The following is a 96,277-nucleotide window of genomic DNA, read 5'->3' as shown; positions in this document are numbered from 1 at the left end:
TTTTATATGTGCATTATAATTTGAAATTTAAAGCGGTAGGTTTTTCAGTGCCCTCCTTTATACAGCGCTTCCAGAATCGGAATGGATTTACGCACATGACAGGCTGTTCCGTCACAGACCTTGATCACATACTTTCCTTTCGGTTCAAATGAAAAATTCTCATAAAAACTTGCCACACTGTACGCTTTTGCCTCTGTAATCCCGATCTGTTTTGCAACATAGGTAAGCAGTTCCGGTGGAAGATAACGGTATTCCTCCTGAATATCCTGAATGATCGGTATCAGTGAGCGTTCCTCCCTTGTATGCATGACAATGATCTCATCCGTTTTCTGATAATAAGATGCATCTAACATTCCATTTCCTCCTTCGTCATATTGTACATTTTCTTCTTATTATTCTATTATTTTTATGACATTATAACATACATCTATAGTTTTCGTTTATACGTTTCATATATGATAGCTATATATTTTCCAATATATGATAATATAAGAGTAAAAAGTATTAGTATTTATGAATAGACGGATAAATGTGTACCCAGCTCCTCAAATGCACAAAAAAAGCAGAATAGATATATCTTGGTTCGATATATCATTCTGCTCTCATTTACATCATTTCACGAATTGTTTCTTTTAAATGCTCAATAAATTCTCTTTCATACAATTTTTTCTGATAACCCTTTTTGTAGATCAGCACATCCCGGATCATCTGTCCGGAAAATCCGGCATGCTTCTGCACCAGATTGTACTTTTTCCTTATTTTTTCCGGTACTGGCGATACCCACATATAACTGTTTTTTACTTCCCGTAAAATATCAAACTGACTTCCCCTTTCAAAAATATAAATTTTATTGTGTGGATGAAGCGACTCTCCATTCTCACTCAGCTCAGTGTATTCTCCGGTCGGAAGTTTCCAGTCCCCATGCAGGATTTCCACACCATCTTCCAGTTCTTCTCTTGTCTTTAACTCCCTCTTTGCAAGATCACCATCCGCAGAAGTTAGGATCACATACGGAAGCTCTGCTAAAAGTTCTGCATTCAGTCCTTTCAGATCAAGAAGCGACTGAAAATAAGATTCATTCTCGCACAGATACCGGATGATCCCCATAGAATACCCGTTCTGCAACACATTTTCAATGGCATGCATAGAACTATTTTCCTGAAATTCTGCTTTGATCGCCGTTTCCTTGCTCTGCATTCCAATAAACTCTGCAAATGTACTGGAAATGTAACTTGCCCTCGGAACAGTAATCTTAAATGAGAGATTTTCTTTCCCCAGATCACTGCAGTCCCTTTTCATTTCCTCTATCTCGTAAATGATCCTTTTGGCATACTCCAGAAATTTCTGTCCTTCTCTTGTCGCCTTAACCCCTTTTGAGGACCGCTCAAAGATAGAAATTCCAAATTCCCGCTCCAGATGCTTGATCGCCTTACTAAGATTTGGCTGCGCCACATAAAGTTCCTTCGCCGCCTTTGAGATTGACCCACTCTTTTCGATTTCAACTACATAATGCAAATCTGTCAGATTCATCTTCCCCATCTGCCTTTCTGATCTCTGACTTTATCTCCCCATAACTATTTTCTGAACTTTTATTACAGATTCTTTTCCAGCCATTTACAAACTTCTGAAAATGTTCTGCCTGTTTCTTTTGGTCTTCCTACCGCAACAAGAACTGCCCCGGTTTCCTTTGCTGCCTGTACCTTTTCTCCAAAGCCTCCGGCTTTTCCCGATTCTTTGGTCACAAAATATTTCGCACCTGTCTGATGGATCGTAGCCACGTTCATCTCCTTTGAAAATGGTCCCTGCATTGCAATGAGATGCTTTCCTTCAAAGCCAAGCGCGACCGACTCCATAACCGCCTGCTCCGTAGAGAGGACTCTCGCAAAGCAACGCTCTTTATAATCCGTAAGCTTTGTATATTTTATCAGTTCCTTGCTTCCGGTGGTAATCAGGATCTTTCCTTCTGTATTTTGCAGATATTCCACCGCATCTTCAACCGACTGCGCCCAGATCACCCTATCCGCTTCATCCGGCACTGCTTCCATCTCCTCCCGCAGGCAACGCAGATACTTCACACCTGAGATTTCGCAGGCCCTTCTTATCTCTCCAGTCACAAGCTGTGCAAAAGGATGGGTTGCATCGATCACCAGATCGATCTGCTTTTCCTTTATCATCTCTGCCATCTGCTTCTGATCCATACGTCCAAAAAAGACTTCCGCATTCTCATGCTCTCCGGTACATTCTTTTCCATATTCGGTTGCGGCACTGACATAAACTTTTACATTTCTTCCATCCAGAAATTCCGTAATCCGCCTTCCCTCTGTTGTCCCTGAAAATATTAAAATCCGCTTCATATTCTGATCCTTACCTTCTTTTCTGCCACTGCTATTGTCACCCGGTTCATGCACTGCTTCGGCATCAGAAGCCTGCCATCCTCTCCGGCCGCAAGGATCGCCGCCCGCTCACAGACATTGTCCACACCTGTGACCTTCCGGACAAACTCCGAATGAGAGCTGACACATTTAACCTTTCCCAACTCTTCTGCTGAAAACGTGTAAAATGGAAGCTTCCACTTTGCCGCATAAGAAAGTAATCCCTCTTCTTCTTTTTTCAGATCAATACTGTCGATCTCAATAACTTCCTTTTCTGTAAATCCAAGGATCTTTTTTGCCTCATTGACCGCACTTTGGATCTCTTCTTCGGAAATCCCTTTGCGACATCCGATTCCCAGCACCAGGTTCTTCGGCGGAAGGTCCAGAATCGTCTCTTCTTCCCGTCTTTCGCCACTTCTTCCTGCAATCCGGATTCCATATGGATAGTTTCTAAGAAACTCTTCTGTTTCACATAGCTTTAATTCCTCCGGAAGCTTTCCTTCTACTGGAAATACACTATAAAATCCAATCTTTTTCCCATCCAGAACCACAGCTGAGATCTCCTTTGCCTTTTTCCGGTCTGTCAGTACCAGATCATTGCTTTTTGCAAATACATCTACCGCAAACTTTTGTTCCACATCCGTTGCTGTAGTAAGTACTGCCTGCGCATTTATTTGCTCCGAGATTTCCTTTGCAAGCTCTACAGCTCCGCCCACATGTCCCGACAGAAGCGGAATCACATAGCTTCCTTTTTCATCCAGCACCAGAACCGGCGAATCGGTAAATTTGTCCTTCACGTGAGAGGCGATCATCCGCACTGCGATTCCTGCTGCCCCGATAAAAAGCAAAGCCTTCTCTCCCCAGAGGCTGCCTATCCAGCTTTTCTTATCTTCCGGAAAAGCATGAAATCCGTATAATCTGCAAAACCGTGTCAAAGTATACACTTCGACACGGTATCCGCTTTGTATGAAATTCTCTCTGACTTTGCAGGCCATCTGACAGCCTGCATCTGTAAAACTCAAGATTACAATTTCCATAAACTTTAGTATTTCTCCATCTGCTCCACGTTCAGTACAAAAATCGTACTTCCGCCTACCTGCACATTGATCGGAACGGATGGTGCTGCGCTCATGCTGCTCTGTCCTGAGATCAATGCCGGGTTTGCATAAGTGATCGTCTTTCTTTCGCCAGAATTCTTCTTGATGATCTTAAGTGCTTCTTCTACCTTCTCATCATCCACTACGACCATGATCGTGGTATTCTTTTTCTTCAGAAATCCACCGGTTGTAGCCAGCTTTGTTACCATGTATCCGGCAATATTCAGTTCCTCTATCGTTTCCAGTTCATCATCCTTATGCAGGATTGCCATAATCATCTTCATACAAAAACCCTCCTGTCTCATCTGGCTTTTGATGCCAGATCCCTTTTTCTTTTATTTTACCGCATTTAGCTGGAAAGGTAAACGAAAATGTTGCATTTTAAAAGATTAGTTGAAATCTAAAATAAACTTTAACTTTGTGCATTAACTGTTACAATAATCTTCTTCAATCCTGCCATCAAGTATCCGGATCACCCGGTGTGCCTGACTGGCGATCTCTTCATCATGTGTGATGATAATAACCGTTCTGCCTGACCTGTGCAGTTCTTTCAGGATTTCCAAGATCTCCTGTGTTGACTTCGTATCCAGATTGCCGGTCGGCTCATCGGCAAGAATGATCGGCGGTTTTGCGGCAACCGCTCTTGCCACCGCAACTCTCTGCTGCTGTCCTCCGGACATTTCATTCGGCTTATGCTTCATCCGGTCTTCCAGTCCGACACTTTTCAGGGCTTCCATCGCAAGCTGCTTTCTCTCATTTTTTGACACCCCGCGGTATACCAGCGGAAGCTCTACGTTTCCAACTGCATCCAGATTACTGATCAGGTTGAATCCCTGGAAAATGAAACCGATCTCTTTATTCCGCACATCTGCAAGCTGATTATCTGTCATACTCGCCACATCCTGCCCGTCCAGAACATACTTGCCGGAAGTCGGTGTATCCAGACAGCCGAGCATATTCATCAGCGTTGATTTCCCCGAACCTGAATGTCCCACAATCGCAACCAGGTCTCCTCTTTCGATATCCAGATCGATCCCGTCAAGCGCACGGACTTCATTCTCACCCGGATTGTAGATTTTCTTCATATTTTCTATATGAATCAATGCCCCCATAAATGTTCTCCTTTTCTTTTCGCTCTACTTTATGTTCCTGTTTTCAATATACCTTATTTTGAATCCAATCACAATGCTATCCTCCTGGCATCATGAATTCTTAAGAATTTCCATTGAAAACATCTTTAAATTTCCTTCTTTATAAAAATTATCAATTATACATCTCGTTTAAAAACACTTATGATAAAACTATCAGTTATAAAAAAGGAGATTTGAAAATGACCAATTTAAAATTACCGGAAGATTTTGAAACCTATCCGGAAGCAAGAAAGAATGCTTTTCTGAAAATGAAAGAACTGAAAGAGTCCGGGCGCAGAATTGTCGGAGTTTTCTGTACCTACACCCCATGGGAACTGATTGAAGCTGCAGACGCAGCTGCAGTTGTACTTTGCGGAATCGGAGATGACAATATCCCGATCGCAGAGACCAGACTGCCACAGAACCTTTGTCCTCTGATCAAGGCAAGCTATGGTGCTGCTCTCGCTGACCGCTGTCCATTCTTCTATTTTTCGGACATGGTACTCGCAGAGACAACCTGTGATGGCAAAAAGAAAATGTATGAACTGATGTCTGAGCTTAAGCACTGCCATATTATGCAGCTTCCGCCAGGAAAAACAGGCCGCGGTGCGCTGGAATTCTGGAAACAGGAGGTAATCAGCGTCAAAGAAGATCTGGAGGATTTCTATCACATAAAGATCACAGATGAACAGATCCGCAAAGCGATCCATCTTCGCAACCGGGAACGCAAGGCCGTCCTTGACTTCTTTGAGATCGGACGCTTAAAGCCGACTCCGATTACCGGTTATGAGATCAACACGGTTATTTCCTCGAACGAATTCACGGTTGATCTGGAAGAAAAAATCAAATACCTGGAACACCGTACCGCCGAGCTTAAAGAGCTTTATGAAAAGGAATATAAAGGCAAACCATCCCGTCCGAGGGTTCTCATTACCGGATGTCCGACTACCGGCGTGATCGACAAAATTGTACGCCAGATTGAAGAACTCGGAGCAGATGTTGTCGGCTTTGAGAACTGTTGCGGTCCACGTGAGAAAAAAGATCCGATTGATGAGACAAAGGATCCAATCACTGCAATCGCCGAAAAATATCTTCGTGTAAACTGTTCGGTCATGAGTCCGAACCCGGGACGTCTCGAGGCACTTGATACCCAGATTGACGAATATCAGGTAGATGGTGTCGTTGAGGTTCTTCTGCAGGCATGTCATACCTTTGCCATTGAATCCGATGCGATCCGCACCTTTGTCACCAAAGAAAAAGGACTTCCGTATATTGCGATCAATACAGACTATTCTTCCGGTGACCAGGCACAGATCAATACAAGACTCGGGGCATTTATCGAAATGCTCGGTTAAAAGAAAATCCGGTGATCTTTCCTTTGATCACCGGACTTCTTTTTTCTCTTTTTGACAGAACCATTTAAGCTTCTTCTTTCCCTTCAACAAGGCTGTTCAGTTTCTTGTTAGCCAGGAAGATAAGTGCTGTAAATACTAACATAATGACTGTGATTCCAACAAATACAGGGAACACATCAAATTTTTCAATAAATGCCTGTACAAACGGGCTTAACTTGTTTGCCCCAAATGTAGAAATTGCGATAACTCCCATCAGAAGTGAGAGATATTTCTTCGGCGCATACTTACTTACAAATGCATTACGCAGCGGTGAGAAACACATCTCTCCGATTGTAATAACCGTTACAAACAGGAATGGCCAGAAAACGCTTGCTTTTACAGAAGCATCTGCGCCAACTCCGCGAACCAGTTCACATACAACCATTACTCCAAACGAAAGTCCTACAAAAAGGAAGCCAAGTGCTACTTTCTTAAACATATTCATATCGCCCTGCGGACGCTCTGCAAGTTTCTTCCAGATAGCTGCCATCACACCACCAAGAACGACACACAAAAGTCCGTTCCATGTAGTAGTAACCCATGACGGCGGAATGTCAAAAGAGCCAATACTCATCTTCACATAATCGGTCATATAAATGACAAGCGCAAGATCCTGCTGATAGTAGAACAGCCAGAAGATAACGGAGAGTGCCGATACAAGGATGATCGCTATCATACGGTTTCTTTCCAATTTTGTAAGTGGCTGCTTGTCGTTCTTTCCATCTTCTTTCTTTTCGGTAGACCCGATCACATTTCCATTCTCATCCGTAAGATACTTGAATGGTTTCACACCCTGTCCCTGAAGGTTTTTCCAGTTCAGCACAAACCATACCAGACCAACGATGCACCAGATCGATGCCACAAAGAAGCACTGACGGAATCCAAGTACATCGCCTTTTTTGAACAAGTGGAGATACAAAAATCCGGTAAGCAGTGAACCTACGAAAGCCCCAACATTTACATAAGAATACTGAATGGAAAATGCAGCATCCAGAAGCTCTTTGTTCTGATATTGTCTTCCGATCAGAGCGTTTAAGTTTCCTTTAAAAAGACCGGTTCCAATCGATACAAGAATGATCATCAGATTGACCATTCCCGGACCTGTTGCCTTCCAGCCTACCAGATATCCGATTGCCATGATAATATATCCCAGAGAGATCGCATATCTCGCTCCCAGCCATCTGTCAGAGATAATTCCTCCGATCAGCGGTGCCATGTAGGTATACGCTGTCAGATTCGCTGCCATTACTGCCGCATCTGTTCGCTCAATACCAAGACCACCCTGTAAAGTTGCAGTGATCAGGAATAGAAGCAAGATTGGCTTTGCTCCGTAAAATGCCAGGCGTTCAAACATAAATGTGATACAACAGGCATAAAAGCCTTTTGGATGTTTTTCATTAGTCTGTGCTTTTCCCATTACTTTTTATTTCCTTTCTGTTTTGGCGACTGTCGACAATCGCCATTTCTTATAAGTAATATAGCATAACATCACCACTTTTTCAATACAGCTCATTTCTTACACTCTTTTTTTGTTATAATTCAACAAAACACAGCAAAAAAAGATGTGGAATATTACTATCCACATCTCTTCATTATTAATATTTATCCATTTACTACTATGTAAATCCTGTAACCTCTCTCTGTATCCTAGACAAGAAAATCAAATGAAAATCCTGAATCCTCTTCCGACAATCCCTGCTCTTTCAAAAGCCTTCGGATCGTTCTCATGTAATGTTCGGAAAGAACGTGACAGATCTTCTCCTTGTTCTTTTCCCTGCAGGCATCCACCAGTTCTTTATGAATCGGATACTGTCTTTCTAACACACGCTTTTTATCCGTGCTCAGGCTGAAACCCGTAACAATATTTCCATAATTCAGCTCTTTCCATGCTTTATAGAGCCTTGTCATACCAGTCATCTCTACAAGCAGTCCATGCATCTGGTTATCATAGACAAAAACATGGTCAAACTGCTCTTCATCCAGTTTTTTCATTTTTTCCAGCACTTCTTCCATCCGGCAAATGGTATCCTCCGGAACGTTTCCGCCCATCAGCTTCACTGCCATGGTTTCGTAATTCGCCCGCATAAGGTAAATTTCAAATGATTCTTCCAGTGTAATTTCTTTTACAGAGCATCCTGCATTTCTTACATATTCTATAAGCCCTTCATTCTCCAGCTGTCTAAGTGCCTCACGAATCGGAGCCCTGCTTGTCTTAAATTCCTTTGCCAGATCCTGTTCCACAATCTTCTGTCCCGGCTCCAGCTCCTGATAAATGATCCTCTTCCGGATAATATCTGCAATATTTTCCCTTAGTGTTCGATATGTTAATTCTGCCATTCCTTTTACCCAACCTTGTTACTCATTCTCTGCCATTTCGATAATCTGACACCATAATTATTATAACAGGACAGTTTCTTTCCTGTCTATAAAAAAATTAGAATGCACTCTGAATTTTACTTTTCTATCGTTCCTTGCGAAATATGCCTTCTTCCAGATTCGGAAAAACTTGCAGAGAGTTCTTCCTGAACTCCCTGCAAATACTTCTTTATACAATTTCAAACACACCATCACCTGCTGTCTTGATATGACAGCTGTAAAATTCTTTGGATGCCTCGATCAGATAACCGGTATCCTTTACACCGGAGGTCTCATAAGCCGAATGCATTGCGAGCTGCGGAAGTCCGATATCCACGGTATTCATGGATACCTGCGCCATCGCAATATTTCCCAGTGTACTTCCGCCTGCCGCATCCGAGCGGTTGGCAAAAAACTGCACCGGTACACCTGCCTTTTCGCAGATTGCCTTGAAAATCGCAATACTTACTGCATCACTGGTATATTTCTGACCGGCATGAGATTTGATCACGATTCCTTCGTTCATATAGTTACAGTTATTTACATCCGTCTTCTGCTGATAATTCGGATGTACTGCATGTGCATTATCACAGCTCAGCATAAAACTTCCGGCAACTGCACGATAGAAATCTTCCTCATCCTTTCCCAGTGCCTTATTGATCCGCCAAAGCACATCCGACAACAATGTCGATGCTGCTCCCTGCTTGGTTCCTGATCCAACCTCTTCATTGTCAAAGCAGGCAAATACATTGATATTCTTTGCATTTTCTCCTGCAAGGAAACCATTCAGTGACGCAAACGCACACTGCAGATCATCCAGCTGTGGGCAGGATAAAAATTCCTTCTCTCTTCCCCATACAGATGGCTTCATCCGATTATACAGGAACAGATCCATACCATAAATCTTCTCTTCTTCTACGCCAAGTTCTTCTGCGATCAGTTTTTTCATCTCACCTGGTTCTTTTGCCGATCCGGCAAAAACCGGAAGCATGTCTACCTGTTTGTTGATCGCACGGCCTTCATTGACTGCGCGGTCCATATGGATTGCAAGACTTGGAATCATCAGAAGATCTCTTTCTACCTTGACCAGTCTGGTCTCCATTCCACTGTCCGTCTTTACAATCACGCGCCCTGCTACCGATAACGGACGGTCAAACCAGGTAGAGCAGATCATTCCGCCATAGCCTTCTGTATTCAGAACGGTGTATTTTTTCTTCACCTCAATCTCTGCATTCTCTTTGATCTTAAAGGTCGGTGAGTCACTGTGGGACGCAGTTACATGAAAGCTGTACTCATCCAGTTGGTTTCCGACTTTAAATGCAAGAATGCTGGAATGGTTGCGGGTCACATAATATTTTCCGCCTTTTTCTATTTTCCATTTTTCCGACTCTTTCAGCTCCTGAAATCCTTCTTTTGTAAGAATATCCCGGATTGATTTTACTGCATGAAAAGCAGTCGGCGAGTTCTTTATAAATGATGTGAGTTCTTTAATTGTCTGGTTCTCCATGATGTTCCTCCTGGCATTTCAGCCCTTTATTTTCCAGATTCTTTTGCACGTTCACGCTCGGCAAACTTCGGCATGATAATTCCAAGTGCAGTCAGCACTACCGGTGTGATTACATTCATTGCAAAGGTAAATGGATCTTTGTTATACATTCCCATTATACAACAGATCAGTGTCACAAATAAACACCATCCGCCGAAAAAGTATGCGATCTTCTGATTTTTCACAAAACGGTATTCTGCCGGGATCCGGTCATATGCCTTACGAAGCGCAATGTAAGCCACAAATACCCAGGCATAACGAAGCGGCATACATACGGAATTCAGCCAGGTAAGCTGCTGAAGAACCGCTGTATGCTCAATACCTTTCCTTTAATTCTATTGAATTCCCCTTTATTCTGCAAACTGTCTAATGATATCTTTTACAATAAGGACTGCTTTATCCATTCCTTCTACCGTGATATGCTCAAATACGCCATGGAATGCATGTCCGCCTGTTCCAAGATTTGGACACGGAAGTCCTTTGAAGCTGAGTCTTGCACCGTCTGTTCCCCCACGTACCGGTGACACGATCGGTGTAATACCAGCATGCTCGATCGCTGCTTTTGCGTAATCGATCAGCTGCATGCACGGTTCAATCTTTTCGCGCATGTTGTAATAAGATTCTACAATCTCAACTTCTACTTTTCCTTCGCCGTACTTTTTATTCATCTCTTCTGCGATATCACGAAGTTTCTGTGCTCTTGCGTCAAAAGATCTGCGATCAAAATCACGGATAAAATATTTCATCTTAGTCGTTGTCACATTTCCCTGCACACTGACCAGATGATAGAATCCTTCATATCCTTCGGTTGTCTCCGGTCTTTCATTTACCGGAAGCATCTGGTGGATTTCGGTTGCAATGGTCTGTGAATTAACCATCACGTCTTTTGCCGATCCCGTATGTACGCTGACACCGTGAATAGTGATAAATGCAGTCGATGCATTGAAGTTCTCGAACTGAATCTCGCCTTCCTCATCACCGTCCAAAGTGTAAGCATAGTCAGCACCAAAACCTTCTACATCAAAATGCTTTGCTCCTCTTGCAATCTCTTCATCCGGTGTAAATCCGATGCAGATCTTTCCATGCGGAAGTCCTTCTTTGATGATCTCTTCTGCCACGGTAAGAATCTCAGCGATTCCCGCCTTGTCATCTGCTCCAAGAAGTGTGGTTCCGTCAGTTGTGATCAGAGTTCTGCCCTTTAATTCTGCAAGATACGGAAACTCCTCTACTTTCAGAATATCTCCGGAACCTTTCAGGACAACGTCCTTCCCGTCATAATTCTCAATGATCTGTGGCTTTATATTTTCCCCTGATGCATCTGCCACAGTGTCCATATGCGCAACCAGACCAAGCGACGGCTTGTCTTCGCATCCAGGAGTTGCAGGAATGTGTCCATATACATATCCCTTGTCGTCCACTCTTGCATCTGCGATTCCAAGACCTTTCATCTCTTCTACAAGCATTCTTGCCAGTACCAGCTCTCTGTCTGCTGACGGGACAGTATCGCTTGTCTCATCACTGGTTGTCCATACCGGAACGTAGTTTAAAAATCTTTCGTAAGCTCTCATGTTGTTAGGTTCTCCTTTGCTTTTCTTAGTTTCATTTTATTACAAAATTCGGAGGATGTATATTGGCGAATGTCGACAATTTGTGGGGTTTTATTTTGTTCAATATTTTTCAGGTTCTGGCTCTTCTTCGCAAAGATAAAAGTTTTCCACTTTTTCAGGGAGTGTATGTTTTCATTTGTTAATGAAATTCTATACTTTCTTGTTCTTTAGCACAATAGCTATAGCATCATTTCGTGATAGGTTTCACCATAAAGGTTTTTCCATTTGGCGATACCGTCTTCCAGGATCATGTAGCTGTGGGCGCTGTTTTCTTTTGGGATGGAGACGGAGCCTGGGTTGAGGTAGAGGTTCTCGTTTCCGAATGGTTCCCAGGCTGGTACATGGGTGTGTCCGTGGAGGAGGATATCGCCTGGCTGCATTGGGATCGGGGTCATGACGTTGTGATGATGACCGTGGGTGGCGTAGATGAGGCGGCTTCCGCACGGGATCACTGCATAGTCTGCCATGATCGGAAAATCCAGTACCATCTGGTCTACCTCTGTATCACAGTTTCCGCGTACACAGAATAATTTCTCTTTGACTTCATTTAACATTTTGATTACCTTTTTTGGTTCGTATTCCAGCGGAAGATCATTTCTTGGTCCATGATACAGGATGTCACCCAGAAGTAACAGTCTGTCCGGGCATTCTTTTTTCATCGCATCCAGCATTTCCAGACAATAATATGCGGATCCGTGGATATCTGATGCAATCATTAGTTTCATAGCTTTCGTCTCCTTCTCTTTTATCTATTTGGTAAATATTTCTGTTTCTGCAAATCTTTCACAATTATAAATATTCTGCCGTGACAGATTTCTCACACATTTTCATCTCAGACGGTGTACCGGCAAACAGCAGTCTTCCTCCTGCATCTCCGCCTTCTGGTCCTAATTCTACCACATAATCAGCGGATTTGATAAATTCTATGTTATGTTCGATAACAAAAATGGAATTTCCCTCATCCACCATCTGGTTCAAAAGCTTTAACAGACTCCTAACATTCTTGATATGCAGTCCGTTTGTCGGCTCATCAAGAATGAAAATACGACCTTTACTTCCGAGATAGGAAGCAAACTTCATTCGCTGCAACTCTCCGCCTGATAAAGTAGAAAGTGCCTGATTCAGGTGCAGATAGGAAAGTCCTACTTTTTCCAGAGGCTCCAGCGCTTCACTGATCTTTGTCCCCCGGAAGAATTCCCTTGCCTGTGCAACAGTCAGATCCATCACTTCCGCAATGTTCTTTCCTTCTACTTCGTATTGCAGAACTTCTTTTGAATACCGAAGTCCTTTACACACATCACAGGTCGTCTCGATGTCATCCATAAATGCCATATCCGATACGATCACTCCTTTTCCCTTACATGCCGGACACTTTCCTGCACCGTTAAAAGAGAACAAAGATGCCTTCTGACCGCACCGCTTTGCAAATATTTTCCGGATTTCATCTGCGACTCCCAGATAGGTCGCCGGAGTGGATCTGAGACTTGCACCTGCAGCGCGCTGGCTTACAAACACCACATCCTCTCCCATACTGCGGTAAAAGCTTTCCATCAAAGAACTTTTTCCGGATCCGGCAACACCTGCGATCACAACCAGATTTCCTATTGGAAATTCGATGGTAATGTCCTTCAGATTGTGAAGATGGATATGCTCCATCCGCCATATTCCTTTCGCTTCCCTTGCCTTTGCTTTCAGAGAAGTAGTAAGCCGCATCTCTTCTCCGGTCGGCGTATCACTCTTTAAGAGTTCCTTATAACTGCCTTCAAATAAAACTCTTCCACCGGCCATTCCCGGTTCCGGACCCATTTCCACAATGTGATCGGCCATCTCAATCATTTTCCGGTGATGCTCCACCAGAACAACCGTATTTCCACCATCTCTCAATTTTTCCAGTGCACGGCGCATCCGCTCAATATCATGATTATGAAGCCCTGCACTCGGTTCATCCAAAATATACAACAAATCAGAAAGCGAGGAATTTAGGCATTTTGCAATCTTGCATCTCTGGATTTCTCCACCAGATAAAGTAGATAACCCTCTGTCCAGAGACAGATATCCCAGTCCGATATCTATAAGTGCAGACAGTTTGGTATGCAGTGTATCCTGAATATCTTTTGCAAGCGGATCTTCTATTTGGTCAATCCACGCACATAGCTCGGATAATGGAAGTTTTATTACATCAGCAATATTTTTCCCGTCAATTTTGCAGGACAACACCTTCTGATTCAATCTTGCCCCATTACACTCCGGACAAACTCCATGACTGGTGATCGGATCCAATAGCTCCCTGTGAAGCTTTCCTTCTTCTGAATTTAAGACACTGCGGTACATCCGATGCACAAGCCCTTCATATTTCGCAGTTTTCGGCCAGCCTTCCGGTGGGTTCTTAAGACGTATCTGCGGTGAATATAAAAACAGTTCCAGTTCTTCTTCGGAATAGTCTTTAATCTTCTTATTCAGATCAAACAATCCGCTGTTTGCATAACGGATCCATCTCCACTGCCCCGGCTCAAATGCCACATAATGGATCACTTCGGCATCATTCAGACATTTATCAAAATCTACCAGCTTGTGTACATCCAGATCTGTCACTTCCCCAAGTCCGTTGCATCTTGGACAGCACCCCTGTGGATGATTGAAAGAAAAACTGTCCGAATAACCGACAAAAGGCTGTCCTACTCTTGAAAATAAAAGTCTTAGAAGTGTGTAGGTATCCGTATAGGTCCCAACTGTTGACCGCTGATTCGGAGCCGGCTTTTTCTGATTGATCACAATTGCTGCCGGCAGATTCTCGATCCGTTCCACATGCGGTCTTCCGTATTTGGGAAGATACTGTTGTACAAAGCTTGGAAAAGTATCATTTAATTCCCTGCGTGACTGCGCCGCAAGAGTATCCAGAACCAGCGAAGATTTCCCGGAACCTGATACTCCGGTAAATACTGTGATCTGATGCTTTGGTATCCGGATGGATACATTTTTCAGGTTATTCTCCGTCGCATGGTGAACAATAATCTCATTTGTTTCCATATATTTATATTCCTCTGTTTTACTCTTTCTACAGTAATTCCTGTATTTCTTATTGTATCTTTATCAAAAAAGAAAGTAAATAGCAAGTTTTGGTTGACTTTAGTATGGTAGATTGATAATATAGTGACGTGACATTTTTTGAAAGTATATGAGGAGAGATTATTATGAAAAAAATAACAGCACTTGCACTTACTTCAGCAATGGTATTATCCCTTGCAGCATGCGGAGGTTCATCTTCCGATACAAAAACTTCAGATGATTCAAAAAAAGCATCCAAAAGCGATGTAGAATACGTTCAGGACAAAGGAACCCTGGTAGTTGGAATCACTGATTTTGAACCAATGGATTACAAAGATGATAACGATGAATGGATCGGTTTTGATGCTGATATGGCAAAAGCATTTGCAAAAAGTCTTGGCGTTGATGCTGAATTTGTAGAGATTGACTGGGACAATAAAGTCATGGAACTTGACGGAAAGACAATCGACTGTGTATGGAACGGTATGACACTTACTGATGAAGTAACCAGCGCAATGGCATGCACATCCGCTTACTGTAACAATGCGCAGGTAGTGGTTGTTCCTTCTGATAAAGCAGACAAATATCAGGACAAAGACAGTCTGAAGGATCTTTCTTTTGCAGTTGAATCCGGAAGTGCCGGAGAAGAAGCTGTAAGCGGAGAAGGATATGACTACACTGCGGTTTCTTCACAGTCTGATGCCCTGATGGAAGTTGCAGCCGGAACCTCTGATGCTGCAGTCATCGACCTTCTGATGGCCGGTGCCATGGTCGGAAAAGGTACCGGATACGAAAATCTGACTCACACCGTTGAACTTACTACCGAAAAATATGGTGTTGGATTCCGCAAAGGTTCCGATCTTGCAGACAAACTGAACGAATTCTTCAAGACAAGCTACAATGATGGTTCTATGAAGAAATGCGCTGAAACCTATGGGGTTCAGGATGCCATCATTGAGCAGAAATAATATTTAAGGCAGGAACTTTTTATGGATCTGATTATGAAACAAATGCCGGTCGTAGTGTCCGCACTGAATGTCGGCTTTTTACAAACTTTAAAATTATTTATTGTGACGCTGATCGGCGCCCTTCCTCTCGGACTGGTCATTGCCTTTGGCTCCATGTCTCATTTCAAGCCTCTTAGCTGGCTTGCGAGACTGATCGTCTGGGTGATCCGCGGTACCCCGCTGATGATCCAGCTTCTGATCATCTACTATTTCCCCGGGCTGGTCTTACATAACCCGATCTGGGGTGGTGGTGAAGCAGGACGATTCCTTGCAGCAGCCGTATCTTTTATCATCAATTACGCCTGCTATTTTTCAGAAATCTACCGCGGTGGAATCCAGGGTGTTCCGGAAGGTCAGAAAGAAGCCGGTCTTGTACTTGGCATGACAAAGCATCAGATCTTTTTCAAGATCACACTTCTTCAGATGATCAAACGCATCGTACCACCGATGTCAAATGAGATCATCACCCTGGTAAAAGATACTTCTCTTGCACGTATTATCGCGCTGCAGGAGATTATCTGGGCAGGACAGGCATTTATGAAAGGCTCACATGGCATCTCCGGTGCCATCTGGCCGCTGTTCTTTACCGCTGTTTATTATCTTATTTTCAACGGTATCCTGACCGTTCTTCTCGGACGCCTTGAAAAGAAACTGGAATATTTCAGATAAGGAGAATTCATATTTATGCCAATCTTAGAAGTAGAACATATCAGTAAATCTTTTAATAAGACTCCTGTCTTAAAAGACGTTGGATTTAACCTGGAAAAAGGACAGGCTGTTTCCATCATCGGATCTTCCGGAAGTGGAAAGACAACGCTTCTCCGCTGCCTGAACTTTCTGGAACGTCCGGATAACGGAATCATCCGGGTAAATGGCGAGACACTTTTTGACGCCTCTGTCCCGGCAACCACACAGGAATCTGTGATCCGTAAAAAACGACTACATTTTGGTCTGGTGTTTCAGAACTTTAATCTGTTTCCGCAGTATACCGCTCTGGAAAATGTAATGCTTGCTAAAAAGCTTCTCGCCGCAGAGCAGCCAGACTTTAAAGAAAGAAAACGTGAAATCCTGACCGCCATCGAGGTACAGGCAAAGGTTCTTCTGACACAGATGGGACTGGATAACCGGATGGACAATTATCCGCATCAGCTTTCCGGTGGGCAGTGTCAGAGAGTTGCTATTGCAAGGGCACTTGCCCTGCAGCCGGATATCCTCTGCTTTGACGAACCGACTTCTGCACTGGACCCGGAGCTGACCGGAGAAGTATTAAAAGTTATCCGCGAGCTTGCTGACCAGAATACGACGATGATCATCGTAACCCATGAGATGGCATTTGCCCGTGACGTCGCCGATCATGTGATCTTTATGGACGACGGACGCATTGTCGAACAGGGTGATCCACGTCAGGTGTTTGAAAATCCAAGTGAAGAGAGAACAAAACAGTTTCTTTCGCGGTTTCATGAAGGATAAGCTGTTAGATGAAGAAGAGGACTTGTAAGGTTTTGGTCTTACAAGTCCTCTTGAAATTTTATCTATTACATTTTTCCATATATTCTTTCACTGCATGAAGGTCTCCTAGCTCTTCATAGTCTGGAAATTTTCCGGTATTGTGCTCTAAATATGTTAAATTAAAAACATAATAGGTGTCTTCTCCTTTTTCATTTCCTGTCAGATATAAAACCTTATTGCCTGATTCACATTTTGCAACCGCCCAGACTCTTTTATTGTATAAAAAATGGTTTTTACCAATTTCTTTTTTTAATTCGTCAATAAAAATACCTCTTCCTGATTGGGTTAATGGAATCAAACGCCAATTAAATTTTTCTCCATATTCATCAGATAAGTTATAAAATACTTCTTCCAGTGTCAATTTTAGTCTCTCCTTAACCATAAATTATTTTTCCGCATAAGGACATTTTTCCATTTGTGGATAGCATTCTTTCGCAAACTTTTTGTTATCCCAATAGCATGGTTTTTGAGCTGTTGTCGCAAGACTATAACTGCATTGTCTGCAACTCCAGGATAAATCTTCCCCTTTAATCGCCAGATCCATTATACCTCCACATTCTGGACAAATGTCTGTTTGAGGTGTCTTATAAAGACCGCATTCACTACATCTGTTTATGATCTTTTTGTCCTTTTCCATTCCTTTTAATACCTCTCTGATTTTGAAATTATTATACCATCAAATCGTAATAAATTTAATCCTATAGCATAATTCTTTTTCAAATAAAAGGGCACACTATTGACTATAGTCCATCCTATACCACAAGCTATAGTTATAATTACAGAATTATTTTTAAACAAAATCATTGTTTAAATTTGCGTAAAATGGTATACTTATATAGAAATGAGGTGAAAAACAATGAAATTATTACATGTAAAAGCGAAGCATTTCAAAAACTGTTCGGAAAATTTTGAAATTGATTTTGTAGCAAAATCAAAAAAAACAGCCGAAGATAAAGAATATGAATTACAAAAGATTACAGAAGGATTATACACGTACAACACAGTTGCATTTGTAGGAAAAAATGCTTCTGGAAAAACAACAGCAGTAGAGCTTCTGGATGCATGTTTTTCAATTTTGGAAGACTTTCGTTTAGAATCTAAATCATACAGTTTTGATGGTGTTGAATTGTTAATGGATTTTTATTACGATGAATATATTTATCGTTATGAAACCATTCTCAAAAATGCTGACTCTATTGGAAGTAAAGCTATTTTCACAAATCAGAAAATTCGCAGAAAAAAATACTTTAAAAGTAAAGTAAAAGAAATCTATGCTGACAATAGCTTTGAAGATGTAGAAATCGCAGGCGAACTTCCCGAAGATACTTCCAAAATATTTTTTATCCTGAAAAAGAAAGCAACAAGAGCCATTTACTTTGATAGTTTTGGAAAAGGAATAGATACCTATCGACTGCTCTTCGCTTCACTAAAGGATTTTCATATTTCAACAGATATTTTAAGCAATGTAATTAACATTTTCGATGAAAATATTTCTGATTTACAAAAGTTAGATGACCATAATTACAGAATCTTATTTTGTAGTCAGGAAAAAGTGGTATCTGATAAAGAACTTTTGTATCTTCTTTCCAGCGGAACAACCAAAGGTATGTTATTATATATTTTAGTTGTCGCATCATTGCAAAATGGATTTGATCTGATCGTAGACGAAATAGAAAACCATTTTCATAAGACTTTGGTTGAAAACATGATTAGTTTATACAAAGATAAATCTGTAAACAGACATCAGGCAACCTTAATATTTACAACTCATTATTGCGAACTACTGGATTTATTTAATCGGCAGGATAATATTTTTATCGCAAAATCAAATGAAAAGGTCTACCTTACCAATATGTATCGTGGTTATGCCGTAAGACCGGAATTATTGAAAAGCAGACAGTTTTACAATAATGTTTTTCAAACAGCTGTTAATTACGAAGAACTCATGGCTTTAAAAAAGGAATTAAAGAAATGAAATTATTGATTATGTGTGAGGGACCAAACGAAAAAGAAATTATAAATATCCTTTTGCAAAATAACTGCCTGAAATTTACAGAAGACGATTTACTTGGATTGACTCCCTATCACGCAAGACAGATCCACTCCTCCGCTCAGGTAAGAACAGAATTAAACTTGTATCCAGGCGAAGTAAAAATATATCGCATAGGCGATAAACAAAGCGATAAACTGAAAATACCGGCAGAGTATAAATCCAAAATTATAAGCGTTGAAAAATATTGTACAAAACCTGAATTAGAAATGCTATTCATCATTGCAGAACAGCTGACCGGCGCTTATGAAAAAGTAAAGTCCGGAATGAAACCCAAAGATTTTGCAAAGGCTAACATCAAATTGGGTAAGAAAAAATATGATAACAGTACTGCATTTTATACAGAATATTTTGGTAACAATCCGGCTTTACTGGTTCGATGTATCAATGACTATAAAAAATATAATGGATCTCACGGAAAAGATGAACATTATCTGGCTGAATTGTTAAAATAAAAATATAATACAAACAAACTATCTATAATGAATATCACCAGCCACCAAAACGTGGTTGGTGGCTATAAAAATTCTATTCTCTATAGACTTCACATCCCTCCCCCATTTTCATTGACTTTCTCCCTGCCACATTCTATACTAAAAAGTAATGACTTAAGAAACGGGGGAAATATTCTATGTCAAAATCTTCTGCAAAACTGATGACAGAAGGCTCCATCTGGAAGCGTATCGTTGCTTTTGCGATCCCGCTTTTCTGGGGAAACCTTTTTCAGCAGCTATATAACACCGCCGACTCTCTGATCGTTGGAAATTTTCTTGGAAGCTCTGCGCTTGCCGCTGTCAGCTCTTCCGGTAATCTGATCTTTCTTATGGTCGGTTTTTTTAATGGAATCGCCATCGGATCCGGTGTCATCGTTGCCAAATATTACGGTGCCAGAGACATTCCGAATCTGCAGAAATCCATCCATACAACCGTTGGCTTCGGACTGATCTGCGGCGTGATCCTTACCATTGTCGGTATCATTGCCGCACCACAGATCCTGGTGCTTATGGGAACACCGGAGGCGGTACTTCCAAACTCGATTACTTATTTCCGGATCTACTTTACCGGCTCACTTGCCTTCGTCATGTACAACTTCTTTGTCGGTATTCTGCAGTCCGTCGGTGACAGTACCCATCCTCTGATCTACTTAATCGTTTCTTCGGTAACGAATATCATTCTTGACCTTGTACTGATCGCAGGTCTTGGATTTGGTGTAGGTGCTGCCGCTTTTGCAACTGTCATTTCACAGTTTTTAAGTGCTATTCTCTGTATGGTACAGCTGCTTCGCAGTCCGGAGGAGTTTCGGCTTCATCTGAACCGGATCAATCTGGATTCCTATATGCTCCGCCAGATCATTTCTTATGGTCTGCCAGCAGGACTCCAGAACTCGATCATTTCCCTGGCAAATGTATTCGTCCAGGCAAATATCAACCAGTTTGGGGAAATGGCGGTTGCCGGATGTGGTTCTTATATGAAAATCCAGGGATTTGGATTCCTTCCGATCACCTGTTTTGCACTGGCACTTACTACTTTTATCAGTCAGAATCTGGGCGCAAAAGAATATGACCGTGCTAAAAAGGGCGCTGTATTCGGTGTGATCTGTTCCCTTACGATCTCTGAGCTGATCGGTATCTGCGTGCATTTTACCGCTCCACAGCTTCTGTCTGCTTTCAGTTCCACCGCAGAAGTTATCCACTACGGGACCATGCAGGCACACACGGACACCTTTTTCTACTTCCTGCTTGCTTTTTCACACTGTATGGCAGGAATCATGCGCGGAGCCGGTAAATCCACAGTCCCGATGTATGTCATGCTGGTATGCTGGTGTCTGATCCGAGTTTCCTATATCGTAATTATTTTAAAATTCATCCCGTCCATTCAGATGATCTTCTGGGCTTACCCGATAACCTGGGCGCTCAGTTCCATCGCTTTTCTGATTTATTTCCTAAAGTCAGACTGGATACACGGACTGGAAAGATAAATTCCACAAATCTGCACTTTACTCATCGTATACGCAAAAACCATTACAGGATCTGATGAAATCACATCTCTCCTGCAATGGTTTTCTTTTATCCTAACCCACATACATTCTCCATGTATTCCTGGATATCGCGCATATTGACCTTACACTCACCGCCAAAGATCGTAACTGGTATCTCCGCATCAAATCCGTAAATGGATGGGAATTCCATATTCTTCAGATCGTATACCAGTACGTTCTGCTTATCCGGATCGATCAACCAGTATTCTCTGACACCTGCCTGTGCGTACTTGGCAAGCTTGACCACCATATCTTTTCGTCTGGTTGCCTTTGATAAAATCTCTGCTACAAAATCCGGCGCCCCGAATATCCCAGATTTCCTAATCTTCTCCCTGTCACAGACAACAAGTACATCCGGCTGTACCATCGTCCGGTCATCACAGTCCAGCTGTACGTCCACCGGCGCAATGCATGGCACACAGGACGCTTTTTTCTTTCTCAAAAAAACGTTCAGCTGTACGAAAATCTGTCCGGCAATCAACTGATGAATGACACTTGGCGAAACCATGTCATAAAACACACCATCAATCAACTCCGTCCTTGCATCTTCCGGAAGTGCAAAATAATCTTTCGTCGTATATCCTCCCTGATCTTTCCTCCCGTCGGTATGATATGCCGCCGCTGGTTCATGTACCATCATCACATTCTGCTTTCCTGGAACATAAGCTCCGGTACTCAAATCTTCCTTTTGCTCTGCCTCTGCAAAGACTTTCTCAAGTGACTGTAAAGTCTTATATCGCGGTGCTTTCGTAAATCCACCGAATATCTTCTGAACCGTTCCAAGTGGAACACCGGACAACTCTGCAAGTTTCTCACTGCTGTATCCGAGCTGCCTCTTCTTTTCTTTCATCTCATCTACCGTCATCCGTATTTCCCCTTCTCTGTCATCTGTTTATTTAATTATACTCTATCATATTAGTATACGTTTTTCAACTATCTATCCATTTTATTTCCGTTATTTTTCCATTTTTCATATCGATTATATATCCGTTTCGCCAATAATACGGAAATGTTTCCTATCCACTTCTATAAGTCCATCCCTTTGCATCTTCCCAAGCTCATTTGACATCGCGGATCGGTCTACATTCAGATAATCTGCAAGCTGCTGCCGGTTGAACGGGATATCAAATTCTTTCTTCCCATTTTCCATAGCCTGATAGGACAGATACGACAGCAGTCTTCCCCGGATTGATTTTGATGAAATATGGAAAATCCGTTTCGACAGACGGAGATTCTTCTCTGCGGAAAGCTTCAGCAGATTTTCAATCAGTGTATGGTGAAATACACAGGAATTGGAGCAGACTTTCAGGATCCTTCCCACATCAAGAAATAAAATCCTTGCTTCTTCTGCCGCAACGACATTGACCATCAGCTTCTGTCCCGGAATCGCGGCATAAGTTTCTGCAAAAATCTCGCCTCTGCCAGCCCGGTCCAGAATACTGTGATTCCCCCAGATATCATCATTTTCAATAAACACACTGCCGGAAAGGACCACCCCCATCGAAGTGACCTCATCTCCTGCATAATAGATGATCTCATCTTTTTTATAGGTTTTTTCTACCGGATTCAGACAGTTCAGCATCTGCCTGGCATCCTCCTTTGTGACACCACGGAAAATTGCTGCATCCTCAAATATGCTCATTTTCTGCTTCTCCTCAATTATCAATGAATTTCTGTCCGCTTTTTAACCAAATCAAACAGCAAAACAAACTACGAATATCCACCTGACTTTATTTTCCAAGCTCATCCTGCTTCTTATCGATCACCATATAAGTAAAGGTTCCTTCAGCCAGAACCTTTTCATTCTGATCCGCGATCTCCACATAATATACCAGAACTTTTTTCCCACATTTCAGTTCCTTTGACATTCCGACCAACTTCGTGGTTCCAATCCCTGCGCGCAGAAAATGAAAATCCGAATCCAGTGTTACCGCCGGTTTTCCATGTGCATTCGCTGCACTTCCGGCAACCACATCTGCGATCGTATAGAGACATCCACCGTGTACCGCACCGAACGGATTCAAATGCTTTGTTGTAATTGGCATGCTTGCAATTGCACCATGCTCCGTCACTTCATCTAATTTCAGGTCAATCAGTCTTGCAAAGTTATTTTTTTCGTTTCGTTCTCTGATATATTCTGCGTAGTCCATCTTCTGTCTCCTTTTGTGCTCTTGTTTTTATAGCCTTTTTCATCTTAGTATGTGCCCCGATTGCTTCATTGCTATGCAATTTATACGTTTGACACATACATCATCTTACTATATTTTTGCAGAATCGGCAAATCTGTTCCGTTTATCTCTGCCGGATAAAACAGCATTTTCCATGGACATTCCTTCAATAAAATTTTTAATCTCAATCGTTTCCAACCTATACAAAACCGGAGAACAGGCTTTTTCAAAGTCGTACACGACCTGAAAAATCCCGTTCTCCGGTTAATATCTTATTATTTCCTGTTCCCTGACATAACCTCACATTTGTCGGATTCTGAGTCTATTGTATAAACATCGCATCACCAAAACTGAAGAACCGATATCGCTCTCTGACTGCTTCTTCATATGCCGCAAGCACATGCTCTCTTCCGGCAAGTGCACTTACCAGCATGATCAGCGTTGACTCCGGTAAATGGAAGTTTGTGATCAGGCAGTCCAGTACCTTGAATTTATAGCCCGGATAGATGAAGATTTCTGTCCATCCGCTGCATTCTTTAAGCTTTCCATTTTCATCTGCTGCGGATTCTACCGTTCTGCAGCTTGTCGTTCCGACGCAGATTACCCGGTGTCCGCTCTCTTTTGCGCGGTTGATCTTCTCTGCCTCAGATGCCTCGATCCGGTAAAATTCAGAATGCATATGGTGATCCAGAATGTCGTCTGCCTTTACCGGGCGGAAGGTTCCAAGCCCGACATGAAGTGTTACATGTGCGATCTCCACTCCTTCTGCCTTGATTTCTTCCAGAAGCTCCGGTGTAAAATGAAGTCCTGCCGTCGGAGCAGCCGCAGATCCGGAATGCTTTGCATACACGGTCTGGTAACGGTTCTTGTCCTCCAGCTGGTGGGTAATATAAGGCGGAAGCGGCATCTGTCCAAGCTGGTCCAGGATCTCTTCAAAGATTCCTTCGTATTCAAAATGGATCAGACGGTTTCCTTCCTCTACGACCTCCAGAACTTCTCCTTTCAGAAGACCGTCCCCGAAGCTGACTCTTGCTCCGGGTTTCATCTTCTTTCCTGGTTTTACAAGTGTTTCCCAGACATCATTTTCTTTTCGTTTTAAAAGAAGAACTTCGACTTTTCCGCCGGTTCCTTCTTTTTCACCGATCAGTCTCGCCGGGATGACCTTGGTATCATTGATCACAAGGCAGTCTCCCGGTTTGAGGTAATCTTTAATCTCACGGAAAATATGATGACTGGTCGCACCGGTTTTTTTATCAAGAATAAGCAGTCTGGAACTGGATCTGTCTTCAAGCGGATCCTGCGCGATCAGCTCTTCCGGTAAATCAAAATAAAAATCCTGTCGTTTCATTCTTTTGACCTCTTTTCGCTACTTACGAAGCTCGATACCCATTTCTTCCAGTGCCTTTAAGATCCGGTTCATAGCTGCTGAAACATCAGCTTCTTCCAGAGTCTTATCTTTTGCACGGAATGTGATAGAGTAAGCAACAGACTTAAATCCGGCTTTGATCTGAGCGCCTTCATAGATATCAAACAGCTTGTAGCTTTCCAGATAAGCGCCACCCTTGTTCTCGATCACTTCTTCAACCTGTCCTACCAGGATGGATTTTGGCATTACCATACTGATATCACGGCTGACTGCCGGGTATTTTGCAATTCCTTCGTATTTTCTGTCAAATGTTGCAAGCTCTGTGATCTGTGGCATATCGATGACTGCAATGTATGCTCTTTCTCCGATTCCATAGATATCTGCAACTTCCGGATGAACTTCACCCATGTATCCGACAACTTTTCCATCATAAATGATATTTGCCTGACGTCCCGGATGAAGGAAGTTCTTTCCTGCATTTGGATCATAAGTTTCTTTCTTATGAAGTCCGACTTTTTCAAAGAACTCTTCTACAACACCCTTCATGCTGAAGAAGTCTCCGTCTCCGTACATTCCAAGTGTAAACTGCATTCTTTCGTCCGGCAGTTCTGTCAGTGGAAGTGCCTTTGGAAGGTAAATATTTCCAAGCTCGTACAGACGGACATTTTTATTTCTTCTGTTGTAGTTTGTTGCAAGAGAAGTCAGCATACCATTCAGGGATGTTGTACGCATAACGCTGTAATCTTCTCCGAGCGGGTTCATGATCTGGATTGCCTGACGCATCGGATCATCCTTGTCGAGAAGGAGCTTGTCGAATACCTTCGGGCTTTCGAATGAGTAAGTCATTCCCTGGCTGAATCCACAGAATTCTGCAATATTTCTTGCCACTTCTTCCACACGGAGCTTGAAAGAGAGTTTACCGGTTGTAGCTTCTCCTGTAGGCAGTGTAGTCGGGATATTGTCATATCCGTAGAATCTTGCTACTTCTTCTGCAAGATCGGCAATACGGAATAAGTCATGACGGAAGGTTGGTGCGATCACTTCTTTTGCTTCTGCATCATATTCCAAGTCGATCTTTTCAAAATATTTGATCATATCTTCTTCCGGAATATCGGTTCCGAGAAGTGCATTGATCTTGTCGGCATCAAATGGTACACGTACAGGCTCTTTTTTCTTGCTGTATACATCAACCATTCCTCCGACAACTTCACCGGCTCCCATTTCTTCGATCAGCTGGCAGGCACGGTTGATTGCATCCTCTGCATTATTCGGATCCAGTCCCTTTTCAAATTTACCGGATGCATCGGTACGAAGTCCGACTTTCTTGCTGGATTTACGGATGTTGGTTCCATCAAAGCATGCCGCTTCAAATAACATGGTCTGTACATTGTCAGTGATCATGGAATTTTCGCCACCCATGATTCCGGCAATACCTACCGCTTTTTCTCCGTCACAGATCATCAGAACAGAATCATCCATTTCTCTTTCCTGACCATCCAGTGTTACGAATTTTTCTCCTTTTTCAGCATTGCGGACGATGATCTGATGGCCTGCAATAGTATCCAGATCGTAAGCATGCATTGGCTGTCCATATTCTTCCATCACATAGTTTGTGATATCAACCAGGTTGTTGATCGGACGGATTCCTACAGAAGAAAGTCTTCTCTGCATCCATTTCGGTGAAGGTCCGATTTTGATATTTTTAACGACTCTTGCACAGTAACGTGGGCAAAGGTCTGTGTTTTCTACTTTTACTTTGATGTAATCATTGACATCTTCGTCATTTCCGGTTGGTGTTACAACCGGTGGCTTAAATTCTTTGCGGAATGTAGCTGCAACTTCTCTTGCGATGCCAACCACGCTGAAGCAGTCTACACGGTTGGAAGTGATCTCGTATTCAAATACGACATCATCCAGTCCGAGTGCCTTGATTGCACTTTCTCCGACAACCGCGTCATCATCAAAAATGTAGATTCCATATTCCGGTGCTTCCGGGTACATGTTTCTGTCTGAACCAAGTTCTTCAATGGAACACATCATTCCGTAACTGTCGACTCCACGGAGTTTTCCTTTTTTGATCTTGATTCCGCCTTCTACTCTCTGTCCAGGCTCATGTCCGCCTGCGACACGTCCACCATCCAGAACAACCGGTACTTTATCTCCTTCTTTTACATTCGGAGCACCTGTAACAATCTGTACGGTCTCTGTTCCTACATTTACCTGGCAGATGATCAGTTTATCTGCATCCGGATGTTTTTCAATTTTCTCAATCTGTCCTACTACGATCTTATCCAGATCGGCATCCAGCTTTGTAAAACCTTCTACCTTTGTTCCGGAAAGAGTCATTGCGTCTGTATATTCCTGCGCTGTTACGTCAAGATCCGGAACATACGCTTTAATCCATGATAATGAAGTATCCATTTTATATCTCCTTCTGATTTACTTTATATTTATACATTTGTCGTGCCGTTCGCACACGGAAGTAAATACTCGCTTCGCTCGTGCTTCCTTCCTTTGTGTGCTCACTAGAACTGTTTCAGGAATCTGATATCGTTCTCGTAGAGGAGGCGCATGTCGTCGATCTCGTATTTGAGAAGGGCGATCCTTTCAAGTCCTACTCCGAATGCAAATCCAGTGTATTCTTCCGGATCGATTCCGCACATTTCGAGTACGTGTGGGTGAACCATACCACAACCGAGGATTTCAATCCATCCTGATCCTTTACAGAAACGGCAGCCTTTTCCGCCACACTTGAAGCATGACACGTCTACTTCTGCACTTGGCTCTGTGAATGGGAAATGATGCGGACGGAATTTTGTCTTGGTATCCGGTCCGAAAAGTTCTTTTGCAAATACTTCCAGAGTTCCCTTTAAGTCAGCAAAGGAAATATTTTTGTCGATTACAAGTCCTTCGATCTGGTGGAAGGATGGTGAATGGGTTGCATCCACTTCGTCAGAACGGAATACTCGTCCCGGTGCGATCATACGGATCGGGAGCTTGCCCTGTTCCATTACACGTGCCTGAACCGGTGATGTCTGGGTACGAAGCACGATGTCTTTGTTGATATAGAATGTATCCTGTTCATCCTTTGCCGGATGATCTGCTGGAATGTTCAGTTTTTCAAAGTTGTAAAGGTCATATTCTACTTCCGGTCCTTCCACAACTTCATATCCCATACCGATGAAGATACGCTCTACTTCTTCCAGAGCGATTGTATTCGGATGACGATGACCTACTGTATTTTTCTTGGAAGGAAGTGTTACGTCAATAACTTCCTGTTTTAATTTTTCTTCACGGATTGCAGCATCCATTTTCTTCTTTGTCTCATCAAGAAGTTCTTCGATGGCAGCTCTTGTCTCATTTACAAGCTGTCCTACTTTCGGACGTTCTTCCGGAGCTACATCTTTCATTCCTTTTAATACGGCTGTCAGTTCTCCTTTTTTACCAAGGAATTTGACACGTACATCATTTAATTTCTCCGGTACATCAGAAGCCTGGATCTGCTTAATGGCTTCCTGTTTGATGCTCTCAAGTCTTTCTTTCATGATATCCTCCTTAAAACTTGTTTTGGCTATTCATTTGCAACTATAACAGGAAATAAAATTTCCTGTGGCAGAAAAAAGAATGTGCCTTGGCACATTCTGGCACCTGCGGCGGTCGCTTGTGACATCTTCCTTATACGCCGCAGTACGCATCCTCGCGTAGCGTTTTTATATATTAGGAAAGAACACTTTCCTAAATATATAAAAAAATCGCCCCTGAAAAGGGACGAGATAAATCGCGGTACCACCCTGTTTCCTGCTATTTGAAATAACAGGCACTCGGACTGCGTAACGTGCAGGGACGTCGTTTTCTACTTTATTTTCAAAAACGCAGCTCACGTGGGAAATTCGTTTCCTGCCTGAACCGGGGAGAACTTACAGCCGGGGATTCTCCTTCTCTGTCGGAAAACAGTTCACTACTTACACGGTCATTGCTTTTACGTTATGTCATATACTTAATTATTGTAACATATGATTTTTTTATGTCAAGCGGTTTTATCTGATAGATTCACCGTTTATCTACGCAAAAATCATATTCCGGAACCCGGATGCCGCTTTTTGCAGAACTAATCCTTTTCCAGGATATCCCTCTTTACATCTACCCAGATACAGTTAATAAGTCCTCCCAACAGCATCACATACATACAGAAATACAGCCACAACATCACAAGAATGATCGCCGTCATACTTCCATACAGACCGGAAAATCCTTTGAAGATTGTCAGATACATCGAAAAAACAAATGAGATCAGCAGCCATCCCAGAGAGCAGAAAATAGATCCCAGAATCAGATCCCTGAACGGAAGCTTCCGGTTCGGCAAAAAGTGATATACCAGAAGCGAAATTCCAGTCATAACAACAAATGAAATCACCGTTCTCAAACGCATGATCATATCCGTCGTCTCCGCAAGAAACGGAATCTTGTGATATATAAAAATACTGATATTATTACCAAACACAGAAAGTACCAGAGCCATCACGATCGCTGCAATGAACAGGATCGTATAGATGGATGCCCGGATTCTTAAAAATACATAATTTCGTGTCTCACGAAGCTCATATGCACAGTTCAGTCCGGTACTAACCGCAAGTACTCCTTTACCTGCTGACCACAGTGCTACAATCGCAGTGATCGGAATGACCGTCTTCGACTGGTTATATACTTCATTTACAATGCCAACCATAAAATCCTGCATATTTGTCTCCGGAAACAAATTTACCACTGCAGTCATAACATCTGCTTTTGTCACCGGAGTATATTGTATGATTGCAAGAAGCAGCAAAATAATCGGGATCATACTCAGCACAAAAAAATAAGCAGACTGAGCCGCGTATGCTCCCACATGCTTTTGTGACACCTGCCCTGTAATTTCCCGAATCTTGTTTATCGTTTTCATCATATAATAACTCCATTTATCTTATCGGCAGTTTCATTTTTCAAAATAGTTTATCACATTTTCACTTCTTTGAAAACCCAAAAAAACAGTTGCTCTCGCAACTGTCCTTTATCTTTTGTAGTCCCCCGAAATGCCGTTTTCCGTTTTTTGACTCCTAGCACTCCGCTAGGTGGGCGACCGCATCTGCTTTTCTGCCTTCCCCTGCGCAATGAGGGCCTGACATATTACAGAGATATAAGAATCCCGTTTAAAGTATTGTAGGTTCAAAAATACGGAAGTCTCGAACATTCCAGGTTTTCTAAAGCCTATTATAGACTATCAGCCGTGTTTTTTCAACTGTTAATCGTTGATGATATTTACTTTTTTTACCAGAAATTAAAATGCGTTTAACGTACCCATTTCCCGCTTTTTCCACCGGACTTTTCAAGCAGATGGATTTCTCCGATCTCCATTCCCCGGTCAATCGCCTTGCACATATCATAGATTGTAAGAAGAGCGGTATTTACCCCGGTCAGTGCTTCCATTTCCACACCGGTCCTGCCGGTACAAGCCGTGTGGCAGATTGCCCGGATTCCATGCTCTTCCTCCAGATATTCAAAATCAATCTCGACTTTGGTAAGGTTTAACAGATGACACAGCGGAATCAGTTCTGCTGTCTTTTTTGCACCCATGATCCCGGCAATTCTTGCCACGCCAAGAACATCTCCTTTTTTCATGCTGCCTTCCTTTACTTTCTGAAAGCATTCTTCCGACATACGGATCACCCCGGATGCAAGTGCTTCTCTTTTTGTCTCAGCCTTTGCCCCCACATCTACCATCACTGCATTGCCATTTTCGTTAAAATGTGTAAATTCACTCATGCTTTTTAACCTCTTTATTTTCTGGCACATTCGCCTTCTGTTCCCCGGAGGATTCCAAGTCCGTGTTCAAGCTCCGGAAGCAGAAATTCCAGTGCTTCCTGTACTGCTTTGGGACTTCCCGGAAGATTGATGATCAGCGTTTTTTTCCGGATACCTGATACAGCTCTGCTGAACATAGCACGCTTTGTGATCATCATCGAATAATTCCGGATTGCCTCTGCAATTCCGTTTGCCATCCGGTCACAGACATTTACCGTCGCCTCCGGTGTCCGGTCCCGCTCCGAGAATCCGGTTCCTCCGGTGGTGAAGATTGCATTAAGCTGCCTCTGATCAGCCAGTCTGATCAGCTCTTTTTCCAGTTTTTTCTGCTCATCCGGTAACAAAATCGTTTCTTTGATATCATATCCGGCATCTTTCAACATTTCGGCAATCTTAGGTCCGCTTTTGTCTTCCCGTTCTCCGGCAGCCCCTTTATCACTTAAAGTAATAACTGCCGCTGAAAATGGACGGTCACTTTTCACCTGTTCCATGACAACTTCATCTCCTACCTTGATATGACCTCCGGTGATGACTTCTGCAAAAACACCCTCTCTTGGCATAATGCAGTCACCCATTCTCTTATAAATCTGACAGTGACTGTGACATTCTTTCCCAATCTGTGTCATCTCAAGTACCACATCTCCGATATGAAATCTTGTTCCAACCGGAAGCGCGCGAAAATCAAATCCCTCCACGATCAGATTTTCACCAAATGCACCATACGCAACTTCTGCCCCTTTTGCACGAAATTCCTGAATCTTTTCATCGGAAAGCAGACTGATCTGACGATGCCATTTTCCACCGTGCGCATCTCCTTCAATCCCCCAGTCCACTTTGACCATGGCTTCACGAACCTCATGTTTTTCGGTTCCTCTCTTTTCACTGATGCAGATTCCCTTCAGTCTTCCCATTTTTATGTTTATCCTCCGATCTGTGACATATTTTTCTGTTCTGTAATAAAATTCTGTTCCTCAAAATGATGCATCTTCGGTTTTCCACGGATCGCCTGTTCCAGACATTTCCGGATTTCTTCTTCCGATCCGTTTCTTGCTGCCTCAAAAACGGAGATCGTATCTGCATAGCACAGACACGCTTTTAACTTTCCGGTTGATGTCATACGGATCCGGTTACATCTGTCACAGAATTTTCCATGCACTGCACTGATCAGACCGATTTTCCCCTGAAAGCCCGGCAGTTGATAATATACTGCAGGTCCGTTTCCAAACCGTCCCTCTAACGGATAAAGCTCTCCTTCTATTCCATAAGCTTCTTTCAGTTTTCCAAGCACCCAGGCACCGGAAATGCCATCCTCTGCTCTTCCCTGTCCAATCGGCATCAATTCAATAAACCGGACATCCAGCTTGTTCTTTTTTGCCAGCTCTGCCAGACTTTTCCATTCCTCATCATTGACTCCTTTTTGCAGGACCGTGTTGATCTTTACCCGGATCCCGCTTTTTTCTGCCATGAAAATGGATTTCCTGACTCTTTCCAGTTCATCTGATCCGGTAATCTCCTGATATTTTTCCGGAATCAGTGTATCCAGACTGATATTCACCGCATCCAGCCCCGCTGCAAGAAGATCTTCCAGATTCTCACCCAGAAGAACCCCATTTGTCGTCATTGTTACTTCTTCTGTGCCCGGAATCTGCCGGATCATCCGGATCAGATCTGCGCATCCTTTTCTGACCAGAGGCTCCCCTCCGGTAATCTTAAACCTGGTAATCCCGATCCGGACAGCCTCCCTGCAGATTCGTTCAATCTCCTCATAAGTCAGGATTTCTGACATTGGAATCCACTTTGCGCCATCCGGCATGCAGTACCTGCATCGCAGATTACAGCGGTCTGTGATCGAAATTCTCATATATTCAATTGTTCGTCCATAAGAATCTCTCACAGCCTTTTCCATCCTTTCTAATTCCAGAGTGGTTCCAGTAACACCTCGATCGTACCGCCGCAGACCATGCCTTCTTCCTCCGCATCATCTCCGGTCATATCCACATATTCTGTCTTTAGTCCTGTATTATTTTCATGCATCATGACTCTCGCTTTTCTTAAGACCTCTGCCTCCATACAGCCGCCTCCGATGGTTCCCACACAGCTGCCGTCTTCCAGGATCAGCATCTTGGATCCCACATTTCTTGGTGCAGAACCCCTTCTTGTAATGATCGTTGCAAGCATCTTCTTTCCCGGATGAACGGTATCCTGGATTGCTTCCAGCAAGTCTTCCGGATAACCGCAGACTCTCTTGTTCTGATTCTTCACTTCGATGATCTCTGCCATGATCGCCACACCGATCTCCTCCGGTGTCTCAGCACCGATGTTCAGACCAATCGGACTTTTTATCTCGCCGATCACTTCCTGGCTGCAGCCTTTTTCAATCAGATTCTGCTTTACCATCGCACTTCTTCGCCGGCTTCCGATCATTCCGATATAAGCATGTTCCTTCCCAACGATCTTCTCCAGACAAACCTGATCATATCTGTGCCCCCTGGTCAGTACAACAAAATACGTATCTTTATCTCCTTCGATCTGATCCAAGGCGTCTTCAAACGGCTGGCAGATTACTTCCGTTGCCCCCGCATTTCTGGCATGGTCGGCAAACTGCGGACGATCCTCAAGAACCGTGACCTTCCATCCAAGCATGATCCCGATTTTAATCACCGGCATTGATACGTGACCACCGCCACAAATGACCAGATGCTCCTGTCCTCCAATTATATCACAGAAGACCTGCTGCTCTCTGATTTCATAAAGTCCACATTTTTTCAAGTCTCCTGCTTCTGAAAAATGTTCTGAAAAGAAACCATTTTCTTTACTTTCCCAGATTATTTTTTTCTCCGATAAAATTGCTTTTTCTCCGGCTGCGGATCCTTTTGCCACTGTCAGAAGAACGTAATCCCCCTGCTTTGGTAAATCTTTTAATATCTCAAATACATTTTCCATCAAATCTCATCTACCCTACTACATATTTATTCAGTCTGTCAAATGCTTCTTTTAATTCGGTTCCATCCTGAAACGGATCGGAATCTTCCGGCATTTCATCTCTCGCATAACATTTTCTTTTATCCCCGTCACATTTTCTTTGCCATGCAATACTTTTATTGTAACAAATTTTTCCGTCAAATGAAATAAGAAGGTGCAGCTCTTTTTGTCTGCACCTTCCCTTTTCCTTTATTTTATGATCTGATTTTAAAAATATTTTGCATTCAGCTTTTTGACTGTCCATGCAAACCATACCAGTACTGCAAGTACCAGTACTAACATCACCCAGAATAATTTTCCTGTACTCTGTACGTAAGTATTATACAGATCTTCTGCGCCATACAGGATCAGCACAACCGCAAGCACAAGAAGCTTCGGCCCTGCTGCTGTCCTGTATGCTTCCTTATCCTTACACTTCTTTATATTCGTATCTTTTGGTACAAGAATTGATGTATTGATGATTCCTTTGAATTTAAGTTGAAACCATGCATACAGGCTATACAATCCCGCCCCAATACCAATGATCCCGAAAATTCCTTCCATTCCGTTCATTCTTTTGCCTTCTCCTGTTTATTTTACGCCAAGAATATTCTTAACGGTCTGCTCCATCTGATCAACATCACATTCTGTATTGTGGCGGATCTCGGCATTCATGATCTCTTTGATGGCATTCGGAATCTCTGTACCGGATACTTTCTGAAGCTCCTCGATCAGTTTGAAATCATCCTGTCCTTTATACTTCGGATCGATCGCTGACATAACGCTTCCTGCAAATTTATACGGACTTGCTGTGGATGCGATTACTGTCTTTCTGTCATCTTTACTGTCTTCTCTGTAAGCTTTATACACCGTTGCAGCTACCGCCGTGTGGGTATCCATTACATAACCGGTATCTTCATATATATCATGGATTGTCTTTGCGACCTGCTCTTCTGTCGCATATCCTGCCGCAAAATCGGCCAGGTTTGCTTTCATCTCACCTGTAATCGCGTAACTTCCCTTTGTCTTCAGCTCAGTCATAAGATCCGTATCTTTTCTTGCATCTTCTCCGGAAATCTTGTAGATCAGACGCTCTAAGTTGCTGGAGATCAGGATATCCATTGACGGAGAGGTGGTAAGAACGAATTCACGGTTACGGTCATAGGTTCCTGTCTGGAAGAAATCATAGAGAACCTTATTCTCATTGGAAGCACAGATCAGCTTTGCGATCGGGATTCCCATATTCTTTGCATAATATGCAGCCAGAATATTTCCAAAGTTACCTGTCGGTACAACCACATTGATCTCTTCATCCTCTGCGATCTCTTCATTCTGAAGAAGCTTTGCATAAGCATATACATAATATACAACCTGCGGCACCAGACGTCCGATGTTGATCGAGTTGGCAGATGAGAACTGATAGCCCGCCTCATTTAATTCTTTTTCCAGCTCTTTGTTCTCGAACATTGCTTTCACACCGCTCTGTGCATTATCAAAATTGCCGTGGATTGCAACAACCGAAGTGTTGTCCCCTTTCTGTGTCACCATCTGAAGTTCCTGTACCCGGCTTACCCCATTCTTCGGATAGAATACAATAATCTTTGTTCCTTCTACATCTGCAAATCCTGCAAGTGCAGCTTTTCCTGTATCCCCGGATGTTGCTGTCAGAATGACAATTTCATTCTTTACCTGGTTCTTCTTTGCAGAAGTGGTCAGAAGATGTGGAAGAATGGAAAGTGCCATGTCTTTGAATGCGATCGTTGCCCCGTGGAACAGTTCCAGATAATAAGCATCCTCCACTTTTGCAAGCGGCGCGATCTCTTCGGTATCAAACTTACTGTCGTAAGCCTTTGCAATACAGCTCTTCAGTTCTTCCTCTGTAAAATCTGTCAGGAATTCTTTCATGACTGTATAAGCGGTTTCCTGATAGGTCATCTCTTTGAGTTCTCCTAACGACACCGGAAGCTTCGGAATCGAAACCGGTACAAATAATCCGCCGTCATCTGCAAGCCCTTTTAAGATTGCCTGGGAGGCTGTTACTGTCTTTTCTGCATCTCTTGTACTCTTATAAAGTAAATTCATGGTTCTCCACCCTTCTTATTCTTTCTGATTCACTTCAGCAATCTGCTAAAGTATCTGTTTATTTAGCGATTATATCATAAGAATTTGTCAAGCGCAATGCCATCCTATCTATGTTTCCACTTTCGTCCCCACATCCGTGTCAGAAGAAAACGAAGGATAAGCGAACCTGTCAGAAGTACCGCTGCCAGAAATACCAGAATTTTTCCATAAGCACCATCCCCGGTCGCAACGGTTTTGGCTTTTGCTGTTTCCTTGGGTTTCTCGGGAGTTTCCGGTTCTTCTTTCTTTTGCGTTTTTTCTTTTTTATAGGTTACACTCTGTCTTTCATCCTCCAGATCTGCATGTGCTACAACCAGCTTTTCTTCCAGATAGACCTCCTCAAATACAACAATCTGCTCTCCCTGAAGTCCTGTCGCATCAAACGTGAACTCCATCTGAATCTCTCCGGATCCGGTATCCGGAACCAGTTTTTTCTCCGCAGTCACTTCTTTTCCATCCTGCATAACCGGTTTTTCTGTTTCCTTATCCATCAACGTGCCCCTGATCACATATTCCTTTCCAATCTCCAGATTCTTCCATTTCACCTGGTCGATCACAGTTACGTGATCCGTCCGTTTCCCGTTATGCGTTCCCGTTTCCCGGTCAGATGCTCTTGTCCCGATCTCCGGTACGGGATGTTCATCATTTGTCAGTGTCCCCAGATCAATTACTCGCATTTCCTTTGTTACTTCCACCTCAAACGCAGGAATCAGCATCCGGTCTTCATTATTTTTACAAGACAGTTCTTCCACCAGATACGTTCCATAAGGAAGCGCTCCTCTTGTATTATCCGGAGTTCCTTCCCCGAACCAGATCCCATCTTCACTTGTCTTCCCCTCATTCGTGTTGACGGTATGTGGATTCCAGTATGCTCCCGTCGAAGCCTCCCCGTTTTTGTCCGTCAGGATCACATGGCTTTCCCCTGTCGCCTTGGATGTGATCTGAAACGGAATATCTGACAGTCTCTTAAGTGTCTTATCCGCTGCTTTCACCAGCTTTAAATCTCCGCGGATGATCTTTTCTTTTATTTCTACCGGATTCCATATTTCCAGAGGCTTACAGACTCCATTTTCCTCTTTTCCGGTCTGTATACAATGTGTAATCGTATCTACCAGATAACCTTCCGGTGCTTTGGTTTCCCATACAGTGACAGTGCCAAGCGGAAGCTCATTATTTTCAAAAAACGGATCCCCGCTGATCAGATGCTCTGCATCCATCCGGACCACTCCATCCGCATCTGACTTCAATTTCCAGCTTCTGATTGGCATCTTTACTCCGATTTCATTTTGATCACCAAAGAAACTGCCAAAAAATCCCACATAAAACTCTGCTCCTTCAAGGGAAAGTCCTGCCTGTGCCTGGTTTTTTCCTATTTCTGCATCCTTCTTCCGGATCAGGATTTCCACCTTTGTCTTTTCTGGCACATCCTGACACTCATAGGTCGCTGTCTGTCCGGCATTTACCGTAATCTGACGCAGTTTTGTATCCAGTACATAGCCCTTTGGTGCTTTCGTTTCCTTAATATCATAGGTTCCCTCCGGAAGATCCTCTGCCTTTCCATACCCCTTCTCATCTGTCCGGATCACGCAGACCGCCTCGGATGTACCACTTTTATAAACAGTATACTCTGCCCCTTCAAGTGAATAGAGCTGATTATCTGCTGTGGTCTCCGGCTCGGCAGAACTTTTTTTAAGCTCCAGACTGCCATTATGAGTTGTCTTAAACAGATACACCGTAGATCTTGACTTCGCCACAAGCTGTGAAATCTGATTGCCGCTTGACGGTATGGAGGCCGAATGCCAGAACCGGTTATCACTGCTATGATCTCCCCAGAAAAATCCGATATGGCAGTCTGCATCCGGTTCAGCCCAGGAAACCGGCTCAAAATAGATCACGTCCCCTTTTTGTGCCTTTCCACCTGCAAGCAACTCTTCAATGGTATTATAATGGTAAGATTCCACCGCATTGTCCGTCATCCAATGGAACCAGTTACTTGCATTGACCTTTCCGCCACGGAGACTGCCTTTTGCAATCCCCGAAAGATCTGCCCCGCATTTTTCCAGAACATATGCGACAAATCCGGTACAGTTCATTGCCCCATTTCCGCCATGCGCACCATTCGGACGCATACAATTCTCTGCTGTAAGAGGCGATCCGCTGTAAGGCGTTCCCAGATAATATCCATCCTTTTCGTGCGCCTTTAATTCCTGCAGTACCTTTCCCGGCTCTGCTCCTAATTTTTCATCAAGTTTTACAATTGTTTCTTTTTTTGTGACGTTCTCTGCTGAATTTGCAGATACGACAGGCATACGGGTGCCTGACAATGATACTACCGCCAGAATCACACTCAGTATTCCGGCAAAATGATTCTTCATATGCTTCATAAAAATTTCTCCTTCTGCCTTTTCAGGTCAGAAAAGAGAATATAAAAGACGAGTACCCTTACTATAAAGGAAGAGTACCCGCTTGTCAATAGCATTTTATTGTTGATCTGCCTCCAGAACGATCACACTTCTCGGTCCCGCAAGAATTTTTTCCTCCGAAATCCGTACCGGCTTCTGATAAATTTCCTGCTTTTTATCCCCGGTATTTGCCGCTACATGCCAGCTGTATCCGCTCGGAAGCTGCGGCAGTTCTACCCAGACACCTTCCCAGTATGGATTCATCAGAAGATACACACAATCCTCTTTTGCCTTTTTGTCATCGTATCCCGCAAACATGACAGCTGCCGTTCGGATCTCCTGTCCGGAAAGATCCATCTCCCACGGTACTTCCCCATGAAAACTGATTTCCGGAAATCCGAGACTGCTTGCCCCTGCATCTCCTGTGATCGATGGATGGCGTTTCCGGAATGCCGTCATATAAGCACAGAAATCAAATACATCCTGGAACTTTTCTTTTCTTGTCCAGTCCAGCCAGGAAATCTCGTTATCCTGACAGTAAGCATTGTTATTCCCGAACTGGGTATTACCAAACTCATCTCCTGCAAGGAACATCGGTGTCCCTCTGCTGCAAAGCAGGACCGCAAAAGCATTTTTCATCATCCGGTGGCGCAGTTCAACAACCATCACCTGATCGGTCTCCCCCTCTGCCCCACAGTTCCAGCTCCGGTTGTCATCACTTCCATCCAGATTTCCCCATCCATTTGCCTCATTATGCTTCTGATTATACGAATAAAGATCATACATGGTAAATCCATCGTGACAGGTCAGAAAATTCACAGAAGCATGTTTTCCGCGGATCCTGGTATCATAAATATCCGGAGAACCGGCAATCCTCTGAAGCGCCGCCCCTGCTGCCCATAAGCCTCCTTTTAAATATTCCCGCACATCGTCCCGGTATCTCCCATTCCACTCCGACCATCTGCGAAATGCCGGAAAACTTCCGACCTGGTAAAGTCCGCCGGCATCCCATGCCTCTGCGATCAGTTTTGTATCCGCAAGCAGAGAATCATAGGCAAGATTTTTCACAAGCGGTGGATTTTCCATTGGTGATCCGTCCTCATTTCTTCCCAGGATCGAGGCAAGATCGAACCGGAATCCGTCCACCCGGTACTCAGCCACCCAGTACCACAGGCAGTCCTGGATCATTTTGATCACCACCGGATGATTGCAGTTCACAGTATTGCCACAGCCGCTGAAATTATAATATTTTCCATCTGGTGTCAGCATATAATAGATCTGATTGTCAAATCCTTTAAATGAGATAAAAGGTCCGCATTCATTTCCTTCTGCCGTATGGTTGAACACCACATCCAGAATCACCTCAATCTGATTATTATGTAGTTCCCGGATCAGTTCTTTTAATTCTACCCCTTCCCGGTTGTATTCCGTTGATGCCGCATAGCTCGTATTCGGTGCAAAAAAGCTAACCGTATTGTAGCCCCAGTAATCGATCAGTTTCTTTCCGTCAACCTCCCTGCTTCCCTGCAGCTCATCAAATTCAAAGATCGGCATCAATTCCACCGCATTGATCCCCAACTCTTTCAGATAAGGGATCTTTTCCTTAATTCCGGCAAAGGTTCCCGGATAACGGACGCTTTTGTCCATCTTCGTAAATCCCCGGACATGCATCTCATAGATGATCAGTTTTTCCATCGGGATCTTATCGGGCTTTTCACTGCCCCAGAAGAAATTATTCCGGACTACTCTGGCGCGGTATCCTCCGGTATTCAGTGCTTTCCCCCATATACTCTGCCCGGTAACCGCCTTTGCATAAGGATCCAGCAAAATATGCTTTTTATCAAACAGCAGACCTTCCTCCGGTTTCCACGGTCCATCCAGCCTGTACGCATATTCAAATTCTTCAATATCCAGCCCAAATACCATCATGGAAAATACATCCCCGATCCGACAATTTTCCGGAAATGGAATCACTGCATACGGCTCCTGTTCCTTCCTATGAAATAAAAGAAGTTCACAAGTCACAGCTCCCTTTGAATGTACTGTAAAATTAACTGCCGACTGAAATGCAGTCGCCCCCTCATCCCGGTACAGTCCGGGACAGATTTCAAATCCGTTTACTGTTTCTGTCGGAACCCATCTTGGCATCATTTCTTCCAGCATCTTACCAGCTCCTTCCATGTCATGTTTTCAGTATAGCACATTTTTTCGTTTACACACCTTTCCTTTCTGTATATAGTAAAAAGGATTACACATTTTTTTCAGCAGACTCAATGAGGCTTTTTTATCACTGCACAGCATCTATATTATTTATTTCAGTGCTTCTTTATATATGCCTTTTTAAGCTGGTGTACAGAAGTTGCTTTCTCCGCTTTTAAAGAGCATCCTTTAAAGATCCGAGAAACAAACTGAAAGAAATAAGCCATAAAAAATCCATCCGGTTCCTTTCATCAAATGAAAGGAATAAGATGGATTTTCTTTTATCCTTAAGCATTCTAATTTCAATGCTTTCTCTTAATCTTGTCCAGATACGGGATCTCAATCGGATCGATCGCATCAAGTGGCTGTTCTTTATTGATCTTCTTTTTACGCGTATGCTTTTTCAGAAGTGCACCACCCCGGTTATAAAACCAGAAAGAAAAGATCAGTAGCTTATTGAGTTTTCCAATCTTATCTTTTGTCGTCTTTGTATAATACTCTCCACCGGACCGGATTTCTTCTTTTTCCCTGATCTGCCGGATCAAATCCAGCTCTGTCTCAATCCGCACCGGAAATTCCGTATACCCCATACCGACGCAATCCAGCTTATGTGCATCACTTCCTCCGGTTCCCGGTTTCCCGTATTTCTCAGCAAGATACTTCGCCCCTTCATTAGACTGCGGTGGTTCACAGGCATTGAACGTCTCTATGAAATCAAATTTTTCAATCAGCTCCGGAGTTTTCTGCCATCTTTTCGTGTTGGTAAAGCTCAGATACTTTTCTCCGCATGGATGTGCCGGTCCACAGATCCCGCCATTATGATGCACAAAATCAATCAGAAGCGAAAGCGGAAGCCCTCTCAGCTCCAGAAGACGCATCTTTACCCCCTGTGGCATAATGATCAGAATGTGTCCCGCATCCAGTGTATCATACTCTATTCCTTTCAATACGACAAAATCTTTGTATTTTCTCCCTTTGATCGTATTCTTCCAGTGCCGATATCCATTATAGGTGTCATGATCTGTAACCAGCATTCCGTCAATGCCTTTAGACTGCAGCTTTTTAATAAATTCTTCAATCGGCACTTTGCTGTCAATTGATCCTTCTCTTACATGACAATGCATATCTATCTTCATATTTTCATCTCCAGATCTTAAATCGTTGAAACTATTTTTATTATACCCCTTTTTTTACAACGCTGCAAGAAATACCAGTTTCTTCTATTGCCTGCACTCACCAGAATCGTTACTGGTCTCATATGCAAAAGAGGATGTATCTTTTTCCGATACATCCTCCCATCACTCTTAGTTATTCGTCATCATCTTCATCCTCATCAAGATCGATCAGCATGGTTCTTGCCATCTCTATTTCTTCTTCCTTTGAAGTCTCTTTCTTGATCGCATTTGCTCTTCGAACCTGCTTCTTGTTAATCTCACTTGACTTCATAATAAACTGGATCACGATTCCGATAAATGTAATCACAATCGAAATGATCCACATGAAAATCACATTTTTCAGACCTGCCAGATCATAGATCGTCATTCCTGCTCCAAAACCACCTGTTAATGCAGTCGCAATGATCACGAATGGTTCAAACCAGATCATCGCAAGGATTGCGAAAATCAGTCCGACTGCTCCACAGACTGCCAGCATGATCCAATTCCCTGCATTTGTAATCGCAAGTACTATACCTGCCGCTCCCAGAAAGCATACCCAGAAAGCTCCGAACTTCTTGAATACACCGTTCAGTATTGCAAGGATCAGACCTGCAACTCCGGCTGCGATCAGTACCGGAACAGCTTCCAGTCCCAGCAGATATGTCACAGCAAATCCAAGCAGTGCCCCTGCAATAAATCCAGTCAGTGCATTCCAGACACGGATCAGCTTCAAACCTAAAATTCCAATGAGAACTGATATAACAATTGAAACAGCTGAAATAATCACGGCTTCTTTTCCGGCTATAAACACCGCACTATTTCCCATGATATCCTTCAATACTATACCTATTGATTCCATCCTAATCTCTCCTCCTGTCGTACTTCCCTGTTGTTAAGTCAGACGCTTATTTTGATGAAGAGTCTGAAGATGTGCCTGTATCTTCGGTCGTGCTCTTAACCGTTACGCCCTGATCAGCAAAACTGATTGTATTCCATACTTTTTTATGTACTTTAATATCAGTTTTCTTTTTCCATTTCTTATAAATCGACTGATACTCGTCACTCTTTCTCTGCGATACAATGGACTCTTTCTTGGTATCCGTTGCATCACGGTCAAGAAGGCTGACCAGCTTTGCAACATAGTAACCATTGTCTGCTTCGATCACATCTGTCACTTCGCCTTCTTTTAACTTGTCTGCTGCTTTGATCAGATCTTCGTTTGGTGAAGTTGTATCAGAATCAAATGTCAGATCAGTTGCGGAAACTCCTGCTGCTGTTGCAAATACAGAAAAATCTTCTGCCGAAGCCGCATCTTTCTGGAAATCTTCTGCTTTCTTTTTCACTTCTGCTTTTTCGTCATCTGACATATCTGTCGAATTTCCATCACTGTCCGTTGTCTTTGTAGAGAACAGCACATACTGCATTTTCTTCTGTGCAGCTTCCTCATCAGATACATTTGTATCTACCTCCGCGGTCATAGCTGTTTCCATCTTATTTTGGATTGTCAGAAGCTCCAGTACTTTTTTTACTGTCTCTTCATCGCCCGATACTGCCTCTTTTGTATCACTGTCATTACTGTCAGCAAATTTTTTCGCAGCATCCTCGATATTTTTCGTATCATCATCGCTTAATGAAACCTTATAATCATCCTTGTGTTCATCCAGGATATACAATTCTTCCAGGGTATCAATGATTGAATCCTTATAATTCTGTTCATAAGTCTTTCCATCTGAAACTTCCTTATCCCAGAAATCATCTCCCAGATAACTTCCATATGTTGTCTCAAACTGTGCCTGTTGATATCTTGCAAAAAAGTTCGCTACATCCGCAGTAACTTTTTCATCTCCAACTTCCGCTACTGTATTCTGCCCGTTGAACTTACTGCCGCATCCACTTAAAGATGCAATGCAGGCAACTGCCAGTATACAGGCAACCACTCTTTTTTTCATTTATAAAATTTCCTCCTTGATCTTCTCTCCATCGTGCATGATTCTTCATCGTGCACTCGTATAGTATATCGTTTTTTTCCACTACTGGCAATCTTTTTCATAAAAAATACACATTATTCTTCGACAAGTTCCCGTATATCTTCAACAATTTTCCCTGTATTTTCGAGAATCTGTTCTGCTTTTTCCTTTTTATTTTTTCTGCGTTTGCAGTAAATAAAATATGGATTCTCCGTATCTGCCTTAAAGGTCAGTTCTCCTTTATATTTTGCAAGCAGATCCGGAATCTTTGCTACATTTACCTTTGCTTTCTCATACATGGTAAATTTGTACTCATCCCCTTTTTGCTCTACCGCAATAATATAAGCTGCATGTGCTTTTGCTTTCAGCTGTGCGATCATCAGAAGCTGCTGTACCTTGCGCGGAGGATCACCAAAACGGTCGATCAGTTCTTCTAACATGTCATCCTGCTCTTCTTCTGTCTCGATTGCTGCGATCCGTTTATAGATATCCAGTTTCTGATACTCATTCGGAATATAAGATGCAGGGATATAGGCATCAATATTCAGATCCACTGTTGTCGCATAGGTTTCTTCCGGAATCTCTCCTTTCAGATGACGGACTGCCTCACTTAACATCTTGCAGTAAAGGTCATATCCCACTGCATCCATGTGACCATGCTGTTCTTCACCGAGCAGGTTCCCTGCCCCACGGATTTCCAGATCCCGCATGGCAATTTTTACGCCGGAGCCAAGGTCGGTAAACTCACGAATTGCGGAAAGTCGTTTTTCTGCAACCTCCCGGAGCATTTTGTCTCTTCTATATAGGAGAAATGCGTATGCCATACGGTTCGATCTGCCAACCCTTCCCCGGAGCTGGTAAAGCTGGGAGAGACCCATCCGGTCCGCGTCATGGATGATCATGGTATTGGCATTGGAAATGTCAAGTCCGGTCTCGATGATCGTCGTCGATACCAGAACATCAATTTCTCCATTGATGAAATCATACATGATGTCTTCCAGTTTGTGCTCCCGCATCTGCCCGTGTGCATATGCCACATTTGCATCCGGCACAAGTTTCTGGATCTTCGCTGCCATTTCAGCTATATCCTGGACACGGTTATAGACATAGTACACCTGTCCCTGGCGGGAAATTTCTCTTTCGATTGCCTCCCGGACCATCTCATCATTCTCCTCCATCACATAGGTCTGGATCGGCATACGGTCGATCGGAGCTTCTTCCAGCACACTCATATCACGAATCCCGATCAGACTCATATGAAGTGTTCGTGGAATCGGTGTTGCCGTAAGTGTCAGAACATCAATATTCTCTTTCAGTTTTTTGATCTTTTCTTTATGTTGTACCCCAAAGCGCTGTTCCTCATCAATGATCAAAAGTCCCAGATCTTTAAATGACACATCCTTACTCAGTACCCGGTGGGTTCCGATAATGATGTCAACCTGTCCTTTTTTCAGGTCTTCAATCGTCTTTTTCTGCTGCGCAGGTGTACGGAAACGGCATAACAGATCCACCCTTACTGGAAATTCTTTCATCCGCTGCACAAAAGTGTTGTAATGCTGCTGTGCAAGAATCGTAGTAGGGACCAGATAGACAACCTGCTTGTTCTCCTGCACTGCTTTAAATGCTGCCCGGATTGCAATCTCTGTCTTTCCAAATCCCACATCCCCACAGATCAGACGGTCCATGATCTTTGGACTTTCCATATCCCGTTTTGTTGCCTCGATTGCAAGCTGTTGATCCTCCGTTTCCTCAAATGGAAACATTTCTTCAAATTCCTTCTGCCAGACCGTGTCCTTTTCATAGACAAATCCTTCTTTGGACTGCCGTACTGCATAGAGTTCCACCAGATCTTTGGCTATCTGCCAGACTGCTGTCTTTACCTTGCTCTTCGTGCGATGCCATTCCTGTCCTCCAAGTTTGTTAAGTTTCGGCTTTTTAGCATCTGCACTGGCATACTTCTGGATCTGGTCAAGCTGTGTGGCAAGAATATAAAGATTTCCACCATCAGCATACGAAATCTTCATATAATCCTTTGTCACCTTATCAACTTCAATCTTTTCGATTCCCCGGTAAATTCCAAGTCCATGATTCTCGTGTACCACATAATCCCCCGGTTTCAGATCCGAAAAGCTGCTTATTTTTTGTCCATCGTAACTTTTCCGTTTCTTTTTCTTCTTTGTCTTGCCAAAAATATCCGACTCGGAAATAACAATAAATTTGATCATCGGATACTCATATCCGACTTCTATATGCCCGTAGCATACCATGATCTCCCCTGGTTTCACTTCACGTTCCTGATCCTCGCTGTAAAAACTACTCAGATCATAATCCCGCAGATCCTCCGCCAGGCGCTTTGCTCTTGTCCTGGATCCCGAAATCAGAACCGCCCGGTATCCGTTCCTTTTCAGTCTTTTGAGATCCTGTGTCAGCATCTCAAAGCTGCTGTTATACGGGTTGACGCTTTTTGCCTGAATTCCAAACCGCTTTCTCACAAAAAACGGCTTGCATTTCATTTCCAGCGCGCACATCCCGATCATGCAGAACCGGTTCAGAAATTTTACGATTTCATCGGTCGCAAAAAACTCCGGGGCTTCTTCCATCTCCCCGGTTCTTGCCATTTCTTCTGCGCGATTTTCTCTCGCCTTTTCTACTTCGTTTTCTGCCAGACGTCCTTTTTCCAGAAGCCTGGCCGGTTCATCCAGGAACACCAACGTGTCCTTCGGATCAAAGTAATTGATAAAAGAAACTTTTCTGTCACTTCCCAGTCTGTCATCCGCCGGGTAAATAACGATCTGCTCCAGATTTTCTACCGATCTCTGGCTGTCCACATCAAAAGTACGGATCGAATCCACTTCATCTCCCCAGAATTCAATACGGATCGGCAATTCCTCGGTAAGCGGGTAAATATCAATGATTCCACCACGAACAGCAAACTGTCCCGGTCCATCCACCTGGGCTTCCCTGTCATAACCAAGTTTTACGATCTTCTCCTTGAGGGATTCAAATTCCACTGCTTCACCATTTGAAATAGTCAGGATATCCCCTTTCACTTCTGCTTCCGGCGGCAGTTCATCCATGAATCCATCAATCGTTGTGATGACTGTGACCTGGCTTTCTGCTTCTGCCTCCATCATCATCTGCAGAGTTTCCATCCGCTGTTTGACCAGCTGTTTTCCATGGATATCTGCCTGGTAAAACAGAAGATCCTTTGCCGGATAATAGCTGGTATTTTCATTTAAGAAACGATATTCTTCATATAATTTTTTTGCCTTATCTTCACTGGAAAGAACGATCAGTGTACGTGCATAACCTTTCCCAAGCGCATACATCAGATGGGTTTTCTGTGATGTCACACACCCGGAAAGGAGCAGCATTCCCGGTTCCCGCCCCCGCTCTCCATAGATTTCTTCAATCTCTGCCAGTTCAGATAAGGGAGCCGTAAGTGCATGCATCGCTTTTTGCCTCCTCTTATTCTTTCTTTTTCTGGTTGTATTCGTTCATTGCCCGGTCAATCGCTCCCTGCATGATCAGCACAGAAGCTTCGCAGGCAAGATCATATCCTTCTTCCATAAGTACACGGTCCTCTTTGGAAAATTTTCCGAGAACATAATCTGCAAGATCATATCCTTTCGGTTTTTCTCCCACACCTACCTTGATTCGTGGGAACACACTGGTTCCAAGATTGGCAATAATATTTTTGATTCCATTATGCCCACCGGCACTTCCTTTTCTGCGGATCCTGAGCTGTCCGACTTCCAGACTGATATCATCGTAGATCACCAGAAGCTCTTTCTCCGGATCGATCTTGTAATATTCCACCAGACTGCGGAGACTCTCCCCACTCAGATTCATGTAAGTCTGTGGCTTTACAAGAATTACCTTCTGTCCCTCGACCACACCCTTCCCGATAAGGGCACGGTGTTTTTTTGTATCGACTGCTATCTGATATTTCTCCGCCAAACGGTCCACTACATCAAATCCAACATTATGTCTTGTCCCCTGATACTTTTCATCCGGGTTTCCAAGTCCTGCAATTACAAACATTCTATTCACCTCTGCTTTTTCTCTTTCCTGATTCTACTAAATCCTTTCTCTTTTGTCACGCATTTCTCATGCATAAACGGTTCTTTCTTTTCATATAGTTTATTAAGCGGCATTACATGCCGAAATTCCATACTGCCTAAGGAGGTTCTTTATGAGTTCCAAAACAAAAATTATCGTACTTCACATGAAAGAAATTATCTATACCGTTATTTTTGCCACTTTAGGTATTCTCATCCTCTGTCTTTTATTCTTTATGTTCTCCGGAAGCCGGCATTCCTCTGTATCAGATAAAAAATATACACCCGGCGTTTATACCTCTTCTTTCACACTTGGAAACGAAAATCTGGAACTGGAAGTTTCTGTCTCAGACGCTTCGATCGATTCCATCCGCATTTCCAATCTGAACGAAACTGTAACTGCCATGTACCCACTCCTTCAGCCATCTCTCGATGATCTGGCTGATCAGATCTGCAAGTCCCAGTCTCTTGATAACCTGACTATTTCAACCGACAGTCCCTATACTTCTCAGCTTCTTGTCAACGCCATCCGTGATGCGCTCAAAAAAGCTGCGGCAAACAACTGATGCCGCAGCTCTTTTTCTTTTATTAACCTTCTACGATCAGATACTGTCCGTTCGGAAGTGCGAATACTTCTGAAGCCTCTTCCAGCTCTTCATCACTCATACCACTGATGTCCGCTCCGCTTTCATCCAGATAATCTCTCACATCCTTAATAGAATCTACAACAACCGCCATACAGTCTTCCAGAAATGCTTCTGCTTCTTCCAGTGTCTCTGCAACCGGCTCATCAAAAAGCTGTGACTGCATATTCAGGAATGTCTGCAGACATTCTTCATCATACTCATACATACAGGCAACCCTCCCTTATCTTTCTCACAGAAAAATCTTCTCATCTGAACTATAAATAGTTAAGCAATTCTTCAGCATGTGCAATTGTCGCATCTGCTCCTGTCTCCACAAGAAGTTCTTTGGTCCGGAATCCCCATTCTGCTCCGACTGTAAACATACCGGCAGCCTTCCCTGTCTTCATATCTACATCCGAGTCCCCTATGTATATTCCTTCTTCCGGCGATACCCCTAATTTATCAAGTATCCACAGAAGTCCTTCCGGATCCGGTTTCTTCGGAAATTCACCCGCCTGCCCCTGAATATGGTCAAAATATTCTTTTCCAAATGTACTTTCCACTACATCGATCGCCTGCAAATGTGGTTTGTTGGAAAATACTGCAATCTTTATTCCCTTCTTCTTCAGTGAATCTAACATCTGAACAACGCCATCATAAGGACGGACATGGTACATACAATTTTCTCCAAAGATTCTGCTGTACACTTCCATACCTTCTTCAATCCTCTTAAGCTCTGTGTCTCCGGACGCACGAAGCGCACGCTCCATAAGACATCTGGCTCCATCTCCAACGAAGCTTCGGCACTGGTCTTTGGTAATCGTCTCAAGTCCCATTTCTTCTAACGTCTTATTCGTTGAATAAGTCAGCGAATCCAGCGTATTTGTCAAAGTTCCATCCAAGTCAAAAATACACGCTTTATACATTGCTGTTCTCCTGTTCTTCTGTTCTATGATTATAATAGTATGAACCTTGACAAATTTCAACTGGAAATCTCTATTTTTCTATTCACTTCGCAGATATTGTCGCATAGCCCTGAGTGCGTTCTTTTCCAGGCGGCTTACCTGTGCCTGGGAAATTCCGATTTCTTCTGCTACCTCCATCTGCGTTTTTCCTTCAAAAAAACGAAGTCTGATAATATGCTTCTCCCTTTTTCCGAGCCGATCCATTGCCGCCTGAAGAGACAGATTCTCCACCCATCTGTCTTCTTTGTTCCTTTTGTCACTGATCTGGTCCATCACATACATAGCATCTCCATTATCATTATATACCGGCTCATTTAAGCTGACCGGCATCTGGATCGCATCCAGCGCATAGACGATCTCTTCCTTTGCGATCCCGATTTCCTCTGCAATTTCCTGAACGGTAGGTTCTTTCTGGTTTACTTTGACATAATTTTCTTTCGCGTAAATTGCTTTATATGCGGTATCCCTGAGTGATCTGCTGACACGGATCGAATTATTGTCCCGGATAAATCTCCGGATCTCACCGATGATCATCGGGACGATTATAGTAAAGGGAAATCACAGCAAATTAAAATAGATGTCTATATTTCCGTCAGTAATCACAATCTTGTCTATGCATTCTTTCAAGACTTTGTTTTGTTCTTTTACATCTAATTTATCCCATACATCCGAAATCTTTTTTATTTTTTCAATTCTCTCCGGAGTGGTCAGAGATTTTTCCCGCGTTTCCTTGTCTAGCTCTCTTCTAAGTTCTTTTACCCGTTTTTCCGACTTTCCGATCACTTCCAATAGCGTTTCACTTTCATTTGTGGCATATAATTCATAGAGCTTTTTGAGCTTGTCTACCGTGCTTTTCATTTCTTTTTCAATAAGCTCTTTTTTACTAAGTTGCTTTTCACGTCTTCCTGTTATATTTACAGCAAACCGCTTAAAGCAGTCAGACACTTCTTTTTCCACATCCTTTGCGTCCGGTCTTTTGCTGTCACAATTTGGGTTTTTTACCATGTATTCTTTGTACCCATCCCTAGAATAGCACTCTAATACATGTCTATTCGCCCATTTTTTATATCGCATTCGTGCGCCACATTTTCCGCAAAAGCACAATCCAGAAAGTAGAAATTTGTTGCAGATATAAGAATTATTCGATCGTTTTTCCATAAATCTCTGTGTTTTATAAAATGTTTCTTCGTCTATGATTGCTTCATGTTTCCCCTTGTAAATGTTTCCTTTGTATTCTATGTATCCTATATTCGACTTTCTTTTTAATATCTGGATAACAATTCTTTCTCCTTTCATTCCTAGCATATCCGATATTTTCTGGCATGAATATCCATCGTTATACAGCCGATACATGGTCCGAACTTTTTCTGCTTCGTCTTCTTTTGGATGTAATATCCCGTCATTTCTGTCATAGTAATAGCCGAACGGGACACGTCCTCCCCCCATCCACAGACCGCTTTTAACACGCTCAAGCATTCCGGCTTTTGTTCGCATGGATATAATCTCTCGTTCGTACTGTCCCATAAGCGCATCAATGCCGATTTTCATTTTATCCATTGGCGTATCCAGACTTAATTCTTCGGTAGCGGATACAATCTTAACGTTGTATTCCGGTAATGTACGATATAGAATCACAAGCGTATCAATGGTGTCACGGCTCACTCTGTCGAGTTTATAGATATATACTTTTTCAATATATCCATTCTTAGAATCCTCTAATAACCGTTGTATATCCGGTCGGTCGAGCGTGCTGCCAGAATAACCGCCATCTATATACCACTTGTCTATCTTGTCTCCATCTTTTTCGGCTCTTTCTATGATCTTGTTCTTTTGCAGATCCAGTCCATATTTTTCCGTCTGGTTTTCTGTGGATACCCTCAGATAACCTACATTCATTTTCCTCATGTCAACTCTTCCTCTCTAAAAAAGAATTGACCGAGATTCTATCAAGGTCAATTCTATATCATCACTTCTTTTCCGTCAATTTACTGGCAAGAATCTTTTTTATATTTTCATTTTTTATTTCAATTTTTTCCAAATCTTCTCTTTTTGTAAGGATCCCATTTACGTATATCCTAACCACTTTCTTCCTCCTTTTTAAATCTAAGATCACGTAACTTTTTCATTGCCAATCTTCTATAACCTTGGAAATCTACCTTTTGAACTGGGATAAAGTATATTCGGCTCATTCTGTCATAGCCTACACCAGTTATCAGATTCAAAAAAATATAATGTGCTATATATTTGTTGGCTTCTACGCACGCTGCTAGAACGTCCTCTTGTTCTTCTCCTTTTGCCGTTCTACAAAAATCAAGGATCTTTTTCTCTGTATTGCTACCTATCTTATAGTCTCGCATGTATTTATATCTCGTCCTTGTCATTTCTACACCTCTTTTATTATCCACTTTCTCATTAAATATGTTTCTATTGATATCGCATTCTTTGGCGTTCGCATTCACGCCATTTCTTTGTATCGTTCCGGTAATTTCATCCATGCGGTCACTTCGTAATCCATTCGACTTTCATCATACCAGTGACCGGTCTGCGAATAAAACAGAACCATAGGGCTTTTCTTACCGGATACAGTTGCCAAAAAAGCGGCACCGTAATGGTCTGAATCATAGTTTTCGACAAATTCCATGCTGTTTGGCTTACGATCGGTTATTGGTATCCATTTTTCTTGCACTTTCTTCTCTCTCCTTTTCTATTTGCCTGTAATACTTGCATTTACTCTTACAGTAATTCTTATCTTGCCCCATCTTGCATCCGCTACACTCATTTATGTAGCCGAGCTCATCTCTGGACGGTAGCGCAAAAAAACAAATCAAACTGATTAAAAGTAACACCGGCGAAAAGATTAGAAACAAAATATTAAACAGAATATCCGTTATCTTCTCGATCATTTTCTCTTCTTCCTCTCTTTCAGTCGTCTGTTCCATTCCGCAAGATACCGTTCCTGTTCTTCATCTTCCAATTCCTGTCTGTATCCATATACCGGTCTGGAAAAGCTTTCTTTTGCCGTGTCGCTGTCGCAATGTGCGATCATGCCACCGTAGTGCTGGTCCTGGTCATGCTTCATTTCTTTTCTGGTGCGTTTATTCATATCTCTTCTCCACAAGCTCTCCTAATTCGTGCCCGATTGGTTTCCACAGATGCAAGCAGTTTTCCGACAGATTCACATATTCGGATTTCTTTGGATGTATCTGGTATACCTCTTCTTCATCAGCGAAGAATATATCTTTGTGTACCTTTAAGGTCACAAGTCGCCACCACGTAGATACCGCAGATCACAATCCCGATCACTCCAAGGATTGCCGGAATGTATTTGTCCGCTACGGTCTGCACTTCTTTTAAGCAGACTCCGATAAAATACAGTGCGATCGCTACAACAACAAGCTCTGGTTTTACATAATTCATAATCTGTTCCATAATATCAATTTCCTTTCTGTAATTGATTAATCCGTTAAGGATTCCTTTAGTTGAGTATTGTTCTTATTTATGTTTTTCGAGATTGAATTTAAAATAATTTATAATGTGGCATTTTTTCTTTCCACAATATATGTCTTATCCAATCGTCTAATATCACGGCTACAGCAGATAGAAAGAACCATAGCGCTGTAAACGGCAAACATATCTGGCCAAATAGATTTAGTGGCATATTGCTGTAGTCCCATACATTCCAACCTAGCCATAGATTTACGATGTATCCACACAAAAACTCTAACGTTGTAATCACAATCGCTCCTATAGCCATCTGTTTAACCAGTGGCATCTTTCGGTATTTCTCGTTTATGCATCCAACCAAGAAGAACGCTAATCCTCCGACTACAAACATCGTCCAGTGGCTGCGTCCTCTTGCAGTAAGTTCGATAAATACATAGATTAGACCACCAATCAGAAACAGAATCAGCGGTCTTAACTTCTTCATGATTTTTGAGCCAACATTGCTTTTAATGGCTCGGACTGGTACGCTTCTGGAATATTCATTCCGTAAGTGACTTTTTCTACATCTTCCTTGCTTTTCAGCGAACGGATGTAAATGCGTAAGTCACGGAAATATGTTACGTGCCATGTTACATAGGATAGTGCAGACGAAGTGATTTTTGCCATATCTGCATTGCTATAAAATTTGCAGTGTTCATCTTCATCGGAAGTATGCCAGGAAATATTATCAGCTCCAATTGCGACCTGAGCCTGTAATCCAACAAGGCTAGTCTGGTCACGCTCGGTCAATGAGAAATGTTCTGTAATTCCATCCGTAAGAACGACATCCACACCTGTAGCAATAGTTTCCTGTTGTGCCATGTTCATTTCAGCTACTTTAGATTCTTGCAAGTCCTCCAAAGTTGGCTCATATGGTTCTGGCTCTGGTTCTGGTTCCGGTTCTGGCATTGGTTCCGGTTCTACATATACACTTCCGTCATTAGACAGAATAAATCCATTTTCTTCTTCTTTATAAAGTGTAGTAAACTCTTCATACTTACCAAAAACATATCCTTTCTCTGTAAGTAGTTGAAACCCAGAAGTGTTTTTCTCTACCCCCTCAATTAGAATATGTGAATCATCCTGTTTGACTACTTTTCCTTCAACTGGTTCTTTCTGGTCTAAAAAAAGTATATTCATCGTTACTCCTTTCTTCTTTTTAGAGAGATTCTGAACTAAATAGCAATTTAACAACAATAGAGAAATGCAGATATCAGTTCGGCATAAGCAAGTCTCTGCAAATTCTACCTTTTATTTCCAGTTTTGTTATATATGTGCGTAGTGTTAAGAAAGTGGAATAAAAATACATCTAGTACCCCAACCACTCCAGTTTCCACCATTTTTGTATGATGTGATATGAATTCTATCACCCTTGGAACATTTTCCGGAAAAAATGGATGTCAGTATGTAGTAATTCCCGTTTTTTCCAATTATAGCATCATTCAACTTGCAAGTGATTTCTTGCGCGTAAGTCCCACTATTCAAGTTCGAGTTTACTGCAACAACAAATGCATACGTAATGCCGGATTTTAAAAAATTGGTTGTGTCAAATGTAACACTTTCTGTTGACGTTGAATCAATGAATATTGGTTTCCTATTCTCTAAAACAGTGTTGGCTTTTGCAAGATTCGTATTTGTATTTGTCAATTTGCTATTTAACTCTTTAACTGCCAGTGCATCCACGAAAAATCCTTCTTCTGTAACAAGCGCAACTTCATCAAGCGAAACAAGTTTATTTGTATATACATTATTGATTCTCTTTCGCTCAACGTCAATTTCAGCCTGTCTCTCTGATTTTTCCTTTGTATCAGCCGCAGTCCGTTCATTTTTTTCATTTTCCAGAGCAGCTTCTATGGCTTTTTTATCCTTTTCGAGGGCATCATTTTTGGCATCCACTTCGTTAATCGCGCCGATCAAGGTTTTTGCTTCGGTGTTCAGCGTGGCGTTTTCTTTTTCGAGCATCTTGTCGTTTGCAAATTCCTGGATATCCCCAACGGTGATGCGCTTGTTTGTGTTTGTGTCGGAATCCTTTATCAAGACTTCATCTCTAGCAGACGTGCCAGCTTTTAAGCCGTATTCATCCCATTTCGCCATGATTAGTCCTCCTTGAGATAGTTGTTGCTGATATATTTGTCAACAGCTTCTATGTGTTTCAAAAGTTCGCTATCAATAGCAATAAAGTTTCCTCTATTGTTTTGGCTTATGAGTTCTCCTTTATCAGACACTTCTGAATATGTAAACGTAACTCTTTCTCCCTCGCCTGTCGTGAACTTTGTATAACTCGTCAGTATCTTCATTTCTATACCTCCACTTGCATTTCTTCCAAATACTTTTGATACATCATTGCTCCGATATCTCCATAATCAATTATATTGTCCTCTTCTACGCTATACTGATTTATCCTTTCGTACTCATATTCTTTCTGTAACGCCTTGATTTCCCACGAAAACTTTAAATTTGCAGTGCCTTTGACAATAAAGTATGTTTTACATCGCTCCTCAACCCATATATCGCCTTCTCCGTTTTTCTGTAGGAAAACTTGATATTTGCAACCGCTTGCAATTGTTTCTAAAAATATGGGATCTATATTTATATAGCATTTTCCACTATTATCCGTTATTCCATCGCCAACGTCCCCGAACATTGGTGATGGTGTTTCGTAACAATTTAAAAGTCTTTTCCCATAGCTTTCAGTATCGACTGCTCTGTTTTTTGAGCCACTAACAGTCAGTCTTCCGGAAATGCTCACGTCTGAGCTGTGCATATTAACGGGTCCATTGATGTTCACCATACCGTTAGATATAGATGTAGAACCGCTTATTGTGTATCTAGGTTGAATAATTATATTCCCGTATTGACTATTGTATGCATTACTTTCAATCCACGAATCGTTAAAAAGGCTATCTCCGCAACCACCAGCCAAAAGCATATATCCATTTTTTGTCAGTTGTATTCCACCACTACGGATGTCCGAATCTTTGTCTCTTCGTGTTTTTACAGAAAATGAATCTCCACCGGTTATGATAGTTGGAATTTCATCATTATTTCCGGGTTGTATTACTATGCCATATCTCGACATTCCAGGATGAAATGTATTCAGTCCGTGTACTTTATAACCACTTGTATCAGTGCTACCGCCAACATAGCTTGCACCTATAACCGATGTAATATCAGATGACGTTCCATCCTCACTACTTACTATTTTGTTGCACGAAAGAACGTTATTGTCTAAGTCAAAAAAAACTTTTCCGGTTTTTGACGAAATTCTACCGGATATAATATAATCTGCATTGATTCCGACAGTGTAAAGGATTCTTGCAATCAAATCACCAGTAAGTATGATTCCGTAAGGATATGTCTTGCCACCGTCATTCGACAAGCCGATTGCTTCAGCTGTCACCTTTATAACCACCTTTGATTCTGCAAGTGTTGGCTTATCGTGAATGAATGACACCACACTTCCGTCTGGCTGCTTCGCGTTGCTTTCATACATCCCGGCAGCATTTTCGAGTGTTGTGTTTAGCAGCTCAATCGCATTCTGCATATTGGATATATTGTTCTTATTGCTTGCAACGTCTTTTTTGATGCCATTGTAGATTTCCGCTGCTTCGCTGTAATACTCGCCAGCCTGTCTTTCTGGAGAATTGATATCGCATTTAAAAGATGATCCACCGAGATACGAAAATTCGTGTGTTGTTACGATTGTACGGTACACCTTGTCTTTCCGGTCTACTACACAAGCCAAATCCATAAATTCTACTGTCGGATTCGGGAAAAAGTCGCCGCTAAACTTCCGAAGCGTCGCACCTACAAGAATTTCAGCTATGGAATTGACTACTGTCTGCTCTTTCCCTTTGATTAGCGGATTTGTAATCTTGATGCAGTAATCGTCCGTTCCGCTGATTACTGTTTCGGCATCTCCACCCGTTTTGCTTTCGACTTCTGTGGAGATTCCAGTGATTACCACGTTGTCTGTGTCGATGTCTGGATCAGATGCAAAATCTTCAAAAATGTGATATCCAGAATCCTCTTTCAAGCTTTCTGGTTTTGTACTATCTGTAATGCCGGAAAATGCGCTAAAATCATGCGTTTTGATGGTAAGCATACCGTTTTGGATTACTGCATTCCCACAAGCTAACTGTGCAATATATCCGATGATCTTCCGTCCAGTTGTCTTTCCCGGCGCAGAACTGATAGAAAAGTCCGAGTTTCTGAAAGTCGGACTTCCGAGGACCATTCCGCAAGATGTACAGACTTCCTGTAATAGTTGCAACGCTGTTGTCGGATAAGTCAGTTGCGTGGAGAATGTCCTGTCCGACTTCCACATATCATCGTAGGCGGTCAGCTCGATCACGTCACCGATTGCAACCGGATTCAGAACGGTAAATACACCCTCTTGCATTCTTTCCATGTGTGGATCAAATGTAAGAATCGGATCATTTTCAACGTCTTTTATTACGTCGTTATTGATGTCTCTAAGTGTTTGGTAATCATTGTATGCTTCTGTATATAGTGCGATCCTTGCATAGTAAAAATCATATTTAGAATATCTTTCATCGATATTATCTATCGTCAGTGTGATTGTCTTAGAGACAGCTGCACCGAGCGGAAAGCCATCACTTCCGCCCTGTTCCGTGTAACTGTTCGGACTTATCATGAAATCCCTGTCTGATGTAAGCGTGAGCTTTTCTCCGGTTGCCAGAGTAACCACAGCGTAGGCATAGAACGCACCGCCTTTTTTTATGTACTTTTTCAATAATGTACTTGCGTTTTTCATTCCCTTCTCCTTACAATACCGGATTCATTCCAGTAACCTGAAAGCTCAATTCACTTAATTTTTCTTTTCCATCTTCTATGCTAATCACCGGGGCATTAAAGTTTGCAGCATAGAATTTTCCGGTTTCCCAGCTTGCCGTGTAGACATTAAAATGGTAGAAGTCAAATTCGTCTTTTCCCATGACTTCTTTCAAAATGCGACTTGCTACCGTTGCATCGATGTCCGTCCATTTAAGATTGTACGCTTCTACCGTGAACAGCACCGCATTTTTCATATTCCCTCGCATTGTTCGCCCGGATTTATCAGAAGAGGTTGTGGCAAATGATACCTGGTATCCGTCCGAGTCTGGATCTGTTGGCGTGTATGTTCCAAATTTTAAATGATTTTGTGCCATTTCATACCTCCTAAACCGTCTCGAACGGGTTTCTTCCAGTTACAGTTCTTCTCACTTTTCCCTCTTCCAAAACCAGATCAAACAGCGTTCTTCTGTTTACTTGTGCGGTTACATTGTACGTGCTGCCCTTACCATTTCCGCTTTCTTCCCTTACAATCCGGCGAATCAGGCTTTCCGGTGCTTCAATATTGTTACCACTCTTCTGATCTCCGAGGACTGCCATAAACTCTTTGTTTGGTGGGATAACAGCTCCCTGTGCAAGATATGGAACCATCGGCGCACTCCAATATCCGACATTAAATCCGACAGAACTAAAACCAGTCAGTTTTTCGAGCCAATGTGGTAGGCTAATACTCATGGAGTTTAGAGCGTTTGCGAAAGAGTTTTGCATGGTCTGGATTGCGTAAAGGAAACTATTTATAAAAGCTATAATTGTGTTGATCGGAGCTTTTACAATTGCTGCAAATGAGTTCCAAACTCCGGCGAATATCTGTCGTACTCCCTCCCAAGCTTGCCGCCAGTTTCCAGTGAATACACCTTTTACAAATGTTATAATTCCGTTAAATATCTGCTTTATGCCATCCCATAAATTTTTGATATTTTTGAACCACGCATTCAGGTATCCGCCGAGATATCCGAACTCTTTTGTCCAGTCATGGACAAATGCATTTGCGATCCAGTCTTTTATGGTGTTCATTGTGTTTTTCACGGTATCCCAGTGCGTTACAAGAAGTACAAGAATCGCTATAGTTGCAGCTATCGCAACCGCCAAAGGTCCGCCAAGCAATCCGATCAATCCTTCTGTTCCAATAATAGACATCAAAAGTTCTATCGCACCCATTATTGAAGTGATGAGAGCAACTATTTTCGATGCTGCAAACGCTCCGAGTAAGGTTGCTCCGAGCAAATCAATAATCCATTGATGTTCTGAAAGAAAATCAAAGAATTTTCCGAGCCATTCTATTACTGTCGGCAATCCGGTTTCAATAAGCCATGTCAAAGATGGAAGTATGATTTTTTCATATACGTTGCCGAGGAAATTTCCAATCTTCTCCACAAGCGGACTGACCGACTCCAATAACTGCCGGATGGAATCCAGAAGTGGATAGAAGTCAAGCTTTGCCGCCCAGTCTGCTGTTGCCCATGCGATACGGTTCACGAAATCCAGTATCTTTTGTAAGATATCTGCAATCGCCTGTATAATTGCAGTACCTACACTGTTTTTGTTCCAAGCTTCATCGAGCTTTCCGGCTATCCGTCCAATCGTGGTCAGAATCGCTTGTACAATCTGTAATGTAGTGGATAACAGCTGTGTGCCTGTTCCGTTTGTCCAGACTTCCAACATACTTTTACCAACATCCTTCGCAAGGCTTTTTAAGTTGTTAAAAGCTAATTTCGCCGCATCTATGGTAGCTTTTCCCTCTTTCTGCCATGCCTGTTTAAAAGGCTTAAAAATTTGCGAAAGAATGTCTTTTAGCTTTTCGAGGATAGGAATATCCGTGATCGCTACGTCCTCGAACATCGGTCCTGTTGCACCGGTCCCACCACCGGATCCACCACTGCCACTAGACGGAGACTTAGAGGAAGAATCTTCAGCGGTAAATTTGTTGATATCGTCCAACGGCGAAAGATAGTCCTCTGCCGCTTTTGCCGCATCTTCTGTAGCGTCAGCTGCGTCTTTCGCTGCCGATGCCGTATCTCCTAGACTTGTCAGATAGTTTCCACCTGTCTGATCTGGCAGAAGCGAAGCATACTGCGGTTTTTCCACAATAGCACCAGACTTTAACAGTTCGTTTCTGTTAAGGTTCTCGGTCTGATCTACATACGCACCAAAAACCTCGCCATTAAAATTTTTCTGGTCGAATAATGCCATGTTGTTTCCTTTCTACCCGTAACTTTTCCGGGTTAAAAAATATCTACTCATTTTTGCCCTGAATGTAAGAAGAAATATCAAGGTTTGGATTTTCGTTCTTCATGCGCATAAGCTCTGTCATAGATACATGACCGACCGCTCCTGCGCCAGCTCCGGTTTTTGGAGTTGTAAATCTGGCAGCCCCCGCTTTCGCTTTATCTGCGTTTTCGTCAACGAACGCTGATGCGTCTGATTCTTTCATCTGTGCGATCAGATCATTCAGTCCGAGAATCTTTCCATCATGCAATTTAAGACCGGCTGCTTTTACATCGTTCATGATCTGCTTCTTTGCAGCTTCACTAGAGAATTTAATAGTTTCAAATTCCTTGCCAAGAGCATCCGCAAAATCACGTTCGTAAAGCTTTTCCTTGTAATCTTTTTCAGCGTCTTCAGCTTTCTTCTGCCATTCTTTCAGGTCTTTCTGAATCTGTTCTGGATCGATTCCGTCAAAGCCTTTCAACGTTTCTTCCGCTGTCTCTGCTTTGGATTTCCAATTGTCCCGGTCGGCCGTTAAGGTTTCGTTGTCTTTCTGCAACTTCTTAACGTCTTTCCCGTACTCTTTCATGACGTACTGGATCTGTTCGTCAGTCAAACCCTGTTCTTTTAAGTCTTCTGTTTTCATTCAAAAGCTCCTTCCATTATTAGGTTATTTATAGGTGCGTAACCAGTCACCAATGGTTTTCCGTTTTGTAGGACTCGGCTGTCCAAAAAAAGAATAGGCGGAGTCGAACCGCCATTCTCCCGGATGTCCGGGTGCTTTACCGTTAAGCTATATTCTTCGCCATTTTCTTTTCTCGTAGGGGGAGGTTCAAAAAGAAAAATAGCAATCATACCAATATCACATTTAGAGGAAATGGCGTTATTTGATAACGCCAAAACTCGCCGGAACGTGCGACCGTTCCTTGATACAGTTTTCCACTAGCGAGTCTCTTAAAGAAAGGAGATGCAATGAAGAAAAAATCTTTTCCCGATTCCCTATTTTATTTTATTACATTTCCGTTTTTAAAGTAGTACTCACATTTTACATATCTGCGAGTTTTCTGATCTGTTTTTGAATCTCTTTTCTCTCGTCCGCAAAATCAGAATCCATGACCATAGAGGAAAGCATATCATAAACCTCTACCATCAATCTTCCAACGCATTCCATCAGTTTGTCCCGGTGTGCCTGATCTCCGTTCTCCTTGTATGCTTCTTTTGCAAGGATGTATCTGTTGTATAATTCATCAATATTCTTGTCGTATTTTCCATTGCTGTACTTCTTAATCAGATTTTCTGAAGCTTCTGAAAGTACTGTCGGCATTTCTGCGCATTCAAGTTCATGAATATTGCAGAGTGTTCCCGTTATTTTATAGATTGCATCCAGGTTGGATAGCGTCAGCTCACGCTTTATTGATTCTTTCTCCCTATCCAACTGGCTTTTGAGAATCTTTTTTACTTCTTCCATCTCATTCCACCTCAATTCCTTTTAACTTTTTCTTGTATTTTTCGTCTATTTCCGACTGGTTTTCAGTGATGTAAACCATGTCATATCCCGTGGATATCAGATCAGAAATCATCTGTTCTACCGTTTTTAACTCTGCGCTTACATCTTCCACCAATTTTTCTACAAAAATAGCGTCTGCTACGGATCCGGTTTCTCTGAGTTTTTGTGCGTACTTCTCATACACGGATTTTGTCTCGGATTCCCAGTTGTGATATTCGAGAAATCCATCTTCTACCGCTTTCTGTTTGGTGCTTTTGCCTACAGACAATCTTTTTGCCGTGTACCATGCATCCGGTATAACATTCACTTCGCCGGAAAAATCCTCTTTTATGAGCGCATTGTGATGGTTAATGTAATATCTGCATACCTTTCGTCGTTCTATGCTTTCTGCTAGATGCTGGTACTCATGCAGACGTTTGTACCCTCTTAACCCCAAGAAGTCAAAGTAATCCGCAAATTGTCCATGCATCATAATCGCTCCGATAAACCGGTTGTTGATCTCCGAAAAAATCTCTTCTGGCGTGCTTACGTCCATTTTGCTTTTAAATTCGATCATAAGCTCACCCCTTTCTAGGCAAGCTTTTTGATGATGATATTTGCATCTTTCACAAGGACGGAAGTCGCACTGATGTTTCCGACAGAGACTGTAAAGCTACTTCCAGACGGTATCGCAATCAGCGTTGATGCTTTCACGTTCTGGTATACTTCTGCGGTTACAACTGTATAATCCATTTCAGTTCCGCCAATTGCTTCGCCGTTCAGCTCAAGCGTAAGTGCTGTCGCTCCGGCAGCTGCCGCTGAAACATTGGCGTTAAAATCTACTTCTACTGCCATTGGGAGATTTCCGCGGTTGGTTACTTCGAAAAGTCCGCTACCGTCATCATGATTGAGCCATCCACTAGCGCAAGCGCAACGGCGGCTTTTTACTCTTGTGTTCGTAAATACAACATTCTGATTTACCGCAACTGTCTGTGCGGCTTTTGCAATTACATTTAACATATAAATTCTCCTTTCAAAAAAAGGGATAGACTACTGCCTACCCCTTTGATTTGCAAGACTACTTTTTTGTAGACATGGATTCTTCCAACATGCTTATGATTTTGTTTTGGTTTTCAATTATTTTTAAAAAATACTTACTGTCTTGCTCGTGCAAGTGTTTTTCGATGTCAGAATTACTCGCCTGTGATAGATCACTGTTAAAATTCGCTATCTGCAAAGCAACTCCGTACACTGTAAGAAAGTCAAGTAGTGATATATCGTTCACTTACATCACATTCCCACTTGCACAGCAACCATTACCAAATGCGTTATACGCAAAGTATGGACTGCAAGAAATATAAGCCGGTTTTGGTGTCGGTCTCACTGCATCAATAATGTTATTTGTCTGTGATACCTGTGAAATCTGCCAATATGCCGTCTGTAAATCTCTGTCACGATCAGAGAGCTTGTCTCTCAAATTCTGAATCGTGTTATCCTGGATTAACTGGCGTGTAGCCTGTCCATCTGCTAAGATGCTTTCTTTTATATCGCAGCAACACTGCGCCATCTGTGCCTGCATGTTCTGTGCCTGTAATGCCGCATCATATCTACTCTGTAAGATCTCTTTCTGTGTGTTGCAGCAACACTGTGCCTGCTGAGCCTGTAAGTTCTGCAAACCGAGCTGTGTGGTATAGCGGTTCTCTAACACGTCTCTCTGTGTCTCGCAAGCTGTGTTAGACACATTCTGGTTTGTGTTAAAGATATCTCTTTTCACGAATTCGTCAGAGACAAAAGCGTTCTGTGCTCCGTTGTTGTTTCCCCATCCGTTACCGCAAAACAGGAAAGCAAGAATGATGATCCAGAACCATCCTCCATCGCCCCACATTCCGTTGTCGTTGTTCCTTGTTACCGCTGCTACATCGGCAGCACTTAATGTACTCATACCATCGTTCATGTTGGTTCTCCTTTACATTTATTTATCAAGGCGTGTGCACTCCGCCAGGATATCATTTTAGTTTGTTTACAATATCATTCGGGTTCATTCCGTTTTTCTGGCACATCTCCATAAATACGTCTTTTGGATTTCTTCCGTTGCACATATCAATCGCCCTTTTTATGTTCGGGTTGTTCTGCGCCATGTTCTGCAACATTGCCCCAGGATTCTGTGCGCCCCTCATGAATCCCATCATCTTTTGCAGCATTCCGAATGGGTTATTCCCACTCGCTCCTCCGATCATTCCCATTAGCGGATTACTCATGCTTCACTTCCCCTTTCTCTTCCGTCTGTGCTTTTATGTTCGACAGAAAACGCTCGAACTCTTCTCTTGTCACATACCGGTTATCCATGTCGGTAGTTACCGGCTGTGGTGCTTCATTCGGCTGGATTTCCTTAAATTCAAACGCTTTAAAGTTCACTCCGCCCATGTTGTCGACAGACTTAACATAGAATCTAGGAGCATTGTTATCCATCATCCATGACGTTCCACCCGGCTGTACAATCTGGTTTCTAGCACCGTCCACGCCGTTCACCTGTATCCAATTTACGTTTGGCTGCTGTGTCTGCATCGGCTGCTTGTACTGGTTCTGCATCTGTGACAGCTGGTCGATTCTCTGTTGCAATGCCTGTTGGTCTTGCATATATGGACTTTGCATTTGTGGCATATAATATGGACCGTATCCGTTCATCAAAAACACCTCCTTGTTTTCTATACCTTAATTTTACGCATAAAAAAAGAACTCTAACAGTTCGTTAAAGTCCTTAGAAAGAATCATAAAAGTATCAGCACACTCTTATTATCTTTGCATTTATTCGTCTGCTTATTCTCTTTGCCGTGGATAAGCTCACATTCAACTTTTCAGCGCACAATTCCAGAGGTACATCCATGCTCCGCAGATCAAAGAGTTCCATTTCTGTGGGCGTGAAATTACATTCTTTTCTTAGGTATTCGATTTCTTTACGTGTAAAAGAACATATTTTCATGATACCATAAATCACGCTTTCTTGTATGTCATTGCATTTACCAATTCTTCCCGTGTTTTTTTTAAACCCTCAATGTTATTCCCGGTTATCTTGTTTTCGATCAGATTGAACATACTTCGCATAAGCAAATTCATATCTTCCTTAGTGTTCCTGATAGATTTATAGTCACTATCGAGCTTTTTGTTTATGTCCGATATGCTTTCCTCGATATTCCCAATCCTCCCCTCGATATTTTCTATCTTCTTATCTTGCTGTTTTCTTGGACTGTCCATGTGCTTTTTCCACGTGGAAATCACTGCCACAGCTCCACCGATAACCGTGATCGCATTGCAGATCACCAAAAATTGTGTTAACTGTTCCATTTATTCTCCTTTAGCTGCCTGATACCGCTTTGCTCCTTGCATTGCCTTTACCGACTCCGACCTATGCCAATTTGCCACCTTTAAGCGTTCTGCATACTCTTTCAGGTCATTCGCTTTGCAAAATTTACTGTATTCTTTCTTCTGCCTTGCCAGTGTATCCGCTTTTCTGTCGTATTTGTTCTGTAACTCGAATTTGAGCTTTCCGTCTCGGCAACTGTCTATAGCTGTCTGTATGTTTTTCAGATCTCCTTTGCTGTTCCTGATCCGGCGTTCCAGTGTCCGCTGTCTCTTCTGCAAGGATTCCGCTTTGTAGTTGTCAGCTTTCTTTATGCTGTCTATATCGAATGGATTGTTGATTCCGTCACCAGTGCCGAAAGAGTGTCTGCAATTCCATCCGCACAATCCCTCGCCCGTTCCGTATCCTGTCGTTTCCCGGAAGTCCGGGTATCTTTTGTCTTTCCCAGTTCTGGAATAAAAACGACCTTGCCACCATAGATGGTTGGTTGGGTTCATACCGCCATCACCTGTTCTGGCTCCCACATGGGCGGAAACAAGGATGGTGTCCCATTCCATTTCTTCCATTCGCTTGATAGAAATGTCCGCCGCTGCCTGTCCAATTCCTGTGCGGACGATCATCATTGTGGCCGCTTCTATGCTCAACTTTCGTTGTGTCGGATATGTTACTTTAACGCCATTCTCTGTTACTTTGTTAAGAACATCTTTTACCGCTTCTGTATACGATACTGCACCGGATACCACATTTCTATATGCATTGTCCATTTCGTTAATGAAAATGCGCTGCGATTCTTCTGCCGTTGTCCTTGTAAAGTTACGCCACATTTTCTCGGTTGCCGCATAATCCCTTTCAAGAATCCGTATCAGTGTCGGTGACTGCGCAAGAGGTGGAGGGTTTAGGCCGACTGCTTCATATATCGCATGATCCCACTTCAGAGCTTCAATACCGGCATCTTGAAAAGCTGCTTTGATTTCCGGCAGCTGCTTTTTCGTCTTATCTGCAATCTCTTTCTGGATGTCCGACAGTAGTTCTCCGGCATCTTGTAAAACCATAATCTGCCATTTGTCCGTAGCAGTAAGAATATAGTCTTCCCCTCTTCCGATTCGTGACATTATCCGGGCGATAATCTTATCCATAATGTTCCGGTGCATCTGTGAAGCGATTCTCTCCGCTCCGTCCGTAGCATCTTGCAAATACTCTGGTGTTAGCATCTTACTTCCTCCAACTCATAAGTTGCAAGATAATAATTGTAGCGCAAATGATAAAAATGTTCATTGTCGATACTGCCATAAGATCACCCCTATTCGTTTTTGAACAGATCCGGTTCTTCCGGCTCGTTCTCTTTTTTCGCTTCTTCGATCATTTGTCTTGCTTCATCCTCGCTCATGCCCTCGAATTTAACATAATACATCCATGCCGGGACATCTCCTTGGATTCTGTATTTCCACCAGTTAGCGGCGTCCTCTTGGTAGTTGTATGTGATGTCTCCAAAGTTAAACACCATTGATTCTTCCATGTTCTCCCACAGCTCCGGTGGTGTGTCACTGTAAAGGTCTGCCATGATATTGCATCCATATAAGAGCTGTCTGATACATTCCTCAAGAGCGTCACGGATATTCTTGATCGTTCGGATTGTTTCCTGGTCATCCGCTTCTACCTGTGTGGCGGTCATCATGCCGGTTTTTTCATCCAACTGGAAAAATCCCTGAGAGAATCCGCATTTTGTAGAAATCATAGCAAGAATCGAATTGATATCCTTGATCCTCTGCTCGGTCAGCAAGGTTGCAACGTGTTCATGAATCATGTTTTCATCGCTCACTCCTACGCCCATTTCTACGCCTTTAAGCGTTCTTGGGAGCTTGACCTTGTTGTCTTTTGCATACCGTATAGCACTGTAAGGGAGATAAGTAACGTGCTTGCTGTCCTCTGTCTCTGTCCCTTTTCTGCTCCATGCAATATCCAGATCTTTCAGCTCCTTGATGCAGTTGCACCAGATTGGAACGCCTAATGCACTATCACGGTCAATTCTGTTCGGTGCCGGATTTTTGAAGAACGCAAACAGCGGTTTTTCTACATTTGCAATATACACATCCGGCTCAAGTTCCGCCCATTCCTCTACTTCTGCAAGGTCACACGGTCTGCCGATTCCAGTTGCTACGCCAGTGCTTCCGATTCTTTTTTTGTATGCTACGTTCGTGATCCGGTACAATTCGCCCTCGTACCTCTGCCACTCATAGCGCGTATATCTATATCCGTTTCGGTCTAATGTTGTACGGAACACACAGCCTTTTATATCGCCGTTACTGTCTGCTGCTGTCGGTGCGAAGTTGCCAGCTTCAACGTAATCAATGTTCTCTCCGTTTGGTTTGAACATGATACCGGCATTGCCTAATCCCTCGGAAACCTTGTCACTGATTACTTTCAACACATAGTCAGCTTGTTTTTTTAGTAATTCCGCTCTGCCCTGTCCGTCAATCTGAATATCCAGATCAAGTGTCACCAGTCCGGCGGTTACATCGTCTATGTATCCGGCAAAGTTGATCGTGTCCACTTCGTCCTCCCGGTCTTTCCACGGAGGATTTCCGCTTGTAACGTTGTAAAATGTCGCTATCGCCGTTTCCATTGCGGACGAAAGTTGCACATCTGTTTTAAAAATGTCCTTTGCGTCTTTTCTAAGCAATCTGTCAATCACCGTCCTTGCCCATGCTATAATTCCCATGCTTAATATCTCCACCTTAATCTACGTCTTAAAAATGTGTAGCAGTAATATCTTGTATCATCCATACTGTGGTCATTTTCTTTGATAACAACATCGTCACCCTTTTCTTCATCCCACACGTACAGACCATACTCTTTTATGTTGTCCTCGCAGTCCTCATGTACGCTTATCATGTCCTTGTTCAGCATCGTGGTTACTACCCGTATTCCGTCTAGGACATCATTGTTCGCACCCATTACACTGTATTCATTGTATTTCTTTATGACCTCGATAAATGAAGTGGCAGACGGATCGACAATAATACATTCGACACGCCTGTTCCCGATCAGCTTTTTCAGCATCTTGTAATATTCTTCATCATCCACACGTTTTCCGACTTCTCTACTGTTGTAGTAGACTTCCGCTTCTCTCTGTGAATGCCATCCATCAAACGCCCACAGACCAGCTGAAAACGGATTGACCGTTCCGTAGTCGACAGATACCACATAAGTCAATGCGCCTGTCATGTGTTCTTTCTTCACGTGCCGTTCTTCGGAGAACATAGAATATACAAGTCCCTCGGCAACGCACCACAGTCCTAAGATATAGCGTTTAAAGAACACACCTACATACATACTGCGGTATCTTTCTTTAATCTTCTCAGAGAGAGAAAGGTTATCATCCATCGTGAAATGCAGATAGATAATGTTCTTTTCCTTGCATTTATCCACCCAATTTACCTTGAACCAGTGTCGTGGGTTGTCCGGGTTGCAGTTAAACCAGAATTTAGAACCCGTCACAGAACAACGTCCTGTCGCCTGATTCACGAACGATTCTGGCATCAGCGCAACTTCATCGAAGAACATCCCGGCAAGCGTTATTCCCTGTATCAGATCCTGTGATCGCTCGTCTTTGCCACCAAATATGTAGAAGTAATTGGTTGTCGTTCCCTTGCTTACCACGATCAAGTTGTCCGATCTGTGGTCTACTACCGAATATCCACGGCTCGCAAGCATCATTTTCAGCCAGAATAAAACATTTCGCCGGAATGAGCCGATCGTCTTTCCAGCCATACCGAAATTCTGTTGATTGAATGATTCCATTGCCCACAGTACGTAAGACAACGACATGCACAATGTCTTTCCGCTTCTGATCGCTCCATCTGCTATAATGCCGTCCTTGTCCTTGACTGGACTGTTCGGACACCACCATGTTAGGACTTGCTTCTGCTTAACAGAGAACGGTTTGAAAGCGAACCCTTGCTTCTTAACCTTTTCTTTCATGGCAGACGCACGTTTCATAATGCCCTTGCGTACATTCTCGATACGCTGATCTATGCTATTCGTCATCCGTCCACACCTCGCAAGCTGTAGCGTTCAGAGCATCCATGAAGTTATCATGCACTTCTTCCGCTGTGTTATCCTTGTATGCTGCTTCTAGCTTTGTAAGCTCAATGTCCATCCGGCGGTTGTCAATGTTACGCTTCAGAATCTCTTTCGCTGCGTTTGTTCGTTCCGACAGTGGTGCATCCAGGTCGAACTGGTCTTTTACCTCTCCACGCATTACAGATGTTAGAAAACGCATAACTTCGGCTACGTCTGCGATTCTTGCGTCTTCAATCTGCTTCTGTCTCTTTGCTATATATTCCATAATTACGGGTTTTGTAAGGTTTTCACTTGCTATATACCCCGCTGTCTTTTCGCTATATCCTGCTTTCCTTGCAGCTTCGGAAGCGTTCCCACATATCAAGTATTCGTCACAGAACGCTTTCTGCTTCGGTGTAAGCTTATCCTTTGCCACTTATCCACCGCCCTCTTTCAATTTATTCATCTCCCTTTACCGCTTTCCATATATCATTCAAACAATTCACAATCTCCAACAACGATGCAGTCCGTAAGATTTCCAGATCCGTATCTTTCCATTCCCCATTCTTCTTCCGTTCCATTATCCTTGTGGACAATATGTATACGGTAATGAGTCTTTTCTGTTCTACAGAATAGAACTGGCTTGTTCCCGTGCGGATAACCAGACCTTTTTGTAAGATCGCTTTCTGTAACTTTCTTGCTATGCCGTTTAATTTAGCCATATAATCACCAGCCTATTTTTTTCCCCATATTGTTTTTTATACTATCCTTACCTGTACTATCCTTACCTAACCTAACCTGGGTATCCCGCATGTCTACCACGTGGTTGTCATCTGGTATACCAATCACGGTACAAAAAAATACACCTCCCACGGTCTTTTTATATATTTTACCGTGAAAGGTGTATGAAAGTAGTACTCACATATTTTTTTGATAGATTCTCGGTCAATTCTGGTTATTTCTACTTACTATAGTCATCGGGACTGCGTAAGTTGAAAATTTGACCTCCAGTGCCGGATTAAAATTATTGATCGCCTTGATCAGTCCGATGCATCCGATCTGAAACAGATCATCCGGATTTTCACTGCTTCCCGAAAAGCGTTTGATCACACTGAGTACCAGACGCAGATTTCCTTTGATATACTGTTCTTTAGCCTCTTCGTCCCCCGCTTTGATTTTCTCAAAAAGCACCTCCTTTTCCCTGTCGCTAAGCAGGGGAAGCTTTGCTGTATTTACACCACAGATTTCTACTTTATTAAGTACCATCTCAATAAACCTCCAAATCTTTACTGGTATAAATTTTTCTCAAAACCATTTTTATTTATTCGATTTCCACTGAAATATAAAAAATATCGCTCCTTGACTTTTTTCGCACTCTTCTGAAAGAATATACATTTTAGTAATATTGTCTGATTTTCTATCATTTTACGTGAAATTATAGTATAATATATAAAAAAGGAAAAAGAATGTGCCCTGACACATTCTCGCGCCGAGCGTGGTCGCCTGCGACATCTACATCTTCGCGCGAGTGCGCATCTCTGGCACATAGTGCCTGCTATTTCCCAGGAAGTTCTATAGGAATTTACTGGAAAATAAAAATAAATTATTCGCAAAGGGGTTGAGTATATGAAACTTACTTTTATCGGTGCCGCCCATGAAGTAACTGGAAGCTGCCATTATCTTGAAGCGTGTGGAAAACATATTCTAATAGACTGTGGACTGGAACAGGGACCTGATCTGTATGAGAATCAGGAAATTCCGATCAATCCTTCCATGATCGACTATATCCTCTTAACACATGCGCACATTGACCATTCCGGCAAGATTCCTCTGCTAGTAAAGAATGGATTTAAAGGCGAGATCATCTGTACATTCGCCACCTCTGATCTGTGCAGCATCATGCTCCGTGACAGTGCACATATCCAGGAATCCGAGGCAGAATGGCGGAACCGGAAGGCACTCCGCTCAGGTGCTCCGCTTTATGAACCACTTTATACTGTACAGGACGCCATGAATGCAGTTGCACTTCTTGCGCCGATCGATTATAACCAGACAATTCAGCTCTGTGAAGGAATCAAGCTTCGCTTCACAGATGTCGGTCACTTGCTTGGTTCTTCCTGCATTGAAGTCTGGATTACGGAAGACGGTGTAAGCAAAAAAATCGTATTTTCCGGAGATGTCGGCAATATCGATCAGCCGATCATCAAAGATCCGCAGAATGTGGACTCTGCCGATTATCTTGTCATCGAATCCACCTACGGAAACCGGATCCATTCTACTGTAAAACCGGATTATATTAAGGATCTTACCAGAATCCTGCGCGAAACCTTTGCCAAAGGTGGAAATGTAGTCATTCCATCTTTCGCAGTAGGAAGAACCCAGGAGCTTTTATACTTTATCCGTGAGATCAAAGAAGATAATCTTTTGCCGGAATATCAGAATTTTGAGGTTTATGTAGACAGTCCTCTGGCGATCGAAGCAACCAACGTTTTCCAGAAAAATGTACAGTCCTGCTTTGATGAGGATGCAATGGCTCTGATAAATAAAGGAATCAACCCTCTTCTTTTCCAGGGACTGAAAACCACGATCACCAGTGAAGAATCTAAAATGATCAACTTCAATGACAAACCAAAAGTAATCATCTCTGCTTCCGGAATGTGTGAAGCCGGCCGTATCCGCCATCATCTGAAACACAACCTCTGGAGAAAAGAATGCACGATCCTCTTCGTAGGCTATCAGGCAGTTGGCACTCTTGGCCGCAAGCTTGTCGAAAACAAACCGGAATCAGTCCGGCTCTTTGGCGAAAATGTAGAAGTTAATGCCCGTATTGAAGTACTTGCAGGAATCAGCGGACATGCCGATATGAATGGTCTTCTGAACTGGATTGATGGAATCAAAGAGAAACCATCCCACATCTTTGTTGTACATGGAGAGGATTCGGTTACAGATTCTTTCGCTGCTACCATCACAGACCGTTTCGGCATTCCGGCATTTGCACCATACTCCGGAGGCTGTGTTGATCTCGCAACCGATACCATACTTTCTGAAGGTATCAGGCTTCCGAAAAAAGCAGTTGAAAAGCCAGCCAAAGCACGTGCTCTTACTGCATTCAACCGCGTGGTTGCAGCAGCCAAACACCTCATGGATGTTGTGCTTAAAAATGAAGGTCTTGCAAACAAAGATCTTGCAAAATTCGAGTCACAGATCCAGAATCTTGCTGACAAATGGGATCGTGACGACAGATAAATACCAATCTTATCTTTCCAGAGACCGGCTTCCGACATGGAACGCCGGTCTTTTCCTGTCTTTTTCGACAATTCTTATAAAAAATCCAGCATTTTAGCATGTCGAATAAAATTATTCTGCTTTTTCCATCTTCTGACAAAATCTGAAACACATCTTTTCTATAATAAAGCATGCTTAAGTACCAAATCTATTTAGCAGCTAAAGAGAAAGAAGGATAAGACTATGCAGTATGAAGTATATCTGGATGTATTGTTTCTGGAAAATATGATGATGGATTTTCTGATTCTTCTGGCAGTAAAAAAAGTATTTCCATGTTCTGCCACTTATGGAAGTCTTCTTGCCGGTTCCTTTACCGGTTCACTACTGACCTGTGTCATTTTATTTTTTCCATGCCCGGTATGGAGCCGGTATATCCTGCTGTTTTTCCTGGTAAATTCCTGTATGACAGTGATCGGATTGAAAATCCGGACATTTCCCGTTTTTTTCAAAGCATGGATCCTGCTCTATCTTGCAAGCTTTCTCCTTGGAGGTATCATGAGCTGTCTCCGTCTTTATTTTGGAAAATTTTTCCGGATTACATCTTTTCTTTTCACCCTTGGCATCTGTGGTTTTTTTCTTTTATATCATGGGCTTTTGTTTCTAAAGAAACTATGGAGATCACAAGATCATAGTTATGATGTGATTTTAACTGTAAATGGAAAAGATTTTCATCTGAAAGCCTTTCTGGACAGTGGCAATCATCTTTCTGATCCACTGACCGGGAAGCCGGTTCATATTATCAGCAAAAACGCCTGTCAGAAGATTTCTTCCCAGATCTCACCTGGAAGGCTCCGGTACATCCCGTACCAGACTATACAGAAGACGACCGGTATTCTTCCTGTTTTTTCTGTCAAGAAAATGAAAATAACAGGAGAATCTGAATTTTGGATCCATTCTCCACTGATCGGTATTTCCGAACAGAAGAATTTTGGAAACGGAAAATATGAAATGCTATTGCATCCTGAAGATTGTTAGGAGGATTATAATGATGATAAAAGTTGCTGTTTCAGATTGTTTTAAATTGAAAATGATTCCCTCTTTCCGCAGTGTTTTCTTCCCGGAAAAGCAGGAAATCCATTACATAGGAGGGACAGATATCCTGCCACTCCCACTTAGCAGTGAAGAAGAGGGGCATGCCATTTCCCTTCTCGGAGGCGTGCAGGATGAAGAAGGAAAGAAGCTTCTTATTGAACATAACCTGCGTCTGGTTGTATATATAGCGAAAAAATTTGACAATACCGGTGTGGGCGTAGAAGACCTGATCTCCATCGGCACGATTGGACTGATCAAAGCAATCAATACCTTCAATCCAGAGAAAAATATCAAGCTTGCCACCTATGCCTCCCGTTGTATTGAAAATGAGATCCTCATGTATCTGCGCCGGAATAACAAGACCAAACTGGAGGTCTCCATCGATGAACCGCTCAATGTTGACTGGGATGGAAATGAGCTTCTTCTCTCCGATATTCTTGGAACTGAAGAAGATACCATTTATCGTGATATGGAAACCGAAGCAGAACACAAACTTCTTGGAAAAGCCATCGGACGGCTTTCAAACAGGGAACGGGTAATCGTACAGATGCGATTCGGACTTGGGACACCCGACGGGGAAGAAAAAACGCAGAAAGAAGTGGCCGATCTTCTTGGGATCTCCCAGTCTTACATATCAAGACTTGAAAAGAAAATTATGCAGAGACTGCGGCGCGAAATGGTACGCTATGAACAGTAAACTATGAAAAACAGGGAAACAGTAATTTCTTACTGTTTCCCTGTTATTTCATTCTTATTTCTTGAAGAAATCCGGAATCTTGATAGACTGCTCTTTCACCTTGCTCTGTGGAGTTCTTGTACTCTGAAGCGGTGGTACCTGTGTAGTCTGCTGCTGTACCGGTCTGCCTCCGTATACCGGTCTTTCTACATTGCTGTATTCTCCCGGATTAAACTGTGGACGGGAAATATTGCTTGCACCCATTCCAGCTCCACCGTTCATCATAGCTGCTTTATGTTCCAGTCTTGACTGAAGCTTGCTCTGTGTTCCGCCTACATTGTGAAGACCTGTTGCGATAACTGTGATAGTTGCTTCATCTGACTTGGAATCATCATACATTGCACCGAAGATGATATTTGCATCTTCACCTGCAAGATCCTGTACATATTCTGCCGCATCACTCGCATCCATAAGAGTGATATCACCTGAAATGTTGATGATAACGTGAGATGCACCTGCGATGGTTGTTTCAAGCAGAGGGCTGGCAACTGCCTGCTTAACTGCTTCAAGAGCCTTGTCATCACCTTTGCCCTGTCCGATACCGATATGAGCAATTCCTTTATCTGTCATAACTGTCTGTACATCAGCAAAGTCAAGGTTGATCAGTGAAGGTACATTGATCAGGTCTGTGATACCCTGGATACCCTGCTGAAGAACTTCATCAGCTTTCTTAAGTGCTTCCGGCATAGTTGTTCTTCTGTCTACAATTTCAAGAAGCTTATCATTCGGGATAACGATAAGTGTATCTACATTTTCTTTTAATTTTTCGATTCCGGCAAGAGCATTGTTCATTCTTGTCTTGGATTCGAATTTGAAAGGTTTAGTTACAACGCCAACAGTAAGTGCTCCCTGCTCTTTGGCAATACGTGCAACAACAGGAGTTGCTCCTGTTCCTGTTCCGCCACCCATACCACAGGTAACAAATACCATATCAGCTCCCTTGAGTGCTGACTGGATCTCTTCGGCACTTTCCTCAGCTGCTTTTTCACCGATCTCCGGTTTAGCCCCTGCACCAAGCCCCTTTGTAAGCTTGTCTCCGATCTGCATAAGAGTCGGAGCTTTACATAACTGAAGAGCCTGTTTATCTGTATTGATTGCAATAAATTCAACACCTGCAATCTGTTCATCGATCATGCGGTTGACTGCATTGTTTCCGCCGCCACCTACACCGACTACAATTATTTTAGCTGCTGCTTCTGATTCATTTGTTTTAATTTCTAACAAGAGTTTCTCCTCCTTCGTCACCTTATTATATTATACACCCTAAATGTCAATATGCGCTTAGTTATACATAAGACTATAATATATTTTTTTCCGAAAAATATCAATAGAATTTTGTATATTTTCCTATTTTTTTATTCACTTGACACAGATTATGTTCCGAGGTCCGGAATCACATCTTTTTCGAAGGTAATTGTAATATTATCTGTGTTAAAATCTTCCAGATGCAGGGTTCCTCCCTGATCTCCCAGCTTCTCAAGAATCGGCGATATCTGCATGATCCGTTCTTCCAGATTCGTGTGTCCGACATTGACACATTTGTTTCCGAAAAAAAGATACAGATCTGAACCGGAACAAACAATCTTATCCGGCGCGAGATCACATTTTTTCAGTGTCATCGTCATATCCAGAAGGTTCGCAAATGCTTTTTTGTTCGCCTTGCTGACCGGAAGTGCTTTGTAAAGCTGTACCTTCTTTACTTCCAGCCCTTCAATGCACGGAATTCCATCCCACAGCTCCTTTGTCTTTGCAAGTACGATACCATCCTTGTCAAAATAGATACATTCATCACCTGACACGATATAACCGGCCACCCGCTTTTCTTTGATCGTCACCTTCACAGTCCACGGATTCTTCATCGTCACATTTGCCTCTTCCATTGCCGGAAGCAGCTCGTGATTCATCAGGTGGTTCCTGATCATCACATACAGCGAATTGGAAGACCAATTATCATCCTGCACCCAGTCTGCAATCTCCTGTCTGCTAAGATACTGATTTCCTGATACTTCGATTTTCCGCACTTGAAAGAGTAAAAGAAACGTAATCATAGCTATGCAAACCATAATAATGACCAGAATGGCTTTCATGGCAGTCTGCTTTATGATTCTCTTTTTCCTTTCTTCCTGTATCATCCCACCAGGCATCTTCCTCCTTCCGTCATTTGTATATCTCCTGTCTAGTCTACCACTTGTGACACACTTAGCACAAGTCCCATTTCAATTAAAAGAAACATCACCGATGTCCCTCCGTAACTGATGAACGGAAGTGTGATCCCTGTATTTGGAATCGTATTCGTCACAACTGCGATATTCAAAATAACCTGGATCATCATATGTGCCATTGCACCAGTCGCGATCAGCGCACCAAAAAGATCCCTGCTTCCGGATGCAATCATGAAAAAGCGCCAGATCAGAAGCAGAAACAGAAAAACGATAATCCCCGCACCTGCGAGTCCAAGCTCTTCACAAATAATTGAAAAGATCATATCATTCTGTGCCTCAGGTACAAACCCCAGCTTCTGCACACTGTTTCCGAGCCCGACTCCGAATACTCCTCCGGATCCAATCGCGTAAAGTCCCTGCAGTGTCTGATAACCTTTTTCATATTTTTCCGGATTTCTCCAGATAGCAAGCCGTTCCAGCCGGTAGCTTTCAAGGGCAAGAAAAAGCCCCATAAAGCACGCGCCTGCGAGTCCCATCAAGGCAAACTGCGCATATTTCGGGCTTGCTACAAAGATCAGGATCACACCGATTCCCAGAATAATGATCGCCGTGCTTAAATTGCTCGCTCCCACAAGTCCCACGATCGGAAGGATCCAGAACATGATCCTGCAAAGTGTCCACATTTTCCCAATTGTTTTTACGTTCTTCGTCACAAGATCCGCCAGAAAAAGAATTAGTGCAACTTTCGCAAATTCCGATGGCTGAAAAGAAAACGGGCCCAAAGCTAACCATCTTTTGGACCCGTTAATTTCTCTGCCAAACAACATGACCGCAACCGAAAGTGCAACCGCTGCCAGATAACCAAATATTGCCAGTCTCTGCCAGATATGGTAATCCATCCCCGCCACGAACAGCATCAGTACAATTCCAAGCACCGTCGCAAACGCCTGCTTTTTCAGATAGTAAAAGGAATCATGAAATTTCACCTGACCGTTATATGCACTGGTACTGTATAAGATCACCAGTCCGATCACAACCAGGAGAACAACAATCAACAGAAGCGTGTAATCCATACGCCCCTTTTTCCCTTTTTCCTCCACTTTGTTTCACGCCCTTTGATACAGATTATATGAAATTATTTTATTTCTTTTATAACGCATTTACGTATTTTTTGAATTCTTCCCCACGCACTTCATAGTTCGGGAACATTCCCCAGCTTGCACATGCCGGTGACAGCAGAACTGCATCTCCGGGTCTTGCAAGCTCCACACAGGTATCGAGTGCTTCTTCGAAAGTATCTTTTAAAATACAGTCATGAAATCCGCACTCTGCTGCTTCTTTCTGAATCTGCTCTTTTGTAGCACCGATCAGTACCAGATAGCGGACTTTTCCATCAAAGCTCTGGATCCATTCATGGAAATCGGATTGTTTATCATATCCACCACCGATCAGGATCGTCGGGCGGTTCATTGCCTGGATTCCCTTGATCGCCGCATCCGGATTCGTTCCTTTAGAGTCATTGTAATAGACAACCCCGTTCTTCTCTGCCACATATTCAATACGATGCTCAACCCCCTTAAATGCAAGTACAGACTTACGGATCACATCCAGATCTACACCGTAAGCTGCTGCCATTGCAACCGCTGCCATAACATTCTCATAATTGTGGACGCCAAGGATCTGTAATTCGCCGGTCTTGCAGATGACCGTTCCTTCTTTCTCCTTTTCCGGTTTGTATACAATATCTTCTCCGTCAAGATAAATACCCTGTTCCAGTTTATGCTTACTGCTGAAAAATAGAACACTTGCCTGAAATTCATCTGCCATCTTTCTTGTCTCTTCATCTTCATAATTGAGAACACAGATATCTTCTGGTGTCTGATTCTTCGCAATATTCATCTTTGCACGAATATATGCTTCCATCGTATGATGGCGGTTCAGATGATCCGGTGTGATATTAAGAACTGCACTTACCTTTGGATGGAAGGTATGAATACTCTCCAGCTGGAAGCTTGAAAGCTCTGCCACGATCACAGAATCTTCTCTGGTATCTGCTGCGGCATTCGTATATGGTGTACCGATATTTCCCACAACAAAAACGCTGTCACGGGCATTTTTCATAATCTCGCCTAAAAGAGAGGTTGTTGTCGTTTTCCCATTGGTTCCGGTAATTCCAAGCACATCTCCTTTTCCGCATACATAGGCAAGCTCAATCTCGCCCCAGACAGGAATTCCTTTTTCTTTCATAGCCAGAACAATCGGCAGATCAGTCGGCACCCCCGGACTCATTACAACCAGATCAAGACTTTCCATCTCTTCTTCCGGAAAAGCTCCGAGGACAACACGGACTTTGCTTCCATCACCAAGCTGTGCTTTCATTGCCTCTGCATCTTTTTTATCATTTCCATCATACAGAATTACCTCTGCCCCTTCTTTTTCCAGTAATCCGCAGGATCCGATCCCACTGATTCCCGCACCAAATACCAACACTTTCTTTCCTTGTAAATCCATTCTTATAAGCCTCCTATAATGCCAGCAGTGCAACCAGGCACAGAATTGCAGTTACAATTGAAAATACTGCAACCACCCGTGTCTCGCTCCATCCACACAGCTCGAAATGATGGTGGATCGGCGCCATTTTAAAGAAACGCTTTCCGCCTGTTTTCTTAAAATATGTTACCTGGATCATAACTGATAAAACTTCTACCAGATAGATCAGTCCTACGATGATAATAAATAACGGCATCTGGAGCATGTATGCTGTCGAAGCAACAAATCCTCCCAGAGCCAGTGAACCGGTATCGCCCATAAATACACTTGCCGGATAAACGTTGAATAATAAGAATCCCAGCAGCGCACCTACCACCGCACAGGTAATCGGTTCAATCCCACTCTTTGTTCCGATCGCAACAACCGTAAAGAAGGTTGCCACAAGAACTGTTACACTGGATGCAAGACCGTCCAGTCCATCTGTAAAATTCACACCATTGACGGTACCGATCACCGCAATAAAAAGTACCGGAATGGCAAACCAGCCGATGTTCAGATATTTTCCACCGGAAAACGGTATCAGCATGGTAAGCGGTATCTTTGCCACTTTCACGATGTAAAATGCAAAAATCGCTGTGATCACGATCTGGAGTGCCATCTTCTGCATCGGCATCAGTCCATCTGATCTGTGAAGAACAACTTTCAGATAATCATCCAGGAATCCAACCAGTCCGAATCCAATCGTTACAAAAAGTACCGGGATCACCTTCGGATACTCTCTTACATAGATCAGAGAAGTGACCGCAATCGCAAACAAGATCATCACGCCTCCCATCGTCGGCGTTCCGGCTTTTTTAAGATGCGACTTCACCCCGTCCTCTCTCTCTGTCTGATCCATCTTGAGTCTTCTTAAAACAGGAATTACCACCGGTCCTGCTGCCACACTGAGAACAAACGCGATCAGCACCGGTATGACCATTGTAAAATCCATAATACACCTCTGTCTTTCTTTTGTTTTCAAAATCAGCCCTTACCTTAAAGGCTCAGATTCTACGCTTTAGTATAATGTATCTGCCCTGTTTTTTCAACTGCTTCACGGGTTTTCTTCCCGTTCGATTCCAAGATAGGGAAGAATATTGTCGAAAATATCGCGCACAACCGGAGCTGCTATCGTCCCGCCATAATAGATACCCTGTGGGTTGTAAATAATTGCCATTGCTGCTACCTGCGGATCATCTGCAGGTGCAAATCCGATAAAAGATCCTATATAACGGTTCGCACTTCTTGGCAGTGTCTGGCTGGTCGCTGTCTTTCCTCCGATCCGGTATCCTTCAATCTGTGCTTTTTTTCCTCCTCCCTCAGACACAACCGTTTCCAGTATCCTTCTCATCTTTTCTGACGTTTCTTTAGAAAGAATCTGTTTTCTTTTTCCATAAGAAATCGTTTCTTCCTTCTCTCCACTTTCCGCATCATAAACGGCGACGCCAAAATGAGGAGTGATCCTTTTTCCCCCATTTACCAGAGAGCATACTGTTGTTGCCATCTGCATCGGTGTCACTTGAAAAGACTGTCCAAACGACATCGTTGCCAGCTCTACCTGCCCTACATTTTCCTTCTTGTGCATGATCGTTGCAGCCTCTCCCGGAAGATCTACACCTGTCTTCCCCATCAATCCGAATTTTTCAAAATATTTATAAAAATTCTCTGTTCCAAGCCGCATCCCTACTTCAATAAAAACCGGATTGCAGGAATTCTGCACCCCCTGTACAAAAGTCTCAGCTCCATGTCCAGTCGTCCTCGCACACCGGATCCGGCGGTCTTCCACAAGCTTGTATCCAGGACAGTAAAAAGTATCTTCTTCTTTGACCACTCCCTCTTCCAACGCCGCCGAAGCAGTAAATACCTTAAAGATCGATCCTGGTTCATAAGTATCATTGATACTCCTGTTCCGCCACATCTGATTCAGCATTGCCTGTTTTTCTTCATCATTCAAAGCAGAATCCGTTCCCTCCGGTAATGTAAACGGGTCATTCAGATCAAACTCCGGAATATTGACGCAGGCATAGATTTCCCCTGTTTTTGGATTCAAGATCAGAATCACAACTGCATCTGCCTGTTTTTCTTCCATTACTTTTTCCGCAGCCTGCTGTGCATATTCCTGAATATTATAGTCCAGGCTTACCTGCAGAGTGTCTCCGGAGACCGGTTCTACTCTGTCTTCCAGCGTATCCGCAAGCTCAATCCCTCTGGCATCAGTTGTTGTCAGAATCATTCCGTTCACACCTTTCAGATAATTTTCATACTTTACTTCCAGTCCAATGATTCCCTGATTGTCTCCACCGGTAAATCCAAGAACCTTTGAAGCCAGATTGCCATATGGATAGTACCGTTTAAAATCCTCATCTACCTTCACCCCGTCCAGTTCATATGCACGAATCCGGTCTCCGGTCTCTTTCTCCACATTTGTCTTTATTTTTTCCCTGGAAGAAACTTTTTCGACTCTTTTCCGAATCATTTCTTTCTCTATTCCCAGCTCATCGGCAAGAACCTGGATCACTCTCTCCGGATCTGTTATCTGACTATGGATAACAGATATGGTACACACCGCTTTATTTGTCGCAAGGACTTTTCCATTTCTGTCAATGATCTCTCCCCTTGCCGCCTTGATCTCCCTCTCCCTTTCGTGCAACATTTTTGCCTTCTGCTGATAATACGCAGCATCAAATATCATCAGATACACCAGTCTTGCGATCAGAAAAAAAATCATCAGAAGCGCGCTTAAAAATACTACCAGCATTTTCTTTTTATTATAAGTCTTATTCCGCATAAAAACCCCGAAAAACAGATTCTTACTATTACTGTATTATCTGTCTTCCGGGGTTATACCCAAATTACTCAGCCGGAGCCTTTGTAATATTCAAATATGGAAATGCTTCTGCCATAATATCAGAAGCGAGCTGCGAGATCAGGCTGCTGGTCGCTGACTGATCCGGAGCATTCGGTTCATCGATGACTACATAAATCATAATTTCCGGATTCTCCTGCGGTGCATATCCGATAAAGGATACCACGTTCTTATTCTCTCCACGGGGCAGTTTTTCCGCTGTACCGGTCTTACCACCGATATCATAACCTTCTACCTGTGCATATCTACCGCTACCGTTCTGAACAACACTGTACATATAACTTTTCAGCTTATCAGAAGTTTCTTTAGAAATCGTCTTCTTCTCCAACACCGGATCAATAGTCTGGATCACATTTCCGTTCTCATCCTGAATGGCTTTTACAAGATGCGGTTCATAATAATCGCCACCATTGATCAGAGAACAGAATCCTGTCGCAAGTTGAAGCATAGTTACGTTAAAATTCTGTCCGAAAGAGTTGGTTGCAAGATCCGTTTTGATCATTCCATCCGGTGACTGCAAAATACCAACCGCCTCACCCGGAAGATCAATCCCCGTATACTGACCGAATCCAAAAATACTCTGGTACTTACAGAATTCTTCCGGTCCGATTGCCAGACCAATCTGCATCAGGGCAACGTTACATGAATTTTCCATAACCTGTGTCAGATTCTGCTGCCCGTGTCCACCATTATCATAAGAGATACATTTAATCTCCCATTCATCGATCTGAAGGGAACCACCGCAGTAATAGGTCTCATCACCTTTCAGTGCACCAATCTCCAGACCTGTTGCAACCGTAAATGGTTTGATCGTAGATCCCGGCTCAAAAGTATCGCTCACGCAGAAGTTTCTCCAGAGTTCATTCAGAGCGTCGATCTTATCGTCACTGCTCATTCCGGTTAATTCTTCCTCTGTATAATACTTGGATAGATCTCTCGGATTATTCAGATCATAGGTAGGTGAGGAAGCCATTGCCAGAACTTCTCCGGTATTCGGGTTCATCATGATCACAGCTCCGTTTTTAAATCCCATCCCCTCCTGCGCTTCATCTGTATGCGCCTGGTTAAACTCTTCCAGATGCTTTTCCACGATAGACTGCAGGTTCGCATCAATCGTTGTTACGATCGTATTTCCATTTATCGGCTCTTTCACCGTGTTTTCAATTGCCGAGTCTTCATTCTGATAACCATATCTGCGTCCATCCGTTCCATTCAGCGTTAAATTATAGGATGCTTCCAGTCCGCTTGCTCCCACATTTCCCGATACGCTGAATCCCAGGACATCGCAGGCAAGTGTATTATATGGATATTTTCTGACATAATCCTCTTCCAGCCAGACTCCTTTGATCTTGGAATTTTTCTTCTCTGCCGCTTCAAATGCCTTTGCATCATCGTAGGAAATTCCTTTTTTCAGAATATTGTACCGACTGTCCGGACTGTCCGCGATAATTGCATCCACTGCCGATGCCTTGATCTGAAAATAACTTTTCAGCGCTTTTTTCGTAGCTTCTATGTTTTCTGCTTTTTTTGTCTCGTCTGAAAGTAAGACCTTTGCATCCAGAATCACATTGTATACACGCTCACTTGTCGCAAGCTTTGTGCCGTTTGTGTCTACAATATCTCCACGCTTGAACGGAATCGACTGACTCACATACTGCTGCTGATCCAGTACTGTCTTGGTATAATCTTCTCCTGACGAGGCATTGATATAGGTAATTCTTCCGACAAGAATAACAAAAGCCAGTAATATCGCTATAAAGAGCATTACCAGCTTTTTCTGCATTCCCACCGTGAATTTCTGCCTCAGAACGGAAGTCTTTCTTTTTCTTCTTTTTGACATGCTATTCACCTTTGTTCATAAACCTATTTATCTGTTGTCTGTCCAAGCACTCCGCTTTTCGGAATACTTTCGTACTGTTTTACATAATCATTAACCGGGTTCTGATATTCAACGATCTGATCCGAAGTCGCATATCCCATACCAAGATCATTGATTGCACGGTCTCTTACTTCTTCCAGATTCACAGAATCCATTACTACGTTATATCTAGTTGTATTCTCTTCTTTTGCATCTGCCAGTTCCTGCTGCAGCTCGGTAATATGCTCTGTCCGGCTTGTAAGCTCTGCACGTACCTGCAGATACCATACACAGACTACAAGTGCTGCCACTGCCGCAATTGAAAGAAACATCACATATGCAGGATTCATCCGCATTGCTTTTCTTCGATTTTTCAAAATCTGTCTGTCCAGTTTTTTCTTTTTATGTTTTTTTCTTGGTTCCTCTTGTCGCTGTGGCATGACTTCTGCCTGGCGAACTGTATTTCCGTATATGTACATTCCTCGGCTTGTTACTGTACGTCTGTCTGCCTGTATTCTCTGACTGTATTTTGCCATACAGCACCACCCTTTCAAATTCTATACGCGCTCAAAGATACGCAGCTTCGCACTCTTAGAACGACTGTTCACTTCCATCTCTTCTTCACTTGGAAGAATCGGTTTTTTCGTAATAACTTTTCCTTTTGAAACTTTTCCACACACACATACCGGAAAAGTACTCGGACATGTGCATGGATTCTCATTCTTTTTAAAAATTCCTTTGACAATTCTGTCCTCCAGGGAATGGAACGTGATGATGCATATCCTTCCTCCCGGATTTAAAATATCGATCATATCGTCAAGTGAATCCCTGAGTACCTCCAGTTCCCGGTTACATTCAATCCGGATTGCCTGAAAGGTTCTTTTTGCCGGATGCCCCGACATCTTCTGAAACTTCATCGGTATAGACTGTCTGATAATCTCTGCCAGCTGCCCGGTTGTTTCAATAGGACCTTTCTCTCTTGCCATAACAATATGTTTTGCTATATTCTTCGCAAATTTGTCCTCACCATAGTCGCGAATAATCCGAAAAAGGTCCATCTCACTGTAGCCATTGACAATCTCCTTTGCAGATAAAGTCTGGCGTGTGTCCATTCTCATATCCAAAGGCGCATCTACGCGATAGGAAAAACCACGATCTGCCGTATCTAACTGATAAGATGATACGCCCAGATCGAGTACGATTCCATCGACCTTGTCAATCCCTTTCTCATGGAGCCTCGACTTCATATCACAATAATTGCTCCGGATTATTGTAACTCTCTCCCCGAAGTCGCTTAATCGGGTGCCTGCTGCTTCAATTGCCGCCGCATCCTGGTCTATTCCTATAAAACTCCCCTTGTTGTTTAAACGCCGACATACTTCGTATGCATGTCCGCCTCCTCCAAGTGTGCCATCAACATAAATACCGTCCGGCTTGATGTTCAGTCCTTCGATTGTCTCATCCAGTAATACTGATTTATGCTTAAATGCCATGGTGTCCTCCTAATTAAAAGATCTATTTAGATGCTAAGTCCCAAATCTTCCATGTCATTTGCAATGTCCTCGATATTTTCCTCAACATCAGCTGTACGTGCTTCCCACGCCTCTTTACCCCAGATCTCGACCTTGTCCAGCACACCTGCTAGAACAACCTCTTTTTCAAGATCTGCATAAGCGCGAAGAGAAGAAGATATCAAAACTCTCCCTTGTTTGTCAAGTTCTCCTTCCGTAGCACTTCCAAGAAAGAAACGCTTAAAGTCTCTGGCTTTTTTGTTTGTAAGCGGTAAGGTTCTAAGCTTCTCTTCAAAGGCTTTCCATTCGTTGTCCGGATACAGAAATAAGCAGCCGTCCATCCCTTTCGTAATTACGAAATGTTCTCCCAGACTCTCTCGTAATTTGGAAGGAATAATCAGCCTGCCTTTTGAATCAATACTATGATTAAATTCTCCAGTCAACATAGGATCACCTTCTTTCAAAGTGGTCTGCCACTTTCCATGCCACTTTGCTCCACTTTGCTCCACTTTCTACCACTTGTATCCATTGTACCCCACTTTTCCGCCCTTTTCAAGCACTTTTTCGATTTTATCCATTCTGAAAAAAGTCCGATAAATCGTATTTTTTCCATTTTTCATTCATTTTGTGGTGAAAAGTGGAGCGTTTTATACTCCATTCCCCACACAGTACATAAAAAAAGTGGAGAAACCGTTCCACAATGGAACCATCTCTCCACTTTCTTCTTTTCATCTACTCCGCAGTGTTAAGTGACTGGATATAATCACTTACAGCAGAATAATCAACTTCTGCTACTGCTCTTGGCTGCTTTGATTCATACAGATCATAAGCGGACCATCCAATCCAGACAACGATTGCAAGTGCAATCAGCCCAAGAATCGTATAATCAAAAGCTTTTCGCAAGTTTTTCTTTCTTTCTTCACGCTTTCTGTTCGCTTTTGCCTGTTTATAATAATCTACTTTTTTCTGACTCATATCTGTAAGTCTCCTTCGCAATCAATCTAACCAGTATATTCTATCACACTTTTACGATTGATACAAGCTATACTGCAATAATCACTCCGCCATCATTCGCATACATGCTACTGACACCTCTGGTATCCAGAATAATAATGTCTTTTAATTTCACACGTTCTTCCAGCATCTTCTTCACATCCTGTGCTCTCTGCGGGCAGTTACAATGCGAAATTGCAAGTACCTTGTTCTCCGGATCTTTCAGATCTGCAATCACACAATCCACCATATTCTTAAGTGCTTTTTTAATTCCGCGCGCCTGACCCAGCTGGCAAATCTCTCCCTTCGCAGTAGAACCCATCACCGGCTTAATATTCAGTACTGTCGCCGCAATTGCTTTCAATCCTGTAAGTCTTCCATTCTTACGGAGCGTCTCAAGCGTCTCAAGAACAAAATATGTGTGCTGCTCTTCAATATATGCTTCTACAGCAGCTACCACTTCCTCGAATGTCATGCCCCGCTCTTCACACTGCGCAATCTTCATCCCGACCAGTGTCTGTCCTACTGATGCAGATTTTGAGTTGAACACATAAATATCTTTCTCGCCATATTCTTCTTCATATAAATTCTTGCCCAGTACGGCACTGTTATAAGAACCGCTCAGTTCAGAAGACAACGTAACAGCATATACATGCTCCGCATCACAGTGATATCCTTCCATAAATGTCTCCGGAGACGGACAACTTGACTTTGGACATGTCGGGCATTCAGCTACGTTCTTCAAAAATTCAGCCTGATTGAAAGATTCATCATCAATTATATGATAATCTCCAACCTCCAGTCCCAGTGATGCTGTCTCAAACCGACCTGAAGCCTTCATCTCTGCTGTCAATTCTCCACAACTGTCCACAATCACTTTATAACTCATAATCCAAACCTCCGAAACGTGTCATTTGCATCCATTATACATGGTTTTCATTACCACTTATAACATCATACCACACTTTTCTTTGAAAAAAAAGCTTTTTTTACCCTTCCAGTTTAATTCTTCTGGAAATTCCAAGTGCCATTCCCATCTCTATCATCAGGAACAGGATGGATGTACCACCATAACTGATAAACGGCAATGTAATTCCAGTATTCGGCATCATGTTCGTAACTACCATGACATTAAGAATTACCTGGATCGCGATATGTGACATAATTCCTGTCATGATCTGTGCTCCATACAGATCAGGTGCGTTCTGTGCAATAAAAAGCAGTCTGTAGATCAGAAGACCGAACAAAACCAGGATAATGATCGCTCCAAATACCCCAAGTTCTTCACAGATTGCCGACAGGATCATGTCATTCTGCACTTCCGGTATTACCGTCTTTTGCACACCATTTCCCAGTCCTTTCCCGAAAAAGCCACCTGATCCGATCGCATATAACCCTTGCACCGTCTGGAAAGAAATCGTTGACGCATATTTTTCCGGGTTCAGCCAGGCAATGATACGTCTGAGTCGGAAGCTGGTACTGTTCTCAAGAAGTCTTCCGAGGATATATGATCCCACCACAAAAACAGTCAGCCCGCCTCCTGCAATCCACAGAAAAATCTTCTGCTTCTTATGTACGACAAAAAGGATACAGCAGGAAATTCCCATTACAATGATCGCAGAGCTTAGATTCTCAGTCAGCACATAAACTCCCAGTGCTGCCAAACCTCCCCACGCCACAACTCCCAGCGATCCTTTCAGGGTATGTACTTTATTTCCCATTCTACAGATCAGGTATGGGATAAATATGATCACAGCGATCTTCATAACCTCTGCCGGCTGGAATGACTGATTAGCCGGAAGCCGGAACCATCTTCGTGCACCATTTACCTCAATTCCAAGTGGTGTAAATTTAACAAGTGCAAGAAGAAGCATGGATCCCCAGTAGCTCATTGCTGCATATTTTGAAAACATATGATAATCCAGGCGAGAAACCCACATCATCACACCAATACTTCCAAGTCCGATGATTCCCTGTCTTTTCAGAAAGTACATCCCATCTCCGTATTCCGTTCGTGCTTCATAGGAACTGATACTGTATAGCATCACCAGTCCAAAACACATCAGAAATATAATAATCGCCAGAAGACTGTAATCAAAATAATGAACCGTCTGCTTTTTTACAGCCTTCCTTCGTTTGCTTTTGATTCTTTGTGCCATTTATTCACACTCCTACTTAAGCTATAACTACAAAGTCTATATCTTATAGAGTATACCATAATATCCCCCTGACGCACAAGCTTTCCGCAAGAAAATAGAGCAGGCTAATTTCCACTCGATTTGTATACACAAAAATGGTGCCGCTTCTTTGCGACACCATCTTTGTTTTACCAGCTATTCTTTATTTTTTAGCAGCAACTGCTTCTTTGATCTGTTTGGTAAGTTCTGGTACGATCTTGTTCAGATCTCCAACGATACCATAGTCAGCTACATCAAAGATCGGAGCTGTCTCATCTTTATTGATTGCAATGATCAGATCAGATTCTTCCATACCTGCTACATGCTGGATCGCTCCGGAAATACCGATTGCAAAATATACCTGAGGACGAACAGTCTTACCTGTCTGTCCTACCTGAAGATCTTTTGGTTTCCAGCCGTTATCTACAACTGCACGTGAGCAGCTTACTTCTCCGCCAAGTGCTTCTGCAAGGTCTTCCAGGATCTTGAAGTTTTCTGCACTTCCGACTCCACGTCCACCGGATACAAGAATCTTGGCATCCATGATATCAACTGTCTCAGATACAGATTTGACAACTTCCATGATCTCAACATATTTGTTATCCGGTGTGAATCCAGGATTGAATTCTTCTACATTTGCTTTTGCACCTTCGATCTTAGCGATCTTCTGCATAACACCAGGACGAACGGTTGCCATCTGCGGACGATTATCCGGACAAGCGATGGTAGCAATTGTATTTCCGCCAAATGCCGGACGAGTCATGAGAAGCTGATTGTGCTTCTGTTCTTTTCCGGCTACCGGATTAATCGGGAAATCACCGATCTCAAGCTGTGTACAGTCTGCTGTAAGACCTGTCTGTACTCTTGCGGATACTCTAGGACCAAGGTCACGTCCGATTGCAGTTGCACCTACTAACATGATCTCCGGTTTGTATTTTTCAATTACAGATGCCAGTGCGTGTGCGTATGGCTCTGTTCTGTACTCTTTCAGTTCCGGATCATCTACAACGATCACTTTATCTGCTCCGTATGCTGCAAGCTCATCTGCAAGTCCTTTTACGTCAGAACCGATCAGAACGGCTGCTACTTCTGCGTTTAAGTCTGCTGCAAGGTCTTTTGCTTTCCCAAGAAGTTCAAATGCGATTCCGCTCAGTTTGTTGTCTACCTGTTCAGCAAAGACATATACTCCCTTATATTCTTCTAAGTTCATGATATTCACCACTTTTCCTTCTTATTAAATGATATGTTTCTCTGTTAATTTTCCCATCAGGTAAGATACTGCTTCTTCCGGATCAAGAGCAACTTTTTCTCCTGCCCCTTTTCTTACTTTGTCAGATGCTTTCGCAATCTTTGTAGGCGATCCTGCAAGACCGATATTTGCATCATCCAGTGTAGTAAGATCTGCTCTTCCCCATGTTGTGATCTCAGCATCACAAGCATCGAAGATTCCGCCTGGTGTCATATAACGTGGTTCATTTAATTCTGAAAGTGCAGTGATAAGGCAAGGCATTTTTGCTTTCAGTACATGATATCTGTCTTCGAACTGACGCTGTACGATCACGCTGTCGCCTTCTACTTTGATATCCTGTGCATAAGAGATAACCGGGATGTCCAGATGTTCGGAAATCTGCGGTCCAACCTGTGCTGTATCACCATCGATTGCCTGACGTCCTGTGATGATCAGGTCATAATCGAGTTTGCGGATTGCTGCTGCGATGGTGCTTGATGTAGCCCATGTATCAGCTCCTCCAAGTACTCTGTCTGTTACAAGAATTGCTTTATCAGCTCCCATTGCAAGTGCTTCGCGAAGCACATCGGCTGCTTTTGGAAGTCCCATTGTAAGTACAGTTACTTCTGCTCCATACTGGTCTTTTAATCTAAGTGCGGCCTCAAGACCTGCTTTGTCATCCGGGTTCATAATTGCAAGCATTGCAGCTCTGTTAAGTGTACCGTCCGGATTAAACTGAACTCCGCCTTTTGTATCCGGTACCTGTTTTACACAAACAACTATCTTCACGATTCGTACCTCCTATTTCAATAAGTTTCCAGAAATAACCATACGCTGAACTTCTGAAGTTCCTTCGTAGATTTCTGTGATCTTTGCGTCACGCATCATACGTTCTACATCGTATTCTCTGATGTATCCGTATCCACCATGTAACTGAACAGCCTTTGTAGTAACTTCCATCGCTACTTCTGCTGCATAAAGCTTAGCCTGTGCAGCTTCGACAGAGTAAACTTTCTGTGTAGCTTTTGCCATGGCAGCTTTGTATACCATCATTCTTGCAGCCTCTACCTTTGTAGCCATATCTGCAAGCTGGAACTGTGTATTCTGGAACTGGCCAATCGTGCGTCCGAACTGTTTTCTTTCTTTTACATATGCGATTGTTCTGTCAAGTGCGCCTTCAGCGATTCCAAGAGCCTGAGCGGCAATACCGATACGTCCGCCATCCAGAGTATGCATAGCGATACCGAAGCCCTTGCCCTGTGCTCCAAGGAGATTTTCTTTCGGAATACGGCAGTCTTCAAAAATAAGCTCGTATGTTGAAGATCCACGGATACCCATCTTCTTTTCTTTGGTTCCGAATGTGAATCCCGGAGTATCTTTTTCTACGATGAATGCAGAAATCTCTTTCATCTTTCTGCCACGTTTTTCAACAATACCTGTTACCGCGATAATGATGTAAACATCTGCTTCTTTACCGTTTGTGATAAAGCATTTTGATCCGTTTAATACCCATTCATCTCCGTCAAGTACAGCTTTTGTCTGCTGTCCCTGTGCATCTGTACCTGCTCCTGGTTCTGTAAGACCGAAAGCTCCGAGTTTTCTTCCTGATGCAAGATCCGGAACATATTTTGCTTTCTGCTCCGGTGTTCCGTATGTCAGGATCGGGTCAATACAAAGGGAAGTATGTGCAGATACAATTACAGATGTTGTAGCACAAACCTTTGCAAGTTCTTCTACACACATTACATATGTTAAAGGATCGCATCCCTGTCCTTCGTATTCCTTCGGTACCGGAATACCGAGGAATCCATATTTCGCCATTTTTTCAACTGTTGCTCTTGGGAAAACTTCTGTTTCATCCACTTCCTGTGCAAGTGGTTTTACTTCGTTTTCTGCGAATTCTTTAAACAGAGTTCTCGCCATTTCGTGTTTCTTATCTAATCCGAAATCCATTTATTCTTCCTCCATGTCTTTATTTAGAACATCCATTACGATGTGAGTGTCAAAAATAAATTTTGCCACTCACTGATGTAATCGGATTGCTTATTCGTGCAAGCACAAACGCAATTTATACTTTTGACACTTACATCATATTACTGTGCATCAACCGGAGTTTTTGTGCGGTCTGCATTGTATACATAGAATCCTTTTCCGCTCTTAACACCAAGGTTTCCGCCACGGACCATCTTACGAAGCAGCGGGCACGCACGATATTTGCTGTCGCCTGTTTCTGCGTAAAGAACATCCATGATAGCAAGGCAGATATCAAGTCCGATAAAATCACCAAGCTCTAAAGGTCCCATTGGATGGTTTGCTCCAAGCTTCATAGCTGCATCGATTCCTGCAATGTCAGATACACCTTCCATTTTGATGAAAGCTGCTTCGTTGATCATCGGAACAAGGATACGGTTTACAACAAAACCTGCTGCTTCATTAACCTGTACAGGTGTCTTTCCGATTTCTTCTGCGATCTTCTTGATTGCATCTACAGTTTCAGCCGGTGTATTTACGCCTGCGATCACTTCTACTAATTTCATACGGTCTGCCGGGTTGAAGAAATGCATACCGATCATTGGACGGGTAAGTCCGTTGCCGATTTCTGTGATAGAAAGGCTGGAGGTATTTGATGCAAAAATGCATTCTGGTTTAGCGATCTTATCGAGTTCACCGAATGTAGTTTTCTTAACTTCCATGTTCTCAAATGCTGCTTCTACGATCAGATCACAATCTGCGCAGAGATCTTCTTTGAGTCCCGGAGTGATTTTAGCAAGGATTGCATCAACTGCTTCCTGAGTTAATTTTCCTTTCTGAACAAGTCTGTCATAGCCTTTGGCAATTTTAGCTTTTCCGCCTTCTGCCCATTCCTGTTTGATGTCGCAAAGAGCTACTTCATATCCATCTACCTGAGCAAATGCTTTTGCAATGCCCTGTCCCATTGTTCCTGCGCCAATAATTCCTACTTTCATTGAAATTACCTCCATTTTATATAAGAAATGTTCAGGGGAGTGTGATTTCTCCCCTATATTAATTTGTACTTATTTATTAAGGAAAGCTTCTACTTTTCTTTTCTCGAGGAATGCTGCCATTCCTTCTTTCTGGTCATAAGATTCAAAGCATCCGCCAAAGAGTTTCTCTTCTACTACGATTGCTTCATCCATTCCCTTTTCAAGGCCTTCATTGATTGCCTGTTTGCAGTGTCTCACTGCAATCGGAGCATTCTTCGCGATTCCCGCTGCCATCTTCTTAGCTGCCGGCATCAGTTCTTCCTGTGGATAAACCGCATTTACAAGACCAATTCTGTAAGCTTCGTCAGCTTTGATATTTCTTGCAGTGTAAATCATCTGTTTTGCCATGCCAGGTCCTACAAGTCTTGCAAGTCTCTGGGTTCCGCCAAATCCAGGTGTGATTCCAAGACCAACCTCCGGCTGTCCGAATACTGCATTGTCTGAACAGATACGGATATCACAGCTCATGGAGATTTCACATCCGCCACCAAGAGCGAATCCGTTCACTGCTGCGATTACCGGGATCGGAAGTGTTTCGATCTTACGGAAAATATCATTTCCTTTCTTACCAAAAGCTTCTCCCTCTTCTTTTGTAAGAGTACTCATCTCAGCGATATCTGCACCGGCTACAAAAGATTTTTCTCCTGCTCCTGTAAGGATCAGGCATCTGACTGCGTCAAGATCAACACCATTGATCGTTGCATCAAGTTCATCAAGAACTGCACTGTTCAGTGCGTTCAGAGCCTTTGGACGATTGATCGTAATAATTCCAACCTGTCCTTCTACTTCATATGTAATAAATTCCATCATCAACATCTCCTTTTGATCTGGTTTATTAATCACGTTCTACGATTGTAGCACATCCCATTCCGCCACCGATACAAAGTGTTGCAAGACCTTTCTTTGCATCACGTTTCTGCATCTCATGAAGAAGTGTAACAAGGATACGGCATCCTGAAGCTCCTACCGGATGTCCGAGAGCAATCGCTCCACCGTTTACATTTACTTTATCCATGTCGAATTTCAGATCATGTGCTACTGCAAGTGACTGTGCTGCGAAAGCTTCGTTTGCTTCGATCAGATCCATATCGTCTACAGAAAGTCCTGTCTTAGCCATTACTTTATTCGTAGCTGCTACAGGTCCAACTCCCATGATAGAAGGATCTACTCCGCCGAGTGCTCCGGCTACCCATGTTGCCATTGGTGTAACACCGAGTTCTTTTGCTTTTTCTTCACTCATAACAACGATTGCTGCTGCTCCGTCATTGATACTTGAAGCATTTGCTGCTGTTACGATACCATCTTTTTTGAATGCCGGACGAAGTCTTGCGATTCCTTCTGCTGTTGTTCCCGGACGCGGTCCTTCATCTGTATCAACTACGATGGTTTCTTTTTTCTTCTTCACTTCTACAGGAACGATCTCATCTTTGAATTTTCCTGCTTCAATTGCTGCGCATGCCTTCTGCTGGCTTGTTGCTGCAAATTCATCGAGCTGTTCTCTTGTAAGTCCCCACTGCTCTGCTACATTCTCAGCAGTAATTCCCATGTGATAGTCATTAAATGCATCCCACAGTGCGTCATTTACCATGGTATCAACCATCGGTGCATTTCCCATTCTGTATCCATAACGTGCATTTTTCAGTGCATATGGAGCCATAGACATATTTTCCATACCACCTGCAACTACAATATCAGCATCTCCTGCCTGGATCATCTGTGCTGCCATGTTGACACAGTTAAGACCGGATCCGCAAACTACATTGACTGTAACTGCCGGAGTCTCGACCGGAAGTCCTGCTTTCAGGGAAGCCTGACGTGCAACATTCTGTCCAAGTCCTGCCTGGATTACACAACCCATGTATACATGATCAACCTGCTCCGGAGCAACACCTGCTCTTTTTAATGCTTCTTTAATAACGATAGATCCTAATTCCGGAGCCGGAGTTGTTGAAAGAGATCCTCCCATGCTTCCGATTGCTGTACGACACGCACCTGCTAACACGATTTTCTTTGCCATCACTTTTTCCTCCTTTTACATCTTAATGGTAAGTATCACTTCTTAATTTATAATATGCTGTTTTACTTTCCTTTTTAAGATTTTCGCAAGGGACTTTTTCGTCCTCTTTTCTCACTATACTACCGTTTTTTTGTTTTGTCAAATATTTATCAATCATTTTTTATCATTTAATTTTCTTTTTACATTTTACCCAATACTTTTTACAATTTTCCTGTATGATTCGTCATTTCACACACATCACTTTTATATTGACCTTTCCATGATATGGTGCTACACTTAAGATTGTTAAAAAATATTCAACCAGAATACTATAATTAAATTATGAATGAGAAGGTGTGAAAATGAGCAAAAGTTTTGAAGAATTAATCTCAAAAGCAAATCAAAAAACCTTAAAGAAAGTCTCTGTTTCCAATGCACAGGATGAACCTGTACTTCAGGCTGTCAAAGCTGCAAAAGAACAGAATATCGCAACATCCATTCTTGTCGGTGACGAAGCCAAGATCCGTGAAATCGCTGCTTCTATTGATATGGATCTGACAGATTTCGAGATCATCAATGAGCCGGATACCGAAGCAGCTGCATTAAAGGCTGTTGAGCTTGTACATAATGGTGAAGCTGATATCCTTTTAAAAGGACTGCTTGAAACAAAGACATTCTTAAAGAGCGTATTGAATAAAGAAGTCGGACTTCGTACCGGAAAGATGCTTTCCCATGTATGTGTATTTGAGATTGAAGGCATTGACCGTCTTCTGTTCTTCACAGACGTAGCTTTCAATACATATCCAACCCTTGCAGATAAAGTCAATATCATCAACAATGCAGTAGAAGTCGCTCATGCATGTGGCATCGAGTGCCCGAAGGTTGCTCCTCTGTGTGCAGTTGAGACAGTGAATCCAAAGATGCAGCCGACAGTCGATGCTGATAATCTCACCAAGATGTACGAGGGTGGTGATTTCAAAGGATGCCAGATCTACGGACCACTTTCCATGGACCTTGCGATCGATCCTGAGGCAGCTGTTCACAAAGGTGTGACAAATCCAGTGGCCGGACATGCTGATATTCTCCTCTTCCCGAATATCGATGCAGGAAATATCACATATAAGATTCTTGTCCGCACTGCAAAGGTCAAGATCGGTAACGTACTTGTCGGAACAAGCGCTCCGGTTGTACTTACATCACGTTCTGATGATTTCCAGACAAAACTGAATTCTATCGCTCTTGCAACCGTAATCGCAGGATCGATCACAGACTAAGGAGGATCTTTTCATGAGCTATAAAATTTTAGTAATCAACCCGGGATCTACTTCTACCAAGATTGGTGTGTACGAAGACGAAACTTTGTTATTCGAAGAAACACTCCGTCATTCCACCGAAGAGATTGCCAAATATGCAACCATCGTTGACCAGAAAGATTTCCGTAAAGAACTGATCGTAGATATTCTCGCAAAAAACAGCTTCGACATCAAATCCCTGAATGTTGTTGTCGGACGAGGCGGACTTTTAAAACCGATCCCAGGTGGAACCTATCCGGTATCTGACGCACTTCTTGCTGACTTAAAAGCAGGTGTGCAGGGACAGCATGCATCGAACCTCGGTGGCATCCTTGCCCGCGAAATCGGTGATGAGATCGGAGTTCCTTCTTACATTGTTGACCCGGTTGTTGTCGATGAGATGGAACCTGTTGCAAGATATTCCGGAATCCCGGAACTTCCGCGTATCAGTATCTTCCACGCACTGAACCAGAAAGCAGTTGCCAAACGCTACGCTAAAGAACAGGGTGTATCTTATGATTCCCTGAACCTGGTCGTTGTACATATGGGCGGCGGTGTATCCGTCGGTGCTCATAAAAATGGTAAAGTTGTCGACGTTAACAATACTCTCGACGGAGACGGACCTTTCTCACCAGAACGTTCCGGCGGTGTACCGGCAGGCGCGCTCGTAAAAATGTGTTTTTCCGGTCAGTACACACAGGCTGAAGTATATAAAAAGATCAATGGAAAGGGCGGTCTCAACGGATATCTCGGAACCAACAACATGCGTGATGTTGCAGAACGTGCCTTCGAAAAGGGTGACGAAGAAGCAGCCGGTGTATTCCACGCATTTACCTACCAGGTTGCAAAAGAAGTCGGCGCAATGGCCGCTGTCCTAAACGGTAAAGTAGACCAGATCCTTCTCACAGGCGGTATCGCATACAGCGATTACGTAACATCCGAGATCAAAGAAAAAGTCGGATTCATCGCTCCGATCACCGTCTACCCAGGCGAAGACGAACTCCTCGCCCTCGCACAGGGCGCAATCCGCGTATTAAACGGCGAAGAAAAAGCTCTGGAATATTAAAAGAATTATCCAAAGCCCTAAAACATACAAACCACATATATCTCATCGTAGAAAAAAGGGGATGTGAAAAAACTCGATTGAGTTTTTTCGCATCTCCCTTTTTGTACCTGTT

General features: G+C 42.9%; 94 protein-coding genes, 1 tRNA gene, 1 other RNA gene, 3 pseudogenes and 1 other annotated feature. Of the genes and pseudogenes, 13 read left to right on the top strand and 86 right to left on the bottom strand.

Going from position 1 to position 96,277, the window contains the following annotated elements; all coding sequences use genetic code 11:
* Positions 1–56: 56 nt before the first annotated feature.
* The 6 genes and pseudogenes from G4407_RS08870 to G4407_RS08845 form a co-directional block, all read right to left on the bottom strand.
* Positions 57–353 (bottom strand): annotated as a pseudogene (locus tag G4407_RS08870) (NAD(P)H-dependent oxidoreductase subunit E); the annotation flags it as partial.
* A 253-nt stretch (positions 354–606) separates the two neighbouring features.
* Positions 607–1,530, bottom strand: coding sequence for a LysR family transcriptional regulator (locus G4407_RS08865; protein WP_173688588.1), 924 nt, complete (start codon positions 1,528–1,530; stop codon positions 607–609).
* 62 nt (positions 1,531–1,592) lie between these two features.
* Positions 1,593–2,354: a precorrin-6A reductase gene (gene cobK, locus G4407_RS08860; protein WP_173688587.1), complete on the bottom strand. Its 762-nt coding sequence runs from the start codon at positions 2,352–2,354 to the stop codon at positions 1,593–1,595.
* Positions 2,351–3,409, bottom strand: a complete 1,059-nt coding sequence (locus G4407_RS08855) for a cobalt-precorrin 5A hydrolase (protein WP_173688586.1) — start codon at positions 3,407–3,409, stop codon at positions 2,351–2,353. Before G4407_RS08855 ends, cobK begins: the two co-directional genes overlap by 4 nt.
* 5 nt (positions 3,410–3,414) lie before the next feature.
* Positions 3,415–3,753, bottom strand: a complete 339-nt coding sequence (locus G4407_RS08850) for a cyclic-di-AMP receptor (RefSeq protein ID WP_173688585.1) — start codon at positions 3,751–3,753, stop codon at positions 3,415–3,417.
* Positions 3,754–3,894: 141 nt separating this feature from the next.
* Positions 3,895–4,581 (bottom strand): ABC transporter ATP-binding protein, encoded by a 687-nt coding sequence (locus G4407_RS08845; protein ID WP_274597651.1) that lies wholly within the window; start codon positions 4,579–4,581, stop codon positions 3,895–3,897.
* Between the two features lie 218 nt (positions 4,582–4,799).
* Here G4407_RS08845 and G4407_RS08840 point away from each other — a divergent pair, with 218 nt between their 5' ends.
* Entirely contained in the window at positions 4,800–5,954 is a 1,155-nt protein-coding gene (locus G4407_RS08840; RefSeq protein ID WP_173688584.1) for a double-cubane-cluster-containing anaerobic reductase, read from the top strand.
* 64 nt (positions 5,955–6,018) lie between these two features.
* Here the strand turns inward: G4407_RS08840 and G4407_RS08835 are convergent, their stop codons facing one another.
* From G4407_RS08835 to G4407_RS08805, 7 genes are all read right to left on the bottom strand, one after another.
* Positions 6,019–7,410 (bottom strand): peptide MFS transporter, encoded by a 1,392-nt coding sequence (locus G4407_RS08835; RefSeq protein ID WP_173688583.1) that lies wholly within the window; start codon positions 7,408–7,410, stop codon positions 6,019–6,021.
* 230 nt (positions 7,411–7,640) lie between these two features.
* Positions 7,641–8,330: a GntR family transcriptional regulator gene (locus G4407_RS08830; protein WP_173688582.1), complete on the bottom strand. Its 690-nt coding sequence runs from the start codon at positions 8,328–8,330 to the stop codon at positions 7,641–7,643.
* 208 nt (positions 8,331–8,538) lie between these two features.
* The gene (locus G4407_RS08825) at positions 8,539–9,855 is read right to left on the bottom strand and encodes a M18 family aminopeptidase (protein WP_173688581.1); all 1,317 of its coding nucleotides are present in this window, start codon (positions 9,853–9,855) and stop codon (positions 8,539–8,541) included.
* A gap of 26 nt (positions 9,856–9,881) precedes the next feature.
* The gene (locus tag G4407_RS08820; RefSeq protein WP_243259145.1) at positions 9,882–10,163 is read right to left on the bottom strand and encodes a hypothetical protein; all 282 of its coding nucleotides are present in this window, start codon (positions 10,161–10,163) and stop codon (positions 9,882–9,884) included.
* 81 nt (positions 10,164–10,244) lie between these two features.
* Positions 10,245–11,462, bottom strand: coding sequence for a peptidase T (pepT, locus tag G4407_RS08815; protein WP_173688580.1), 1,218 nt, complete (start codon positions 11,460–11,462; stop codon positions 10,245–10,247).
* Between the two features lie 218 nt (positions 11,463–11,680).
* A complete protein-coding gene (yfcE, locus tag G4407_RS08810) occupies positions 11,681–12,226 on the bottom strand; it encodes a phosphodiesterase (RefSeq protein ID WP_173688579.1) in 546 nt (181 codons plus the stop codon).
* 64 nt (positions 12,227–12,290) lie between these two features.
* Positions 12,291–14,528 (bottom strand): ATP-binding cassette domain-containing protein, encoded by a 2,238-nt coding sequence (locus G4407_RS08805; protein WP_173688578.1) that lies wholly within the window; start codon positions 14,526–14,528, stop codon positions 12,291–12,293.
* 164 nt (positions 14,529–14,692) lie between these two features.
* Between G4407_RS08805 and G4407_RS08800 the strand changes: the two genes are divergently transcribed.
* From G4407_RS08800 to G4407_RS08790, 3 genes are read left to right on the top strand one after another with little or no spacing between them, the layout of a single operon-like run.
* Positions 14,693–15,514 (top strand): transporter substrate-binding domain-containing protein, encoded by an 822-nt coding sequence (locus tag G4407_RS08800; protein ID WP_173688577.1) that lies wholly within the window; start codon positions 14,693–14,695, stop codon positions 15,512–15,514.
* Positions 15,515–15,535: 21 nt separating this feature from the next.
* Positions 15,536–16,222: an amino acid ABC transporter permease gene (locus G4407_RS08795; RefSeq protein ID WP_173688576.1), complete on the top strand. Its 687-nt coding sequence runs from the start codon at positions 15,536–15,538 to the stop codon at positions 16,220–16,222.
* 15 nt (positions 16,223–16,237) lie between these two features.
* Complete coding sequence (locus G4407_RS08790) at positions 16,238–17,023, top strand: amino acid ABC transporter ATP-binding protein (RefSeq protein ID WP_179963132.1); 786 nt, start codon at positions 16,238–16,240, stop codon at positions 17,021–17,023.
* Between the two features lie 58 nt (positions 17,024–17,081).
* Here G4407_RS08790 and G4407_RS08785 read toward each other — a convergent pair whose 3' ends face one another.
* Both G4407_RS08785 and G4407_RS08780 read right to left on the bottom strand, forming a co-directional pair.
* Positions 17,082–17,423 carry a hypothetical protein gene (locus G4407_RS08785; protein ID WP_173688575.1) on the bottom strand — a complete coding sequence of 114 codons (342 nt, stop codon included), beginning with the start codon at positions 17,421–17,423 and terminating at the stop codon, positions 17,082–17,084.
* A 24-nt stretch (positions 17,424–17,447) separates the two neighbouring features.
* Positions 17,448–17,699, bottom strand: coding sequence for a hypothetical protein (locus tag G4407_RS08780; protein ID WP_173688574.1), 252 nt, complete (start codon positions 17,697–17,699; stop codon positions 17,448–17,450).
* Between the two features lie 219 nt (positions 17,700–17,918).
* On the opposite strand from G4407_RS08780, the gene G4407_RS08775 reads away from it, so the two are divergent.
* The 3 genes from G4407_RS08775 (at position 17,919) to G4407_RS08765 (ending at position 21,090) form a co-directional block, all read left to right on the top strand.
* A complete protein-coding gene (locus G4407_RS08775) occupies positions 17,919–19,037 on the top strand; it encodes an AAA family ATPase (protein WP_173688573.1) in 1,119 nt (372 codons plus the stop codon).
* Positions 19,034–19,567: a GNAT family acetyltransferase gene (locus G4407_RS08770; RefSeq protein WP_173688572.1), complete on the top strand. Its 534-nt coding sequence runs from the start codon at positions 19,034–19,036 to the stop codon at positions 19,565–19,567. The genes G4407_RS08775 and G4407_RS08770 overlap by 4 nt, the downstream gene beginning before the upstream one ends.
* A gap of 176 nt (positions 19,568–19,743) precedes the next feature.
* Entirely contained in the window at positions 19,744–21,090 is a 1,347-nt protein-coding gene (locus tag G4407_RS08765; protein ID WP_173688571.1) for an MATE family efflux transporter, read from the top strand.
* Positions 21,091–21,178: 88 nt separating this feature from the next.
* On the opposite strand, the gene G4407_RS08760 is transcribed toward G4407_RS08765, so the two are convergent.
* The 21 genes from G4407_RS08760 to pth form a co-directional block, all read right to left on the bottom strand.
* Positions 21,179–22,015: a Uma2 family endonuclease gene (locus G4407_RS08760; protein WP_173688570.1), complete on the bottom strand. Its 837-nt coding sequence runs from the start codon at positions 22,013–22,015 to the stop codon at positions 21,179–21,181.
* A gap of 114 nt (positions 22,016–22,129) precedes the next feature.
* Positions 22,130–22,792: a Crp/Fnr family transcriptional regulator gene (locus tag G4407_RS08755; protein WP_173688569.1), complete on the bottom strand. Its 663-nt coding sequence runs from the start codon at positions 22,790–22,792 to the stop codon at positions 22,130–22,132.
* An 88-nt stretch (positions 22,793–22,880) separates the two neighbouring features.
* Positions 22,881–23,300, bottom strand: coding sequence for a PaaI family thioesterase (locus tag G4407_RS08750; protein WP_173688568.1), 420 nt, complete (start codon positions 23,298–23,300; stop codon positions 22,881–22,883).
* A 340-nt stretch (positions 23,301–23,640) separates the two neighbouring features.
* Positions 23,641–24,666 carry a tRNA preQ1(34) S-adenosylmethionine ribosyltransferase-isomerase QueA gene (gene queA / locus G4407_RS08745; RefSeq protein WP_173688567.1) on the bottom strand — a complete coding sequence of 342 codons (1,026 nt, stop codon included), beginning with the start codon at positions 24,664–24,666 and terminating at the stop codon, positions 23,641–23,643.
* Between the two features lie 18 nt (positions 24,667–24,684).
* On the bottom strand, positions 24,685–27,105 hold the full coding sequence (gene pheT / locus G4407_RS08740; protein ID WP_173688566.1) for a phenylalanine--tRNA ligase subunit beta: 2,421 nt from the start codon (positions 27,103–27,105) through the stop codon (positions 24,685–24,687).
* A gap of 104 nt (positions 27,106–27,209) precedes the next feature.
* Positions 27,210–28,229, bottom strand: a complete 1,020-nt coding sequence (gene pheS / locus G4407_RS08735; protein ID WP_008371846.1) for a phenylalanine--tRNA ligase subunit alpha — start codon at positions 28,227–28,229, stop codon at positions 27,210–27,212.
* Between the two features lie 216 nt (positions 28,230–28,445).
* Positions 28,446–28,667: a binding site (T-box leader), on the bottom strand.
* Between the two features lie 125 nt (positions 28,668–28,792).
* Positions 28,793–29,626: a YihY/virulence factor BrkB family protein gene (locus G4407_RS08730; protein WP_173688565.1), complete on the bottom strand. Its 834-nt coding sequence runs from the start codon at positions 29,624–29,626 to the stop codon at positions 28,793–28,795.
* Positions 29,627–29,741: 115 nt separating this feature from the next.
* A non-coding RNA gene (gene ssrS, locus G4407_RS08725) (6S RNA) lies at positions 29,742–29,922 on the bottom strand.
* An 87-nt stretch (positions 29,923–30,009) separates the two neighbouring features.
* Positions 30,010–30,483, bottom strand: coding sequence for a cyclic pyranopterin monophosphate synthase MoaC (moaC, locus tag G4407_RS08720; protein WP_243259142.1), 474 nt, complete (start codon positions 30,481–30,483; stop codon positions 30,010–30,012).
* 14 nt (positions 30,484–30,497) lie between these two features.
* Entirely contained in the window at positions 30,498–31,433 is a 936-nt protein-coding gene (locus G4407_RS08715) for an MOSC domain-containing protein (protein ID WP_173688563.1), read from the bottom strand.
* An 8-nt stretch (positions 31,434–31,441) separates the two neighbouring features.
* Positions 31,442–32,416 carry a GTP 3',8-cyclase MoaA gene (moaA, locus tag G4407_RS08710; RefSeq protein WP_173688562.1) on the bottom strand — a complete coding sequence of 325 codons (975 nt, stop codon included), beginning with the start codon at positions 32,414–32,416 and terminating at the stop codon, positions 31,442–31,444.
* 17 nt (positions 32,417–32,433) lie between these two features.
* On the bottom strand, positions 32,434–33,465 hold the full coding sequence (locus tag G4407_RS08705; RefSeq protein WP_173688561.1) for an XdhC family protein: 1,032 nt from the start codon (positions 33,463–33,465) through the stop codon (positions 32,434–32,436).
* A gap of 246 nt (positions 33,466–33,711) precedes the next feature.
* The gene (locus G4407_RS08700) at positions 33,712–34,056 is read right to left on the bottom strand and encodes a hypothetical protein (protein ID WP_173688560.1); all 345 of its coding nucleotides are present in this window, start codon (positions 34,054–34,056) and stop codon (positions 33,712–33,714) included.
* 18 nt (positions 34,057–34,074) lie between these two features.
* Positions 34,075–35,565 carry a threonine synthase gene (gene thrC / locus G4407_RS08695; RefSeq protein ID WP_173688559.1) on the bottom strand — a complete coding sequence of 497 codons (1,491 nt, stop codon included), beginning with the start codon at positions 35,563–35,565 and terminating at the stop codon, positions 34,075–34,077.
* Positions 35,566–35,669: 104 nt separating this feature from the next.
* Positions 35,670–37,988, bottom strand: coding sequence for a VaFE repeat-containing surface-anchored protein (locus G4407_RS08690; RefSeq protein ID WP_173688558.1), 2,319 nt, complete (start codon positions 37,986–37,988; stop codon positions 35,670–35,672).
* A 96-nt stretch (positions 37,989–38,084) separates the two neighbouring features.
* Positions 38,085–40,169 carry a glycogen debranching protein GlgX gene (gene glgX, locus G4407_RS08685; RefSeq protein WP_243259141.1) on the bottom strand — a complete coding sequence of 695 codons (2,085 nt, stop codon included), beginning with the start codon at positions 40,167–40,169 and terminating at the stop codon, positions 38,085–38,087.
* A gap of 338 nt (positions 40,170–40,507) precedes the next feature.
* Positions 40,508–41,341 carry a PHP domain-containing protein gene (locus tag G4407_RS08680; RefSeq protein ID WP_173688556.1) on the bottom strand — a complete coding sequence of 278 codons (834 nt, stop codon included), beginning with the start codon at positions 41,339–41,341 and terminating at the stop codon, positions 40,508–40,510.
* 172 nt (positions 41,342–41,513) lie between these two features.
* Complete coding sequence (locus G4407_RS08675) at positions 41,514–42,221, bottom strand: ABC-2 transporter permease (RefSeq protein ID WP_173688555.1); 708 nt, start codon at positions 42,219–42,221, stop codon at positions 41,514–41,516.
* Positions 42,222–42,267: 46 nt separating this feature from the next.
* The gene (locus G4407_RS08670) at positions 42,268–43,311 is read right to left on the bottom strand and encodes a peptidylprolyl isomerase (protein ID WP_173688554.1); all 1,044 of its coding nucleotides are present in this window, start codon (positions 43,309–43,311) and stop codon (positions 42,268–42,270) included.
* A 113-nt stretch (positions 43,312–43,424) separates the two neighbouring features.
* Positions 43,425–46,781: a transcription-repair coupling factor gene (gene mfd / locus G4407_RS08665; protein ID WP_173688553.1), complete on the bottom strand. Its 3,357-nt coding sequence runs from the start codon at positions 46,779–46,781 to the stop codon at positions 43,425–43,427.
* 16 nt (positions 46,782–46,797) lie between these two features.
* A complete protein-coding gene (gene pth / locus G4407_RS08660) occupies positions 46,798–47,373 on the bottom strand; it encodes an aminoacyl-tRNA hydrolase (RefSeq protein ID WP_173688552.1) in 576 nt (191 codons plus the stop codon).
* Positions 47,374–47,524: 151 nt separating this feature from the next.
* Here pth and G4407_RS08655 point away from each other — a divergent pair, with 151 nt between their 5' ends.
* A complete protein-coding gene (locus G4407_RS08655) occupies positions 47,525–47,956 on the top strand; it encodes an FMN-binding protein (RefSeq protein ID WP_173688551.1) in 432 nt (143 codons plus the stop codon).
* 22 nt (positions 47,957–47,978) lie between these two features.
* Here G4407_RS08655 and G4407_RS08650 read toward each other — a convergent pair whose 3' ends face one another.
* The 31 genes and pseudogenes from G4407_RS08650 to G4407_RS08505 all read right to left on the bottom strand — a co-directional run.
* Complete coding sequence (locus tag G4407_RS08650) at positions 47,979–48,242, bottom strand: hypothetical protein (protein ID WP_008371877.1); 264 nt, start codon at positions 48,240–48,242, stop codon at positions 47,979–47,981.
* Between the two features lie 49 nt (positions 48,243–48,291).
* The gene (locus G4407_RS08645; RefSeq protein WP_173688550.1) at positions 48,292–48,942 is read right to left on the bottom strand and encodes an HAD family hydrolase; all 651 of its coding nucleotides are present in this window, start codon (positions 48,940–48,942) and stop codon (positions 48,292–48,294) included.
* A 78-nt stretch (positions 48,943–49,020) separates the two neighbouring features.
* A pseudogene (locus G4407_RS08640) lies at positions 49,021–49,530 on the bottom strand (sigma-70 family RNA polymerase sigma factor); the annotation flags it as partial.
* 9 nt (positions 49,531–49,539) lie between these two features.
* Complete coding sequence (locus G4407_RS08635; protein WP_173688549.1) at positions 49,540–50,886, bottom strand: recombinase family protein; 1,347 nt, start codon at positions 50,884–50,886, stop codon at positions 49,540–49,542.
* Positions 50,887–51,056: 170 nt separating this feature from the next.
* Complete coding sequence (locus G4407_RS08630) at positions 51,057–51,476, bottom strand: hypothetical protein (protein WP_173688548.1); 420 nt, start codon at positions 51,474–51,476, stop codon at positions 51,057–51,059.
* The gene (locus tag G4407_RS08625) at positions 51,437–51,667 is read right to left on the bottom strand and encodes a DUF551 domain-containing protein (RefSeq protein ID WP_173688547.1); all 231 of its coding nucleotides are present in this window, start codon (positions 51,665–51,667) and stop codon (positions 51,437–51,439) included. The genes G4407_RS08630 and G4407_RS08625 overlap by 40 nt, the downstream gene beginning before the upstream one ends.
* A gap of 213 nt (positions 51,668–51,880) precedes the next feature.
* A complete protein-coding gene (locus G4407_RS08620) occupies positions 51,881–52,084 on the bottom strand; it encodes a hypothetical protein (RefSeq protein ID WP_173688546.1) in 204 nt (67 codons plus the stop codon).
* On the bottom strand, positions 52,077–52,241 hold the full coding sequence (locus tag G4407_RS17170) for a DUF7694 domain-containing protein (protein WP_420314999.1): 165 nt from the start codon (positions 52,239–52,241) through the stop codon (positions 52,077–52,079). The genes G4407_RS08620 and G4407_RS17170 overlap by 8 nt, the downstream gene beginning before the upstream one ends.
* On the bottom strand, positions 52,204–52,410 hold the full coding sequence (locus G4407_RS08615) for a phage holin family protein (protein WP_173688545.1): 207 nt from the start codon (positions 52,408–52,410) through the stop codon (positions 52,204–52,206). Before G4407_RS08615 ends, G4407_RS17170 begins: the two co-directional genes overlap by 38 nt.
* Positions 52,411–52,498: 88 nt before the next feature.
* Positions 52,499–52,909 carry a putative ABC transporter permease gene (locus tag G4407_RS08610; RefSeq protein ID WP_173688544.1) on the bottom strand — a complete coding sequence of 137 codons (411 nt, stop codon included), beginning with the start codon at positions 52,907–52,909 and terminating at the stop codon, positions 52,499–52,501.
* On the bottom strand, positions 52,906–53,604 hold the full coding sequence (locus G4407_RS08605) for a hypothetical protein (RefSeq protein WP_173688543.1): 699 nt from the start codon (positions 53,602–53,604) through the stop codon (positions 52,906–52,908). The genes G4407_RS08610 and G4407_RS08605 overlap by 4 nt, the downstream gene beginning before the upstream one ends.
* A gap of 144 nt (positions 53,605–53,748) precedes the next feature.
* Positions 53,749–54,558 carry a hypothetical protein gene (locus tag G4407_RS08600; RefSeq protein ID WP_173688542.1) on the bottom strand — a complete coding sequence of 270 codons (810 nt, stop codon included), beginning with the start codon at positions 54,556–54,558 and terminating at the stop codon, positions 53,749–53,751.
* Between the two features lie 2 nt (positions 54,559–54,560).
* Entirely contained in the window at positions 54,561–54,761 is a 201-nt protein-coding gene (locus G4407_RS08595; protein WP_173688541.1) for a peptide chain release factor 2, read from the bottom strand.
* Positions 54,762–54,763: 2 nt separating this feature from the next.
* A complete protein-coding gene (locus G4407_RS08590) occupies positions 54,764–57,241 on the bottom strand; it encodes a hypothetical protein (protein ID WP_173688540.1) in 2,478 nt (825 codons plus the stop codon).
* Between the two features lie 10 nt (positions 57,242–57,251).
* On the bottom strand, positions 57,252–57,635 hold the full coding sequence (locus tag G4407_RS08585; RefSeq protein ID WP_173688539.1) for a hypothetical protein: 384 nt from the start codon (positions 57,633–57,635) through the stop codon (positions 57,252–57,254).
* 10 nt (positions 57,636–57,645) lie between these two features.
* Positions 57,646–59,508 (bottom strand): phage tail protein, encoded by a 1,863-nt coding sequence (locus G4407_RS08580; RefSeq protein WP_173688538.1) that lies wholly within the window; start codon positions 59,506–59,508, stop codon positions 57,646–57,648.
* Positions 59,509–59,551: 43 nt separating this feature from the next.
* A complete protein-coding gene (locus G4407_RS08575; protein ID WP_173688537.1) occupies positions 59,552–60,169 on the bottom strand; it encodes a phage scaffolding protein in 618 nt (205 codons plus the stop codon).
* A gap of 88 nt (positions 60,170–60,257) precedes the next feature.
* Positions 60,258–60,326, bottom strand: a tRNA-OTHER gene (locus tag G4407_RS08570).
* Positions 60,327–60,568: 242 nt separating this feature from the next.
* Complete coding sequence (locus G4407_RS08565; RefSeq protein WP_173688536.1) at positions 60,569–60,991, bottom strand: hypothetical protein; 423 nt, start codon at positions 60,989–60,991, stop codon at positions 60,569–60,571.
* 1 nt (position 60,992) lies between these two features.
* Positions 60,993–61,586 carry a hypothetical protein gene (locus tag G4407_RS08560; RefSeq protein WP_173688535.1) on the bottom strand — a complete coding sequence of 198 codons (594 nt, stop codon included), beginning with the start codon at positions 61,584–61,586 and terminating at the stop codon, positions 60,993–60,995.
* Between the two features lie 14 nt (positions 61,587–61,600).
* Positions 61,601–62,029 carry a hypothetical protein gene (locus G4407_RS08555; protein ID WP_173688534.1) on the bottom strand — a complete coding sequence of 143 codons (429 nt, stop codon included), beginning with the start codon at positions 62,027–62,029 and terminating at the stop codon, positions 61,601–61,603.
* 265 nt (positions 62,030–62,294) lie between these two features.
* Positions 62,295–62,963 (bottom strand): hypothetical protein, encoded by a 669-nt coding sequence (locus tag G4407_RS08550; RefSeq protein ID WP_173688533.1) that lies wholly within the window; start codon positions 62,961–62,963, stop codon positions 62,295–62,297.
* Positions 62,964–63,015: 52 nt separating this feature from the next.
* Positions 63,016–63,267 carry a hypothetical protein gene (locus G4407_RS08545; RefSeq protein WP_173688532.1) on the bottom strand — a complete coding sequence of 84 codons (252 nt, stop codon included), beginning with the start codon at positions 63,265–63,267 and terminating at the stop codon, positions 63,016–63,018.
* Positions 63,260–63,694 carry a hypothetical protein gene (locus G4407_RS08540; protein WP_173688531.1) on the bottom strand — a complete coding sequence of 145 codons (435 nt, stop codon included), beginning with the start codon at positions 63,692–63,694 and terminating at the stop codon, positions 63,260–63,262. Before G4407_RS08540 ends, G4407_RS08545 begins: the two co-directional genes overlap by 8 nt.
* Before the next feature lie 306 nt (positions 63,695–64,000).
* Positions 64,001–64,351, bottom strand: a complete 351-nt coding sequence (locus G4407_RS08535) for a hypothetical protein (protein WP_173688530.1) — start codon at positions 64,349–64,351, stop codon at positions 64,001–64,003.
* On the bottom strand, positions 64,352–65,578 hold the full coding sequence (locus G4407_RS08530; RefSeq protein ID WP_173688529.1) for a phage minor capsid protein: 1,227 nt from the start codon (positions 65,576–65,578) through the stop codon (positions 64,352–64,354).
* Between the two features lie 89 nt (positions 65,579–65,667).
* Complete coding sequence (locus G4407_RS08525) at positions 65,668–67,086, bottom strand: hypothetical protein (RefSeq protein ID WP_173688528.1); 1,419 nt, start codon at positions 67,084–67,086, stop codon at positions 65,668–65,670.
* A gap of 2 nt (positions 67,087–67,088) precedes the next feature.
* Positions 67,089–68,414, bottom strand: a complete 1,326-nt coding sequence (locus tag G4407_RS08520) for a PBSX family phage terminase large subunit (protein WP_330586029.1) — start codon at positions 68,412–68,414, stop codon at positions 67,089–67,091.
* On the bottom strand, positions 68,404–68,865 hold the full coding sequence (locus tag G4407_RS08515) for a terminase small subunit (RefSeq protein WP_173688527.1): 462 nt from the start codon (positions 68,863–68,865) through the stop codon (positions 68,404–68,406). Before G4407_RS08515 ends, G4407_RS08520 begins: the two co-directional genes overlap by 11 nt.
* Before the next feature lie 22 nt (positions 68,866–68,887).
* Complete coding sequence (locus G4407_RS08510; RefSeq protein ID WP_173688526.1) at positions 68,888–69,151, bottom strand: hypothetical protein; 264 nt, start codon at positions 69,149–69,151, stop codon at positions 68,888–68,890.
* 247 nt (positions 69,152–69,398) lie between these two features.
* Positions 69,399–69,695, bottom strand: a pseudogene (locus G4407_RS08505) (sigma-70 family RNA polymerase sigma factor); the annotation flags it as partial.
* Positions 69,696–70,055: 360 nt separating this feature from the next.
* Here G4407_RS08505 and G4407_RS08500 point away from each other — a divergent pair.
* The 3 genes from G4407_RS08500 (at position 70,056) to sigE (ending at position 73,443) form a co-directional block, all read left to right on the top strand.
* Positions 70,056–71,675 carry an MBL fold metallo-hydrolase RNA specificity domain-containing protein gene (locus G4407_RS08500; RefSeq protein ID WP_173688525.1) on the top strand — a complete coding sequence of 540 codons (1,620 nt, stop codon included), beginning with the start codon at positions 70,056–70,058 and terminating at the stop codon, positions 71,673–71,675.
* 222 nt (positions 71,676–71,897) lie between these two features.
* Positions 71,898–72,689 carry a sigma-E processing peptidase SpoIIGA gene (locus G4407_RS08495; RefSeq protein WP_173688524.1) on the top strand — a complete coding sequence of 264 codons (792 nt, stop codon included), beginning with the start codon at positions 71,898–71,900 and terminating at the stop codon, positions 72,687–72,689.
* 10 nt (positions 72,690–72,699) lie between these two features.
* On the top strand, positions 72,700–73,443 hold the full coding sequence (gene sigE, locus G4407_RS08490; protein WP_173688523.1) for an RNA polymerase sporulation sigma factor SigE: 744 nt from the start codon (positions 72,700–72,702) through the stop codon (positions 73,441–73,443).
* Positions 73,444–73,497: 54 nt separating this feature from the next.
* Here sigE and ftsZ read toward each other — a convergent pair whose 3' ends face one another.
* The 19 genes from ftsZ to G4407_RS08395 all read right to left on the bottom strand — a co-directional run bounded on the left by ftsZ (position 73,498) and on the right by G4407_RS08395 (position 93,828).
* Entirely contained in the window at positions 73,498–74,706 is a 1,209-nt protein-coding gene (gene ftsZ, locus G4407_RS08485; protein WP_173688522.1) for a cell division protein FtsZ, read from the bottom strand.
* Between the two features lie 149 nt (positions 74,707–74,855).
* Positions 74,856–75,614 carry a cell division protein FtsQ/DivIB gene (locus G4407_RS08480; protein ID WP_173688521.1) on the bottom strand — a complete coding sequence of 253 codons (759 nt, stop codon included), beginning with the start codon at positions 75,612–75,614 and terminating at the stop codon, positions 74,856–74,858.
* Positions 75,615–75,658: 44 nt separating this feature from the next.
* Positions 75,659–76,717 carry an FtsW/RodA/SpoVE family cell cycle protein gene (locus G4407_RS08475; protein ID WP_179963130.1) on the bottom strand — a complete coding sequence of 353 codons (1,059 nt, stop codon included), beginning with the start codon at positions 76,715–76,717 and terminating at the stop codon, positions 75,659–75,661.
* A 76-nt stretch (positions 76,718–76,793) separates the two neighbouring features.
* Entirely contained in the window at positions 76,794–78,155 is a 1,362-nt protein-coding gene (gene murD / locus G4407_RS08470; RefSeq protein WP_173688519.1) for a UDP-N-acetylmuramoyl-L-alanine--D-glutamate ligase, read from the bottom strand.
* A gap of 13 nt (positions 78,156–78,168) precedes the next feature.
* Positions 78,169–79,125 carry a phospho-N-acetylmuramoyl-pentapeptide-transferase gene (mraY, locus tag G4407_RS08465; RefSeq protein WP_055157373.1) on the bottom strand — a complete coding sequence of 319 codons (957 nt, stop codon included), beginning with the start codon at positions 79,123–79,125 and terminating at the stop codon, positions 78,169–78,171.
* A gap of 102 nt (positions 79,126–79,227) precedes the next feature.
* Positions 79,228–80,961 carry a peptidoglycan D,D-transpeptidase FtsI family protein gene (locus G4407_RS08460; protein WP_173688518.1) on the bottom strand — a complete coding sequence of 578 codons (1,734 nt, stop codon included), beginning with the start codon at positions 80,959–80,961 and terminating at the stop codon, positions 79,228–79,230.
* Between the two features lie 64 nt (positions 80,962–81,025).
* Positions 81,026–82,879 carry a peptidoglycan D,D-transpeptidase FtsI family protein gene (locus G4407_RS08455; protein WP_173688517.1) on the bottom strand — a complete coding sequence of 618 codons (1,854 nt, stop codon included), beginning with the start codon at positions 82,877–82,879 and terminating at the stop codon, positions 81,026–81,028.
* 23 nt (positions 82,880–82,902) lie between these two features.
* Entirely contained in the window at positions 82,903–83,433 is a 531-nt protein-coding gene (locus G4407_RS08450) for a hypothetical protein (RefSeq protein ID WP_173688516.1), read from the bottom strand.
* Between the two features lie 21 nt (positions 83,434–83,454).
* Positions 83,455–84,390 carry a 16S rRNA (cytosine(1402)-N(4))-methyltransferase RsmH gene (gene rsmH / locus G4407_RS08445; protein ID WP_008371903.1) on the bottom strand — a complete coding sequence of 312 codons (936 nt, stop codon included), beginning with the start codon at positions 84,388–84,390 and terminating at the stop codon, positions 83,455–83,457.
* Between the two features lie 26 nt (positions 84,391–84,416).
* Positions 84,417–84,854: a division/cell wall cluster transcriptional repressor MraZ gene (gene mraZ, locus G4407_RS08440; protein WP_173688591.1), complete on the bottom strand. Its 438-nt coding sequence runs from the start codon at positions 84,852–84,854 to the stop codon at positions 84,417–84,419.
* Positions 84,855–85,140: 286 nt separating this feature from the next.
* Positions 85,141–85,383 (bottom strand): hypothetical protein, encoded by a 243-nt coding sequence (locus G4407_RS08435; RefSeq protein ID WP_173688515.1) that lies wholly within the window; start codon positions 85,381–85,383, stop codon positions 85,141–85,143.
* Positions 85,384–85,450: 67 nt separating this feature from the next.
* Entirely contained in the window at positions 85,451–86,290 is an 840-nt protein-coding gene (locus G4407_RS08430) for a DegV family protein (protein WP_173688514.1), read from the bottom strand.
* A 100-nt stretch (positions 86,291–86,390) separates the two neighbouring features.
* Positions 86,391–87,560 (bottom strand): FtsW/RodA/SpoVE family cell cycle protein, encoded by a 1,170-nt coding sequence (locus G4407_RS08425; RefSeq protein ID WP_173688513.1) that lies wholly within the window; start codon positions 87,558–87,560, stop codon positions 86,391–86,393.
* A gap of 181 nt (positions 87,561–87,741) precedes the next feature.
* A complete protein-coding gene (locus G4407_RS08420; protein ID WP_008371912.1) occupies positions 87,742–88,788 on the bottom strand; it encodes an electron transfer flavoprotein subunit alpha/FixB family protein in 1,047 nt (348 codons plus the stop codon).
* Between the two features lie 24 nt (positions 88,789–88,812).
* A complete protein-coding gene (locus G4407_RS08415; RefSeq protein WP_173688512.1) occupies positions 88,813–89,595 on the bottom strand; it encodes an electron transfer flavoprotein subunit beta/FixA family protein in 783 nt (260 codons plus the stop codon).
* Positions 89,596–89,607: 12 nt separating this feature from the next.
* Positions 89,608–90,759, bottom strand: a complete 1,152-nt coding sequence (locus tag G4407_RS08410; RefSeq protein WP_055157360.1) for an acyl-CoA dehydrogenase — start codon at positions 90,757–90,759, stop codon at positions 89,608–89,610.
* Between the two features lie 140 nt (positions 90,760–90,899).
* On the bottom strand, positions 90,900–91,772 hold the full coding sequence (locus G4407_RS08405; protein WP_055246466.1) for a 3-hydroxyacyl-CoA dehydrogenase family protein: 873 nt from the start codon (positions 91,770–91,772) through the stop codon (positions 90,900–90,902).
* A 69-nt stretch (positions 91,773–91,841) separates the two neighbouring features.
* Positions 91,842–92,618: an enoyl-CoA hydratase-related protein gene (locus G4407_RS08400; protein ID WP_173688590.1), complete on the bottom strand. Its 777-nt coding sequence runs from the start codon at positions 92,616–92,618 to the stop codon at positions 91,842–91,844.
* Between the two features lie 28 nt (positions 92,619–92,646).
* A complete protein-coding gene (locus tag G4407_RS08395) occupies positions 92,647–93,828 on the bottom strand; it encodes an acetyl-CoA C-acetyltransferase (protein ID WP_173688511.1) in 1,182 nt (393 codons plus the stop codon).
* Between the two features lie 341 nt (positions 93,829–94,169).
* Between G4407_RS08395 and ptb the strand changes: the two genes are divergently transcribed.
* The gene (gene ptb, locus G4407_RS08390; protein WP_173688510.1) at positions 94,170–95,081 is read left to right on the top strand and encodes a phosphate butyryltransferase; all 912 of its coding nucleotides are present in this window, start codon (positions 94,170–94,172) and stop codon (positions 95,079–95,081) included.
* 13 nt (positions 95,082–95,094) lie between these two features.
* Positions 95,095–96,165: a butyrate kinase gene (gene buk, locus G4407_RS08385; RefSeq protein WP_173688509.1), complete on the top strand. Its 1,071-nt coding sequence runs from the start codon at positions 95,095–95,097 to the stop codon at positions 96,163–96,165.
* The last annotated feature ends 112 nt before the right edge of the window (positions 96,166–96,277 follow it).

The organism is Allocoprococcus comes, from assembly GCF_013300725.1.
Taxonomy (GTDB): Bacteria; Bacillota; Clostridia; order Lachnospirales; family Lachnospiraceae; genus Allocoprococcus; species Allocoprococcus comes_A.
Note: the sequence above shows the minus strand (reverse complement) of the source record. Positions and strands in the feature narration are given on the sequence as shown.

Excerpts from the sequence above, each read along its gene's own strand:
- G4407_RS08865 (WP_173688588.1), bottom strand. The coding sequence starts at position 1,530 with ATGAATCTGACAGATTTGCATTATGTAGTTGAAATCGAAAAGAGTGGG.
- cobK (WP_173688587.1), bottom strand. The coding sequence starts at position 2,354 with ATGAAGCGGATTTTAATATTTTCAGGGACAACAGAGGGAAGGCGGATT.
- G4407_RS08855 (WP_173688586.1), bottom strand. The coding sequence starts at position 3,409 with ATGGAAATTGTAATCTTGAGTTTTACAGATGCAGGCTGTCAGATGGCC.
- G4407_RS08850 (WP_173688585.1), bottom strand. The coding sequence starts at position 3,753 with ATGAAGATGATTATGGCAATCCTGCATAAGGATGATGAACTGGAAACG.
- G4407_RS08845 (WP_274597651.1), bottom strand. The coding sequence starts at position 4,581 with ATGGGGGCATTGATTCATATAGAAAATATGAAGAAAATCTACAATCCG.
- G4407_RS08840 (WP_173688584.1), top strand. The coding sequence starts at position 4,800 with ATGACCAATTTAAAATTACCGGAAGATTTTGAAACCTATCCGGAAGCA.
- G4407_RS08835 (WP_173688583.1), bottom strand. The coding sequence starts at position 7,410 with ATGGGAAAAGCACAGACTAATGAAAAACATCCAAAAGGCTTTTATGCC.
- G4407_RS08830 (WP_173688582.1), bottom strand. The coding sequence starts at position 8,330 with ATGGCAGAATTAACATATCGAACACTAAGGGAAAATATTGCAGATATT.
- G4407_RS08825 (WP_173688581.1), bottom strand. The coding sequence starts at position 9,855 with ATGGAGAACCAGACAATTAAAGAACTCACATCATTTATAAAGAACTCG.
- G4407_RS08820 (WP_243259145.1), bottom strand. The coding sequence starts at position 10,163 with ATGCCGCTTCGTTATGCCTGGGTATTTGTGGCTTACATTGCGCTTCGT.
- pepT (WP_173688580.1), bottom strand. The coding sequence starts at position 11,462 with ATGAGAGCTTACGAAAGATTTTTAAACTACGTTCCGGTATGGACAACC.
- yfcE (WP_173688579.1), bottom strand. The coding sequence starts at position 12,226 with ATGAAACTAATGATTGCATCAGATATCCACGGATCCGCATATTATTGT.
- G4407_RS08805 (WP_173688578.1), bottom strand. The coding sequence starts at position 14,528 with ATGGAAACAAATGAGATTATTGTTCACCATGCGACGGAGAATAACCTG.
- G4407_RS08800 (WP_173688577.1), top strand. The coding sequence starts at position 14,693 with ATGAAAAAAATAACAGCACTTGCACTTACTTCAGCAATGGTATTATCC.
- G4407_RS08795 (WP_173688576.1), top strand. The coding sequence starts at position 15,536 with ATGGATCTGATTATGAAACAAATGCCGGTCGTAGTGTCCGCACTGAAT.
- G4407_RS08790 (WP_179963132.1), top strand. The coding sequence starts at position 16,238 with ATGCCAATCTTAGAAGTAGAACATATCAGTAAATCTTTTAATAAGACT.
- G4407_RS08780 (WP_173688574.1), bottom strand. The coding sequence starts at position 17,699 with ATGGAAAAGGACAAAAAGATCATAAACAGATGTAGTGAATGCGGTCTT.
- G4407_RS08775 (WP_173688573.1), top strand. The coding sequence starts at position 17,919 with ATGAAATTATTACATGTAAAAGCGAAGCATTTCAAAAACTGTTCGGAA.
- G4407_RS08770 (WP_173688572.1), top strand. The coding sequence starts at position 19,034 with ATGAAATTATTGATTATGTGTGAGGGACCAAACGAAAAAGAAATTATA.
- G4407_RS08765 (WP_173688571.1), top strand. The coding sequence starts at position 19,744 with ATGTCAAAATCTTCTGCAAAACTGATGACAGAAGGCTCCATCTGGAAG.
- G4407_RS08760 (WP_173688570.1), bottom strand. The coding sequence starts at position 22,015 with ATGACGGTAGATGAGATGAAAGAAAAGAAGAGGCAGCTCGGATACAGC.
- G4407_RS08755 (WP_173688569.1), bottom strand. The coding sequence starts at position 22,792 with ATGAGCATATTTGAGGATGCAGCAATTTTCCGTGGTGTCACAAAGGAG.
- G4407_RS08750 (WP_173688568.1), bottom strand. The coding sequence starts at position 23,300 with ATGGACTACGCAGAATATATCAGAGAACGAAACGAAAAAAATAACTTT.
- queA (WP_173688567.1), bottom strand. The coding sequence starts at position 24,666 with ATGAAACGACAGGATTTTTATTTTGATTTACCGGAAGAGCTGATCGCG.
- pheT (WP_173688566.1), bottom strand. The coding sequence starts at position 27,105 with ATGGATACTTCATTATCATGGATTAAAGCGTATGTTCCGGATCTTGAC.
- pheS (WP_008371846.1), bottom strand. The coding sequence starts at position 28,229 with ATGAAAGAAAGACTTGAGAGCATCAAACAGGAAGCCATTAAGCAGATC.
- G4407_RS08730 (WP_173688565.1), bottom strand. The coding sequence starts at position 29,626 with ATGATGAAAACGATAAACAAGATTCGGGAAATTACAGGGCAGGTGTCA.
- moaC (WP_243259142.1), bottom strand. The coding sequence starts at position 30,483 with ATGAGTGAATTTACACATTTTAACGAAAATGGCAATGCAGTGATGGTA.
- G4407_RS08715 (WP_173688563.1), bottom strand. The coding sequence starts at position 31,433 with ATGGGAAGACTGAAGGGAATCTGCATCAGTGAAAAGAGAGGAACCGAA.
- G4407_RS08705 (WP_173688561.1), bottom strand. The coding sequence starts at position 33,465 with ATGGAAAATGTATTTGAGATATTAAAAGATTTACCAAAGCAGGGGGAT.
- G4407_RS08700 (WP_173688560.1), bottom strand. The coding sequence starts at position 34,056 with ATGAACGGAATGGAAGGAATTTTCGGGATCATTGGTATTGGGGCGGGA.
- thrC (WP_173688559.1), bottom strand. The coding sequence starts at position 35,565 with ATGAATTTACTTTATAAGAGTACAAGAGATGCAGAAAAGACAGTAACA.
- G4407_RS08690 (WP_173688558.1), bottom strand. The coding sequence starts at position 37,988 with ATGAAGCATATGAAGAATCATTTTGCCGGAATACTGAGTGTGATTCTG.
- glgX (WP_243259141.1), bottom strand. The coding sequence starts at position 40,169 with ATGCTGGAAGAAATGATGCCAAGATGGGTTCCGACAGAAACAGTAAAC.
- G4407_RS08680 (WP_173688556.1), bottom strand. The coding sequence starts at position 41,341 with ATGAAGATAGATATGCATTGTCATGTAAGAGAAGGATCAATTGACAGC.
- G4407_RS08675 (WP_173688555.1), bottom strand. The coding sequence starts at position 42,221 with ATGGAATCAATAGGTATAGTATTGAAGGATATCATGGGAAATAGTGCG.
- G4407_RS08670 (WP_173688554.1), bottom strand. The coding sequence starts at position 43,311 with ATGAAAAAAAGAGTGGTTGCCTGTATACTGGCAGTTGCCTGCATTGCA.
- mfd (WP_173688553.1), bottom strand. The coding sequence starts at position 46,781 with ATGCATGCACTTACGGCTCCCTTATCTGAACTGGCAGAGATTGAAGAA.
- pth (WP_173688552.1), bottom strand. The coding sequence starts at position 47,373 with ATGTTTGTAATTGCAGGACTTGGAAACCCGGATGAAAAGTATCAGGGG.
- G4407_RS08655 (WP_173688551.1), top strand. The coding sequence starts at position 47,525 with ATGAGTTCCAAAACAAAAATTATCGTACTTCACATGAAAGAAATTATC.
- G4407_RS08650 (WP_008371877.1), bottom strand. The coding sequence starts at position 48,242 with ATGTATGAGTATGATGAAGAATGTCTGCAGACATTCCTGAATATGCAG.
- G4407_RS08645 (WP_173688550.1), bottom strand. The coding sequence starts at position 48,942 with ATGTATAAAGCGTGTATTTTTGACTTGGATGGAACTTTGACAAATACG.
- G4407_RS08635 (WP_173688549.1), bottom strand. The coding sequence starts at position 50,886 with ATGAGGAAAATGAATGTAGGTTATCTGAGGGTATCCACAGAAAACCAG.
- G4407_RS08630 (WP_173688548.1), bottom strand. The coding sequence starts at position 51,476 with ATGGATGAAATTACCGGAACGATACAAAGAAATGGCGTGAATGCGAAC.
- G4407_RS08620 (WP_173688546.1), bottom strand. The coding sequence starts at position 52,084 with ATGAATAAACGCACCAGAAAAGAAATGAAGCATGACCAGGACCAGCAC.
- G4407_RS08615 (WP_173688545.1), bottom strand. The coding sequence starts at position 52,410 with ATGGAACAGATTATGAATTATGTAAAACCAGAGCTTGTTGTTGTAGCG.
- G4407_RS08610 (WP_173688544.1), bottom strand. The coding sequence starts at position 52,909 with ATGAAGAAGTTAAGACCGCTGATTCTGTTTCTGATTGGTGGTCTAATC.
- G4407_RS08605 (WP_173688543.1), bottom strand. The coding sequence starts at position 53,604 with ATGAATATACTTTTTTTAGACCAGAAAGAACCAGTTGAAGGAAAAGTA.
- G4407_RS08600 (WP_173688542.1), bottom strand. The coding sequence starts at position 54,558 with ATGGCGAAATGGGATGAATACGGCTTAAAAGCTGGCACGTCTGCTAGA.
- G4407_RS08595 (WP_173688541.1), bottom strand. The coding sequence starts at position 54,761 with ATGAAGATACTGACGAGTTATACAAAGTTCACGACAGGCGAGGGAGAA.
- G4407_RS08590 (WP_173688540.1), bottom strand. The coding sequence starts at position 57,241 with ATGAAAAACGCAAGTACATTATTGAAAAAGTACATAAAAAAAGGCGGT.
- G4407_RS08585 (WP_173688539.1), bottom strand. The coding sequence starts at position 57,635 with ATGGCACAAAATCATTTAAAATTTGGAACATACACGCCAACAGATCCA.
- G4407_RS08580 (WP_173688538.1), bottom strand. The coding sequence starts at position 59,508 with ATGGCATTATTCGACCAGAAAAATTTTAATGGCGAGGTTTTTGGTGCG.
- G4407_RS08575 (WP_173688537.1), bottom strand. The coding sequence starts at position 60,169 with ATGAAAACAGAAGACTTAAAAGAACAGGGTTTGACTGACGAACAGATC.
- G4407_RS08565 (WP_173688536.1), bottom strand. The coding sequence starts at position 60,991 with ATGGAAGAAGTAAAAAAGATTCTCAAAAGCCAGTTGGATAGGGAGAAA.
- G4407_RS08560 (WP_173688535.1), bottom strand. The coding sequence starts at position 61,586 with ATGATCGAATTTAAAAGCAAAATGGACGTAAGCACGCCAGAAGAGATT.
- G4407_RS08555 (WP_173688534.1), bottom strand. The coding sequence starts at position 62,029 with ATGTTAAATGTAATTGCAAAAGCCGCACAGACAGTTGCGGTAAATCAG.
- G4407_RS08550 (WP_173688533.1), bottom strand. The coding sequence starts at position 62,963 with ATGAACGATGGTATGAGTACATTAAGTGCTGCCGATGTAGCAGCGGTA.
- G4407_RS08545 (WP_173688532.1), bottom strand. The coding sequence starts at position 63,267 with ATGAGTAATCCGCTAATGGGAATGATCGGAGGAGCGAGTGGGAATAAC.
- G4407_RS08540 (WP_173688531.1), bottom strand. The coding sequence starts at position 63,694 with ATGAACGGATACGGTCCATATTATATGCCACAAATGCAAAGTCCATAT.
- G4407_RS08535 (WP_173688530.1), bottom strand. The coding sequence starts at position 64,351 with ATGGAACAGTTAACACAATTTTTGGTGATCTGCAATGCGATCACGGTT.
- G4407_RS08530 (WP_173688529.1), bottom strand. The coding sequence starts at position 65,578 with ATGCTAACACCAGAGTATTTGCAAGATGCTACGGACGGAGCGGAGAGA.
- G4407_RS08525 (WP_173688528.1), bottom strand. The coding sequence starts at position 67,086 with ATGGGAATTATAGCATGGGCAAGGACGGTGATTGACAGATTGCTTAGA.
- G4407_RS08520 (WP_330586029.1), bottom strand. The coding sequence starts at position 68,414 with ATGACGAATAGCATAGATCAGCGTATCGAGAATGTACGCAAGGGCATT.
- G4407_RS08510 (WP_173688526.1), bottom strand. The coding sequence starts at position 69,151 with ATGGCTAAATTAAACGGCATAGCAAGAAAGTTACAGAAAGCGATCTTA.
- G4407_RS08500 (WP_173688525.1), top strand. The coding sequence starts at position 70,056 with ATGAAACTTACTTTTATCGGTGCCGCCCATGAAGTAACTGGAAGCTGC.
- G4407_RS08495 (WP_173688524.1), top strand. The coding sequence starts at position 71,898 with ATGCAGTATGAAGTATATCTGGATGTATTGTTTCTGGAAAATATGATG.
- sigE (WP_173688523.1), top strand. The coding sequence starts at position 72,700 with ATGATGATAAAAGTTGCTGTTTCAGATTGTTTTAAATTGAAAATGATT.
- G4407_RS08480 (WP_173688521.1), bottom strand. The coding sequence starts at position 75,614 with ATGATACAGGAAGAAAGGAAAAAGAGAATCATAAAGCAGACTGCCATG.
- G4407_RS08475 (WP_179963130.1), bottom strand. The coding sequence starts at position 76,717 with ATGGATTACACGCTTCTGTTGATTGTTGTTCTCCTGGTTGTGATCGGA.
- murD (WP_173688519.1), bottom strand. The coding sequence starts at position 78,155 with ATGGATTTACAAGGAAAGAAAGTGTTGGTATTTGGTGCGGGAATCAGT.
- mraY (WP_055157373.1), bottom strand. The coding sequence starts at position 79,125 with ATGGATTTTACAATGGTCATACCGGTGCTGATCGCGTTTGTTCTCAGT.
- G4407_RS08460 (WP_173688518.1), bottom strand. The coding sequence starts at position 80,961 with ATGCGGAATAAGACTTATAATAAAAAGAAAATGCTGGTAGTATTTTTA.
- G4407_RS08455 (WP_173688517.1), bottom strand. The coding sequence starts at position 82,879 with ATGTCAAAAAGAAGAAAAAGAAAGACTTCCGTTCTGAGGCAGAAATTC.
- G4407_RS08450 (WP_173688516.1), bottom strand. The coding sequence starts at position 83,433 with ATGGCAAAATACAGTCAGAGAATACAGGCAGACAGACGTACAGTAACA.
- rsmH (WP_008371903.1), bottom strand. The coding sequence starts at position 84,390 with ATGGCATTTAAGCATAAATCAGTATTACTGGATGAGACAATCGAAGGA.
- mraZ (WP_173688591.1), bottom strand. The coding sequence starts at position 84,854 with ATGTTGACTGGAGAATTTAATCATAGTATTGATTCAAAAGGCAGGCTG.
- G4407_RS08435 (WP_173688515.1), bottom strand. The coding sequence starts at position 85,383 with ATGAGTCAGAAAAAAGTAGATTATTATAAACAGGCAAAAGCGAACAGA.
- G4407_RS08430 (WP_173688514.1), bottom strand. The coding sequence starts at position 86,290 with ATGAGTTATAAAGTGATTGTGGACAGTTGTGGAGAATTGACAGCAGAG.
- G4407_RS08425 (WP_173688513.1), bottom strand. The coding sequence starts at position 87,560 with ATGGCACAAAGAATCAAAAGCAAACGAAGGAAGGCTGTAAAAAAGCAG.
- G4407_RS08420 (WP_008371912.1), bottom strand. The coding sequence starts at position 88,788 with ATGAACTTAGAAGAATATAAGGGAGTATATGTCTTTGCTGAACAGGTA.
- G4407_RS08410 (WP_055157360.1), bottom strand. The coding sequence starts at position 90,759 with ATGGATTTCGGATTAGATAAGAAACACGAAATGGCGAGAACTCTGTTT.
- G4407_RS08405 (WP_055246466.1), bottom strand. The coding sequence starts at position 91,772 with ATGAAAGTAGGAATTATTGGCGCAGGAACAATGGGACAGGGCATTGCA.
- G4407_RS08400 (WP_173688590.1), bottom strand. The coding sequence starts at position 92,618 with ATGGAATTTATTACATATGAAGTAGAAGGACAGGTTGGAATTATTACG.
- G4407_RS08395 (WP_173688511.1), bottom strand. The coding sequence starts at position 93,828 with ATGGCAAAGAAAATCGTGTTAGCAGGTGCGTGTCGTACAGCAATCGGA.
- ptb (WP_173688510.1), top strand. The coding sequence starts at position 94,170 with ATGAGCAAAAGTTTTGAAGAATTAATCTCAAAAGCAAATCAAAAAACC.
- buk (WP_173688509.1), top strand. The coding sequence starts at position 95,095 with ATGAGCTATAAAATTTTAGTAATCAACCCGGGATCTACTTCTACCAAG.